This is a genomic window from Pantoea sp. EA-12, assembly GCF_030053355.1.
GTDB classification, from domain to species: Bacteria; Pseudomonadota; Gammaproteobacteria; order Enterobacterales; family Enterobacteriaceae; genus Pantoea; species Pantoea vagans_C.
Map to the genome: position 1 here is coordinate 1 of NZ_JASGBY010000008.1, position 115,343 is coordinate 115,343.

103 protein-coding genes, 2 pseudogenes and 1 other annotated feature (1 of these 106 running past the window's edge) are annotated in these 115,343 nt (G+C 53.4%); of the genes and pseudogenes, 52 read left to right on the top strand and 53 right to left on the bottom strand.

The annotated features are described in order from the left end of the window. Nucleotides 1–107: 107 nt before the first annotated feature. A complete protein-coding gene (adhE, locus tag QMZ30_RS13605; protein ID WP_283227784.1) occupies nucleotides 108–2,786 on the bottom strand; it encodes a bifunctional acetaldehyde-CoA/alcohol dehydrogenase in 2,679 nt (892 codons plus the stop codon). A gap of 446 nt (nucleotides 2,787–3,232) precedes the next feature. Here adhE and QMZ30_RS13610 point away from each other — a divergent pair, with 446 nt between their 5' ends. After that, nucleotides 3,233–3,880, top strand: coding sequence for a YchE family NAAT transporter (locus tag QMZ30_RS13610; protein ID WP_039334607.1), 648 nt, complete (start codon nucleotides 3,233–3,235; stop codon nucleotides 3,878–3,880). A gap of 18 nt (nucleotides 3,881–3,898) precedes the next feature. On the opposite strand, the gene QMZ30_RS13615 is transcribed toward QMZ30_RS13610, so the two are convergent. Next, nucleotides 3,899–4,060, bottom strand: a complete 162-nt coding sequence (locus tag QMZ30_RS13615) for a hypothetical protein (protein ID WP_283227785.1) — start codon at nucleotides 4,058–4,060, stop codon at nucleotides 3,899–3,901. A gap of 394 nt (nucleotides 4,061–4,454) precedes the next feature. Between QMZ30_RS13615 and QMZ30_RS13620 the strand changes: the two genes are divergently transcribed. The 6 genes from QMZ30_RS13620 to oppF all read left to right on the top strand — a co-directional run bounded on the left by QMZ30_RS13620 (nucleotide 4,455) and on the right by oppF (nucleotide 11,847). Next, nucleotides 4,455–6,089 (top strand): ABC transporter substrate-binding protein, encoded by a 1,635-nt coding sequence (locus QMZ30_RS13620; protein WP_283227786.1) that lies wholly within the window; start codon nucleotides 4,455–4,457, stop codon nucleotides 6,087–6,089. Between the two features lie 159 nt (nucleotides 6,090–6,248). Beyond that, nucleotides 6,249–7,889 carry an oligopeptide ABC transporter substrate-binding protein OppA gene (oppA, locus tag QMZ30_RS13625; RefSeq protein ID WP_283227787.1) on the top strand — a complete coding sequence of 547 codons (1,641 nt, stop codon included), beginning with the start codon at nucleotides 6,249–6,251 and terminating at the stop codon, nucleotides 7,887–7,889. An 81-nt stretch (nucleotides 7,890–7,970) separates the two neighbouring features. Next, complete coding sequence (gene oppB / locus QMZ30_RS13630; RefSeq protein WP_039334612.1) at nucleotides 7,971–8,891, top strand: oligopeptide ABC transporter permease OppB; 921 nt, start codon at nucleotides 7,971–7,973, stop codon at nucleotides 8,889–8,891. 15 nt (nucleotides 8,892–8,906) lie between these two features. Next, nucleotides 8,907–9,815 (top strand): oligopeptide ABC transporter permease OppC, encoded by a 909-nt coding sequence (gene oppC / locus QMZ30_RS13635; protein WP_039334614.1) that lies wholly within the window; start codon nucleotides 8,907–8,909, stop codon nucleotides 9,813–9,815. A gap of 11 nt (nucleotides 9,816–9,826) precedes the next feature. Next, nucleotides 9,827–10,846, top strand: a complete 1,020-nt coding sequence (locus tag QMZ30_RS13640; protein ID WP_039334616.1) for an ABC transporter ATP-binding protein — start codon at nucleotides 9,827–9,829, stop codon at nucleotides 10,844–10,846. Beyond that, on the top strand, nucleotides 10,843–11,847 hold the full coding sequence (gene oppF / locus QMZ30_RS13645; RefSeq protein WP_058969947.1) for a murein tripeptide/oligopeptide ABC transporter ATP binding protein OppF: 1,005 nt from the start codon (nucleotides 10,843–10,845) through the stop codon (nucleotides 11,845–11,847). Before QMZ30_RS13640 ends, oppF begins: the two co-directional genes overlap by 4 nt. Nucleotides 11,848–11,904: 57 nt before the next feature. Here the strand turns inward: oppF and QMZ30_RS13650 are convergent, their stop codons facing one another. Both QMZ30_RS13650 and cls read right to left on the bottom strand, forming a co-directional pair. Then, complete coding sequence (locus tag QMZ30_RS13650; protein WP_196761379.1) at nucleotides 11,905–12,234, bottom strand: HI1450 family dsDNA-mimic protein; 330 nt, start codon at nucleotides 12,232–12,234, stop codon at nucleotides 11,905–11,907. Nucleotides 12,235–12,270: 36 nt separating this feature from the next. Then, nucleotides 12,271–13,731 carry a cardiolipin synthase gene (gene cls, locus QMZ30_RS13655; RefSeq protein ID WP_039334624.1) on the bottom strand — a complete coding sequence of 487 codons (1,461 nt, stop codon included), beginning with the start codon at nucleotides 13,729–13,731 and terminating at the stop codon, nucleotides 12,271–12,273. A gap of 162 nt (nucleotides 13,732–13,893) precedes the next feature. Between cls and QMZ30_RS13660 the strand changes: the two genes are divergently transcribed. Further along, nucleotides 13,894–14,067, top strand: coding sequence for a YciY family protein (locus QMZ30_RS13660; protein ID WP_153011410.1), 174 nt, complete (start codon nucleotides 13,894–13,896; stop codon nucleotides 14,065–14,067). 16 nt (nucleotides 14,068–14,083) lie between these two features. Here QMZ30_RS13660 and QMZ30_RS13665 read toward each other — a convergent pair whose 3' ends face one another. Beyond that, complete coding sequence (locus tag QMZ30_RS13665) at nucleotides 14,084–14,254, bottom strand: hypothetical protein (RefSeq protein ID WP_283227788.1); 171 nt, start codon at nucleotides 14,252–14,254, stop codon at nucleotides 14,084–14,086. A 3-nt stretch (nucleotides 14,255–14,257) separates the two neighbouring features. Beyond that, nucleotides 14,258–14,554 carry a YciI family protein gene (locus QMZ30_RS13670; protein WP_034828845.1) on the bottom strand — a complete coding sequence of 99 codons (297 nt, stop codon included), beginning with the start codon at nucleotides 14,552–14,554 and terminating at the stop codon, nucleotides 14,258–14,260. Between the two features lie 205 nt (nucleotides 14,555–14,759). Between QMZ30_RS13670 and tonB the strand changes: the two genes are divergently transcribed. Then, nucleotides 14,760–15,482 (top strand): TonB system transport protein TonB, encoded by a 723-nt coding sequence (gene tonB / locus QMZ30_RS13675; RefSeq protein ID WP_283227789.1) that lies wholly within the window; start codon nucleotides 14,760–14,762, stop codon nucleotides 15,480–15,482. Nucleotides 15,483–15,535: 53 nt separating this feature from the next. Here the strand turns inward: tonB and yciA are convergent, their stop codons facing one another. The 4 genes and pseudogenes from yciA to QMZ30_RS13695 all read right to left on the bottom strand — a co-directional run. Continuing rightward, nucleotides 15,536–15,952, bottom strand: a complete 417-nt coding sequence (gene yciA, locus QMZ30_RS13680) for an acyl-CoA thioester hydrolase YciA (RefSeq protein ID WP_058969946.1) — start codon at nucleotides 15,950–15,952, stop codon at nucleotides 15,536–15,538. Between the two features lie 53 nt (nucleotides 15,953–16,005). Further along, the gene (locus QMZ30_RS13685) at nucleotides 16,006–16,545 is read right to left on the bottom strand and encodes a septation protein A (protein WP_039334633.1); all 540 of its coding nucleotides are present in this window, start codon (nucleotides 16,543–16,545) and stop codon (nucleotides 16,006–16,008) included. A 59-nt stretch (nucleotides 16,546–16,604) separates the two neighbouring features. Then, nucleotides 16,605–17,339 (bottom strand): YciC family protein, encoded by a 735-nt coding sequence (locus QMZ30_RS13690; RefSeq protein WP_283227790.1) that lies wholly within the window; start codon nucleotides 17,337–17,339, stop codon nucleotides 16,605–16,607. A gap of 27 nt (nucleotides 17,340–17,366) precedes the next feature. Continuing rightward, nucleotides 17,367–17,468: pseudogene (locus tag QMZ30_RS13695) on the bottom strand (YkgJ family cysteine cluster protein); the annotation flags it as partial. A 203-nt stretch (nucleotides 17,469–17,671) separates the two neighbouring features. On the opposite strand from QMZ30_RS13695, the gene ompW reads away from it, so the two are divergent. Next, nucleotides 17,672–18,304, top strand: a complete 633-nt coding sequence (ompW, locus tag QMZ30_RS13700; protein ID WP_039334637.1) for an outer membrane protein OmpW — start codon at nucleotides 17,672–17,674, stop codon at nucleotides 18,302–18,304. Nucleotides 18,305–18,363: 59 nt separating this feature from the next. Here the strand turns inward: ompW and QMZ30_RS13705 are convergent, their stop codons facing one another. The 6 genes and pseudogenes from QMZ30_RS13705 to QMZ30_RS13730 all read right to left on the bottom strand — a co-directional run bounded on the left by QMZ30_RS13705 (nucleotide 18,364) and on the right by QMZ30_RS13730 (nucleotide 25,418). Further along, the gene (locus QMZ30_RS13705) at nucleotides 18,364–18,678 is read right to left on the bottom strand and encodes a BON domain-containing protein (protein ID WP_039334640.1); all 315 of its coding nucleotides are present in this window, start codon (nucleotides 18,676–18,678) and stop codon (nucleotides 18,364–18,366) included. A gap of 172 nt (nucleotides 18,679–18,850) precedes the next feature. Next, nucleotides 18,851–19,654: a tryptophan synthase subunit alpha gene (gene trpA, locus QMZ30_RS13710; protein ID WP_283227791.1), complete on the bottom strand. Its 804-nt coding sequence runs from the start codon at nucleotides 19,652–19,654 to the stop codon at nucleotides 18,851–18,853. Then, on the bottom strand, nucleotides 19,654–20,847 hold the full coding sequence (gene trpB / locus QMZ30_RS13715; protein ID WP_039334646.1) for a tryptophan synthase subunit beta: 1,194 nt from the start codon (nucleotides 20,845–20,847) through the stop codon (nucleotides 19,654–19,656). Before trpB ends, trpA begins: the two co-directional genes overlap by 1 nt. A gap of 46 nt (nucleotides 20,848–20,893) precedes the next feature. Continuing rightward, the gene (gene trpCF / locus QMZ30_RS13720) at nucleotides 20,894–22,261 is read right to left on the bottom strand and encodes a bifunctional indole-3-glycerol-phosphate synthase TrpC/phosphoribosylanthranilate isomerase TrpF (protein ID WP_283227792.1); all 1,368 of its coding nucleotides are present in this window, start codon (nucleotides 22,259–22,261) and stop codon (nucleotides 20,894–20,896) included. A gap of 1 nt (nucleotide 22,262) precedes the next feature. Next, nucleotides 22,263–23,856, bottom strand: a pseudogene (gene trpD / locus QMZ30_RS13725) (bifunctional anthranilate synthase glutamate amidotransferase component TrpG/anthranilate phosphoribosyltransferase TrpD). Beyond that, on the bottom strand, nucleotides 23,856–25,418 hold the full coding sequence (locus QMZ30_RS13730; RefSeq protein ID WP_039334656.1) for an anthranilate synthase component 1: 1,563 nt from the start codon (nucleotides 25,416–25,418) through the stop codon (nucleotides 23,856–23,858). The pseudogene trpD and the gene QMZ30_RS13730 overlap by 1 nt, the downstream one beginning before the upstream one ends. Before the next feature lie 24 nt (nucleotides 25,419–25,442). Then, nucleotides 25,443–25,547, bottom strand: a sequence feature (Trp leader region). 154 nt (nucleotides 25,548–25,701) lie between these two features. On the opposite strand from QMZ30_RS13730, the gene rnm reads away from it, so the two are divergent. Continuing rightward, nucleotides 25,702–26,586, top strand: coding sequence for an RNase RNM (gene rnm / locus QMZ30_RS13735; RefSeq protein WP_283227793.1), 885 nt, complete (start codon nucleotides 25,702–25,704; stop codon nucleotides 26,584–26,586). A gap of 12 nt (nucleotides 26,587–26,598) precedes the next feature. Then, nucleotides 26,599–27,219, top strand: a complete 621-nt coding sequence (locus tag QMZ30_RS13740) for an L-threonylcarbamoyladenylate synthase (protein ID WP_283227794.1) — start codon at nucleotides 26,599–26,601, stop codon at nucleotides 27,217–27,219. On the opposite strand, the gene QMZ30_RS13745 is transcribed toward QMZ30_RS13740, so the two are convergent. After that, on the bottom strand, nucleotides 27,220–27,876 hold the full coding sequence (locus QMZ30_RS13745) for a serine protease (RefSeq protein WP_283227795.1): 657 nt from the start codon (nucleotides 27,874–27,876) through the stop codon (nucleotides 27,220–27,222). It abuts the gene before it with no gap. 820 nt (nucleotides 27,877–28,696) lie between these two features. Here QMZ30_RS13745 and rluB point away from each other — a divergent pair. Beyond that, a complete protein-coding gene (rluB, locus tag QMZ30_RS13750; protein ID WP_039334668.1) occupies nucleotides 28,697–29,599 on the top strand; it encodes a 23S rRNA pseudouridine(2605) synthase RluB in 903 nt (300 codons plus the stop codon). 36 nt (nucleotides 29,600–29,635) lie between these two features. On the opposite strand, the gene cobO is transcribed toward rluB, so the two are convergent. Both cobO and QMZ30_RS13760 read right to left on the bottom strand, forming a co-directional pair. Next, entirely contained in the window at nucleotides 29,636–30,223 is a 588-nt protein-coding gene (gene cobO / locus QMZ30_RS13755) for a cob(I)yrinic acid a,c-diamide adenosyltransferase (protein ID WP_283227796.1), read from the bottom strand. After that, complete coding sequence (locus tag QMZ30_RS13760) at nucleotides 30,220–30,984, bottom strand: YciK family oxidoreductase (protein ID WP_283227797.1); 765 nt, start codon at nucleotides 30,982–30,984, stop codon at nucleotides 30,220–30,222. The genes cobO and QMZ30_RS13760 overlap by 4 nt, the downstream gene beginning before the upstream one ends. Before the next feature lie 174 nt (nucleotides 30,985–31,158). Here QMZ30_RS13760 and sohB point away from each other — a divergent pair, with 174 nt between their 5' ends. Then, nucleotides 31,159–32,205 (top strand): protease SohB, encoded by a 1,047-nt coding sequence (gene sohB / locus QMZ30_RS13765; RefSeq protein ID WP_283227798.1) that lies wholly within the window; start codon nucleotides 31,159–31,161, stop codon nucleotides 32,203–32,205. A 26-nt stretch (nucleotides 32,206–32,231) separates the two neighbouring features. Here sohB and QMZ30_RS13770 read toward each other — a convergent pair whose 3' ends face one another. After that, nucleotides 32,232–32,480 (bottom strand): YciN family protein, encoded by a 249-nt coding sequence (locus tag QMZ30_RS13770; protein WP_283227799.1) that lies wholly within the window; start codon nucleotides 32,478–32,480, stop codon nucleotides 32,232–32,234. Nucleotides 32,481–32,850: 370 nt separating this feature from the next. On the opposite strand from QMZ30_RS13770, the gene topA reads away from it, so the two are divergent. The 5 genes from topA to acnA all read left to right on the top strand — a co-directional run bounded on the left by topA (nucleotide 32,851) and on the right by acnA (nucleotide 40,571). Further along, a complete protein-coding gene (gene topA, locus QMZ30_RS13775; RefSeq protein ID WP_283227800.1) occupies nucleotides 32,851–35,448 on the top strand; it encodes a type I DNA topoisomerase in 2,598 nt (865 codons plus the stop codon). 193 nt (nucleotides 35,449–35,641) lie between these two features. Beyond that, entirely contained in the window at nucleotides 35,642–36,616 is a 975-nt protein-coding gene (gene cysB, locus QMZ30_RS13780; protein ID WP_034821485.1) for an HTH-type transcriptional regulator CysB, read from the top strand. Between the two features lie 493 nt (nucleotides 36,617–37,109). Beyond that, a complete protein-coding gene (locus QMZ30_RS13785) occupies nucleotides 37,110–37,268 on the top strand; it encodes a YmiA family putative membrane protein (protein WP_071885738.1) in 159 nt (52 codons plus the stop codon). A 3-nt stretch (nucleotides 37,269–37,271) separates the two neighbouring features. Next, nucleotides 37,272–37,451 carry a YciX family protein gene (locus QMZ30_RS13790; RefSeq protein ID WP_283227801.1) on the top strand — a complete coding sequence of 60 codons (180 nt, stop codon included), beginning with the start codon at nucleotides 37,272–37,274 and terminating at the stop codon, nucleotides 37,449–37,451. 438 nt (nucleotides 37,452–37,889) lie between these two features. Then, the gene (acnA, locus tag QMZ30_RS13795) at nucleotides 37,890–40,571 is read left to right on the top strand and encodes an aconitate hydratase AcnA (protein WP_283227802.1); all 2,682 of its coding nucleotides are present in this window, start codon (nucleotides 37,890–37,892) and stop codon (nucleotides 40,569–40,571) included. A 39-nt stretch (nucleotides 40,572–40,610) separates the two neighbouring features. Here acnA and ribA read toward each other — a convergent pair whose 3' ends face one another. Next, on the bottom strand, nucleotides 40,611–41,204 hold the full coding sequence (gene ribA, locus QMZ30_RS13800; RefSeq protein ID WP_039334688.1) for a GTP cyclohydrolase II: 594 nt from the start codon (nucleotides 41,202–41,204) through the stop codon (nucleotides 40,611–40,613). Nucleotides 41,205–41,433: 229 nt separating this feature from the next. Between ribA and pgpB the strand changes: the two genes are divergently transcribed. The 5 genes from pgpB (at nucleotide 41,434) to yciH (ending at nucleotide 45,044) form a co-directional block, all read left to right on the top strand. Next, nucleotides 41,434–42,198 carry a phosphatidylglycerophosphatase B gene (gene pgpB, locus QMZ30_RS13805; protein WP_283227803.1) on the top strand — a complete coding sequence of 255 codons (765 nt, stop codon included), beginning with the start codon at nucleotides 41,434–41,436 and terminating at the stop codon, nucleotides 42,196–42,198. Between the two features lie 127 nt (nucleotides 42,199–42,325). Then, nucleotides 42,326–42,631: a LapA family protein gene (locus QMZ30_RS13810; protein ID WP_283227804.1), complete on the top strand. Its 306-nt coding sequence runs from the start codon at nucleotides 42,326–42,328 to the stop codon at nucleotides 42,629–42,631. Nucleotides 42,632–42,637: 6 nt separating this feature from the next. Then, nucleotides 42,638–43,807, top strand: a complete 1,170-nt coding sequence (gene lapB / locus QMZ30_RS13815) for a lipopolysaccharide assembly protein LapB (RefSeq protein ID WP_058969930.1) — start codon at nucleotides 42,638–42,640, stop codon at nucleotides 43,805–43,807. A 206-nt stretch (nucleotides 43,808–44,013) separates the two neighbouring features. After that, complete coding sequence (gene pyrF / locus QMZ30_RS13820; RefSeq protein WP_283227805.1) at nucleotides 44,014–44,721, top strand: orotidine-5'-phosphate decarboxylase; 708 nt, start codon at nucleotides 44,014–44,016, stop codon at nucleotides 44,719–44,721. Continuing rightward, nucleotides 44,721–45,044 (top strand): stress response translation initiation inhibitor YciH, encoded by a 324-nt coding sequence (gene yciH / locus QMZ30_RS13825; protein WP_283227806.1) that lies wholly within the window; start codon nucleotides 44,721–44,723, stop codon nucleotides 45,042–45,044. Before pyrF ends, yciH begins: the two co-directional genes overlap by 1 nt. 71 nt (nucleotides 45,045–45,115) lie before the next feature. Here the strand turns inward: yciH and osmB are convergent, their stop codons facing one another. Then, nucleotides 45,116–45,334 (bottom strand): osmotically-inducible lipoprotein OsmB, encoded by a 219-nt coding sequence (gene osmB, locus QMZ30_RS13830; RefSeq protein ID WP_039334706.1) that lies wholly within the window; start codon nucleotides 45,332–45,334, stop codon nucleotides 45,116–45,118. A gap of 222 nt (nucleotides 45,335–45,556) precedes the next feature. On the opposite strand from osmB, the gene araD reads away from it, so the two are divergent. The 3 genes from araD (at nucleotide 45,557) to QMZ30_RS13845 (ending at nucleotide 48,474) form a co-directional block, all read left to right on the top strand. Then, nucleotides 45,557–46,255, top strand: coding sequence for an L-ribulose-5-phosphate 4-epimerase (gene araD / locus QMZ30_RS13835; RefSeq protein ID WP_283227807.1), 699 nt, complete (start codon nucleotides 45,557–45,559; stop codon nucleotides 46,253–46,255). A gap of 228 nt (nucleotides 46,256–46,483) precedes the next feature. After that, nucleotides 46,484–47,467, top strand: coding sequence for a 2-keto-3-deoxygluconate transporter (kdgT, locus tag QMZ30_RS13840; protein ID WP_283227808.1), 984 nt, complete (start codon nucleotides 46,484–46,486; stop codon nucleotides 47,465–47,467). Between the two features lie 140 nt (nucleotides 47,468–47,607). Then, nucleotides 47,608–48,474 carry a crotonase/enoyl-CoA hydratase family protein gene (locus tag QMZ30_RS13845; RefSeq protein WP_034821448.1) on the top strand — a complete coding sequence of 289 codons (867 nt, stop codon included), beginning with the start codon at nucleotides 47,608–47,610 and terminating at the stop codon, nucleotides 48,472–48,474. A 12-nt stretch (nucleotides 48,475–48,486) separates the two neighbouring features. On the opposite strand, the gene pdeR is transcribed toward QMZ30_RS13845, so the two are convergent. The 5 genes from pdeR to QMZ30_RS13870 form a co-directional block, all read right to left on the bottom strand. Beyond that, entirely contained in the window at nucleotides 48,487–50,472 is a 1,986-nt protein-coding gene (gene pdeR / locus QMZ30_RS13850; protein WP_283227809.1) for a cyclic di-GMP phosphodiesterase, read from the bottom strand. A 156-nt stretch (nucleotides 50,473–50,628) separates the two neighbouring features. Next, entirely contained in the window at nucleotides 50,629–50,925 is a 297-nt protein-coding gene (locus QMZ30_RS13855) for a YbdD/YjiX family protein (RefSeq protein ID WP_071885739.1), read from the bottom strand. Then, nucleotides 50,918–52,984, bottom strand: a complete 2,067-nt coding sequence (locus tag QMZ30_RS13860; protein ID WP_039334732.1) for a carbon starvation CstA family protein — start codon at nucleotides 52,982–52,984, stop codon at nucleotides 50,918–50,920. Before QMZ30_RS13860 ends, QMZ30_RS13855 begins: the two co-directional genes overlap by 8 nt. Before the next feature lie 203 nt (nucleotides 52,985–53,187). Then, nucleotides 53,188–55,122 (bottom strand): exoribonuclease II, encoded by a 1,935-nt coding sequence (locus QMZ30_RS13865; RefSeq protein ID WP_283227810.1) that lies wholly within the window; start codon nucleotides 55,120–55,122, stop codon nucleotides 53,188–53,190. Nucleotides 55,123–55,248: 126 nt separating this feature from the next. After that, nucleotides 55,249–57,558, bottom strand: coding sequence for an FdhF/YdeP family oxidoreductase (locus QMZ30_RS13870; RefSeq protein WP_283227811.1), 2,310 nt, complete (start codon nucleotides 57,556–57,558; stop codon nucleotides 55,249–55,251). Nucleotides 57,559–57,806: 248 nt separating this feature from the next. On the opposite strand from QMZ30_RS13870, the gene QMZ30_RS13875 reads away from it, so the two are divergent. Together QMZ30_RS13875 and QMZ30_RS13880 are read left to right on the top strand one after the other, a co-directional pair. Beyond that, on the top strand, nucleotides 57,807–59,396 hold the full coding sequence (locus tag QMZ30_RS13875) for a PTS transporter subunit EIIC (protein ID WP_283227812.1): 1,590 nt from the start codon (nucleotides 57,807–57,809) through the stop codon (nucleotides 59,394–59,396). A 231-nt stretch (nucleotides 59,397–59,627) separates the two neighbouring features. Continuing rightward, nucleotides 59,628–60,524: a LysR family transcriptional regulator gene (locus tag QMZ30_RS13880; protein WP_283227946.1), complete on the top strand. Its 897-nt coding sequence runs from the start codon at nucleotides 59,628–59,630 to the stop codon at nucleotides 60,522–60,524. Here the strand turns inward: QMZ30_RS13880 and QMZ30_RS13885 are convergent. The 8 genes from QMZ30_RS13885 to pspF all read right to left on the bottom strand — a co-directional run bounded on the left by QMZ30_RS13885 (nucleotide 60,521) and on the right by pspF (nucleotide 69,646). Next, nucleotides 60,521–61,642, bottom strand: coding sequence for a CMD domain-containing protein (locus tag QMZ30_RS13885; protein ID WP_283227813.1), 1,122 nt, complete (start codon nucleotides 61,640–61,642; stop codon nucleotides 60,521–60,523). The two genes, QMZ30_RS13880 and QMZ30_RS13885, sit on opposite strands and share 4 nt — an antisense overlap. Before the next feature lie 206 nt (nucleotides 61,643–61,848). Continuing rightward, a complete protein-coding gene (gene fabI, locus QMZ30_RS13890) occupies nucleotides 61,849–62,637 on the bottom strand; it encodes an enoyl-ACP reductase FabI (RefSeq protein WP_007892455.1) in 789 nt (262 codons plus the stop codon). A gap of 141 nt (nucleotides 62,638–62,778) precedes the next feature. Further along, the gene (gene sapF / locus QMZ30_RS13895) at nucleotides 62,779–63,582 is read right to left on the bottom strand and encodes a putrescine export ABC transporter ATP-binding protein SapF (protein ID WP_039336688.1); all 804 of its coding nucleotides are present in this window, start codon (nucleotides 63,580–63,582) and stop codon (nucleotides 62,779–62,781) included. A gap of 2 nt (nucleotides 63,583–63,584) precedes the next feature. Beyond that, the gene (sapD, locus tag QMZ30_RS13900) at nucleotides 63,585–64,580 is read right to left on the bottom strand and encodes a putrescine export ABC transporter ATP-binding protein SapD (RefSeq protein WP_283227814.1); all 996 of its coding nucleotides are present in this window, start codon (nucleotides 64,578–64,580) and stop codon (nucleotides 63,585–63,587) included. Continuing rightward, nucleotides 64,580–65,470: a putrescine export ABC transporter permease SapC gene (gene sapC / locus QMZ30_RS13905; protein ID WP_283227815.1), complete on the bottom strand. Its 891-nt coding sequence runs from the start codon at nucleotides 65,468–65,470 to the stop codon at nucleotides 64,580–64,582. The genes sapD and sapC overlap by 1 nt, the downstream gene beginning before the upstream one ends. After that, complete coding sequence (gene sapB / locus QMZ30_RS13910) at nucleotides 65,457–66,422, bottom strand: putrescine export ABC transporter permease SapB (RefSeq protein WP_283227816.1); 966 nt, start codon at nucleotides 66,420–66,422, stop codon at nucleotides 65,457–65,459. Before sapB ends, sapC begins: the two co-directional genes overlap by 14 nt. A gap of 2 nt (nucleotides 66,423–66,424) precedes the next feature. Beyond that, nucleotides 66,425–68,047 (bottom strand): ABC transporter substrate-binding protein SapA, encoded by a 1,623-nt coding sequence (sapA, locus tag QMZ30_RS13915; RefSeq protein ID WP_059109786.1) that lies wholly within the window; start codon nucleotides 68,045–68,047, stop codon nucleotides 66,425–66,427. Between the two features lie 600 nt (nucleotides 68,048–68,647). After that, the gene (gene pspF / locus QMZ30_RS13920) at nucleotides 68,648–69,646 is read right to left on the bottom strand and encodes a phage shock protein operon transcriptional activator (protein ID WP_283227947.1); all 999 of its coding nucleotides are present in this window, start codon (nucleotides 69,644–69,646) and stop codon (nucleotides 68,648–68,650) included. 163 nt (nucleotides 69,647–69,809) lie between these two features. Here pspF and pspA point away from each other — a divergent pair, with 163 nt between their 5' ends. From pspA to tyrR, 7 genes are all read left to right on the top strand, one after another. Further along, nucleotides 69,810–70,475, top strand: a complete 666-nt coding sequence (pspA, locus tag QMZ30_RS13925) for a phage shock protein PspA (RefSeq protein WP_039333501.1) — start codon at nucleotides 69,810–69,812, stop codon at nucleotides 70,473–70,475. 58 nt (nucleotides 70,476–70,533) lie between these two features. Next, the gene (gene pspB / locus QMZ30_RS13930) at nucleotides 70,534–70,761 is read left to right on the top strand and encodes an envelope stress response membrane protein PspB (protein WP_034821383.1); all 228 of its coding nucleotides are present in this window, start codon (nucleotides 70,534–70,536) and stop codon (nucleotides 70,759–70,761) included. Next, entirely contained in the window at nucleotides 70,758–71,105 is a 348-nt protein-coding gene (gene pspC / locus QMZ30_RS13935) for an envelope stress response membrane protein PspC (protein ID WP_039333497.1), read from the top strand. The genes pspB and pspC overlap by 4 nt, the downstream gene beginning before the upstream one ends. A 58-nt stretch (nucleotides 71,106–71,163) precedes the next feature. Beyond that, nucleotides 71,164–71,412, top strand: coding sequence for a phage shock protein PspD (gene pspD, locus QMZ30_RS13940; protein WP_283227817.1), 249 nt, complete (start codon nucleotides 71,164–71,166; stop codon nucleotides 71,410–71,412). Further along, nucleotides 71,393–72,790 carry a YcjX family GTP-binding protein gene (locus QMZ30_RS13945; protein ID WP_283227818.1) on the top strand — a complete coding sequence of 466 codons (1,398 nt, stop codon included), beginning with the start codon at nucleotides 71,393–71,395 and terminating at the stop codon, nucleotides 72,788–72,790. Before pspD ends, QMZ30_RS13945 begins: the two co-directional genes overlap by 20 nt. Beyond that, entirely contained in the window at nucleotides 72,787–73,860 is a 1,074-nt protein-coding gene (locus QMZ30_RS13950) for a YcjF family protein (protein ID WP_283227819.1), read from the top strand. Before QMZ30_RS13945 ends, QMZ30_RS13950 begins: the two co-directional genes overlap by 4 nt. A gap of 213 nt (nucleotides 73,861–74,073) precedes the next feature. Continuing rightward, on the top strand, nucleotides 74,074–75,639 hold the full coding sequence (tyrR, locus tag QMZ30_RS13955; protein WP_283227820.1) for a transcriptional regulator TyrR: 1,566 nt from the start codon (nucleotides 74,074–74,076) through the stop codon (nucleotides 75,637–75,639). Between the two features lie 59 nt (nucleotides 75,640–75,698). On the opposite strand, the gene tpx is transcribed toward tyrR, so the two are convergent. Further along, entirely contained in the window at nucleotides 75,699–76,202 is a 504-nt protein-coding gene (gene tpx / locus QMZ30_RS13960; protein ID WP_039333485.1) for a thiol peroxidase, read from the bottom strand. A 153-nt stretch (nucleotides 76,203–76,355) separates the two neighbouring features. Between tpx and ycjG the strand changes: the two genes are divergently transcribed. Further along, nucleotides 76,356–77,342 (top strand): L-Ala-D/L-Glu epimerase, encoded by a 987-nt coding sequence (gene ycjG / locus QMZ30_RS13965; protein WP_283227821.1) that lies wholly within the window; start codon nucleotides 76,356–76,358, stop codon nucleotides 77,340–77,342. Here the strand turns inward: ycjG and mpaA are convergent. After that, nucleotides 77,311–78,024 carry a murein tripeptide amidase MpaA gene (gene mpaA / locus QMZ30_RS13970; RefSeq protein ID WP_283227822.1) on the bottom strand — a complete coding sequence of 238 codons (714 nt, stop codon included), beginning with the start codon at nucleotides 78,022–78,024 and terminating at the stop codon, nucleotides 77,311–77,313. The two genes, ycjG and mpaA, sit on opposite strands and share 32 nt — an antisense overlap. Nucleotides 78,025–78,232: 208 nt before the next feature. On the opposite strand from mpaA, the gene QMZ30_RS13975 reads away from it, so the two are divergent. The 3 genes from QMZ30_RS13975 to QMZ30_RS13985 all read left to right on the top strand — a co-directional run bounded on the left by QMZ30_RS13975 (nucleotide 78,233) and on the right by QMZ30_RS13985 (nucleotide 81,867). Next, on the top strand, nucleotides 78,233–79,852 hold the full coding sequence (locus tag QMZ30_RS13975; RefSeq protein ID WP_283227823.1) for a peptide ABC transporter substrate-binding protein: 1,620 nt from the start codon (nucleotides 78,233–78,235) through the stop codon (nucleotides 79,850–79,852). Nucleotides 79,853–80,079: 227 nt separating this feature from the next. Beyond that, nucleotides 80,080–81,063 carry a zinc transporter ZntB gene (zntB, locus tag QMZ30_RS13980; protein WP_283227824.1) on the top strand — a complete coding sequence of 328 codons (984 nt, stop codon included), beginning with the start codon at nucleotides 80,080–80,082 and terminating at the stop codon, nucleotides 81,061–81,063. A gap of 657 nt (nucleotides 81,064–81,720) precedes the next feature. Then, nucleotides 81,721–81,867: a hypothetical protein gene (locus tag QMZ30_RS13985; protein ID WP_167347659.1), complete on the top strand. Its 147-nt coding sequence runs from the start codon at nucleotides 81,721–81,723 to the stop codon at nucleotides 81,865–81,867. A 51-nt stretch (nucleotides 81,868–81,918) separates the two neighbouring features. Here the strand turns inward: QMZ30_RS13985 and ttcA are convergent, their stop codons facing one another. Then, entirely contained in the window at nucleotides 81,919–82,854 is a 936-nt protein-coding gene (gene ttcA / locus QMZ30_RS13990; protein ID WP_283227825.1) for a tRNA 2-thiocytidine(32) synthetase TtcA, read from the bottom strand. Nucleotides 82,855–83,135: 281 nt separating this feature from the next. On the opposite strand from ttcA, the gene QMZ30_RS13995 reads away from it, so the two are divergent. After that, nucleotides 83,136–83,336 carry a DUF2767 family protein gene (locus tag QMZ30_RS13995; protein ID WP_039333472.1) on the top strand — a complete coding sequence of 67 codons (201 nt, stop codon included), beginning with the start codon at nucleotides 83,136–83,138 and terminating at the stop codon, nucleotides 83,334–83,336. 48 nt (nucleotides 83,337–83,384) lie between these two features. Here the strand turns inward: QMZ30_RS13995 and nifJ are convergent, their stop codons facing one another. Both nifJ and QMZ30_RS14005 read right to left on the bottom strand, forming a co-directional pair. Beyond that, complete coding sequence (gene nifJ / locus QMZ30_RS14000) at nucleotides 83,385–86,912, bottom strand: pyruvate:ferredoxin (flavodoxin) oxidoreductase (RefSeq protein ID WP_283227826.1); 3,528 nt, start codon at nucleotides 86,910–86,912, stop codon at nucleotides 83,385–83,387. A gap of 137 nt (nucleotides 86,913–87,049) precedes the next feature. Then, the gene (locus QMZ30_RS14005; RefSeq protein ID WP_039333468.1) at nucleotides 87,050–87,706 is read right to left on the bottom strand and encodes an MgtC/SapB family protein; all 657 of its coding nucleotides are present in this window, start codon (nucleotides 87,704–87,706) and stop codon (nucleotides 87,050–87,052) included. Between the two features lie 187 nt (nucleotides 87,707–87,893). Between QMZ30_RS14005 and QMZ30_RS14010 the strand changes: the two genes are divergently transcribed. Further along, nucleotides 87,894–88,166, top strand: coding sequence for a putative hemolysin (locus QMZ30_RS14010; RefSeq protein ID WP_039333466.1), 273 nt, complete (start codon nucleotides 87,894–87,896; stop codon nucleotides 88,164–88,166). A gap of 16 nt (nucleotides 88,167–88,182) precedes the next feature. On the opposite strand, the gene QMZ30_RS14015 is transcribed toward QMZ30_RS14010, so the two are convergent. Beyond that, complete coding sequence (locus QMZ30_RS14015; protein ID WP_283227827.1) at nucleotides 88,183–89,175, bottom strand: 2-hydroxyacid dehydrogenase; 993 nt, start codon at nucleotides 89,173–89,175, stop codon at nucleotides 88,183–88,185. A 165-nt stretch (nucleotides 89,176–89,340) separates the two neighbouring features. On the opposite strand from QMZ30_RS14015, the gene QMZ30_RS14020 reads away from it, so the two are divergent. The 3 genes from QMZ30_RS14020 to QMZ30_RS14030 are packed head-to-tail and all read left to right on the top strand — an operon-like array spanning nucleotide 89,341 to nucleotide 92,476. Next, nucleotides 89,341–91,959, top strand: coding sequence for a YdbH family protein (locus QMZ30_RS14020; RefSeq protein ID WP_283227828.1), 2,619 nt, complete (start codon nucleotides 89,341–89,343; stop codon nucleotides 91,957–91,959). Beyond that, complete coding sequence (locus QMZ30_RS14025; protein WP_039333459.1) at nucleotides 91,956–92,144, top strand: YnbE family lipoprotein; 189 nt, start codon at nucleotides 91,956–91,958, stop codon at nucleotides 92,142–92,144. Before QMZ30_RS14020 ends, QMZ30_RS14025 begins: the two co-directional genes overlap by 4 nt. Nucleotides 92,145–92,155: 11 nt before the next feature. Then, complete coding sequence (locus QMZ30_RS14030) at nucleotides 92,156–92,476, top strand: YdbL family probable chaperone protein (protein WP_283227948.1); 321 nt, start codon at nucleotides 92,156–92,158, stop codon at nucleotides 92,474–92,476. A 169-nt stretch (nucleotides 92,477–92,645) separates the two neighbouring features. Here QMZ30_RS14030 and azoR read toward each other — a convergent pair whose 3' ends face one another. Continuing rightward, nucleotides 92,646–93,245: an FMN-dependent NADH-azoreductase gene (gene azoR / locus QMZ30_RS14035; RefSeq protein WP_034821315.1), complete on the bottom strand. Its 600-nt coding sequence runs from the start codon at nucleotides 93,243–93,245 to the stop codon at nucleotides 92,646–92,648. Nucleotides 93,246–93,499: 254 nt separating this feature from the next. On the opposite strand from azoR, the gene hrpA reads away from it, so the two are divergent. Next, nucleotides 93,500–97,396, top strand: coding sequence for an ATP-dependent RNA helicase HrpA (gene hrpA, locus QMZ30_RS14040; protein ID WP_283227829.1), 3,897 nt, complete (start codon nucleotides 93,500–93,502; stop codon nucleotides 97,394–97,396). Nucleotides 97,397–97,483: 87 nt separating this feature from the next. Here hrpA and QMZ30_RS14045 read toward each other — a convergent pair whose 3' ends face one another. From QMZ30_RS14045 to rstA, 6 genes are all read right to left on the bottom strand, one after another. Then, nucleotides 97,484–98,290, bottom strand: coding sequence for a trypsin-like serine peptidase (locus tag QMZ30_RS14045; RefSeq protein ID WP_058973312.1), 807 nt, complete (start codon nucleotides 98,288–98,290; stop codon nucleotides 97,484–97,486). A gap of 116 nt (nucleotides 98,291–98,406) precedes the next feature. Beyond that, nucleotides 98,407–98,487 (bottom strand): small membrane protein YdgU, encoded by an 81-nt coding sequence (ydgU, locus tag QMZ30_RS25900; protein ID WP_455843913.1) that lies wholly within the window; start codon nucleotides 98,485–98,487, stop codon nucleotides 98,407–98,409. Between the two features lie 83 nt (nucleotides 98,488–98,570). Then, nucleotides 98,571–98,993 (bottom strand): acid resistance repetitive basic protein Asr, encoded by a 423-nt coding sequence (gene asr / locus QMZ30_RS14050; protein WP_283227830.1) that lies wholly within the window; start codon nucleotides 98,991–98,993, stop codon nucleotides 98,571–98,573. A 170-nt stretch (nucleotides 98,994–99,163) separates the two neighbouring features. After that, complete coding sequence (locus QMZ30_RS14055) at nucleotides 99,164–100,651, bottom strand: carboxypeptidase M32 (protein WP_283227831.1); 1,488 nt, start codon at nucleotides 100,649–100,651, stop codon at nucleotides 99,164–99,166. Between the two features lie 12 nt (nucleotides 100,652–100,663). After that, the gene (gene rstB, locus QMZ30_RS14060; RefSeq protein WP_039334328.1) at nucleotides 100,664–101,974 is read right to left on the bottom strand and encodes a two-component system sensor histidine kinase RstB; all 1,311 of its coding nucleotides are present in this window, start codon (nucleotides 101,972–101,974) and stop codon (nucleotides 100,664–100,666) included. Next, the gene (gene rstA / locus QMZ30_RS14065; RefSeq protein WP_283227832.1) at nucleotides 101,971–102,696 is read right to left on the bottom strand and encodes a two-component system response regulator RstA; all 726 of its coding nucleotides are present in this window, start codon (nucleotides 102,694–102,696) and stop codon (nucleotides 101,971–101,973) included. The genes rstB and rstA overlap by 4 nt, the downstream gene beginning before the upstream one ends. 176 nt (nucleotides 102,697–102,872) lie before the next feature. Here rstA and QMZ30_RS14070 point away from each other — a divergent pair, with 176 nt between their 5' ends. Beyond that, nucleotides 102,873–103,286: a hypothetical protein gene (locus QMZ30_RS14070; protein WP_039334331.1), complete on the top strand. Its 414-nt coding sequence runs from the start codon at nucleotides 102,873–102,875 to the stop codon at nucleotides 103,284–103,286. Here the strand turns inward: QMZ30_RS14070 and QMZ30_RS14075 are convergent, their stop codons facing one another. Beyond that, complete coding sequence (locus QMZ30_RS14075; protein ID WP_283227833.1) at nucleotides 103,287–104,678, bottom strand: amino acid permease; 1,392 nt, start codon at nucleotides 104,676–104,678, stop codon at nucleotides 103,287–103,289. A gap of 210 nt (nucleotides 104,679–104,888) precedes the next feature. Next, the gene (gene ydgH, locus QMZ30_RS14080) at nucleotides 104,889–105,845 is read right to left on the bottom strand and encodes a DUF1471 family protein YdgH (RefSeq protein ID WP_283227834.1); all 957 of its coding nucleotides are present in this window, start codon (nucleotides 105,843–105,845) and stop codon (nucleotides 104,889–104,891) included. Between the two features lie 539 nt (nucleotides 105,846–106,384). Between ydgH and pntA the strand changes: the two genes are divergently transcribed. Both pntA and pntB read left to right on the top strand, forming a co-directional pair. Next, nucleotides 106,385–107,917, top strand: a complete 1,533-nt coding sequence (gene pntA / locus QMZ30_RS14085) for a Re/Si-specific NAD(P)(+) transhydrogenase subunit alpha (protein ID WP_283227835.1) — start codon at nucleotides 106,385–106,387, stop codon at nucleotides 107,915–107,917. Between the two features lie 11 nt (nucleotides 107,918–107,928). Then, the gene (gene pntB, locus QMZ30_RS14090) at nucleotides 107,929–109,317 is read left to right on the top strand and encodes a Re/Si-specific NAD(P)(+) transhydrogenase subunit beta (RefSeq protein WP_283227836.1); all 1,389 of its coding nucleotides are present in this window, start codon (nucleotides 107,929–107,931) and stop codon (nucleotides 109,315–109,317) included. 50 nt (nucleotides 109,318–109,367) lie between these two features. On the opposite strand, the gene uspE is transcribed toward pntB, so the two are convergent. Beyond that, on the bottom strand, nucleotides 109,368–110,324 hold the full coding sequence (gene uspE, locus QMZ30_RS14095) for a universal stress protein UspE (RefSeq protein WP_283227837.1): 957 nt from the start codon (nucleotides 110,322–110,324) through the stop codon (nucleotides 109,368–109,370). 118 nt (nucleotides 110,325–110,442) lie between these two features. Continuing rightward, on the bottom strand, nucleotides 110,443–111,195 hold the full coding sequence (fnr, locus tag QMZ30_RS14100; protein WP_283227838.1) for a fumarate/nitrate reduction transcriptional regulator Fnr: 753 nt from the start codon (nucleotides 111,193–111,195) through the stop codon (nucleotides 110,443–110,445). Nucleotides 111,196–111,490: 295 nt separating this feature from the next. Here fnr and smrA point away from each other — a divergent pair, with 295 nt between their 5' ends. Next, the gene (smrA, locus tag QMZ30_RS14105; protein ID WP_283227839.1) at nucleotides 111,491–112,057 is read left to right on the top strand and encodes a DNA endonuclease SmrA; all 567 of its coding nucleotides are present in this window, start codon (nucleotides 111,491–111,493) and stop codon (nucleotides 112,055–112,057) included. On the opposite strand, the gene QMZ30_RS14110 is transcribed toward smrA, so the two are convergent. Continuing rightward, the gene (locus tag QMZ30_RS14110) at nucleotides 112,058–112,978 is read right to left on the bottom strand and encodes a LysR substrate-binding domain-containing protein (RefSeq protein ID WP_283227840.1); all 921 of its coding nucleotides are present in this window, start codon (nucleotides 112,976–112,978) and stop codon (nucleotides 112,058–112,060) included. Between the two features lie 398 nt (nucleotides 112,979–113,376). Between QMZ30_RS14110 and QMZ30_RS14115 the strand changes: the two genes are divergently transcribed. After that, the gene (locus QMZ30_RS14115) at nucleotides 113,377–114,711 is read left to right on the top strand and encodes an MFS transporter (RefSeq protein ID WP_283227841.1); all 1,335 of its coding nucleotides are present in this window, start codon (nucleotides 113,377–113,379) and stop codon (nucleotides 114,709–114,711) included. An 88-nt stretch (nucleotides 114,712–114,799) separates the two neighbouring features. Then, nucleotides 114,800–115,343: the 5' end (the start) of a 2-oxoadipate dioxygenase/decarboxylase HglS gene (gene hglS / locus QMZ30_RS14120; RefSeq protein WP_283227842.1), read on the top strand. The gene runs 800 nt beyond the window's last position; the window shows 544 of its 1,344 coding nt (coding positions 1–544); it begins with the start codon at nucleotides 114,800–114,802; the stop codon falls past the right edge of the window.

The window sequence follows — 115,343 nt, forward strand, 5'->3', positions numbered from 1 at the left end:
ATTGGTGGAACAATCAGTAGATCACATATCTCTATGCCTGTCTTATTTTACCCGCCCATTACTGGGGATTCCTCAGCGCCGCAGCGGGTTTTTTTGTTTATGACAACTTATGCTTTCTTGGTTTTCTTCTCAACTTTCACCGCTTTCTCATCGACGAGTTCAGTATTAGCACTCTCTGACTCTGAGAATTCACGGCCGTAGAAGGTATCCAGCATGATTTGTTTCAGTTCAGCGATCAGTGGGTAGCGTGGGTTAGCACCGGTACACTGGTCATCAAAGGCATCGTCTGCCAGTTTATCGACTTTCGCCAGGAAGTCTGCTTCCTGCACGCCCGCTTCACGAATGGATGTTGGGATGCCCAACTGGGTTTTCATCTCTTCCAGCCATGCAAGCAGTTTTTCAATTTTCTGTGCGGTGCGATCACCTTCGGCGCTCAAGCCCAGGTGGTCGGCAATTTCCGCATAACGACGGCGTGCCTGAGGACGGTCATACTGGCTGAAGGCTGTCTGCTTAGTTGGGTTATCATTCGCGTTATAGCGGATGACGTTGCAAATCAGCAGGGCGTTAGCCAGACCATGTGGGATATGGAACTCTGAACCCAATTTATGCGCCATTGAGTGACACACGCCCAGGAAGGCATTAGCAAAGGCGATGCCGGCAATGGTGGCTGCATTGTGCACACGCTCACGCGCAACTGGGTTTTTAGCACCTTCACGATAGCTGGCTGGCAGGTTCTCTTTCAGCAGTTTCAACGCTTGCAGGGCTTGTCCGTCAGAGTACTCGTTGGCCAGAACTGAGACGTAGGCTTCCAGCGAGTGCGTTACGGCATCGAGACCACCGAACGCACAGAGCGAACGCGGCATATCCATGACTAAGTTGGCATCGACAATCGCCATGTCAGGCGTCAGGGCATAATCCGCTAATGGATATTTCTGACCGGTCGCATCGTCGGTAACCACCGCAAACGGAGTCACTTCTGAACCCGTACCGGACGTGGTGGTAATCGCCACCATGCGTGCTTTCACGCCCATTTTCGGGAACTTGTAGATACGTTTACGGATATCCATAAAGCGCAGTGCCAGTTCTTCGAAATGGGTTTCTGGATGTTCGTACATCACCCACATGATTTTCGCGGCATCCATCGGTGAACCACCACCCAAGGCGATAATCACATCCGGTTTGAAGCTGTTCATCTGCTCCGCACCTTTACGCACGATGCTCAGGGTTGGGTCAGCTTCCACTTCAAAGAAGACTTCGGTTTCGATACCGTGAGATTTCAGTACGCGTGTGACCTGATCCGCATAGCCATTGTTGAACAGGAAGCGGTCAGTCACGATAAAGGCGCGTTTTGCACCGTCAGTGGCGACTTCTTCGAGTGCAATTGGCAATGAGCCACGACGGAAGTAAATAGACTTCGGAAGTTTATGCCACAACATATTTTCAGCTCGCTTGGCCACGGTTTTCTTGTTGATGAGATGTTTAGGTCCCACGTTTTCAGAAATGGAGTTACCCCCCCATGAACCACAGCCCAGCGTTAATGATGGCGCAAGTTTGAAGTTGTACAGGTCACCGATACCACCTTGGGAAGCCGGGGTATTAATCAAGATACGTGCCGTCTTCATCTTGTCGCCGAAGTAGTGCACGCGTTCGTGCTGGTTATCCTGGTCAGTGTACAGACAAGAGGTGTGACCGATACCGCCCATGGCAACCAGTTTCTCTGCTTTATCTACCGCATCGTGGTAATCCTTCGCACGGTACATGGCCAGCGTCGGTGACAGTTTTTCATGCGCAAAAGGCTCAGATTCATCAACCAGCTTCACTTCACCAATCAGAATTTTGGTCGAGGTAGGCACGCTAATGCCGGCCAGTTCAGCAATCTTATAAGCAGGTTGACCCACAATGGCGGCGTTAAGTGCGCCGTTTTTCAGGATGATGTCCTGAATCGCTTTCAACTCTTTACCTTGCAGCAGATATCCGCCATGGGTGGCGAAGCGCTCGCGAACGGCATCGTAGACGGAATCGACCACAATGACGGACTGTTCAGACGCACAGATAACGCCGTTGTCGAAGGTTTTGGACATCAGAATAGAAGCAACTGCACGTTTGATATCCGCGGTCTCATCGATCACCACTGGCGTGTTACCGGCACCGACACCAATTGCTGGTTTACCTGAACTGTAGGCAGCTTTCACCATGCCTGGGCCACCGGTGGCCAGAATCAGGTTGATGTCTGGATGGTGCATCAGTTGGTTAGACAGCTCGACAGAAGGCGCGTCAATCCAGCCAATAATATCCTTCGGCGCACCGGCAGCAATGGCCGCCTGCAGCACGATATCCGCTGCTTTGTTGGTGGCGTCTTTGGCACGTGGATGCGGGGAGAAGATAATGCCGTTACGCGTTTTCAGGCTGATGAGTGCTTTAAAGATAGCGGTAGAGGTTGGGTTGGTGGTTGGCACAATACCGCAAATCAGGCCAATCGGCTCGGCGATAGTGATGGTGCCGAAAGTGTCATCGGTGTCTAACACACCGCAGGTTTTCTCATCTTTATAGGCGTTGTAGATGTATTCGGAAGCGAAGTGGTTCTTGATCACTTTGTCTTCAACAATACCCATACCGGATTCGGCAACAGCCATCTTAGCGAGGGGGATGCGGGCATCAGCGGCGGCAAGTGCAGCGGCGCGGAAAATGGTATCAACTTGTTCTTGGCTAAAATTGGCGAATTCACGCTGTGCCTTTTTAACACGCTCAACCAGTGCATTAAGCTCGGCAACATTAGTAACGGCCATAGTACTCTCCTGAAGGAAGTTAAACTCTTTTAGTAAACAAGCCTGAGTTCAGAAGTATAGTCGCGCTATGCTTATACGTTGCTCAGGATGGCGGTGATTTGCCGTTGCTTACTAAAAGGGTTTCCTGGTCAAGAAGCCTGTGTCTCTGTAACAAGTTTCGATGCGGTAAGATTACCCCCGATGAGGTAGCTGAATTTTGATGCAGATCAATTGGCATCCAAGCTGACACCATTCAGCACCCACTTTCGCAACTAAAGTAACTTTCTCGGGGCCTCTGGTCGGGGCGGATTTGATGAAGGACGTGCACTGGACGCTAACAGCAGATAAATAAACTGGATTGTGGCAAAAATGGCAGCATAAATTTCTGCCTGACCTACTGGTTTTTCATCCGGCTTTTGCACTACATTAAGCGCGTTTTTTTAAACACACATTTTCCGGAGCTCACTTTGAATCCCGTGCTACTTGATTTTTCCGGCTATATTAAGTTTTTTGTCGGTCTGTTTGCCTTGGTCAATCCCGTGGGCATCATCCCGGTGTTTATCAGCATGACCAGCTATCAAGCCGCTGCTGAGCGAAATAAAACCAACTTCACGGCGAATCTGGCTGTGGCAATCATTCTCTGGACGTCACTGTTCCTGGGGGATGCGATCCTGCATCTGTTTGGTATCTCTATCGACTCATTCCGTATCGCCGGTGGCATCCTGGTGGTGACCATTGCGATGTCGATGATCAGTGGCAAGCTGGGCGAGGATAAGCAGAACAAGCAGGAGAAGTCAGAGACGGCGATACGTGAGAGCATTGGTGTGGTTCCGTTAGCGTTACCCTTGATGGCCGGACCGGGTGCTATCAGCTCTACTATCGTCTGGAGCACGCGCTATCACAGTTGGCCGAATCTGATCGGTTTTACCATTGCCATTGCCATTTTTGCATTTTGTTGCTGGTTGCTATTCCGTGCGGCGCCCTTAATGGTGCGCGTATTAGGACAAACCGGCATTAACGTCATTACCCGTATAATGGGTTTGCTATTGATGGCGCTGGGAATTGAATTTGTGGTCACCGGAATGAAAGCCATTTTCCCAGGCTTACTCAATTAAAGGGAGGGTTATTTTTCTTCAATAACCCTGCATTGATCCATATTGGTGCAAAAAGAGAATTATTTGCACCAGTTTGGTGAAAATATTCATCTCGCTTAATACAGCCTCTTCAGCATCACTTTTGCTACTATTACTACTCTCATCGCCACTTTTATCACATATCTTTGTGATAATTGTCACAGTGTTTTTTCCTCTAAAGACTGTTATTTGTGAGATTTATATAAGGCTTTAATCGTCATAATTAATTTATTATGCCGTTAAGGCTTGCTAATGCAGATGAATTTCGATTTTGTACTCATGAAAATTGTGCTTGTATAAAACTCCCGCAAATAATGAATTTAACTTATAAATATCATTAAGTTATTTGATTTTTCAGTGTAAAAATTAACACTTTTACTGTGGGCATGTCCGTGATAAAAGAGAATTAGCTAACATTTTTGCTGTTTGGCTTTGGCGTGCGGGCATTTGTTCTGATAATTTTCGGCACATCGCAAATTTTTTATCCGCTGGCGACAAATGAGTACGCTTCTTGCTTACTCGCTAGCGGGTTAATGTTTAGGGTTGATATTTGTTGATGAAAAGCATGGTAGCGAAAAAGGCGGCGCCTTCTCTCCTGGCGCTTTGCTTGTCGGGAATAATTGCAAACAGTCAGGCAGCAGAAGTTACAGCGGGTGTGCCATTGGCAGAAACACAGCGCATTGTAATTAACAATGGCAGTGAAGTCGCCTCGTTAGATCCGCAAAAAACCGAAGGTGTGCCCGAGTCCAATGTGATTCGAAATTTACTGGAAGGATTGGTAGAGACGGATAATAACGGACAAATTGTTCCGGGTGTCGCCTCTTCCTGGCGCAACGACCATGGCCGTATCTGGACGTTTACTTTGCGTGACAATGCTCAGTGGAGCAATGGCGAGCCGGTGACCGCGCAAGATTTCGTTTACAGTTGGCAGCGCCTGGCCGATCCGAAAACGGCATCACCTTATGCCAGTTACCTGCAAGCGGCCCATATCGCCAATATTGATTCTATTCTGGCCGGTAAAGCCTCTCCCACTGAATTGGGCGTCAAGGCGCTGGATGATCATCATCTTCAGGTCACTCTCTCAGAACCCGTTCCCTATTTTATCGACATGCTGGCCCACACCGCGATGAAGCCGGTGTACCGTGCTGCCGTTGAGAAATGGGGTGAGCAATGGACTCAGCCTCAACACTATGTAGGGAATGGTGCCTATACGCTGGCTGATTGGGTGGTCAATGAGAAAATCGTTCTCAAGCGTAATCCGCGTTATTGGGACAACGTGCACACGGTGATTGATGAGGGCATATTACTGCCACTCACGTCTGAAAATAGCGATATTAACCGCTACCGCAGTGGCGGCTCGGATATGACCAATAGCGTCGTGCCGCCAGACTTGTTTAAGAAATTACAACAAGACCTGGGCGAACAGGTAAAAGTCAGCCCACTGCTTTGCACCTTCTACTACGAAATCAACAATAAAAAAGCGCCGTTCACTGATGCCCGCGTGAGAACCGCACTCAAGTTAACTCTCGACCGTGACATCATCGCCGACAAAATCATGGGGCAGGGGCAGATCCCAGCATATGGCCTGACGCCGCCGTTCACGCACGGTATCACGCCTGAGGCGCCAGCCTGGTCGAAGCAGACACAAGCTGATCGCAATGCCAGTGCGAAGCAATTGCTGGCTGAGGCGGGATTCACGGCGCAGCATCCACTGCGGTTTACGTTGCTGTATAACACCTCAGAACAGAATAAACGGCAGGCAATTGCCGCGGCTTCGATGTGGCAGAAAAACCTCGGCGCCGAGGTCACGTTACAGAATCAGGAGTGGAAAACGCTGCTGGAAACGCGCCATCAGGCACAGTACGACGTGGTGCGCGCAACCTGGTGTTCGGATTACAACGAACCCTCCACTTTCCTCAATATGCTGTTGAGTGGGTCATCGATCAATACCGCGTTTTATCATAGCGATACGTTTGACAAATTGATGGCGCAAACCCTGACCGTAACCGATGACGCACAGCGTGCGGCCTTGTATCAGCAAGCTGAAGCCCAGTTGGATAAAGATTCCGCCATCATTCCGGTTTATTACCGGGTGAGCGTGCGTCTGGTGAAGCCTTGGGTAGGCGGTTACACCGGTAAAGATCCGCAGGATATGCTGGCATTGAAATACTATTACATAAAGAAACATTGAGTAATGGGCCGATCCGGCGCTACAGTCGGGCGGCACGTTACTGAAGTAAACCCTGAAGGGTGGTAGTGATCTCTGTTCAGACAGGCAGAGATCTCCCGGAAACGGGGTACGCTGGGCGGTTGACCGACCCGGTGACGATAATAAAACTGGAGCGTAATAATGAACAACATCACGAAAAAAAGCCTGATTGCCGCTGGCGTTCTTGCAGCAATCGGCGCGCTGGCAGGGAATGCCGCGCTGGCAGCGACAGTACCAGCAGGCGTTGAATTGGCAGCAAAACAGGAACTGGTACGTGGCAATGGTGACGAAGTTCAGTCACTTGACCCGCATAAAATTGAAGGTGTGCCGGAAGATAACATCGCGCGTGACCTGTACGAAGGTCTGATCATCAGTGACAGCGATGGTAAGCCAATTCCGGGCGTGGCGGAAAGCTGGGAAAACAAAGATTTCAAAGTCTGGACTTTCCATCTGCGCAAGAACGCCAAATGGTCAAACGGTGAGCCTGTCACCGCACAAGATTTCGTCTACAGCTGGCAGCGTCTGGTCGATCCGAAAACGGCCTCTCCATACGCCAGCTATCCGCAGTACGGCCATATCGAGAACGTTGACGACATCATCGCGGGTAAAAAACCTGTCACTGATTTGGGTGTGAAAGCGCTTGACGATCACACTCTGCAAGTGACCCTGAGTGAGCCAGTGCCTTACTTCTATAAGCTGCTGATCAACTCCGTGATGTCTCCAGTGTATAAGCCTGCTATTGAGAAGTTTGGCGACCAGTGGACCCAGCCACAGAACTGGGTGGGTAACGGTGCATTTAAGCTGGAATCTCACGTGATCAACGAGCGCGTGACCCTCGTGCGTAACCCAGAGTACTGGGATAACGCGCATACCGTGTTGAACAAAGTGACCTTCCTGCCAATCAACTCCGAAGTCAGTGACGTCAACCGTTACTTCTCTGAGAACGGCAGCGACATCACCTATAACAACATGCCGATTGAGCTGTTCAAAAAGCTGCAGCGTGACAACGGCAAAGAGTTGATGGTGAAGCCATACCTCTGCACCTATTACTATGAAATCAATAACCAGAAAGCGCCATTCACCGATCCACGCGTGCGTACTGCACTGAAACTGGGTCTGGATCGTGACATCATGGTCAACAAGGTTCTGGCGCAGGGCCAGCTGCCTGCTTACAGCTTTACCCCTCCGGCTACCGATGGCATGGAACTGTTGCCACCAGACTGGTTCAAATGGGATCAGAACAAGCGTAACGAAGAAGCGAAGAAACTGTTGGCCGAAGCGGGTTATACCGCAGATAAGCCACTGACCTTCAACTTGCTGTATAACACCTCTGATCTGCATAAGAAGTTAGCCATTGCTGCCTCTTCTATTTGGAAGAAAAACATTGGCGTGAACATCAAGCTGGAAAACCAGGAGTGGAAGACCTTCCTGGATACCCGCCATCAGGGCAACTTCGATGTGTCTCGTGCCGCCTGGTGCGCAGACTATAACGAACCGACGTCATTCCTGAACATCATGCTGTCTGACAGCAGCAGTAACACCTCACATTATAAGAGCGCAGACTTCGATAAAGTGATCCACGATGCGGTGAAAGCGGTAGACGATAAAGCCCGTGTTGCGGATTACCAGAAAGCTGAGCAAATCCTGGATAAAGACAGCACCATCGTGCCCGTTTACTACTACGTGAATGCGCGTCTGGTGAAACCGTATGTGGGTGGTTACACCGGCAACGATCCGCTGGATAAAACCCTCGATAAAAACCTGTATATCATTAAACATTAATAGCACTCAGGCTATCGACAGTGGCGGTGCTGCGGCACCGCCTTTTTGACTTTGTGAAGCAACAGCCTGGTAGGTACGGCAATGTTAAAATTCATCCTGCGTCGGCTTCTGGAAGCGATCCCGACGCTCTTTATCTTGATCACCATCTCCTTCTTTATGATGCGACTGGCACCCGGCAGTCCGTTTACCGGCGAGCGTACGCTGTCGCCTGAAGTGATGGCGAATATCGAAGCCAAATATCATCTCAACGATCCCATCGGTAAGCAGTATGTCAGTTATCTGGTACAGCTGGCACATGGCGATTTTGGTCCGTCGTTTAAATACAAAGACTACTCAGTCAACTATTTGGTCGGCCATGCCTTCCCGGTTTCAGCCAAACTGGGCCTGGCCGCGTTTTTCCTGGCGGTAGTGTTGGGGGTAACCGCAGGCGTGATCGCCGCGCTCAAGCAGAATAGCCTGTGGGACTATGCGGTGATGGGGGTCGCCATGACGGGCGTGGTGATACCCAGCTTTGTCGTCGCGCCGCTGCTGGTGTTGGTCTTCGCCATCACCCTGCGCTGGTTGCCAGGCGGCGGCTGGAACGGCGGTCAGTGGAATTATATGTTATTGCCGATGGTGGCATTGTCACTGGCCTACATCGCCAGCATCGCGCGTATTACGCGTGGCTCGATGATTGAAGTGATGCACTCCAACTTTATCCGCACCGCGCGCGCTAAAGGGCTGCCGCTGCGTCGTATTGTATTGCGTCACGCCCTTAAGCCCGCGATGCTCCCTGTGCTCTCCTACATGGGCCCGGCGTTCGTCGGCATCATCACTGGTTCAATGGTGATCGAGTCCATTTATGGTCTGCCGGGTATCGGCCAGCTGTTCGTTAACGGTGCACTAAACCGTGACTACTCGCTGGTGATGAGTCTGACCATTTTGGTCGGCGTGCTGACTATTTTGTTTAATGCGATCGTTGATGTGCTGTACGCCGTGATCGATCCAAAAATCCGTTACTGATGGTGGAGTTCGCCCATGATGTTAAGTAAGAAAAACAGCGAAGCTCTGGATGCCTTCAGTGAAAAACTGGAAGTCGAAGGGCGCAGCCTGTGGCAGGATGCGCGTCGTCGCTTCATCCATAACCGCGCCGCGCTGATCAGCTTGCTGGTGCTGTTAGTGATCACGCTGTTTGTGGTCTTTGCACCGGTATTGTCACAGTTCAAATATGATGACACCGACTGGGGCATGATGTCCGCTGCTCCGGATACGGTATCTGGCCATTGGTTTGGCACGGATTCTTCAGGACGCGATCTGCTGGTACGTGTGGCGATTGGTGGGCGTATCTCACTGATGGTCGGGATTGCCTCCGCGCTGATTGCGGTGCTGGTCGGCACGCTTTATGGCTCGCTGGCGGGTTATCTCGGGGGAAAAATCGACTCCGTGATGATGCGTATCCTGGAAATCCTCAACTCCTTCCCGTTTATGTTCTTCGTGATCCTGCTGGTGACCTTCTTCGGCCGTAATATTCTGCTGATCTTTGTGGCTATCGGGATGGTGTCCTGGCTGGATATGGCGCGTATTGTGCGCGGGCAAACACTGGGTCTGAAGCGCAAAGAGTTTATTGAAGCGGCGCAAGTGGGTGGGGTTTCAACCTTTAATATTGTGCTGCGTCATATTGTGCCGAACGTGTTAGGCGTGGTGGTGGTATATGCCTCGCTGCTGGTGCCAAGCATGATTCTGTTTGAATCCTTCCTCAGCTTCCTGGGGTTGGGTACGCAAGAACCCCTGAGCAGTTGGGGCGCGTTACTCAGTGATGGCGCCAATTCCATGGAAGTCTCGCCATGGTTGCTGATGTTCCCGGCGGGTTTCCTCGTGGTTACGCTGTTCTGTTTTAACTTTATCGGCGATGGCCTGCGTGATGCCCTCGACCCGAAAGATCGTTAAGGAGTTTCCCGATGACTATTCATGAATTTCAGCCAGCCATGGCTGCGCGTGCGGGAAACAGTAACCTGTTGCTGGACGTCAAAGATCTGCGCGTGACCTTTGGTACGCACGACGGTGATGTGACCGCAGTCAACGATCTTAACTTCTCACTGCGTGCAGGGGAAACCCTGGGCATTGTCGGTGAGTCAGGTTCAGGTAAATCGCAAACCGCGTTTGCTTTGATGGGCTTACTGGCGAAAAACGGCCGTATTGGTGGCTCGGCAAAGTTCAACGGCGAAGAGATCCTTAACCTGCCGGAGAACAAACTGAACAAACTGCGTGCCGAGCAGATTGCGATGATTTTCCAGGATCCGATGACCTCGCTTAACCCGTATATGCGCGTGGGCGAGCAGCTGATGGAAGTGCTCAAACTGCATAAAGGCATGAACAGTGCCCAGGCGTTTGAAGAGTCAGTACGCATGCTGGACGCGGTAAAAATGCCGGAAGCGCGTAAACGCATGAAGATGTTCCCGCATGAGTTTTCAGGCGGCATGCGTCAGCGCGTGATGATCGCGATGGCGTTGCTGTGCCGTCCTAAGTTGCTGATTGCGGATGAGCCGACGACGGCGCTGGATGTGACGGTGCAGGCGCAGATCATGACATTACTGAACGAGCTGAAACGCGAATTCAATACTGCCATCATCATGATCACCCACGACCTCGGTGTGGTTGCTGGCATCTGTGACAAAGTGCTGGTGATGTACGCCGGTCGTACCATGGAATACGGTCGCGCGCGCGATGTGTTCTATCAACCAGCGCATCCTTATTCCATCGGCCTGCTGAGCGCCGTACCGCGTCTGGATGCGGAAGAAGGGGAGTCACTGACCACCATTCCTGGCAACCCGCCGAACCTGTTGCGTTTGCCGCAGGGCTGCCCGTTCCAGCCGCGCTGTGCCTATGCTATGGACGTATGCGCGAAATCGCCGCCGCTGGAACCTTTTGCTGAAGGTCGACTGCGTGCCTGCTTCAAACCGGTGGAGGAATTGGTATGAGCACCATCATCGAAGAGAAGAAAGTCTTACTGGAAATTGCCGATCTTAAGGTGCATTTCGAGATCAAAGACGGCAAGCAGTGGTTCTGGCAGCCAGCAAAAACCCTTAAAGCGGTGGATGGCGTCAGCCTGCGTCTTTACGAGGGTGAAACACTTGGCGTGGTAGGTGAGTCGGGTTGCGGTAAATCGACCCTGGCACGTGCCATTATCGGTCTGGTGAAAGCCACTGACGGTCGTGTAGCCTGGCTGGGGCGCGATTTACTGGGGCAAAGTCAGGATGAGTGGCGTCAGGCGCGCAGTGATATCCAGATGATCTTCCAGGACCCGCTGGCCTCGCTAAACCCACGCATGACCATCGGTGACATCATCGCGGAACCGCTGCGCACTTATTATCCGAAGATGCCTAAACAGGAAGTGAAGGATAAGGTGAAGAATATGATGATGAAGGTAGGTCTGTTGCCTAACCTTATCAACCGTTATCCGCACGAGTTTTCAGGTGGACAGTGTCAGCGTATTGGTATTGCCCGTGCACTGATCCTGGAGCCAAAACTGATTATCTGTGATGAGCCAGTGTCGGCGCTGGATGTGTCGATTCAGGCGCAGGTGGTTAACTTGCTGCAAAAGTTGCAGCGTGAGATGGGATTATCACTGATCTTTATCGCGCATGACCTGGCGGTGGTTAAGCACATCTCCGATCGCGTCTTGGTGATGTATCTCGGCCATGCGGTGGAGCTGGGCACGTACGACTCGGTGTACAATAACCCGCAACATCCGTACACCCGTGCGCTGATGTCGGCGGTGCCGATCCCGGATCCCGATCTGGAGAAGAATAAGCAGATCCAGTTGCTGGAAGGGGAGTTGCCTTCACCAATCAATCCACCGTCGGGCTGCGTGTTCCGCACGCGTTGTCCGATTGCCGGGCCGGAATGTGCTAAAACGCGTCCGTTACTGGAGGGCAGTTTCCGCCATGCGGTATCCTGTTTGAAGGTCGACCCGCTTTAAGCTGAAAATAAAAACGCCGGGCAGATGCCCGGCGTTATTTTGATCTTCAGCTGCAGATTATTCACGCCACAGAATGTGGCACAGCTTGTGGTCTTTCTCGCGGCACAGCAACACGCGGGCAAACACATCCGTAATCGGTTCACCGTCTGCTTCACCCAAACCAATCACCACTTCTGCGAAGAAATCTGGGTTGAGATCGAAATCGACATGTTCCTGCCAGTCTTCCGCGGGATCAAACAGCTCTGCGCCGCCGCGTTCTTCAAACTGCAGATTAAACAGAATGATGTCAGCGGGATCAAGATTATCGCCAGCCAGCTCGAGAAAAATGTCGTAAGCCTGTTCCAGCGTTTCATCTTCGGTAAGGCGATTATTTAAATCCATAGTCATTCCTGCTTGCCTGAGGCGGTAATATTTTCGCTCGTTTTACAGTAAAGGACTAAAGAAGTAAAACAGTCGTTCAACGATCCGCTGCCACCACGCACGTTTCGCCCAGCGCGCACCATCCAGCAAGCGTGAACGGGCAATGTAATCATCCTGGACGGTAGCTAAATCGCTGCCAAAGCCATCATCATCGACCACAAGGGTGATTTCAAAATTGAGCCACAGGCTGCGCATATCCAGATTAACGGTCCCGACCAGACTGAGCTGGCCATCGACCAGCACGCTCTTGGTATGCAGTAAACCATCTTCGAACTGGTAAATTTTCACGCCCGCTTCGAGCAGTTCAGTGAAGAAGGCGCGGCTGGCCCATCCGACCAACAAGGAGTCGTTATGGCGAGGCACCACAATGCTGACTTCGACCCCTCGCAGCGCAGCGGTGCAAATGGCATGCAGCAGGTCATCGCTCGGCACGAAGTAGGGTGTGGTCATAATCAGTTGCTCACGCGCGGAATAGACCGCTGTCAGCAACGCCTGATGAATCATGTCTTCAGGGAAACCGGGGCCAGAAGCGATAACCTGAATGATATGACCGCTTTCCTGTTCAAACGGCATGATGTTGGCATCAGGAGCCGGGGGCAGAATGCGCTTGCCGGTTTCGATTTCCCAGTCACAGGCGTAAACAATCCCCATGGTGGTGGCGACAGGGCCTTCCATGCGGGCCATCAAATCAATCCATTGGCCCACGCCCGCATCCTGTTTAAAGAAGCGCGGGTCGACCAGATTCATGCTACCGGTGTAGGCGATGTAGTTATCGATCAATACCACTTTGCGATGTTGACGTAAGTCCATACGACGCAAGAAGACACGCAGCAGGCTAACCTGTAAGGCCTCGACAACATCAATGCCTGCATTGCGCATCATATTGGCCCACGGGCTGCGGAAGAAGGCCACACTGCCGGCGGAATCCAGCATCAGGCGACAATGTACGCCACGACGCGAGGCGGCCATCAGTGATTCGGCCACCTCATCTGCCAGGCCACCTGGTTGCCAGATATAAAACACCATCTCGATATTATGACGTGCCAGCTGGATGTCGCGGATCAGGGCGTGCATCACGTCATCTGAACTGGTCAGGAGTTGCAGCTGGTTGCCTTTAACGCCCGCAATGCCTTGCCGATGGCGGCACAGATCAAACAGCGAGCGTGCAACATCACTGTGCTCTGTGGCAAAGATATGGCGACATTGTTTGAGGTCGTTAAGCCATTTGGCGGTGGAGGGCCACATGGTGCGCGCGCGTTCCGCCCGGCGTTTGCCGAGGTGCAACTCACCAAAAGACAGATACGCGATGATACCCACCAGCGGCAGAATGTAGATGATCAGCAACCAGGCCATTGCAGAGGTCACGGCACGGCGTTTCATCAGAATACGCAGTGTGACACCCGCAATCAGCAACCAGTAGCCAAACAGAAGCAACCAACTGAGAAGGGTATAAAATGTGGTCATTAAGTGGACATCCCGTTCGCGCTTTGATGAGCAAAGTTTACGTGCTGATCCGCACTAGTGAAACCTTTAATCGTGAATGACAGTTCAATGAAGCTTTCGATTTGGCATTTTCAATCAAATCTTTATAATGCCCGGCGAGTTTAGCCTGTCTGAGAGGATGTGATGAAACGAAGCAGAAATGAAGTGGCACGCTGGAGAATGTTACGTCAGGTACACCGCCGTCGTGCTCGCTGGCTTGAAGGGCAGTCACGTCGCTACAAACGTATCCATACCATACGTCATCAGGTGGCGCAGGAACATCGCCGCTCTATTCTGTTCATCAACCAGAATATGTGAAAGGCTTACGCGGCCATCAAGCGCCGCGTAACACCAGAGATACGTTAACAATCTGCAGCGCTGCGGCCAGCACCACCAACATCACTATGTGCTGTTTTGCCTGGCGCCAACCCTGTCGACGCCAGACCCACACCGCTCTGCCAATCAGCGCTAACACGGCGATCAACAGTAAAACCGACTGCCACATCTTTTAAAATACGCGTTTAAACGGTTTGACGGCCACTTTCTCGTACACGCCAGCGGCAATGTAAGGGTCGTCATTGGCCCAGGATTGCGCCGTTTCCAGAGACGAAAACTCAGCAATAATCACTGAACCGGTAAAACCAGCAGGGCCGGGATCGTTGCTGTCGACAGCAGGCATAGGACCCGCGGCGATCAGACGACCTTCATCCTGCAGTAACTGCAAGCGCGCGAGATGCGCAGGGCGTACGGAATTGCGTTTTTCCAGTGAATCTGCGGTATCTTCCGCATAAATGACGTAAAGCACGATGGGGTACTCCCGTTAGACTTGCCGAAATTGCGAGACACGTTAAGTGATCGTTAATCAGAGTGCAAATGAAAGATAATGACACGGGCTCTGAGCGCCATTTGGGTTAAAAAAAGACTTTCTGGTCATCGGTTGCACATCGCTTATTGAAACTGATTGCTATTTGCATTTAAAATCTGTCCTTCACTCAATGAATATGACTGATATGACGACGTTGACTACGCCTCTTCCTGCTCGTACCCCCGTGGCTATGATTTTATCCGTGGTTCTTCACGGTTCGGTTATCGCGGGCATTCTTTATGCATCGTTTCATCAGACCATTGAGGTTCCGAAAGCATCCCAGCCGATCAGCGTGACCATGGTGGCACCCGAAGTACAGCCGGAACCTGCACCGGCCGTGGTCACTCCGCCACCGCCGGAGCCTGAGCCGGAACCTGAAGTCGCGCCAGAACCGCCGAAAGTGGAACCGGTGCCGATTCCCAAGCCTGAGCCGAAGCCAAAACCTAAACCGAAACCAAAGGTAGAGAAGAAGGTCGAGCCGAAGCCGCGCAAAGAAGTGAAACCGCAGGAGAATCCGGTCAAGCAGGATATTCCGACGACGCAGACGCGTCCGACCACAGCGCCGAAAGCCAACCCTGCGCTGACACAAACGGTCTCTGACGGCCCGAAAGCGATGAATGTCAGTAAGCCCGCCTATCCCGCCCGTGCATTCGCACTGCGCGTTGAAGGCCGCGTGCGCGTTCAATTTGATGTAGACAGTGATGGGCGCGTCGATAATGTGGAAATTCTCTCAGCCGAGCCGCGCAACATGTTCGAGCGTGAAGTGAAGCAAGCGATGAAGAAGTGGCGTTATCAGCCGGGTCGACCAGGTAAAGGATTGACGATGAATATCGTGTTCCGTATTAACGGCGGCGCAAACATCGAATAATGTCGCAAGCGGACAAAGAAAAAAGCGGTCGATGACCGCTTTTTTAATGGCATTTATTCAGCCAGGTTCGCTTTTTCCGCAGGTAACGGTCGCGATTTACCTGAGTGATCAACCGCGACATACACGAACACCGCTTCGGTGGCACAGTAGGTTTGACCAATCGGTTCAGACGACACTTTTTTGATCCATACTTCGACGTTGATGGTCATAGAACTGTTGCCGGTGCGGATGCAGCGGGCATAGCAGCTCACAACATCTCCCACAGCCACCGGCTTCAGGAACGACATGCCATCAACACGAACGGTCACCACACGGCCTTCTGCAATCTCCTTGGCCATGATGGCACCGCCCATATCCATCTGTGACATCAACCAGCCGCCAAAGATATCGCCATTGGCATTGGTATCCGCTGGCATCGCCAGGGTGCGCGACACCATCTCGCCTTGCGGCAATTTATGTTTTTCGTCCATTGCTCAATTCTTCTGCAGGTGAAGAGAAGCCCGACAGTGTCGGGCAGGATGGCTTATTTTTGTTCTTGTTGCGGCATCTGTCGCCAGATGTACACGCCGCTTAACAGAGTAAACAGTAGGGTCAGGCCGGTCAGACCGAACACTTTAAAGTTAACCCAAAACTCTTGGGATAACCAAAATGCTACGTAGATATTTACCACACCGCAGGCGAGGAAAAAGATCGCCCATGCCACATTCAGCCGACGCCACACTGCGCCTGGCAGCTGAAGCTCTTTACCCAGCATGGTTTGAATCAGTGGCTGCTTCATAAACCACTGGCTATACAGCAATGCCAGCGCAAACAGGGAATAGATCACGGTGACTTTCCATTTGATGAATTCATCGTTGTGGAACACCAGCGTCAACGTACCGAAAACCGCCACCAGCACAAAGGTGAAGATGGTCATTTTTTCCAGCTTACGGTACAGCACCCAGCTCACGACTAAGGCAAGACCAGTGGCGACGATCAATGCACCAGAGGCGACAAAGATGTCGTACAGCTTGTAGAAGATAAAGAAAACCACCAAGGGAAGAAAATCGAGTAACTGCTTCATAGTGTTTCCAGTCAGGACGGGATCGTTCAGCTAAGGCGCTCCGGGGAGCGCCAGAGTGGTTAACGTAACAACATATAGAGTCGATACAAATAAATAATCAGAATGGCTGACACCATGTTACCCAGCGCATTCATCACCACCGAAGCGATATTGACCGGCAATACGGTGAGTGACGAGACAAGGAACATCAACACAATTTTAGCCAATAACCACAACACGATGGCGGGGGCGATGACTTTCATGTTTTTCCACGCCAGCTTCATGCTGGCGCGCATGGCACCAATGACACCCATTTTCTCACTTACCAGCATGACCGGCGCCAGTGAGAGCAAAATCGCCAAAATCACGCCCGGCACCATGAGTACCATAAAGCCGATCTGCACCAGCAACGTAATGAGGAAGGTCTGCAGCAGCAGTTTCGGCAGCAGGGGCGCTGAGGCGCCAATGGCACGCAGGGCGCTGACACGCTGGCCGTTAGAGACCAACGGGATCAGGCACAACATGCCGCCGAGCAGCAGGGTATTGCCAATCAGGGCGGCAAAGGTGCCAGCAGCCGAAGCGCGCAGCAGGATGCGCTGTTGATCCGGCGACATATTCTGCACCAGCTCAAACAGTGAGGTTGCGCTGTCATCGGCCTGGCTAAGCAGCGATAACTGATCTTCACCTGGCGTTAATGCATGACCGACGATCACCGTAATAAATGACGTCAGCAATGCCATCAGCACAATAGTAACCAGCTGATGGCGCAGAAAATTTCCTGTGTCACGGTATAACGAGCTTGCCGTGATAGACATGTACTCTCCTTGATGGAACCGGGTTAATTAACCTGGCGATTGTACATGTTCTACAGGCAGGCTGGCACCCGCAAACCCATAACTTTCTGTCATTACAGGTAAAGAAGGGTGAAAAAGACCGAAAAGCCCTGAATGCACCTGCATGGGAAAAGGCGGTGTCAGGCGTCAATTTCAGATTTTTTAATTCTCGCGCAAAGCCAAAATTGATCTGAATCAATTCATTGTTTTTTAAGTGATTAATTTGAATTGATACAGATGATCTTTTACTGAAAAAGGGTTAGATCTTGTGCCGCAACCCCATTAAGACCCTATTTTTCGGCAAAGGAGTGAAAATGAAACTGGCAAAATGCGCGCTGCTGATGGCACTGGCGATTCCTCAACTGGCACTGGCTCATGAAGCGGGTGATTTCTTTATGCGCGCCGGTAGCGCGACCGTCCGTCCAACCGAAGGCTCTGATAATGTGCTGGGTATGGGCGGTTTTAACGTCAGCAATGATACCCAGCTTGGCCTAACCTTCACCTACATGGCGACGGACAACATCGGTGTAGAGCTTCTGGCAGCTACACCGTTCCGCCACAAAGTGGGCTTAGGGGCAACCGGAAACCTCGCCACCGTGCGTCAGTTGCCGCCTACGCTGATGGCACAGTATTACTTCTTTGACAGTAAAAGCCCGGTGCGTCCTTACGTGGGCGTGGGTATCAACTACACCACCTTTTACGATGCCAAATTCAATCAGACCGGCCAGGATGCAGGCTTAAGCGACTTAAGCGTTAAAGACTCATGGGGTATCGCCGGTCAGGTGGGGATGGATTATCAAATCAACCGCGACTGGATGCTGAACGCCTCGCTGTGGTACATGGATATTGATACCGAGGTGAAATTCAAAGCGAATGGCGAGCAGCAGAACATCAATACGCGTATCGATCCGTGGGTGTTCTTCTTTGGTGTCGGTTACCGCTTCTAACCTGTGTCAGAAGCAAAACGGGCGACCCAAAGGCCGCCCGTGTGTTGATAACTTCGCTGTTACTTAATCTGCATATTGTTGACGACAGATTTCACCCCTTGCACGCTGCGGGTCACCGTCACTGCACGGTTCGCCATCTGCGGTGAGCTAACAAAACCACTCAACTGCACTTTGCCCTTGAAGGTTTCGACGTTGATCTCTGTCGATTTCAGGGAATCGTCATTCAGCAACTGGGCTTTGACTTTGGTGGTAATCACCGTGTCATCAATGTAACCCCCGGTCCCTTCCTGTGTAGCGGTTGGCGCACAAGCGCTGAGTGTCAGCGCCATAACTGCAGCCATCAAAAATCCTGCAACGACTTTGAAAAAATTCATTGGTTATCTCCCTGTCTTAGATGGTGTTTCACCGCAACGAGACGGTGCAATTAATTGTGGTCTGACCTGGGCAAATCAGCAAATCGCGGAGTGTGAAAAAGTTTAAAAAACGTAACGAAGGGGGAGTGTGGAGAAAGGCCTTATCTGTGAATGCTGATAAGGCCTATAAAGCTTAGCGAGTGCCGGCTTTCAGATCGCTGACAAAGGCTTTCAGTTCAGCCAGCAGCGTCGTGGGATCGTTCTGGTTGCGTTCGATGATTTTGACGATAGCAGAACCGGAAATCGCACCCGCTGCGCCTGCGGCTATCGCTTCTTTGACCTGGCTCGCTTCTGAGATGCCAAAGCCCTGCAACGGCGGGGCTGCATGGTATTCGCTCAATTTCGCGATCAGGTGATGCAGTGGCTGACTGGCGCGATTTTCAGCCCCTGTAACACCAGCACGTGACAGCAGGTAAGTGTAACCACGGCCGTGTGAGGCAATCTCACGCAGCAAGTCATCATCCGCGTTTGGCGGGCAGATGAAGATCGGTGCGACGTTATGACGCATCGCCGCCTGACGGAACGGGGCGGACTCTTCGATCGGTACATCGGCAACTAAAACAGAATCGACGCCCACTGCTTCACATTGCGCATAGAAGTTGTCGATGCCTTTGCTAAACACCAGGTTGGCATACATCAGCAAACCAATCGGTAGCTCAGGGTATTTCTGGCGTACAGCGGCCAGAATCTCGAAGCATTGCGCGACGGTGGTGCCAGAGGCGAATGCACGTAAGGTCGCGCTTTGAATGGTAGGGCCGTCAGCCAACGGGTCGGAGAACGGAATACCCAGTTCTAACGCATCTGCACCGCCTTCAACGAGGGTATCAATAATTTTCAGCGACAATTCCGGAGAGGGATCACCGATCGTGACGAAAGGTACAAATGCCCCTTCTTTTTTCGCCGACAGGCGTTGAAACAGCTGATTATAACGCTCCATCAGATCTCTCCCTTAGCTTTCAAAATATCGTGAACGGTGAAGATGTCTTTGTCGCCGCGGCCAGACAGGTTAACCACCAGCAACTGCTCTTTTTCTGGGTTTTCGCGGATCATTTTCAGGGCGTGTGCCAGTGCGTGTGAGGACTCCAGCGCGGGAATAATCCCTTCAGCGCGGCACAGTTCTTTAAAAGCAGACAGCGCTTCGTCATCGGTAATCGACACGTACTCAGCGCGACCAATGCTATTCAGATGTGCGTGCTGCGGCCCCACTGAAGGGAAATCAAGACCAGCAGAAATCGAGTAAGACTCCTCAATCTGTCCCTCTTCCGTTTGCATCATCGGGGCTTTCATTCCGAAGTAGATGCCAACGCGACCGTGTTTCAATGGCGCACCGTGCTCACCCGTTTCGATACCGTGACCTGCCGGTTCAACGCCGATCAAACCAACGCTGGTTTCATCAATAAAGTCGGCAAACATACCGATAGCATTTGAACCGCCGCCGACACAGGCCAGCACGGCGTCAGGTAAACGTCCTTCGCGCTCAAGAATCTGTGCTTTGGTTTCCTCACCAATCATGCGTTGGAATTCACGCACGATGGTTGGGAAGGGGTGCGGACCTGCCGCCGTGCCAAGCATGTAGTGCGCCGTCTCATAACTGCCAGACCAGTCACGCAGTGCTTCGTTACAGGCATCCTTCAGCGTCGCGGAGCCACTGTGCACCGGGATCACTTCCGCACCCATCAGGCGCATACGGAACACGTTCGGTGACTGGCGCTCAACGTCTTTTGCACCCATATAAATACGGCACTTCATGCCCAGCAGGGCGCACGCCAGTGCAGAAGCGACACCGTGCTGGCCAGCGCCCGTCTCAGCAATGATCTCATTCTTGCCCATACGTTTAGCGAGCAGCGCCTGACCCAATACCTGGTTGGTCTTGTGCGCACCGCCGTGCAGTAAATCTTCTCGCTTGAGGTAGAGGCGGGTTTTGGTGCCTTTGGTCAGGTTACTGCACAAGGTCAGTGCGGTCGGACGACCGGCATAGTTTTTCAGCAGGTCGGTGAATTCCGCCTGGAATTCAGGGTCACGCTGGGCTTCCACAAATGCATTTTCTAACTGACGCAGAGCTGGCATCAGAATTTGCGGAACATATTGACCGCCAAACTCGCCAAAATAGGGATTCAATAACGTGGTCATCTTTTCATCTTCCTTATTCGGTCCGCTCAAAGGCGGACTCGCGAAATTAATAGGCGCGCAGCGTGCGGAATACCGCCGCGACTTTACTGGCATCTTTGATGCCTGGCGCGGATTCCACACCGGAGTTGAAGTCCAGACCGGCGCAGCCGAGTTGTGCGGCTTCAACGCAGTTGTCGGCACTTAACCCACCTGCCAGCAGCACATTGTTCAGGTCTTCACCCTGCAGCAATGACCAGTCAAAACGCTGTCCGGTACCGCCTTGGCCATTATCAAACACGTAACGATCAACGTGCGGCCAATCGCGTGCTGGAAGGCTGTTGCTGATGCTCAGCGCCTTCCAAATTTTCACCTCTTCAGGCAGTGCGCTGCGCAACTCTGCGACAAACGCTTTGTCTTCATCACCGTGAAGTTGTACGGCAGCAAGATGCAGTGATGTCGCTTGAGTGACAATGTCACTGATACTGTTGTTACGGAACACGCCAACGTACTTCAGGGGCGCAGCCGCAATCAGGGTTTGTGCTTGTGTGGTACTGACTTTGCGCGGCGAACCTTCAGCAAAGATCACGCCGCCATAAATGGCACCGGCTTCGTGCGCACTGCGTGCATCTTCAGGGCGGGTCAGACCGCACACTTTGTTGTCACCCATCAGAACACGGCGTACGCCAGCGTTCAGATCGGCTTCTTCCATCAGCGCAGAACCAATCAAGAAGCCATTGGCGAAGTGGCTCAGCTCACGCACCTGGGCGTAATTGTGAATACCGGACTCGCTGATCACCGTCACACCGTGGCCCAAACGCGGTGCCAGTTGGCGGGTGCGGTTGAGGTCGATGGACAAATCACGCAGATCGCGGTTATTGATGCCCACCACTTTCGCTTCCAGCGCAATGGCGCGCTCCAGCTCTTCTTCATTGCTCACTTCTGTCAGCACGCCCATCTTCAGGCTGTGGGCGACGGCCGCGAGTTGCTGATACTGCTCATCATCCAGCACCGACAGCATCAGCAGGATGGCGTCAGCCTGATAATGGCGAGCGAGGTAAATCTGGTAAGGATCGATGATAAAGTCTTTGCACAGCACCGGTTGCGTGATCGCCGCACTGACAATCGGCAGGAATTCAAAGTCACCCTGGAAATACTTTTCATCCGTTAACACAGAAACGGCGGAGGCATAATGGCGATACACGCCGGCAATGGTTGCAGGATCAAAATCTTCGCGAATCAGCCCCTTTGACGGAGACGCCTTTTTGCATTCAAGGATGAATACTGTGCGTGTGCCACGCAAGGCATCGTAAAAGTGACGTCCCGCCGGCTGCAAGCTGCTCTGGAAGGTGGCCAGCGGCTGCTGCGCCTTACGTGCTTCTACCCAAACGGCTTTGTCCTGAACAATTTTCTCTAAAACAGTGCCCTTAATGCTCATCTCATCCTCTCGCTGCCAGAGCAACAACGCGTTCGTAAGCCTGTCCGCTGCGAATTGCAGTGATGGCACGCTGCGCATTGTCACGCAAATCTTCATTTCCGAATACTTTCAGCAACATTGCGACGTTGACCGCAACGGCCTGCTCATGGGCCGGCTGGCCTTTACCCTGGAGTAAACGCGCCAGAATGTCACGGTTTTCTTCCGGCGTGCCGCCAGCCAGCGCTTCTTTATCGTGGAAGCTGAAACCAAAGTCTTCCGGCGTTAGCTGATAACCGGTGATCTCGCCGTCACGCAGCTCAGCAACCTGCGTTGGGCTGTGCAGCGCCACTTCGTCCATGCCGCCGCCGTGTACCACGGCAGCACGCTGATAGCCCAGCACCTTCAGGGTTTGCGCAATCGGCAGCACCAGCTCCGGGCTGTACACGCCAATCACCGCCAGCGGTGGGCGAGCGGGGTTGATCAGCGGCCCTAACACATTGAACAGCGTGCGGGTTTTCAACTGCTGGCGAACCGGCATCGCGTGGCGGAAACCGCTGTGATACTGCGGTGCAAACAGAAAGCAAACGTTGAGGTCGTCCAGCGCTTTACGTGCTTTCTCCGCCGGCATATCCAGGTCAATACCGAACGCCGCCAGCAGGTCGGAAGAGCCCGATTTGCTGGAAACACTGCGGTTGCCATGTTTAGCCACTTTCAAACCGCAGGTGGCGGCGACAAAGGCACTGGCCGTTGAGATGTTAATGCTGTTGCTGCCGTCACCGCCGGTGCCGACGATATCCGCAAAGGTGTAGTCGGGACGCGGGAACGGTTTCGCGTCTTCTAACAGGGCCGTGGCCGCACCGGCGATCTCTTCCGGGCGCTCGCCACGGACTTTCATGGCGATCAGCGCGGCGGCGAGTTGGGTCGGTTCAAGCTGGCCTTTAATAATGGCGCTGAACAGCTGGTGGCTTTCAGCCTGGCTCAGGGTCTCTGCCTGATACAGTTTTTCCAGAATAGTTTGCATCATAATCTCCCTATTATTTCGCCAGCGCCCAGGCCAGCGTTTGCTCTAACAGACGCGCACCCTGGGTGGTGAGAATGGATTCGGGGTGGAACTGGAAGCCACATACACGATCAGCATCGTGGCGTACGGCCATCACCATGCCGTTGTAGCTGGCGTTCACGGTTAATTCGGCAGGGGTGTTGCTGCCCACCAGCGAGTGGTAACGCGCCACAGGCAGCGGGTTGCTCAGGCCGGTGAACATCGCTTCACCATCGTGATTAATCGAAGAGGCTTTACCGTGCAGGATCTCGCCTGCCTGGCCAACATGGCCGCCGTAAGTTTCGACAATCGCCTGATGGCCGAGGCAAATACCGATGATAGGCAGACGTCCGCGCAGCGCTTGTAACAGCGCAGGCATGCAACCGGCATCCTTCGGTGCACCCGGGCCCGGCGATAGCATCAACACCGGATTCTCCATCTGCTGCAGGCGTTCAATCAGCACTTCAGCCGGTACATTATTACGGTAGATCACCACGTTGTGGCCAAAGGTGCGCAGCTGATCAACGAGGTTGTAAGTAAAGGAGTCGATATTATCGAGCAGCAGGATGTCGGCCATCAGAAAATCTCCTTGCAATGATGGGCAGTGGCGATGGCACGCAATACCGCGCGCGCTTTATTGCGGCTTTCATCCGCTTCGGCTTGAGGTTGTGAGTCGAGCACCACGCCGGCACCGGCCTGCACGGTTGCTACACCATCTTCCACCCACGCGGAGCGAATCACGATGCAGGTGTCGAGGTCGCCGTGTGCCGTGAAGTAACCCACTGCACCGCCGTAGCTGCCACGACGCGTGCCTTCTTTCTCCGCGATCAATTGCATGGCGCGTACCTTCGGTGCACCGCTCAATGTGCCCATATTCATGCAGGCGCGGTAGGCGTGCAGGACATCAAGGTCGTTACGCAGCGAGCCGACGACACGAGAGACCAGATGCATGACAAACGAGTAGCGGTCTACTTTTGTCAGGTCGGCGACATAGCGGCTGCCCGGTACACAGATGCGTGCCAGATCGTTACGGGCGAGGTCCACCAGCATCAGGTGTTCAGCCAGCTCTTTGTGGTCGGTGCGCATTTCCAATTCGATACGGCTATCTAGGTCACGATCCAGCGAGCCATCAGCATGACGTCCGCGTGGACGCGTGCCTGCAATCGGGTAGATCTCAATCTGACGCGAGGTGGCGTCATATTTCAGTGAGCTTTCGGGTGAGGCACCAAACAGCGCAAAATCCTGGTCCTGCATAAAAAACATGTATGGGCTAGGGTTGCTGTGCTTCAGCGTGTCATAAGCGGCCAGCGGTGAAGGGCACGGCAGTGAGAAGCGACGCGAAGGCACCACCTGGAAAATTTCACCGATGCGAATCGCTTCCTGCATCTCACGCACAACGCTGCAATACTCTTCGTCGCTTTGGTTCGTGCTCAGCGTCATGTGCTCAACGCGCTGTACCGGCAACGCGGTGGCGGGTTGCGCCATTTGACCACGCAGCTGCTCGATGCGGCTTTGCAGACGCTGGAATTCACTGGTTGAAGGGCTAAACAGGCTCGCCTGCAAGCGGGCGCTGCGTGTCTGGTGGTCAATCACCAGTAAAGTTTCTGCCAGATAGAAGCAGTAGTCTGGGCAGCTCTGCTCATTACGTAATGCAGGCAGGTCTTCGAAGCCTGCCACCAGGTCGTAAGCGAACAGCCCACCAAGGAACATCGCTTCGCGCTCTTCAGCCGGGCTATTAACCAGCTGCGGAATCAGGCGGAGTGCATCAAACACTGACAATGCCTTCAATCGCGAATCTTCATCATGCAAACCCTGCGGTTGCGGGAAATGCAGCTCACGACCGTCTGGGCGCGCTTCAATTCGCACGTCGGCTGGCAGTGCTTCATCCAGCAGCGGCAGGATAGCGCGACCGTTTTCAGATAGAGCTTGCAGCGTGACGACATTGCCCATTGCGCTGATGCGCAGGGCGCTGTCGACAATCAGCAGGCTTTTCAGATTCTGTTTGCTGTCGATATCGGCGGATTCGAGCAGCAAGGTTGCTGGACGTGCGCCGCAAATTTGATGGAACACTGCGGCCGGATCTTCGCGGTAGGGCGCGGTACCGGTAATCAACTTCACTGTAGGTTTCGCATTAGCCATTATTGTATTCTCTGAATTTCGCTCAAAAAAAAGCCCGCTCGGTGGCGGGCTCAGGTATCTGCACAGCGGTTACGCAAATTGTGCACGACGACGTCGCCCGTTCAAGGGATCATCGCGCCACCAACCTTTTGCATGCGTACCGAAAAATGCCATGATTGAATACCCGTTACGTGTGAACTTGTGTACTAGTTAACTGGTTCAGGCGAAAAATGTCAATACCCTTTTTCAGTCACGGTCAAAATCGTTATCATGCCCGCCGGTTTATGCAGTTGCTGGAGTGACCTTGTCTGATATCGCCCGTTTTCCTCTATATGATTTACACAGCCATACACAAGCATCTGATGGTTTACTGACACCCACTGCGCTGGTGCAGCGTGCCGTCGAGATGAAGGTTGGCGTGCTCGCGATTACCGATCACGACACGGTTGCCGGTGTGGCGGAAGCACAAGACGCCGTGCTGCAACAAGATCTGCCCATTCGTGTCCTGTCGGGGTTAGAAGCATCGACACTGTGGGAGAACCACGAAATTCATATTGTGGGTTTGAACATCGATTGCCAGCACCCGGTACTCAGCGAATTTCTTGCCCAACAGCATCAATGCCGTGTTGATCGCGCGCTACAGATTGCAGAGCGGCTGGAGCGGTCGCGCATCCCTGATGCGCTGGCCGGCGCACAGCGTCTGGCACAGGGCGGGGTAATTACCCGAGGCCATTTTGCGCGTTACCTGGTTGAGATCGGCAAAGCGAACAATATGGCGCAGGTGTTTAAGAGTTATCTTGCACGTGGGAAAACCGGCTACGTGCCACCGCAATGGTGTACAATTAAACAAGCTATTGATGCCATTCATCATTCTGGCGGCGTTGCCGTACTCGCACATCCAGGTCGTTATGGCTTGTCTGCCAAATGGCTAAAAAGGCTGATTGCCCATTACGCAGAAGCGGGTGGGGATGCAATGGAAGTCGCGCAGTGTCAGCAGGCACCCAACGAACGCACCCAGCTTGCGACATATGCGCGCGATAATAAGCTGGCGGCATCGCAGGGGTCAGATTTTCACTTACCTTGTCCGTGGATAGAATTGGGGCGCAAATTGTGGTTGCCGGGTGGTGTTGAACCCATTTGGGAACGCTTTCCTGAGCTGGCGCCCGCAGTGGCTGTTGCTGACAGGTGATATGAGGTTTTTATGAGTCAACTTTTTCACATTCATCCCGACAATCCGCAGCCACGCTTGATTAATCAGGCGGTTGATTATCTGAATAAAGGGTCTGTTATCGTCTATCCCACTGATTCGGGTTACGCGTTAGGTTGCCGACTGGAAGAGAAGAATGCCATGGAGCGTATCTGCCGCATTCGTCAGTTGGACGGTAATCACAACTTTACTTTGATGTGTCGTGATCTGTCTGAGTTGTCGACCTATTCGCAGGTGGATAACACCGCGTTTCGTATTCTGAAAAACAATACGCCAGGTAACTACACCTTCATTCTCAAAGCGACCAAAGAAGTGCCACGCCGTTTGATGAATGATAAACGCAAAACCATCGGTCTTCGCGTGCCGTCCAATCCGGTAGCCTTGGCGCTGCTGGAGCGTCTGAATGAGCCGATGATGTCGACTTCACTGATGTTGCCAGGCAATGACTTTACCGAATCCGATCCTGAAGAGATTCAGTACAGCATCGGTAAGCTGGTGGATCTGATTATTGATGGCGGCACCCTGGGGCAACAGCCAACCACCGTTATCGATCTCACCAGCGATTCACCGGTCGTAGTGCGTGAAGGGGTAGGCGATACGCGTCCGTTCCTTTAATCACGCGTGGTCAGGCGCCGATAAGGTCGTCTGGCCAATATTTTGTTCCAGCCAATGTCTGAAATCGCCGTAAGGAATATACAGTGAGACATCTTTCAGGATCACTTTCTTACTACGCACATTGGATATTTCATGGCTATAACCCACAATCACACCGCCAATAGTCTGGTCAGCATTATATACTGCGCCGCCTGACATTCCCTGCACTACTCCAGCATTTGATGCCATTGCCATGCACGGTTTTTTATTCCATTTATTGGTGATAGCGGTGCGCGCTAAATTAACGCCGCTCGATTCCACCGGCATGGCAGAAATAAAGCTGTAACCGTACATCTTAATGGGTTCGCCGACTTTACTGGTGCGAAATTTGGCCAGCGTTTCAGGGCTATTTTTGTGGTAGATAATAGCAACGTCACAATAGGGATGATAAGCCTTCACACGCTGGACAGCCGTGGTGGCCACGTGCGCAGCCGTCAGACTGTATTCTGGTGTCAGTGGAATGGTGGTGCCGAGGATACCCAAACCCAGTACTGTCGGGATGCCTGTCACGCTCATATCAACGTGTTCAAGCGCCGCACGACTGTACTCAGTGTGGCCCACGGAACAACCGCTCAGTGCCAGTGCGGCGAGCGCAGGCCAAAGCAGGGAGGTTCTCATGTTGTATTGCCTTCATTTTATGCATGTCAGTAAAATCCCTGGTGAAGACTTTCGACATGCAAATTAAATTCATTCCGTGAATGAATTAACGCATCGTTTCCGCGTGCGCCGGTTTATATTATCAACGAAACAACACTGTGATCGTTAATGGCTTGTTAGGTAATCGAGTGTAAATAGTAAAAATTACGTTTTTATTAATACGGCACACTGGATTTCAGAGTTAAATTTTACACACATTTCTCATCAGAACAATTCATCATATTTAATCTGAATCAAATAATGCGAAAATACAGACTTAATCCAACCTGCAGTGCCAATTAACTAGCAATTTAAATTTACTGGCATGATGAGTCTTATTTATCCCGGTTAGATAGAGTTTTATCCTGTTTTGCGATTTGGCTTTAGATTTTATGTTTGGGATTATCCTTAAGCGCGGTGCGCAATGCTACCCATGTAGCCTTGAAAAGCGCTAATCTATCACGCAGCTAAAGTGGAAATAATCACCAGCTTGAAGGTGACGCGGGCAAAGAGTAAAAATTCAATGAGTTGGCTCAGAGCGCAGCAGCGATTTACTGGTCTATCTATCAGGGACGCAAATATATCCATCGTTGGCCCTGATCGTTCGACGCAGCCTTTGGCCTTTAGTATCGGCAGCAAAGTAAAAGGTGTTAACAAAACTTGCGTTAGTGTAGAATCGCGGGCCGCCTGAGATTGCAGCAGCAATGCGCAGCGGTAACAGATTCTGATATGGGAATTGGTAATCCCTGTATCCTACCTCTTCTTACCACGACGCCTGGGAAGGCGACAACGAGGCAGCTCCATGAGCGAGAAACTACAGAAAGTATTAGCGCGCGCCGGTCACGGTTCGCGCCGCGAAATCGAAACCATGATTTCAGCCGGACGCGTCAGCGTCGATGGCAAACTGGCGACGCTAGGCGATCGCATCGAAAGTGATAAATCACTGAAAATCCGTATTGATGGCCATCTGGTCTCTATTGCTGAGTCTGCGACCGAAGTGTGTCGCGTACTGGCGTACTACAAACCAGAAGGTGAATTGTGTACCCGTAATGACCCGGAAGGCCGTCCAACGGTGTTTGACCGCTTGCCGCGTCTGCTGGGTTCACGCTGGATTGCTGTCGGCCGTCTGGACGTTAACACCTGCGGTCTGATGTTATTCACCACCGACGGTGAGTTGGCGAATCGCCTGATGCATCCAAGCCATGAAGTCGAGCGCGAATATGCTGTGCGCGTATTCGGCGAAGTGGATGACGATAAAATTCGCCAGTTAAGTAAAGGTGTGCAACTGGAAGATGGTCCTGCATCGTTCAAAACCATTAAGTTTGCGGGCGGCGAAGGCATCAACCAGTGGTACAACGTCACGCTGACCGAAGGTCGCAATCGTGAAGTGCGTCGTTTGTGGGAAGCCGTGGGTGTCCAGGTGAGCCGTCTGATGCGTGTACGCTACGGTGATATTCAGTTGCCTAAAGGTTTACCACGTGGTGGCTGGATGGAGATGGAATTGTCGGCAGTGAACTATTTGCGCACGCTGGTGCAAATGCCGGAAGAAACTGTCACCAAAGTGGCGGTGGAAAAAGATCGCCGTCGCACCAAAGCCAACCAGATCCGTCGTGCGGTGAAACGCCACAGCAATGTGAGCGGTAACCCGCGTCGTGGTGGCAGCAGCAGCAGTCGTACCAGCGGCAATAAAAAACGCGGTGCCTGATGCTATAGTGACGCCGCGGTGTGCGGCGTCACTGCTTTACCAGTCAATTCCTTGCTGTGCCTGAATCCCTGCATCAAAAGCATGTTTCACCGGACGCATCTCCGTTACCGTATCGGCCATTTCCAGCAATGTGCGATGGCAGCCGCGACCCGTGATGATCACGCTTTGCTGCTCCGGACGCTGGCTTAATGCCACCACCAACTCCTCCAGATCCAGATAATCCATACTGACCATATAGGTGATTTCATCGAGAATCACTAAGTCGAGTTGTGGATCCGCCAGCATGCGCCGCGCCTGCTGCCACACCTGCTGACAGGCCAGGGTGTCGGTTTCGCGGTTTTGCGTATCCCAGGTAAAGCCGGTGGACATCACCTGAAACTCAACCCCATATTGTTCCAGCAGATTACGCTCACCGTTCGGCCACTCACCTTTGATAAACTGAACTGCTGCGACCGTTTTGCCATGCCCGCAGGCGCGCAGGGCGGTACCAAAAGCGGCGGTGGTTTTGCCTTTCCCGTTTCCGGTGAACACCATCAAAATGCCGCGTGTTTCCGTTGCGGCGGCAATACGGGCATCCACCTGCTCTTTTAAACGCTGTTGTCGTTGCTGGTGACGATCGCTCATGCGCTGGCCGGTCCCGGTTTGCATCCTGGTTGCGCATCAAAACTGATACCGGTTTTGCGACGGCTGTCATCCCCCATCAAGTAGAGATAGAGCGGCATCAAATCGGCAGGGGTTTTCAGCAGGTTGGCGTTCTCATCCGGGAAAGCGCTGGCGCGCATTTTGGTGCGTGTTCCGCCTGGATTGATGCAGTTCACCCGCAGATGGCGATTTTTGTACTCATCGGCCAATACTTGCATCATGCCTTCGGTAGCAAATTTTGACACGGCATAAGCGCCCCAGCCGGAACGCCCGGTGCGACCGACACTTGATGTGGTGAACACCAGCGAGCCCGCATCGGATTTCAGCAGAAGTGGCAACAACGCTTGGGTGAGATAGAAGGTGGCATCAAGATTAATTTGCATCACTTCGCGCCAGACGGCGGGATTAAGCTCGGCCAGCGGGATGATTTCACCAAGGATGCCCGCATTATGCAGCACACCATCCAGACGCGGTACCAAGTCAGCCACTTGTTGCGCCAGTTGGTGACAGCTTTCAGGGGTAGCCACTGACAAATCGAGCAGCAGCGAAGAGGCTTGTTGCTTGTTCAGCTGGTTAATCGCCTGTTCCGTTTGCTGCAGCGTCTCAGCATTGCGGCCCAGCAAAATGACGCGTGCGCCGTAGCGCGCATAAGTAAGTGCAGCTTCACGGCCAATGCCGTCTGAAGCGCCGGTTACCAGGATAATACGATTTTCCAGCAGATCGCTTTTCGGTTGATAATGCACAGCGATGTCCTTTGGCAGGTCAGAGGGTTTGGGGCTTTATGCCTCAATTTTCCGCAAGGTGCAATCGCTGAACCTCGCAATCTGTGCCGCCTGCGGGCATTTCAGGCGACGAATGCCTGCAAAGCGGGTACACTCAGCCACTGTTTGTAATTCACTGTTTAATAAGGCGGCAGAATGGATTTACTCTCCAGCTATGGATTATTTCTGGCCAAGGCCGTCACCGTGGTGGTGGCGATCGCAGCTATTGTTCTGATTGTGCTCAATGCCGCGCTGCGTAAACGTCACAGCGGCGGGCAGCTGCGTTTAACTCATCTCGATGACGAATACCGTGAGATGAAAGAAGATCTGCAGTTAGCGAAGATGAAGCCGCAGGCACAAAAAGTATGGCTCAAACAGCATAAAAAAGAAGAAAAACTCAAAGCCAAGTCTGAGAAACGTAACGCGAAAGCCGGTGTGAGTGAAACCGCGAAACCCACGCTCTACGTGCTGGAATTTAAAGGCAGTATGGATGCGGGTGAAGTCAGCTCATTACGCGAAGAGATCTCCGCTGTGTTAGCCGTTGCGCAGCCAGGTGATGAAGTATTACTTCGTCTGGAAAGTCCTGGTGGGGTGGTGCACGGTTACGGCCTGGCGGCTTCTCAGTTACAGCGCCTGCGTGATGCCGGTCTGCACCTCACTGCCGTGGTGGATAAAGTGGCGGCCAGCGGCGGCTATATGATGGCCTGCGTCGCCGATCGCATTGTAGCTGCGCCATTCTCTATTATTGGTTCCATTGGCGTGGTTGCGCAGATTCCTAACTTCAACCGTCTGCTGAAACGCAATGACATTGATGTGGAACTGCACACCGCAGGACAATACAAACGCACGTTGACCCTGTTTGGCGAAAATACCGAAGAGGGCCGTGAGAAGTTCCAGGAAGACCTCAATGAAACCCATCAGCTGTTTAAAGACTTTGTGCAGCAGATGCGTCCGTCACTGGAGCTGGAGAAAGTGGCAACGGGTGAACACTGGTACGGTCGTCAGGCGCTGGATTTAGGCCTGGTCGATGAGATCGGCACCAGCGATGCGCTGATTATCAAACAGATGGATCGTTTTGCTGTGCTCGGGGTGCATTTTGCACGTAAGAAGAAAATGATGGATCGCTTCACCAATAGCGCCAGCATGGCGGCAGAGCGGTTAATTCTGAAAATATGGCAGCGCGGCGATAAGCCGCTGTTGTAAACCAGCCCGGCAGATGCCGGGCTTTTTTATGCCAGATGATATTGCGCGGAGAGCACCACAGCGAGGTGTTTAAAGACGTTAAAAACCGCGGTGGTTTTGGCAGTGGGCAAGCCCTCGTCATCAAGAAAATAGGGGCCGCGAAACACGAAAACTTCACCTTGCTGAATCACGTCATTGGCTTCCATGCCCGCCAAATAATCGTCGTGCTGTTTGATCATTTGATTGGCAATTTCCAGTAACGCCTGGTGTGAAATAGATTCCGTTTCTGCTGACATTTTGCACTCCTTTTTTGACAGCGATTGTTCTCCTTCTATATTACTTGCGAGTTGGCATGTTCAGCAAATCAACAAAGGCAAGCAAAACTGGCGCAAAATTAAACAGAATGCTAATTAAGTTGCGTAACGGATTTTATCAGGTAGAGTGTGGGCGATTCAGCTTTCAGGGAGATCACACCAGGATGTGTGATACTGTCAGACGGAAAACTCGCTTCTAATCATAAAGTTGCATAAGTCGATGCAATCTGACCTGAGATTATCCCCGCTGCCTTGAAAAGTGAAAAGCTGGCAGCAATATTCAACCCGTTGGATTTTGGGGCTTCGAATCCTCTCCCGTTATCAGGACGTTTCAATTTAGGTAAAGGTACATATGGGTAAGTCACTCGTCATCGTTGAGTCCCCGGCAAAGGCCAAAACAATCAATAAATACCTCGGCAATGACTACGTGGTGAAATCCAGCGTGGGTCATATCCGTGATTTGCCGACCAGTGGTTCAACGGCCCGTAAAAGTGCTGACGGGGAAAAAGCCAAAAGCGGCAAAAAGGTTAAGAAAGATGAGAAAGTCGCGCTGGTTAACCGTATGGGTGTTGATCCCTGGAATGGTTGGGAAGCGGATTATCAAATCCTGCCAGGCAAAGAGAAAGTCGTTGCCGAGCTGAAAAATCTTGCTGCTGATGCCGACCACATCTATCTCGCAACGGACCTTGACCGCGAAGGGGAGGCCATTGCATGGCACCTGCGGGAAGTGATCGGTGGCGATGACACGCGTTTTAGCCGTGTGGTGTTTAACGAAATTACCAAGAATGCGATTCGTCAGGCGTTTGAAAAGCCGGGCGAACTGAATATTGAGCGCGTCAATGCGCAGCAAGCGCGCCGCTTTATGGACCGCGTCGTGGGTTACATGGTTTCTCCGCTGCTGTGGAAGAAGATCGCCCGTGGCCTCTCTGCCGGTCGTGTACAGTCTGTAGCCGTGCGTTTGGTGGTGGAACGCGAGCATGAAATCAAAGCCTTTGTGCCGGAAGAGTACTGGGATATTGATGCTGATTTCACCACGCCGAAGGGTGATGATTTGGCCATGCAGGTCACGCATCAGGGTGACAAAGCCTTCCGTCCGGTTAATCGCGAGCAAACACAAGCCGCTGTCGCCATTTTGCAGAAAGCACGTTTTGAAGTGCTGGATCGTGAAGATAAACCGACCAGCAGTAAACCTTCTGCTCCCTTTATTACCTCAACGCTGCAACAGGCAGCGAGTACGCGCCTGGGCTTTGGCGTGAAAAAAACCATGATGATGGCACAGCGTCTCTACGAGGCCGGTCATATCACCTATATGCGTACCGACTCCACCAACCTGAGTCAGGATGCGGTGGCGATGGCCCGCGGCTACGTTGAGAAGAGTTTCGGTAAGAAATACCTGCCGGATTCACCGATTACGTACACCAATAAAGAGAACTCGCAGGAAGCGCACGAAGCGATTCGTCCTTCTGATGTCAACATCGCTGCGGAACAGTTAAAAGATATGGAAGCTGATGCGCAGAAACTGTATCAGCTTATCTGGCGTCAGTTTGTCGCTTGCCAGATGGTGCCTGCCCAGTATGATTCCACCACGCTGACCGTAGGCGCGGCAGACTTCAAACTGAAGGCCAAAGGCCGTACGCTGCGCTTCGACGGCTGGACGAAAGTGATGCCTGCTCTGCGTAAGAACGATGACGATCTGACGCTGCCGCCAGTCAACGTTGGCGATATGCTTGATCTCAAAGAGCTGATGCCAAGCCAGCACTTCACCAAGCCGCCAGCTCGTTTCAGTGAAGCTTCCCTTGTGCGCGAACTGGAAAAACGCGGTATCGGACGTCCGTCGACCTACGCATCAATTATCTCGACTATTCAGGACCGTGGTTACGTGCGAGTGGAAAACCGCCGCTTCTACGCTGAAAAAATGGGCGAGATTGTGACCGACCGTCTGGAAGAGAACTTCCGCGAGTTGATGAATTATGACTTCACCGCACGCATGGAAAACAGCCTTGACCAGGTCGCCAACAACGAAGCGCAGTGGAAAGCGGTGCTGGATTCGTTCTTTAGCGATTTTAGCCAGCAGTTAGGACAGGCCGAGAAAGAACCGGAAGAGGGCGGCATGCAGCCGAACCAGATGGTACTGACCTCGATTGACTGCCCGACGTGTAGCCGTCAAATGGGCATTCGCACGGCCAGTACCGGCGTATTCCTGGGCTGTTCCGGGTATGCTTTGCCGCCGAAAGAGCGCTGCAAACAAACCATCAACCTGATTCCGGAAAACGAAGTACTTAACGTGCTGGAAGGCGATGATGCCGAAACCAATGCGTTGCGTGCGCGTCGTCGTTGCCAGAAATGTGGCACGGCGATGGACAGTTACCTGATCGATAATCAACGTAAATTGCATGTCTGTGGTAACAATCCAGAGTGTGATGGCTACGAAATCGAGCAGGGCGAATTCCGCATCAAAGGTTATGATGGCCCGATCGTTGAATGCGAAAAATGTGGTTCTGAAATGCACCTGAAAATGGGTCGTTTTGGTAAATACATGGCGTGTACCAACGACGAATGTAAAAACACCCGTAAGATTCTGCGTAATGGCGACGTTGCGCCGCCAAAAGAAGATCCGGTTCCGTTACCAGAGTTGGCATGTGAGAAATCAGATGCCTATTTCGTCCTGCGTGACGGTGCGGCAGGGGTATTCCTGGCGGCCAACACCTTCCCTAAATCGCGCGAGACACGTGCGCCACTGGTGGAAGAGCTGCAGCGTTTTGCTGACCGTTTACCTGAAAAGCTGAAGTACCTTGCTGAGGCGCCGGCCGCCGACCCAGAAGGCAATAAAACTCTGGTGCGGTTCAGCCGTAAAACCAAACAGCAGTATGTCTCCTCGGAAAAAGAGGGTAAGGCAACGGGCTGGTCGATGTTCTATATCGATGGTAAATGGCAGGAAGCGAAGAAGTAATACCCCTCAAGGCCAGCATCTGCTGGCCTTTTCACCATCCTTATAGCTAATCGTTCTACATTCCTTCTTTAACTGATATAGTGGTTATAGCTTTTTTTCGTTTCGCTGACTCGCTTTCCCTCGCCATACCTTCATCAGGGCGGAAACACGCCTGCTGGGATTGCCCCTCTGTCGCTACCGGGAAGATATAACTATGAAATTGCAGCAGTTACGCTACATCGTCGAAGTGGTCAATCACAATTTAAATGTCTCATCGACCGCCGAAGGGCTTTACACCTCACAACCCGGCATCAGTAAGCAAGTTCGTATGCTTGAAGATGAACTCGGTGTACAGATATTTGCGCGCAGTGGTAAACACCTGACCCAAGTGACGCCAGCCGGTGAAGAGATCATCCGTATCGCGCGGGAAGTGTTATCCAAAGTGGATGCCATTAAGTCGGTAGCGGGGGAGCATACCTGGCCTGACAAAGGTTCTCTGTATGTGGCCACCACGCATACACAAGCGCGCTATGCGCTGCCTGGCGTGATTAAAGGCTTTATTGAGCGCTATCCTCGTGTTTCGCTGCATATGCATCAGGGATCGCCTACACAGATTGCAGAAGCCGTGTCGAAAGGCAATGCAGACTTTGCGATAGCCACGGAAGCACTGCATCTCTATGACGATCTCATTATGCTGCCATGCTATCACTGGAACCGGGCAATTGTGGTCACGCCGGACCATCCACTGGCGGGCAAATCTAACGTCACCATTGAAGAGCTGGCTGACTTCCCACTCGTCACTTACACCTTTGGCTTTACCGGCCGCTCTGAGCTGGACACGGCGTTCAATCGTGCAGGATTAACACCGCGTATTGTGTTTACGGCAACCGATGCCGACGTGATTAAGACTTACGTGCGCTTAGGGCTTGGTGTGGGCGTGATTGCCAGCATGGCGGTGGACCCGGTTTCAGATCCTGATTTAGTTCGGATAGAAGCTTCAGAGATATTTACCAATAGCACAACCAAAATTGGCTTTAGACGCAGCACATTCCTCCGCAGCTATATGTATGATTTTATTCAACGTTTTGCACCTCATCTGACACGAGATGTGGTGGATGCAGCGGTAGCATTACGCTCCAATGAGGACATCGAAGCGATGTTCCGCGATATCAAATTACCTTTCAAATAGTTCCTTAAGTCATTATTTTGTCAAGGTGTCTTGCTGGCACCTTGCAAATCCCGCCTCCGTTAGCGCCACAAGAATCTCAAAAAATTTCATTATTTTTTTGTAAATGAAACATAGGTCACATGTTTTTTCATTGTTAGTTCTTAAATGCGAATCAGTACACAATTTTTACGTTGCTACTTTGCGGACCGCCAGGAATATTCCCATACTCCAGTTAAGAGCTGATGAAGAAGGGCTTTTTCAGCGGCTCTATAAATAAGACTCTAATTTAGATTGGATCTAAATTAGTTTTAACTCAAATTTACAATGTGATGTTTTAATTAATAGTTAGCTTCGTGATTAAGTTTATCTCATCTATTTTTTGAGTTTTGATAAATAGCATTAATCGTTGTGCTCAATAAAAATAACTGGATTTTCGGTCTTAACAAGTTTAGGATTCGTCCTAAATCTTAATCGTTGTCAACAATCGTTTTATTGAGAGTGATTATCAAAAACTATGAATACTAGATTAACTGTACAGCCGGACTTCCGGACCAAAAGCACCAAAGTTGAGCGCACTGGCAACACCCGTCGCAAAGCTTGGTTGACTGTCTTCGCTGCTTCAGCACTGTTCTGGGTAGTGGTGGCTTTAATGATTTGGCGTATGTGGGGTTAAGCCATGTGGGCAAATACACTCAGCCGTAAGTCTCCGGTTTCTGCGCGTCAGCCGAACACGTCAGCGTGCAAAGCGAAAGAAGTCAAGAGCGCTGAACAACCAGCGGCGATTCCTGCGTCGTGGGAACTGAGTGAGAAACAGCGTAACTTTATCGAATCTTTCATGGATCCGAAGTCGAAATAACGCAGTCTGCGTTCTGTTCTTTATATAGATGTTCGTCCCTCATTTTACCGGATTATCCGGTGGGCATTTTAAAAGCCCGTCTCTTTAACACTCAGCATTAAAAAAACGGTGTCATCAGTACAACGCTGAAGACGGTGGACTTTTTTTGCCCGGAATCCGGGAGGGAGTGACTCAATGAATACAACAACTTTTTCATGGATTAGCGTTTATGCCTTTTCATTTGCATTTTGGGCAGCTGCCGTGTGGGCAATGATGTAATCCAATAACTCAAATTATTCGTCCTGTTATTCATGCCCTGACAATCGTCGGGGCATTTTTCTTTGTGCATTTATGTGTCATTTTGTGTTGTTATCAAATCGTTAACGACAATGTGGTCTATCTTTAACCTAAACCTTGCGGTTATTGAGGTTTAAAGAAAGGCCCATTAAAGGAGGAGTTATGTCGTTAACCTTACGCGAGCACAGCCAGGATACGCTGGACGTTCGGGCACAAAAATATCATTACTACAGCCTGCCAAAAGCCGCCCAGCAACTGGGCAATATTGATCGCTTACCCAAATCGATGAAAGTCCTGCTGGAAAACCTGCTGCGCTGGCAGGATGGCGATTCTGTTACTGCGGAAGATATTCAGGCGCTGGTGGACTGGCAGAAAGATGCTCATGCCGATCGGGAGATTGCCTATCGCCCGGCACGCGTGCTGATGCAGGACTTTACCGGTGTACCTGCGGTGGTTGATTTAGCCGCCATGCGCGAAGCGGTAAAGCGCCTTGGAGGCGATGTTGCCAAAGTGAACCCGCTTTCGCCTGTCGACCTTGTCATTGACCACTCTGTTACGGTCGACCATTTCGGCGACGATGAAGCCTTCGAAGAGAATGTGCGCCTCGAAATGGAGCGTAACCACGAGCGCTACGTGTTTCTACGTTGGGGACAGAAAGCGTTCAACCGCTTCCGCGTGGTGCCGCCCGGCACCGGGATTTGCCATCAGGTGAATCTGGAGTATCTGGGCAAATCGGTCTGGCATGAAACCCAGGATGGTAAAGAAGTGGCCTATCCCGATACGCTGGTGGGAACCGATTCCCATACCACGATGATCAACGCGCTCGGCGTACTGGGTTGGGGTGTGGGCGGTATCGAAGCGGAAGCCGCTATGTTAGGCCAACCGGTATCCATGCTGATCCCCGATGTTGTAGGCTTCAAACTGACCGGAAAACTTCGCCCGGGCATAACCGCCACTGACCTTGTATTGACCGTCACGCAGATGCTGCGCAAACACGGTGTGGTGGGGAAATTTGTTGAGTTTTACGGTGATGGATTAGCTGATTTGCCGCTCGCCGACCGCGCGACCATTGCCAATATGGCGCCAGAATATGGTGCAACCTGTGGTTTCTTCCCGATTGACGAAATCACGCTGAGTTATATGGCGCTCACCGGCCGTGAGTCTGAACAGGTGGCATTGGTCGAGGCGTATGCGAAGCAGCAGGGCATGTGGCGTCATCCCGGTGATGAACCGGTGTTCACCAGCACGCTGGCGCTGGATATGGCCGAAGTGGAATCGAGCCTCGCTGGACCTAAGCGCCCGCAAGATCGTGTATCGCTGGGTGATGTTCCCGCCGCATTTGACGCCAGTAATGAACTGGAAGTGAATCATGCGCAGAAAGCGCACAAGACGGTCAGCTATCGCGACAGTGAAACCGGCGAAAGCTATCAACTTGATGACGGCGCGGTGGTGATTTCCGCGATTACGTCCTGTACCAATACCTCCAATCCCAGCGTATTAATGGCTGCAGGCCTTTTAGCGAAAAACGCCGTTGAGCGTGGCTTAATGCGCAAACCCTGGGTTAAGGCCTCACTGGCTCCAGGCTCAAAAGTGGTGTCAGATTATCTCGCCGTGGCGCAGCTCACGCCGTATCTGGATGAACTGGGCTTCAATCTGGTGGGGTATGGCTGTACTACCTGCATCGGTAACTCTGGTCCGCTGCCGGATGAAATCGAAAGTGCCATCAAAGAAGGGGATTTGACGGTCGGTGCAGTGTTGTCGGGTAACCGCAATTTTGAGGGACGTATTCATCCACTGGTGAAAACCAACTGGCTGGCCTCTCCACCGCTGGTGGTTGCCTATGCGCTGGCCGGTAACATGAAACTGAATCTGCAGCGTGATCCCATTGGTCAGGATCATCAGGGCAAAGACGTATTCCTCAAGGATATTTGGCCCTCTCCGGAAGAAATTGCCGCAGCGGTGCAGAAAGTGACCAGTGACATGTTCCACAAGGAGTACGCGGAAGTGTTTGATGGCACGCCAGAGTGGCAACAGATCAAAGTCAGTGAAGCCGCGACTTATGACTGGGATGAAGGGTCCACCTATATTCGTCTGTCACCATTCTTTGATGATATGGAGGAAGCGCCGAAACCGGTACAGGATATCAAGGGGGCGCGTATTCTGGCGATGCTGGGCGATTCAGTCACCACTGACCACATTTCCCCGGCGGGGAGTATCAAAGCGGAAAGTCCTGCAGGCCGCTATTTGTTGTCGCATGGGGTTGAGCGTACCGACTTTAACTCCTACGGTTCACGTCGTGGTAACCATGAAGTGATGATGCGCGGTACGTTCGCCAATATCCGTATTCGCAATGAAATGGTGCCAGGCGTTGAAGGGGGCTATACCAAACACTTCCCGAGCAATGAGCAACTGGCTATCTATGATGCGGCGATGAAGTATCAGGAAGAGGGCGTGCCCTTGGCGGTCATCGCCGGGAAAGAATACGGCTCCGGCTCAAGTCGTGACTGGGCCGCGAAAGGGCCTCGTTTACAAGGTGTTCGCGTGGTTATCTCCGAATCGTTTGAACGTATACATCGCTCCAACCTGATTGGTATGGGCATTCTGCCGCTGGAATTCCCTGCTGGGGTGACGCGCAAAACCCTTGGGTTGACCGGCGAGGAGTTCATTGATGTGGCCGACCTTGCCCAGCTTAAACCTGGTTGTACGGTGAAAGTGACGCTAACGCGTGCCGATGGCACCAAGGAAACCCTCGAAACACGCTGCCGAATCGATACCGGTAATGAACTGACTTATTACCAAAACGATGGCATTTTGCACTACGTGATTCGTAACATGCTTAACTAAAAGAAAGCCGGGAAATTTCCCGGCTCTTCCTTTTCTGCTTTATGACTTAGGCAGCAGATGCCCCATTTTTTCCGCTTTGGTATCCAGATAGTGCGCGTTCTTAGGGTTACGCCCTACCACCAGAGGCACGCGTTCAACAATGTTGATGCCCGCTTCACTGAGGATTTCAACTTTACGTGGGTTATTGGTCAGCAAACGGACCTCATTCACACCCAGAAGTTTGAACATATCCGCACACAGCGTGAAATCACGCTCATCCGCTGCAAAGCCCAGTTGATGGTTAGCTTCCACTGTATCGTAGCCTTTATCTTGCAGGGCATAGGCGCGAATTTTGTTCAGCAAACCAATGTTTCGACCTTCCTGGCGGTGATATAACAGCACACCACGACCTTCTTCCGCGATGGCGTTCAGCGCGGCTTCAAGCTGAAAACCGCAGTCGCAGCGCAAGCTGAACAGCGCATCGCCAGTCAGACACTCAGAGTGGACGCGGGCCAGCACCGGATTGTGGTCGCTAACATCACCGTAAACCAGCGCGACATGATCCTGGCCGGTCGCCAGTTCTTCAAAACCAACCATCAGGAAATCTCCCCATGGCGTGGGCAGTTTGGCTTCTGCTACCCGTTTAAGCTGCATGTGACTCTCCAGAACCTTCAGAGGATGCGCTATCATCATGATAACGCACGGGCCCGATTGGCCCGACAAAACTGACAATATTGTGCCACAACATGAACTTTAGCCGTTAATCAGTCAGAGTGATTGTAGTGATAAAGCACAATTATCCAAGCTGCAACGTGTATGTTATTCTTTTTTCAGCTAAAGTTATGCACGGCCTGCTAGAACAGGCGGATCGAAAAGGAACAGGATGTTAAAAATCGCTCAACGAACCACACTTGGAATGTTGCTGTTATTGATCATGCCGCTTGGCGTCTGGCTATCCGGCTGGCAGTGGCAGCCCGGTGAAAGTGGGCTGTTTTTGCGCGTATTATTTTGGGTAACCGAAACGGTGACCAGCCCGTGGGGCACGCTGACTAGCCTTATCCTCAGTGCCTGGGCATTATGGTGCCTGCGTTTTCGGCTTAAACCCGCCATCCTGTTAATTCTGATCATGAATGGTGCCATTCTTGCCGGTCAGTACACGAAATCCTTTATCAAGGAACAGGTGCAGGAGCCGCGCCCCTATGTGGTGTGGCTGGAAAAAAGCCACGGCATTAATGAAGCAGAATTTTACCAGCTCAATCGACAGGGCCGCAGCCAGATGGTTTCGAACTTGCTGGCGAATGACACCCAATTGCCGCAATGGCTGAAGCAGCACTGGGCGTTTGAAACCGGGTTTGCGTTTCCTTCTGGACACACCATGTTTGCCGCCAGCTGGTCGTTACTGGTGATTGGCTTGCTGTGGCCACGTCGTCACAGAATCACCGTGGTGGTGGTGTTTGCCTGGGCAACCATGGTGATGGGCAGCCGTTTGCTGTTGGGGATGCACTGGCCACGTGATCTGGTGGTGGCCACCATCATCTCTTGGTTGTTGGTGACACTGGCCACCTGGCTGGCACAGCGCTTCTGTGGACCACTCACGTTACCCCGCGAAGAGCAGCAAGAGATCGCGCAACGTGATGATGTATTGTAATTTCTGATCGCGCCCCCATATGATCGATCAACCTTACAGAAAATGCGCTAACTGATGCGCGGATAAGCAGCATCGGCGGCGCTTTTTTGGCATACTTCTAACGGATAACCTCTCGACAGGACGCAATGTGAAATATTTGCTGATTTTTCTCGTGGTATTGGTCATTTTTATCATCTCCGTCACGCTCGGAGCGCACAATGATCAAGTCGTCACCTTTAATTATCTGCTGGCGCAGGGCGAATTCCGCATCTCCACTTTACTGGCTTGCCTGTTTGGCGCTGGATTCCTGCTCGGATGGGCTATTTGCGGTCTTTTCTGGTTACGGATTCGTGTGTCTCTGGCCAATGCGCAGCGCAAGCTGAAACGTATGCAGGCACAGAACGAACAATCAACGGCTGTGACAACCTCTTCTACTGCTGGTCGTCGGGATTAAGTTTCGATGCTTGAATTGCTGTTTTTGCTTCTTCCTGTTGCTGCGGCGTATGGCTGGTACATGGGCCGCCGCAGTGCCCATCAGGATAAGCAACAGGAAGCTAACCGCCTGTCGCGTGAATACGTTGCTGGCGTCAACTTCCTGCTATCCAACCAACAGGACAAAGCCGTAGACCTCTTTCTGGATATGTTAAAAGAGGATAGCGGTACCGTCGAAGCACACCTGACGCTCGGTAACCTGTTCCGTTCACGCGGAGAAGTTGACCGCGCAATTCGCATTCACCAGTCGTTAATGGAAAGCGCATCACTCAGCTATGAACAACGTTTATTAGCGATTCAGCAACTGGGCCGTGATTACATGGCGGCAGGGCTGTACGACCGCGCGGAAGACATGTTCGGTCAGCTGATTGATGAAACGGATTTCCGTATCGGTGCGTTGCAACAGTTGTTGCTGATTCATCAGGCTACCAGTGACTGGCAGAAAGCGATTGAAGTGGCCGAAAGATTAGTGAAACTCGGCAAAGATAAGCAGAAGGGCGAAATCGCCCACTTTTACTGTGAGCTTGCACTTCAGGCGATGAGCAGCGATGACCTTGATCGCGCCATGAATTTGCTGAAGAAGGGTGAATCCGCCGATCATCAGAGTGCCCGCGTTTCCATCATGATGGGCCGCATCTTCATGGAAAAGGGCGAGTATGCAAAAGCCGTAGTGCATCTGGAGCGCGTGCTGGAGCAGGATAAGGAGCTGGTCAGTGAAACCTTACCGATGCTGGAGACCTGCTACCAACGTCTGAATCAGCCAGAAGGCTGGGCACATTTTCTGCAACGCTGTGTTGAAGAGAATACCGGCGCCGCCGCGGAGCTATACGCAGCGGATATCCTGGAACAGCAGCAGGGCCCGGAAGCGGCGCAGTTATATATCAATCGCCAGTTGCAGCGACATCCCACCATGCGTGTATTCCATCGTTTGATGGACTTCCACTTGCACGAGGCTGAAGACGGGCGTGCGAAAGAGAGCCTGATGGTGCTACGCGATATGGTGGGTGAGCAAATTCGCACTAAGCCGCGTTATCGCTGCCAGAAGTGCGGCTTCACCGCGCATGCGCTTTACTGGCATTGCCCATCATGCCGCGCGTGGTCTTCGGTGAAACCAATCCGCGGGCTCGACGGCCAGTAATGGCCGCGCTTGGTTGTAATGTTTTAATACCTTATAGTTACAACATACCGTATACCCAATTCAGATATCAACAACATAGACACCGTGCCCATTCCTGTTAATCAACGTCTAATCTTATGCGTGTGATTGTCCTGCCCGGTGTGCGCGGGTAGAATGCATGCCGTTTGTCCATCGCGCCTGCGGGTGCCCGCTTCTGAGGAAACGTTATGCCTGTTACCCCTTCACCAATTCTGGTGGCACTCGACTATCATGATCTCAACAGTGCGCTGCAATTTGTTGACCGCATCGACCCGAGCCAGTGCCGTCTGAAAGTGGGCAAAGAGATGTTCACGCTGTTTGGTCCTTCGCTGGTCAAAACATTGCAGGAACGTGGATTCGACGTTTTTCTCGACTTAAAGTTTCATGACATTCCGAATACCACCGCGCATGCCGTGGCAGCCGCAGCCGATCTCGGAGTATGGATGGTGAACGTCCACGCCAGCGGTGGGGCACGCATGATGAATGCCGCACGCGAGGCCTTGGTGCCATTTGGTAAAGATGCGCCGTTACTGATTGCCGTCACCGTACTGACGAGCATGGATGCTGAGGACCTAAAAGGGCTCGGCATTACGCTTTCACCGGCAGAGCAGGCAGAGCGCCTGGCGCGTTTGACCCGCGATTGCGGGCTGCATGGTGTGGTCTGCTCCGCGCAGGAAGCTGCACACTTCAAGCAAGTGATTGGCCAGGATTTCGCGCTGGTAACGCCGGGTATTCGTCCTGAAGGCAGCGATGCGGGCGATCAACGACGTATCATGACGCCGCAACAGGCGAAGCAGGCGGGTGTGGATTATATGGTGATTGGACGTCCGATCACCCAATCCAACGATCCCGCCTCCACACTGCACGCGATCCTGCAAAGTTTACAGGAGGCCTAATGGCTGACGATAACCGCCTGGTTTACTCCACGGAAACCGGTCGAATCACGCAAGAAGAAGCAAAGGCACCGCGTCCCAAAGGGGATGGTATCGTGCGTATTCAGCGCCAGACCAGCGGCCGTAAGGGCAAGGGCGTGTGCCTCATCACCGGCATCGATCTTGACGATGACGCTTTGAACAAACTGGCCGCAGAGTTGAAGAAAAAATGCGGCTGTGGCGGTGCGTTAAAAGATGGCGTGATCGAGATTCAAGGGGATAAACGTGATTTGCTCAAAACCCTGCTTGAAGCCAAAGGCATGAAGGTCAAATTAGCCGGCGGCTAACAGAAGAGCGGGCCACATTGGATGTGGCCCGTGATTAAGTAGATGCGCTGCGTAGCCTGAAGCATTCTTTTTTATTTAGAAACCTGATGGCCGATGATACCGCCTACGGCTGCGCCACCCACGGTTCCTAATGCACTGCCGTTGGTCAGTACCGATCCACCAATGGCGCCAGCACCAGCACCAATCGCGGTGTTACGGTCGCGTTTAGACCAATTTGAACAACCGCTCAATCCGATGACCAACGTGGTCGCCAGTACAGCTGCGGTGAAACGTTTCATTGTTATTGTCATGACTTTCTCCTTTGTTGTTTGCACAGAGGCAACCTCATAAGTATAGATGTTGCGCAACAAAGCACTTCATCCTGCAGTGTCAAATGGTCTTATTCCTGGAGCCCTGAACCACACTTTTGTCTGCTCAGCGACTTTCCGCTGCTTTTACAGCGATCCGCTCCATAACATTTTCTCTGGTCGATCAGCACAATTTAGTGATTACCGTTCGCAGGAGAAAAAATCATGCTGGAATCCCTCAAGCAACAGGTGCTGGAAGCCAATCTCGATTTACCACGTTATAACCTCGTCACCTTTACCTGGGGCAACGTCAGCGCGGTAGACCGCGAGCGAGGGCTGCTGGTGATCAAGCCATCGGGCGTGAAATACGAAAACATGAAGCAAGAGGATATGGTGGTGGTTGAGTTAGAGAGCGGAAAAGTGGTGGAAGGGGCGCTGCGTCCTTCATCCGATACTGCCACGCATCGTGCACTCTATCTCGCCTGGCCACAGATTGGGGGGATCGTCCATACCCATTCGCGGCATGCCACCATCTGGGCTCAGGCCGGGCGCGATATCATTGCGCTGGGCACCACCCATGCAGATGACTTTTACGGCACCATTCCCTGTACGCGTGCGATGAAGCGTGAGGAGATTCAGCAAGAGTATGAGTGGAACACCGGGCAAGTAATCATTGAGACATTCGCGCAGCGTCGTATCCAGCCTCAGGATATCCCAGCCGCATTGATCAATTCACACGGTCCCTTTGCGTGGGGGAAAGACGCGCATGCGGCGGTGCACAGTGCGGTCGTGTTAGAAGAAGTCGCCTATATGGCGATGCACACAGAGCGTTTACGTGAGGAACTCCCGCCCATATCGCAAAATTTGCTAGACCTGCACTATTTGCGTAAGCACGGTAAAAACGCCTGGTACGGGCAGAAGTAACCTTCATTCCCTCTTAAGGCGCCTGTGGGCGCCTTAATTTTTGCCATGATTAAACTGGTATGGCGATGCGCGTCATAAAATAAAATGATCATTCATTAATAATAAAACAACGTTTCATAAATAGAATTGCGATCACTTTTTTCTCCCTGCCCAAAGGTTATGTTGCCTGCCATGCCATCCGGCAAATCATAACGCACCTCCTTCTGGCTCAGTTAAGGTGACACAATTATGCATATCAAACGTGCAATCGATAAAGTTCCAGGCGGCATGATGCTGATTCCGCTGTTTCTGGGCGCACTTTGCCACACGTTTTCCCCTGGCGCAGGTAAGTATTTGGGATCTTTTTCCAACGGATTAATGACCGGCACGGTACCGATTTTGGCGGTGTGGTTCTTCTGTATGGGCGCGTCAATCAAACTCAGTGCCACCGGCACCGTGTTACGTAAATCAGGCACGCTGGTGTTGACTAAAATCGCGGTGGCGTGGGTCGTGGCAGCAATTGCTTCGCGCGTGATGCCCGAAAACGGCGTCGAAGTCGGTATGTTCGCCGGATTATCAACGCTGGCGCTGGTCGCAGCGATGGATATGACCAACGGCGGGTTGTATGCCTCTATCATGCAGCAATACGGTTCGAAAGAGGAGGCGGGGGCCTTTGTGCTGATGTCACTGGAATCGGGCCCGTTGATGACCATGGTGATCCTCGGCACCGCGGGAATCGCATCCTTTGAGCCTCATGTCTTCATCGGCGCGGTATTACCTTTCCTGGTGGGGTTTGCGCTGGGTAATCTTGACCCTGAATTACGCGAGTTCTTCGGCAAAGCTGTACACACCCTGATTCCCTTCTTTGCCTTTGCGCTAGGCAATACCATTGATCTGGCGGTCATCGCACAAACCGGCCTGCTCGGCGTGTTACTGGGCGTTGCGGTTATCATTGTGACGGGCATCCCGCTGATTCTGGCTGACCGACTCATTGGCGGGGGCGATGGTACGGCGGGCATTGCGGCGTCGAGTACCGCAGGCGCAGCGGTGGCAACTCCGGTGCTCATCGCCGAGATGCTACCGCAGTTTAAACCGGTCGCGCCAGCTGCCACTGCACTGGTGGCCACATCGGTTATCGTGACTTCTGTATTAGTGCCGATCATCACCGCCGTCTATTCACGACGTGTTAAGCAATCTCATGTTGCCGTCGGGCAGCGCGCCGCCATCAAGTAAGCATACTAATCTTTCCCCGGCCCCTCGGTCGGGGATATCTCTGGATTTTACTTTATAAATCAATCTCTCATTTGGTCTGGCCTCACTCTGGATTACGCTGATGTGGCGTTTAACGCATCACATAACTAGAGGATGAGACTATGACAGTAATTAACCAACCAACTTGCAGATTGTTTACGGAAGTCGGACAAACCACCCAGTTGGCGGCCTACTATGAAGAGGGTCGACACACCATGTGGATGATGCTGCGTGCGCAACCGCGCCCCAGTTTCAACCACGAATTAATTGAGGAGATCATGAACCTGAGCTATGCCGCTCAGCGTTCTGGCCTGCCCATTGATTTCTGGGTAACGGGCTCATTAGTGCCACAGATGTTCAATGCCGGGGGAGATTTACGCTTCTTTGTGGAGTGCATTCGTAATAACCGTCGTGAAGCGCTCAGGGCTTATGCACGTGCCTGTGTGGATTGCATCCATTCAGCCGCGCGTGGGTTTGATACGGGTGCAGTAACGTTGGCGATGATCGAAGGCAGCGCGTTAGGCGGTGGTTTTGAAGCCGCACTGGCGCATCACTTCATTCTGGCGCAGAACAGCGCAAGAATGGGCTTCCCAGAGATTGCCTTCAACCTGTTCCCGGGTATGGGCGGATATTCATTAGTGGCGCGTCGTTCTGGCATGAAGCTGGCCGAAGAGCTGATATGTGAAGGGGAATCGCACAGTGCAGAGTGGTACGAAACGCGAGGTCTGGTGGATAAAGTGTTCCAGCCAGGCGACGCCTATCGCACTACGCGTACCTTTATCGATACCTTACGTCCGAAACTCAATGGTGTACGTGCGATGCTAAAAGCGCGTCAGCGCGTGCTGCAACTCTCGCGAGCGGAGTTAATGGATATCACGGAAGATTGGGTGGATTATGCTTTTACACTGGAGCCAAAAGACATTGCTTACATGGAACGACTGGTACAGCTACAGAACCGTCATAGCGCATCCCTGCGCAAAGCCGGATAACCAAGACCAGCGTTAAACGCGGGCAGGATGCTTAGCCAGCCAATGCCCGAGCTGTTCTGCGGGCATTGGTTTTGCATAATAATAGCCCTGACGTCCATCGACACCGTTGGTTAACACGAACTTTTCTTCGGCTTTAGTTTCAATACCTTCAGCGATCACCTGCAGCTCAAGGGCTTTAGCCACAGCAACAATGGCGCGTACCAGCGACTGCGCAACCGGCTGTTTATTGATGTTCCGCACAAAGCTTTGATCAAGCTTAATCGCATCAATGGGTACGCGAGCCAGTTGAGAAAGCGAGGAGTAGCCAGTACCAAAATCATCGAGATGAACCTGAGCACCCAGCTCCTGAAACTGTTTCATCAACGACAGCGCACCCGCTTCGTTTTCGATCAGGCAGCTTTCGGTCAATTCGATATCAATCGGACAATCGTTGAGGCCCGCCTCACTCAAAGCCTGCTTCAAATCGCTGTAAATACTTTGATCAATCAGTTGCTTAGCTGAAACATTAACCGCAACTCTTAAGTAGATGCCTTCGCTGCGCCACTGAATGATTTGTTGCAGCACGTTAAGCATCACCCAACGGCCAAGGGGGACAATCAGGCCGGACTCTTCGGCATAGGAGATGAAATCTCCTGGCGGCACCAAACCGCGTTCAGGCGAGTTCCAGCGCACCAGTGCTTCAGCGCTGCGCACTTCACCATCGCGGTCCAGTTTAGGCTGGTAGTAAACCACCAAATGCTCCAGCTCCAGCGCTTTACGCAGGTTAGTATCCAGCCATAGATACTCGAAAACACGCTGGTTCATCTCGTTGGCGAACACGCAGAACTTGCCGCGACCATTCTCTTTCGCGTGATACATCGCGGTATCGGCGTTGCGAATCAGGCTTTCACGATCTTCGCCATGCAAAGGGGCGAGGGCGATACCAATAGAGCAGCCGCTGTAGACCTCAATCAGGCCAACGCGGAACGGCTGGCGCAGGCGCTCAAGAATGCGCGAGGCCATCGCTTCCAGTGCTGCCTGGCTGGTGTGTTCGGCCAGCACCACAAACTCATCACCGCCCAGGCGCGCGAGCGTCTGATCTTTGCCCAGGCAGCTCAGAATGGCTAACGACACGGCCTGTAGGAGCTGGTCGCCAAACATATGGCCGTAAGCGTCGTTGACCTTCTTAAAATTGTCTAAATCGAGGTAAACCACGCCGGTTTGACTGCCGTTAGCCAGTTCCAGTGCCAGACTAATCTGTTGATGGATGGCATTGCGGTTCGGCAAACCGGTCACGGTATCGGTATTGGCGAGCACGCGCAGGCGTTCCTGGGCACGTCGCTCTTCTGTGATGTCGGTTCCAGAACAGATGAGGAAAATTTCATTTTTCCCGCTACCACTGTGGACGAACTTATTACGAAACAGAAACAGTCGTTGACCTTTTTTGGTTTTAATCCAGCGTTCGACTTCGTAAGAATTACCATCGCGGAAGAAGCCGGCGATGTTACGACGCGAAGCCTGTGCTTCCTGCTTAGTCATAAACAGCTGAAACACGTTGCGGCCGATCACTTCCTGCTCTTTCAGACCGGTATACTCTTCACTTAAGCGGTTGAAACGCTGAATATTGCCGCGTTGATCAAGGATTACAATCACCGAGTTAGCTTCAGAAACCACCTGCTCAGCGAAAGATAAGCCCAGCGTTAAATCGCGGGCCACCGAAGAGGTGTCGCCCCAGGCGGAAGAGGTGCCAGCCCAGGTGGATTGATTCACTTTGCGACCCACAAAGTGCATCGGCACGGGCGAACCATGCAAAGAGAGCGTGAGGTTGATGCTGGAGGTAATAACCGTCATCGCACGTAACAGGCTGGCCTGTGCAGGCGTAAGAGCCACCGCCAGATTGGTGCGCGCGTTCTCGTCTTCGGCAAAATGCAGAGCATCGCTATCTGAAGTTAAACGCCAATGAGGGCTGGTTGTGCCAAACAAGGTGTATAGCAGCGTTTGCCCTTGTTCATCGGTCATGGAAACTTCCTCCGGGGAAATGCTCAGCGGTCGGTATCTCATTATTTTAGCAACAGTATTCAACCTCCAGCATCAGCACAAGATGCAAACCAAATATATTTTTGTTTTCACTAAAGAATGGCACGAAAAAGCCCCGATAATCGGGGCTCAGATTTGTCAGCAAGGACACTTGCCCAGCTTGCCAGCCTGGCTGGGAAAACGCGCCTCAAGGCAATAGCGATGGAAGGCGCGTTCATCCATTGGCGTCTGCCCTGGATGATGCTGGCGCATATGCTTCAGATAAGTTTGATAGTCATGAACGCCAACCATTAAGCGAAAACTTTGCTGCAATCCCTGCCAGATCCGTTGCCAGCGATTAAGAGTTTGCCCAGCCGTCTCGGTTGCGATCGGTAAGCAGTGCTTGATATGCCAGACACCGACCGGTTTTCTCCAGCGAAAAATGGACTCAGACATTTCGCACCTCTTTACGCAGTGAGATTTCAGATTCGTGGGTGGTAGGCAGGTGGCTGCGCAACGCCCGGCGGATGACAAAGAAGGCGGCAATTAGCATGGTGACGGCCACCAGCATAAAGAAGCCGCACAGGGCCGCGTTAATCTGATTACTAAACACGATGGTTTGCATGTCGGCCACGGTTTTTGCCGGCGCGATGATTACACCTTCATCAATACCCTTACGGAACTTGTTGGCTTGGGCAAGGAACCCAATGGAGGGCTTCTCATGGAAGATCTTCTGCCAGCCTGCCGTCATTGAGGTTACAAACAGCCACGCGGTTGGCAGAATTGTCACCCACGCGTAACGCTGTTTCTTCATTTTGAACAGCACCACCGTGCCCAGAATCAATGCCATCGAGGCAAGCATCTGGTTGCCAATACCAAACAGTGGCCACAGCGTATTAATGCCGCCCAGCGGATCGACCACGCCCTGATAAACAAAGAAGCCCCAGCCCGCCACCGCAACGGTGGTGCCCGCCATATTGCCCAGCCAGGAGCGGTTGTTAGCCATAGAAGGCACCACGGTACCCACCAGATCCTGCACCATAAAGCGGCAGGCACGCGTGCCGGCATCCACCGCCGTCAGGATAAACAGCGCCTCAAACAGGATGGCGAAGTGATACCAGAAGGCCATCATCACGCGGCTGTTAAACACTTCGGTGATGATGTGCGCCATGCCTACGGCAAAGGTCGGTGCGCCACCTGCACGGGACAACACGGTGGATTCCCCAACATCACGGGCAATGCCACTCAGCATTTCAGGCGTCACTACAAAGCCCCAGCCGTTAATCACCTGAGAAGCACTCTCCACGGTGGTGCCAATAAGCGCGGCAGGGGCGTTCATGGCGAAGTAAACGCCTGGATCGAGCACTGAGGCACAAATCAGCGCCATAATGGCCACGAACGACTCCATCAGCATCGCGCCATAACCGATAAAGCGGATATGGCTTTCACGTTCCACCAGTTTCGGCGTGGTACCACTGGAAACCAGCGCATGGAAGCCGGAGATGGCTCCACAAGCGATGGTGATAAACAGGAACGGGAACAGCGCGCCAGAGAACACCGGGCCGCTGCCATCAATAAATTTGGTTACCGCCGGCATTTTCAGTTCTGGCATGGCAAACAGAATGCCCACCGCCAGACCGATGATCACGCCGATTTTCAGGAAGGTCGAGAGATAGTCACGCGGTGCCAGCAGCAGCCACACCGGCAGGGAAGAGGCGACGAAGCCGTAGATCACCAGCACCCACGTCAGTTCGGTTCCTTTCAAGGTGAACAGCGGTCCCCAGTAGGGATCGGCCGCCACATCACCACCGTAAATGATCGCTGCCATCATCAGCACAAAGCCAATTATCGACACTTCAGCGATTTTGCCAGGGCGCAGATAACGCATATAGACGCCCATAAACAGGGCAATCGGAATGGTTGCTGCGATGGTAAACAGTCCCCATGGACTGTTGGCCAGCGCTTTCACCACCACCAGCGCTAGCGCGGACAGGATGATAATCATCACGCCGAGCGCTCCCAGCATGGTGACTACACCAGCAAAAGATCCCAATTCTTGACGCGCCATTTCACCTAATGAACGGCCATCACGGCGGGTAGAGATAAACAGAATCAGGAAGTCTTGCACGGCACCGGCCAGCATCACACCGACCAGAATCCAGATCGTGCCAGGCAAGAACCCCATTTGCGCCGCGAGGATCGGACCAACCAGCGGGCCAGCACCGGCAATCGCCGCGAAGTGGTGACCAAACAGCACCCATTTGTTAGTGGGCACATAGTCAAGGCCATCATTCAGGCGCTCCGCAGGCGTGCGGCGACGGTCATCCAGTTCAAAAATACGTTCAGCAATAAACAGGCTGTAAAAGCGATAGGCAATGCTGTAGCAGGCCACGGAGGCAATAACCAGCCAGACGGCATTGACGTGTTCGCCGCGGCTGAGTGCCAGCATGGCAAACGCACCAGCACCAATTAACGCCACCGCTAACCAGATCAATCCGGTTTTGACGTTGTTCATGTGTTAACTCCTTGTAGGGACCGGGAAAATAAGCGATCGGATACAACAAGTTAAAAGTAATGTAATGAATTGTTAACGAAAGGTAGTCGAATCAGAAGTGTGAAGCGGGAGGCAAATTTAACTTCAGATGAAACGGAGGAAGGAAAATGCGGGATGACAGATGTTATCCCGCCAGCATTGCTGTAATTCGAATTATTTTGGGTTTAGGCAGCAGGACGCGCCACGACACTACGGGTTTCCATACGCACTTCGGCGATGGTCACATCGATAATGTCGGTCACGCGATAGGCCACTTCGCCTTTGATCTGCACGGTGCCACTCTCTTGCGAGCACACCAGTTCATCACGCACCGCGTGGATAAACGGGGCAGGGATAAAGGCAACGGCACCGTTCTCCAGCAGGCGCACACGCATGCCGCCACGAGAAACGTCGATGATCTCCGCGCTGAATTTGCGGTCAGTGCCAGCAGACGGCGCAAGGAAACGCGCATACAGCCAGTCACCGACATCACGCTCAGCCATGCGGTTCAGACGACGACGCTCACTCATAATGGTGGTGACGTCATCGTTAGGGCGCGCAATGCTCTCGCCACGTACGATAGCTTTCAGCAGGCGATGGTTGATCATGTCGCCATACTTACGAATGGGCGAAGTCCAGGTCGCGTAGGCTTCGAGGCCAAGGCCAAAGTGTGGGCCGGGCTCGGTGCCGACTTCGGCAAAGCTCTGGAAGCGACGGATACGGCTGTCGAGGTACTGCGTTGGCTGTGCATCCAGTTCACGGCGCAGCTGACGGAAACCGTCCAGCGTGATGATCGCCTGAGGGTCAACGGTAATACCGTGACCGGCCAGCACGCCAGCGGCTTGCTCGGCATTCGCCAGGTCAAAACCGGTATGCAGGTTGTAGATACCGAAGCCCAACTTCTCTTGCAGCATTTTTGCTGCACAGACGTTAGCCAGAATCATTGCCTCTTCTACAATGCGGTTAGCGATGCGACGTGGCTCAGAGATGATATCCAGCACTTCGCCTTTCTCACCCAGCACGAAGCGGTAGTCAGGGCGATCCTTGAACACCAGCGCATGGGTTTGACGCCACTCGCTGCGGGCCAGGCATACACGATGCAGCAGGCGGATCTGCTCAGCAATGGCATCATTTTCCGGCTGCCAGCTTCCCGTATTTTCCAGCCAGTCGGAGACTTCGTCATAAACCAGTTTGGCTTTAGATTCGATCCAGGCCGCGAAGAAGTGCACATCGTCAGCCAGGCTGCCGTCTGGCAGGACAGTGACTCGGCAGGCCAACGCTGGGCGACGGACGTCAGGACGCAGTGAACAGACATTGTCAGACAGCTCACGCGGCAGCATCGGGATGTTGAAGCCCGGCAAGTAGTTGGTAAAGGCACGCTTAGAGGCGAGTTTATCCAGCTCACTGCCTTCTGCCACATAGGCGGTAGGATCGGCGATGGCGATGGTCAGTGACACGTTGCCGTCGGCGGTGGTTTCGACATACAGCGCATCATCCATATCTTCGGTGCTGGCGCTGTCGATGGTCACGAAGTTCAGTGCGGTCAGGTCTTCACGCTGTAAATGTTCGTCGAGCATCTCGCCGAAGGCCACTTTCGGCGCTTCGCGCTCCAGATTATGGCGCGACAGGGTGACCCACCACGGCGCGAGGTGATCGTCCGCAGTGACAATGAATTCAGTCAGTTCAGCATAGAAACCGCGATCGCCTTTCAGTGGATGGCGACGCATTTCTGCCACAGCCCAGTCACCGTTCTGGAATTCATGCGTGACATCGCGCGCCGCGCGGCATTGAATCGCATCTTTCAACAGAGGATGGTCAGGGACAATCGACAGGCGGTCATCCTTCTTCTGGACGCGACCGACAAAGCGGGACAGGAACGGCTCGATCAGGGTTTCCGGCTCGGCACTCTCGCGATCTTTATCAGTGTGGATCACCGCTGAAATACGGTCACCGTGCATCACTTTTTTCATCTGCGGAGGAGGAATGAAGTAGCTTTTTTGAGCATCGACTTCAAGGAAGCCAAACCCTTTTTCCGTGCCTTTCACAACACCTTCGGCGCGCGGAGTTTGCGCGTGAAGCTTCTCTTTCAGCTGCGCGAGCAGCGGGTTATCCTGGAACATAATGTATTTAGTTTCGTGGCCTAAGAGCGGTGGACAGTTTTACGCGAATCAGGGGCGCGCGGCAAGGCCAAAACAGGCTAAAAAGCCGCTTTGCGCGGCTTTTTACCTTCTGATAACGCTGATGACTCAGGCGATACGCTGCGTGGGTACAGCAGCTGTTAACGCCAGTTTCACTGGCACCGATTTTGAAGTCGGTGTGCCGCTGCCATCACCATAGCTGGAAAGGGGCACCAGCGGGTTGGTTTCCGGATAATAGGCCGCCAGGTTGCCACGCGGAATGTTATACGGCACCAGTTTGAAGCCGCTCACCCGGCGTGTCAGGCCATCGTTCCACAGGGTTTCAATATCCACTAACTGACCTTCGCTGAAGCCCAGAGACGCCATATCGTCCGGATGGATAAACACCACTTCACGCTGACCGTACACACCCCGATAACGGTCATCGAGGCCGTAAATGGTGGTGTTGTACTGGTCATGCGAGCGCAGGGTTTGCAGCGTGAACGGGACTTCCACATCGTTGCCCAATTGCGGGAACAACGAGGTCGGCAGGGCCGCCGCGCTAAACTCTGCCAGCTTCGTTGGCGTGTTGAAACGCATCTCTGCCGCGGCGCTTCCCAGATAGAAGCCACCCGGAATATCACATTTGTTATTGAAATCCGCGAAGCCCGGGATGGTGGCACCGATATGATCGCGGATCACATCATAGTTATCCGCCATGCCTAACCAGTCAATCTTGTCGCTGCCCAGCGTGGCATGTGCAATGCCGGCCACAATCGCGGTTTCAGAACGCTGTGTATCGGCCAGTGGAATCCCCACACCCTCAGACGCATGCACCATGCTGAAGGAGTCTTCAACGGTAATGAACTGGTTGCCGCTGGCCTGACGATCGCGTTCAGTACGGCCCAGCGTCGGCAGAATCAACCCTTCGTGGCCCGGTACTAAATGGCTTCGGTTCAGTTTGGTGCTGATGTGCACGGTCAGGCCGCAATGTTGCAGCGCTTCTTCTGTCACCGGAGAGTCCGGCGCCGCCGCAGCAAGATTACCGCCCAGCGCAATCAGCACTTTAACTTCATCACGCAGCATCGCGTTCAGGGCTTCAACGGTGTTGTGGCCGTGTTCACGTGGAGGCTCGAAATCGAAATGTGCGCCCAATGCATCAAGGAACGGTTTGTTGGGCTTCTCGTCGATGCCCATGGTGCGGTTACCCTGCACATTACTGTGACCACGAACCGGGCACAGACCCGCGCCTTTTTTGCCCAACTGACCAAACAGCAATTGCAGGTTAGTGATTTCGCGTACCGTATCCACCGAGTGTTTGTGCTGGGTGATGCCCATCGCCCACGTGATGATCACGCGCTCAGCACTCTGATAAATCGCCGCTGCTTCGCGGATCTGCGCTTCACTCAGGCCAGATTGCCGCACAATGTCATCCCAGCGCGTGTTATCCACCGCCGCAAGGTAACTCTCGATACCATGGGTATTGGCATCAATAAAGGCCTGGTCGAAGATACCCGGCTCACCTGCTGCCAGACGTTCACGTTGCACTTCAAGCAGCGTTTTCACCATGCCGCGAATCGCCGCCATGTCCCCCCCCAGACTGGGCTGGTAATAGGCAGAACTAATCGTGCCTGCCATTGAGGTGACCACTTCCAGCGGCTTTTGCGGATCGGCAAAACGCTCCAGTCCACGCTCACGCAGAGTGTTAAAGGTGACGATTTTGGCACCGTGATCGGCCGCATGACGCAGGCTGTGCAACATACGCGGATGGTTAGTGCCCGGGTTCTGCCCGAAGACAAAAATCGCATCAGCGTGATCAAAATCGTCCAAGCGGATGGTGCCTTTACCCACGCCAATACTGCGCTTCAGGCCGGTGCCACTCGCTTCGTGGCACATGTTGGAGCAGTCAGGGAAGTTGTTGGTGCCCATCACGCGGCCGAACAGTTGATAGAGCCATGAGGCTTCATTGCTGGCGCGACCAGAGGTGTACAGCTCCATCTGATCGGGGTGATCCATCGCGTTGAGGTGTTTGGCAATCAACGCGAACGCATCATCCCAACCGATCGGTTCATAGTGATCGGTTTCGCTGTTATAGCGCATTGGGTGTGTGAGACGGCCCTGATACTCAAGGAAGTAGTCGCTTTGCTGGTACAGGGTGCTGACACTGTGCTGAGCAAAAAATTCGGGCTCCACCACGCGACGCGTGGCTTCCCATGTGACCGCTTTGGCCCCGTTTTCACAAAAGCTAAAGGTGCTTTTGTTGTCGTCGCCCCATGCACAACCTGGGCAGTCAAAGCCACGCGCTTTGTTCATGCGCATCAGATTACGCATGTTTTTCAGGGCAGCTTTACTATCAAGGACAAAGCGAGTGGTTGCTTCCAAAGAGCCCCAACCGCCAGCAGCGGCACGATAAGGCTGAATTTTACGTTTAAATTTCATGGTCGTCGCAGGCTTATTGTTTATGAATTGTTATCAGAATATGACTTCTGTTGGAAAGAAGTGTGCGACTGACAGCAAAAGTTGTCTAATTGATTGGTTTAATGGTGCGATAGAGGCGGTTTATCGCGTTATCAGGCATTAAAGCGTGATGCAGTTCAAATTCTTCAGGCTGACAGCCGGGCGCTGTGACGTGAAATATTGATAACTGACTAATAATTGCTCTTTCAATCGAAGAAAGGGCGCGCACCATGAAGAATCTGGCCAGCCAAATCCATGCCTTCGGTAAAGCCTTAATGATGCCGATTTCCGTTATCGCCGCCGCAGGGATCTTTCTCGGGCTGGCAGCTGCCATGCAAAACCCGGCTGTCACCGGCGATGCGTTTGCAAACTTGCATGTACCGCAGTTGATCATCGGTTTTATTCGTAAAGTGGCTGCTGCGTTGTTTGCTAATCTGCCGGTTTTCTTTGCCGTCGCCAGCGCGATTGGCCTGGCCAAAGCAGAAAAACCCACGGCGGCCTTTGCCAGCGTCATTGGCTATATCGCGATGAATGTGGGTATCAATGCCACATTGGCCGCTAAAGGGTTGACTGCCGCCACCACCACACCAGAAGCGCTGCAGCAGGCGGGAATGGATCAGACCGCGGCTATGATGACTTCCGCCGAGTACATCGACATGCTGGGGATATTCACCTACAACATGAGCGTGCTGGGCGGCGTGATTGCCGGGCTGATCACCGTGCTGTTGCATAACCGTTTCTATACTCAGCAACTGCCTACCGCGATCAGCTTTTTTGGCGGGCGGCGGTTTGTGCCCATCGTCACCATTATCGTGTTACCGCTGATTGGCGTATTACTGGCGCTGATCTGGCCCACCCTTGGCGCTGGGATTGCGTGGGTAGGACAGATGATTGGCAAGAGTGGCCAGTACGGTGCATTTCTGTTAGGCACCGGTGAGCGACTGCTGATCCCCACGGGGTTGCACCATATCCTCAATGAAACCGTGCGCTTCACGCCGATTGGTGGCATGGCAACGATGGACGGGCAAACCATCGTCGGTGCGCTCAATATCTTCAATAGTTCCTTAACCCATCCTGGCGCCATCCCCGATGACACCGTCCGCAGTGCCACCCAGTTTCTCGCGCAGGGTAAAATTCCGGTGATGATGTTTGGCTTACCTGCTGCTGCGTTGGCGATTTACCACACGGCGCGACCAGAGCATAAACAGCGCGTCAAAGCGCTGGTGCTGGCGGGTGCGCTGACATCATTTACCACCGGGATCACCGAGCCGCTGGAGTTCTGCTTTATCTTCGTTTCCCCTGTGCTTTATATCCTGCATGCATTGCTTACCGGCTTGTCGTTTATGTTGATGTCGATGCTGCATTTGATGATTGGTAACGTGCAGGGCGGTGCCATCGATTTGGTGGTATTCGGCATACTGGGCGGGAGCAAAACGCACTGGTGGTGGACGGTGGTATTGGGCGTAATTTATGCACCGATCTATTACTACGGTTTCCGCTTTGTAATTACAAAGATGCGAGTGGAAACGCCGGGGCGCGAGTCGGAAGAAGAGCCACAAACTGCTCAGGTCACGGCAGATGAGCGCACTAAAGTGATCATCAGTGGGTTAGGCGGGCAGGGCAATATAGAGGACGTCGATTGCTGCTTTACCCGATTGCGTGTGCGAGTAAAGCAGATGAATGAAGTGGTTGATCAGACGCTGCTGACCACCGGGGCCAACGGCGTTAATCGCGTGAGCGAACATGATGTGCAGGTGATCTATGGCCCGCAGGTGGAAAAGATTGCCAATGAGGTAAAAAGTGCCTTAGGCGTGGCATAAAACATTTAGTTACCACGCTAATAATAAAATTCGCAATCATTGTTAAATCTCAAGGCGGGGAATTTGCGATGATGACCTCGCCCCTTCAAGAGCTAAGCCATTGCGAGTGCCGGAGATAAGCGCCGGGTGGGGCAATAATTTATTCCAAGGCTGCCACCCGGCGGCCTTTGTGCTTTTTAGCGCCTGAGTTTGCTACCATAGCGCGATCGTGACTTCAGGGTGGATGAAAAAATCGACATCAAGCAATTGATTTACCTGTGCAATTTAGAGCGTGAGCGCCATTTTGGCCGCGCGGCAGAGGCCAGTTATGTCAGCCAGCCGACGTTATCGATGCGGCTGAAAAATCTTGAGCGCGAGCTGGGCCTGTCGCTGATCAATCGCAGCAATAATTTCGACGGTTTCACGCCGGAAGGCGAACGGGTGCTGACTTGGGCGCGCGAGATTGTGTCGGTGTATCAGGGCCTGAAACTGGAAGTGGAATCACTGAAGCACGGTGTTAACGGTACGCTGCGTCTGGGGGTGATGCCGCAGTGCAGTGTGGCACTGCCCGCACTGTTAAAAGCCGTCGAGGCGCGTTATCCGCAACTGGATTATCGCGTGGCGGCGATGAGTGCCGACCAACTGCTGGAGGCATTAAACAGTCACACAGTGGATGGCGGTATCGGCTTCTTTGAACTGACGTCACTGCGTGAACTACATTTTCAGACCGCGCTGTTGAAGGATCGCGGCGTCGAAGCGATTTTTAACCCTGAGCATTTCCCGACGTTGCTGGAACAGCAGACCCTTTCACTGAAGACACTGGCGGCGCAGCCTCTGTGCCTTGCCGAACCCACGCGCTATTTTCGCCGCTACCTGGATGGACAGCTGCGAGAGACCGGGATCTTACCGCGTGTGATTGTCGAGAGTGCCTCGATTATGCAGTTGCTGCAGAGTGCGCAGGTCGGGCTGGGCGTGATGGTGTCGCCGTGCGATCACTTATTGCCGGAGATGTTGCAGAATCTGGCGCGCCGCCCGATTGAGATGGCTCCCATGGGACGCCAGGCCGCTTTAGTGATTGCCGAGCCGGGCAGGGCATCGCCGCTGGCCCAGCATTTCTTTGATGAAGCGCGTCGACATCTCCCGGATTAACGGACTTCACCCAGCGCCATAAATACACGATCTTGCCAACTGGCGAAGGCCACCGCCAGCAGCAGGGTAAAAATGCGTTCGCTACCCCATCCGGCATTCAACAAGGGCTGCAGATGCGCGGCACTGAAGCGCTCTGGCAAACGGACCAACTGCCCACTGACGTGAATCAGTGGGACCGTTTCTCCCGCTTTATCGACGTCCTGCAACAGCAGATCGCGGTGATGGTGGGCTCGTTGTGCAAACAAACGACGGCTACCCAGGATACGTGCACTCACCGCCTGTGCCAGAGACGCCTCTTCGCCAAAATGGTCGCTCAGACGCTGTTGCAGGGTGGCCCAGCCATACAGAACCTGCGCATCCTGTACCAACAACCAGACGGCATCCTCTAAATCCGGTATGCCCTGACAGAAGGTGACAGCAGCTAACTGTTCCGCACTGGCGTAACGCAGTTCGACCGGTTTCAACGCGTGTTGCCACGTCGAAGAAGAGGAAAACAGCGCAGGATCGGCATCAGGCGGCGGTGACACGCCAGGGATCCAGCGCACTGGCAATCCCATCATTGCCTGCAAGGCGGCCACCACGCGCGCCTGATAGCTGACAAATCCGACCAACTGATTGAGCGTGACGATGTCCGGTTCGGTCAGCCCGACCGCATCCAGAGCGCTGATGCTGTTGGCATTAATCAAGGCCGGTTGCATCGCCAGTTGGCGTGCATATTGAGTGATCTGCGTCAGGCGATTATTGCTCTCACGTGAGGAGTCGGGGCCGGGTAAGGGATTCAAGCGTGCCGAGTAGTGGTTGCATAGGCGTTGCACGCCAGCCACCTGCGCCACGGTCAGCGCGGTGCTGAGACGATCATAGAGCGTCAAGGTGTGCGTCAGCGAGGTGTTCAGCGTGTCAGGAAACAGAATTTGACTGAGATCGCGCGCGGCCAGCAAGGCAGGCTGGAAGCGACTCAACAGCGGCTGTAACGCGCTGGCTTCTTGCTGCAGCCCCAATAAAAAACGATCTTCGATGTAAGCGGCCTCGGGCACCAGAGGCGCGGTGGCATGGGATGGCGGGCGAGTCTGGCTTTCATAAAACCAGTGGTCATGGCCGGGAGAGCGGCGTTGTTCCATGGTCATTCCTTGCGCAAAAAACGGACTTGGTTAACGACGAGCAAATCTGAAAAGCGCATCGCCACCAAAGGGCTAGCTTATCGTCGCTGAAGCACTGTCTGTGGCAAAAGAATGAAGGGGAATAACAAATAGCGGGTTGGTATAAGACAAGGGTTGCAGGGGCGGCCATCAGGCCGCCCAAAAGCCCACAGTCGTGGGCTTCTACATTATTTCAGTTCCAGCTCGTTCATTGCGGCAATGCTGAAGCCGCCATCAACGTGTACCACTTCACCGGTGATACCACCCGCCAGGTCTGAACACAGGAAGGCCGCAGAGTTACCCACGTCTTCGATGGTGACAGTACGGCGAATTGGCGTAACCGCTTCACAGTGAGCCAGCATCTTACGGAAATCTTTGATGCCAGAGGCTGCCAGGGTACGGATTGGACCCGCAGACACGGCGTTGACACGCGTACCTTCAGGACCCATTGCGTTCGCCATGTAGCGTACGTTTGCTTCCAGAGACGCTTTCGCCAGACCCATCACGTTGTAGTTCGGGATCGCGCGCTCTGCACCCAGGTAAGACAGGGTCAGCAGGGCTGAATTCGGGTTCAGCATCGCACGGCACTCTTTCGCCATCGCAACAAAGCTGTAGGCAGAGATGTCGTGAGCGATTTTGAAGCCTTCACGGGTCACGGCGTTTACGTAGTCACCATCTAACTGGTCGCCAGGGGCGAAACCAATCGAGTGAACGAAACCGTCAAATTTTGGCCAGGTTTTTGCCAGTTCGGTGAACAGCGCAGTGATGCTCTCGTCTTCTGCCACATCGCATGGCAGAACAATGTCAGAACCCAAATCTTTAGCGAACTCTTCCACACGACTTTTCAATTTGTCGTTCTGGTAGGTGAAAGCCAGTTCTGCGCCCTGTTTGTGCATCGCCTGTGCAATACCGTAGGCAATGGAGAGTTTACTGGCAACGCCAGTAATCAGAATGCGCTTACCGGAAAGAAAACCCATAGCTGTAATCCTTATGGTCATTGTTGTTGGCGGTCGCAATGGTTAGAAAGTGGGCGACCGACGTTAATCGACGTGCGGATTCTAGCACGTCTCTGTCAATTGCGGTAAACCGCACCGCGTTTTCCGCGATGCGCTGAACAATCAGCGTACTTTGCGCCAGGCTTCAGCGGTCAGTGCTTCACCAAAATGGCTGGTAATAAGACGTTTGGTGAGGTCATGCAACGGGGAAGCCAACACATCGGCCGTACCGCCACGTTCCACCACTTCACCCTGATGCATCACCAGCACCTGATCGCTGATGTGCTTCATCATGCCGAGATGCTGCGTCACATAAATATAGGCGATGCCATGCTTCTCCTGCAGTTCCAGCATCAGATTCACCAGTTGTGAGCGCATGGTCATATCCAGCGAGGCGAGGGCCTCATCCGCCACGATGACTTTTGGCTGTAAAATCAACGCACGCGCTAGCGCCAGACGCTGTTTCTGACCGGGGGCCAGCATGTGCGGATAGTAACCGGCATGATCGCGCAACAAACCCACCTGACGCAGCGTGGCGATAATGCGTTTTTCGCGCTCCTCATCATCTAACTCGGTGTTGAGGCGCAGCGGGAAATCGAGAATCTGGCTGACGCGCTGACGCGGATTCAGTGACGTAGACGGGTCCTGAAAAATCATGCGGATGCGTTGGCTGCGATAGCCGTAATCACCGTACTCCAGCGGATGGTCGTCGATCAACATCTCGCCATCCGTGGGTTCGATCATGCCGCTCAGCATCTTAGCCAGCGTAGATTTGCCCGAGCCGTTCTCGCCGATCACCGCCAGCGTCTGCTTCTCACGTAGGGTGAAACTCACCCCTTTTACCGCTTCAACATGCTGACGACGAAACAGCCCGGTACGATAGCGATAGGTTTTGCTCAGGTTACGCACTTCCAGCAGGGTTTCCATGCTTACTGGCCCTCGATATTTAACGGGAAGTGGCAAGCGAACAGATGCGCTTTATTGCCGCTCAGGCGCGGTGTCTCGATGCATTTGCGCTGCGCATACGGGCAGCGCGGACCAAGACGACAGCCAATCGGCAAGTGTTCCAGTGAGGGAATGGCACCGGACAGCGTATTCAGTCGACTTTTATGCGGTAAGGCGCTGCCAAAATCAGGCATCGCGCGGATCAGCGCCTGGGTGTAAGGATGGTGTGGTGTATCCATTAAATCTTCGCTTTGCGCGGTTTCCACGGTCTGACCGCAATACATCACATTAATGCGATCTGCCCATTGGCTCATGGTGCGCAGATCGTGGCTTATCAGCAAAATGGTGGTGTTGTTGTTCTGATTCAGGCGGCTCAGCAAGCGGAAAATTTGTGCTTGCGTGGTCGGCTCCATGGCATTGGTCGGTTCATCGGCGATCAACAAGCGAGGCTGATTAGCCAGCGCGATAGCGATCATCACCTTCTGGCATTCGCCTTCGGTCAGTTCGTACGGGAAACTGCGCATGATGTCTTTGTGATCTTTGATCCCCACGCGGTGCAGCAGTTCGATGGCACGCGCTTTGCGCCAGAACCATAAACGCTGATACCAATGGCCCTTGAAAGTCCAGCGTGGTATTGCCTGCATCAACTGACGGCCAATGCTCTCTGAAGGATCCAGACAAGACTGCGGCTCCTGAAAAATCATCGACACGTTGTGCCCAACAATGCGGCGACGTTCGCGTGGCGACAAACGCAGCAAGTCGATATCGTCAAACACCATGCGGTCTGCAGTGACGCGCCAGTTATCTTTGGTCACGCCGCAAATGGCTTTCGCAATCAGGCTCTTGCCCGAACCCGACTCACCCACCAGCCCGCGCACTTCCCCTTCTGTGAGCGTGAGATTGATGCGATCCACTGCTTTCACCGGGCCTTCGGAGGTCATGAATTCGATGGTGAGGTTACGAATATCAAGTAACGGCATTATTCAGCTCCCGCTTCTACGGCGCGACGGACGCCATCGCCCAGCAGGTTAACGATTAATACACTGACCATCAGCGCCACGCCGGGCAGCATCACTGTCCAGGGGGCGACATAAATCAGCTCCAGGGCGTCACCCAACATCGCGCCCCATTCGGGTGAGGGCAGTTGTGCACCCAGATCGAGAAAACCGAGCGCCGCGATGTCCAGAATCGCCATCGACAGAGAACGGGTAAATTCGCTGACCAGCAGCGGCAACACATTCGGCAGCACCGCGTTCCACAGAATATTCAGATTGCGCGCGCCATCAAGACGCAGTGCCACCACATACTCTTTCTCCATCTCATTATGGACGGCAGTATAAATCTCGCGCACCAGACGCGGGATAATCGCCAGAAACACCGCCAGCATCGCGTGTTCGAGGCGGGGCCCAAGAAAGGCCACCACGATAATCGCCAGCAGAAGTGACGGAATCGAGAGCAGGGTATCCAGCACGTGGTTCATCACCGCCGAGCGCAGGCCGTGCGTAATACCGGCCAGCACACCCAACACCAGCGCACATATTGCAGCCAGCACCGTCACTAAAATGGCGGAGCCCACGGTGGGCGCGACACCGCTCAACAAGCGGCTCAGCACATCACGACCCAGGTCATCGGTGCCAAGGAAGAAAGACACATCGCCGTAGCGTGACCAGGAGGGCGGCAGCAGCTGATAACCAAGAAACTGCTGGTCGATGCCATAAGGTGCCAGTAAGCCACCAAACAGGCACAGGAACAGCAGGATACCGAAACCATACAGGCCGATCATGCCGCTGGTGTCGCGGTAAAGGCGCTGCCAGAACAGACGGAATGGGCTGGGCAGGCGCTCTTCAGCGTAGATGTTATCTAAGGGCATACCATTCCTTGTGTTTCAATGGATTAAGTGCTGCACCGAGAATATCGGACAGGACGCTAACCAGAATCACTAAACCGCCAACCACCATCACCCCGGCCGAAATAGCGGCATAATCTTGTTGGCGAATCGCGTTAATCAACCAGCGGCCGATGCCCGGCCAGTTAAACACCACTTCGGTAATCATCGCCAGCGTCAGCATGGTGGAAAACTGCAAACCGAGACGCGGGATCACCGGCGGCAGGGCATTGTGCAGCACATGGCGGCGGATCACCGTGAAGCGCGAAAGTCCTCGTGTCGCTGCTGCTTTCACATAGTTTTTATCCATCACATCACTGGTACTGCTGCGCAGCAGTCGAATCACTTCGGTGGTGGGGGCAACGGCCAGCACGATGACGGGCAAAATCATATGCGTTAAAGCACTCATCAACATTTCGTGGCGCCACTTAGAAGGGCTTAACCAGGCATCAATAAGCGCAAAGCCGGTGATATTTTGCACCGGGTAGAGCAAATCAAAGCGCCCGGAAACCGGTAGCCAGCCGAGTGTCAGGGAGAAGAACAGGGTAAACAGCAGCGCCAGCCAGAAAATCGGCATGGAAAAACCGAGCAGGGCTAATGCGCTGATGGCTTTGTCCTGCCATTTTTTACGCATCACCCCGGCGCAAATGCCAAGGGGAATGCCCACCAGCAACGCCAGCATAAAGGCCAGCACGCACAGCTCCAGCGTCGCGGGGAAGACTTCGCGCAATTGCACATCAATCGGCTGACCGTTAGTACTGGAAACGCCAAAATCGAACTGCAGCAATCCTTTAAACCAGAACCACCAGGCATCAAACAGCGATGCACCCTCCAGCGGGGCATTGGGGGTGAAGTAGCTCAGGCTAAAGCTCACCAGCGACAGCAGAAATAGCGTTATCAGCAGCAACAGCAAACGACGCAATATGTAGATAATCATGCTTACTCCTCGCTGCTCTCATCACGGTAAACCCCGGCAAAGGAGGCGTTACCAAATGGGCTCAGCACTAACCCCTTAATATCGTGGCGATAGGCTTGTAAGCGCAGTGACGACGCCAGTGGCAAGACCGGTAACTCCTGCGCGAGAATCTGTTGCGCCTGATCATAACTATCAATACGCGCGGAGAGCTGTTGCGACAACAACGCATGTTGCAGCGCCTCGTCGAAAGCGGGCGAGCACCAGTGCGCGTAGTTAGTCTGCGACCGGATCGCCGCGCAGCTCAACAGCGGGCGGAAGAAGCTGTCCGGATCGTTACTGTCGGTGGCCCAGCCGGTCAGGGTTAAGTCATGGTTCATCGCCATCAACTGCGCCTCCTGGAAGCGACCCTCGACGGGCGCAATGGTGACGCGCACGCCAACCTGCGCCAAATCAGCCTGAAGCAGTTCAGCCGTTTTCAGCGGGCTGGGGTTCCAGGATTGCGAGGTGGTGGGCACCACTAAGCGCAAATGCAGATCTTCCAACCCGAGGGCTTTCAGCTCTTCACGGGCTTTGGCGGGATTGTACTCGGTGACGCGTGCATCGTTGTCATAGGCCCAGGAAGCACGCGGTAAAATCGAAGCGGCGGTTTCTGCCGTACCGTAATAGATCGACTCCATCAAACGTTCATTGTTGATGGCCAGCGCCAGCGCGTGACGCACTTCGGGGCGATCCAGTGGCGGTTTGCGGGTGTTAAACGCTAAATACGCAATGTTCATACCGGGGCGTAAGGTCATGCGCAAACGCGGATCGTCGCGCAAAATCGACAGCTGGCTGGCGGCGGGGTAAGCCAGCACGTCGCATTCACCGGTTAACAGTTTCGACAGACGTCCGGTGCCACCGACGCCCAGATCGATCACCACTTGCTGCAAGCGCGGGACGCCTTTCCAGTACTGTGGATTACGCGCCAGACGCAAGTATTGCCCAGTACGATATTCGCTTAACTGGAACGGGCCGGTGCCGACCGGTTCACGATCCAACTGCTCCTGCTGGCCTTTGGCCGTGAGTTTGTCAGCATACTCTTGTGACAATATCGGGGCGTAATGCGTCGCGATGTGCCACAGGAAAGAGGCATCAGGGCTGTTTAATCGGATTTCAACGGTATCGTTATCCAGCTTTTTCACACTCTGCACCGAGTCGGAAAACTGCAAACTGTCGAAATAGGGATAGCTGCCGCCGTTGACGTTGTGCCACGGGTGCTGACGATCAAACATGCGTGCAAAACTGAACACCACATCGTCGGCATTCATTTTACGCGTAGGTTTAAACCAGTTGGTGTGCTGGAACGACACGTCTTTACGCAGGTGGAAACGGTAGGTCGCGCCGTTATCGCGCACTTCCCAGCTCTGCGCCAGGTCGGGAATTAAGCGATAAGTGTAGGGATCAACATCCAGTAGACGATCATACAGCTGGGCAGCCAGCGTATCGACCACCAGGCCACTGCTGACCATCTGCGGATTAAATGTATTTACGGTGCCGTTAACGCAATAAACAAAGCCGCTGTTGCGGATGTTATCGGTTGGCGCAGCCAGCGCAGACGCACTCATTACGCTGAGACTGAGCAGCAGCGAAGACAATAATTTTGGCATAGAACTCAACGATTCTGAGGCAATAGCGAGAGTGTATCGCAAACGTCACGCACTCCCCAAATTCACGATACAACTGCGCTCTTTTTCGCCAAGATGAGCACGAGATAATCACACCGTTAGTGTGGAAATGAGAAAAATTCTCAATTAGGGCTTTACAGATGATAATAAGAATGATTATTATTCTTCTGCGCTTCGACGGTGGCTCTACCGAAGAAGAGCACGACATTGCTCACATTGCTTCCAGTATTAAGTTGCCCGTACTTTATAGTGCGGGCTTTTTTTTGTGTGACGTTTTTCCCGTCATCTTTCGCGCTGCTGCTGCGTTGGCTGCGCGCAGCCACCCTGGTCACATACTTATGTATGCTCCCAGGGATGTCCTCGCTTGCCGCCTTGCATCAACACGAAAGCTTTAGGGAAAAACGCCACACACCTGTGCAGTTAATTCATTCAGGCCGCCTGTCGCTAGGCGTGCTTCTACCTCATAACCGTAGCTATCGTCTTGCACGTCAAGCTGGTGCGGCCTTCAGGCCACCCGATGCCGGCATTGGGCGCGCTAAAGCTCGGCTCTGCAACATAACCGTAGCGGCGCGCTTTTGCTTTTTAAACTTCATCTCTGGCCTGAATCCCATGCTTCTTCATCATGGCGCGTAGCTGGTGGTAGGTCACCCGTAATAGCTCGGCGGCGCGGCGCTGGTTGAATTTTGCCTGCTGCAAACTGGCTTCCACCAACTCACGCTCTTGCTGGTTTTGCCATTGACGTAAATCGACTGGCAGAGTGGGTGATGTGCTGGCAACCGGGGGGGCAATGCTTTCCGGCGCCGCGCTGCGTGGGGCAAAGGGGTTAATGATGATGTTATCCAACTGCTCATCAACGCTGTGATGGCGATATACCGAACGCTCGACCACATTTTTCAACTCACGCACATTGCCTGGCCAAAGGTGATTAAGCAGCGTCTGCTGCGCGGCTTCGCTGAATCCGGGGAACAGCGGTAGGCCAAGTTCACGACACATCTGAATGGCAAAATGCTCGGCCATCACCAATATATCGCTACGGCGTTCGCGTAACGGCGGAAGCTGCACCACGTCAAAAGCCAAACGGTCCAGCAGGTCAGCACGGAATTTTCCGGCGGCGGCTAGCGCGGGCAAATCTTCATTGGTGGCGCACACCAAACGTACATTCACCTGCAACGATTGATTCCCGCCGACGCGTTCCAACTGCCCGTATTCGATCACGCGCAGCAGCTTCTCTTGCACCAGCATCGGGGCGGTAGCGAGCTCATCGAGAAACAGGGTACCCGCATCGGCACGTTCAAAGCGGCCCAAATGACGTTTCTGTGCCCCGGTAAACGCGCCCGCCTCATGCCCGAACAATTCGGAATCCAACAGATTTTCATTCAAGGCGGCACAGTTAAGAGAGATGAACGGGCCTTGCCAGCGATCGGAAAGATAGTGCAGACGGCTGGCAATCAGCTCTTTACCGGTGCCGCGTTCGCCAATCACCAGCACCGGTTTTTCCAGCGGTGCCAGACGAGAGACCTGCTCAAGCACTTCCAGAAAATTGTTTGATTCGCCCAACAGATTATCGTTGCCATTTGCCATGATGAATTTCGCCACACGTTAATCAATTTCACTACCTTAATCGATGACCAGACAGATGTAAAATATGCAAACTGCGATAAATCAATAGGTTAAAAGTTGGCATGCACTTTGTATTAGAAAACCCTGTACGAAACAATCACACGACACATTGAGGAACATCATTATGGGTATTTTTTCTCGTTTCGCTGACATCGTGAACGCCAACATCAATTCCCTGCTGGAGCGCGCCGAAGATCCGCAGAAACTGGTACGCCTGATGATTCAGGAAATGGAAGACACGCTGGTGGAAGTTCGCTCCACCTCTGCTCGTGCGCTGGCAGAAAAGAAACAGCTTTCACGTCGTATTGAGCAGGCTGAAATTCAGCAGGCTGAATGGCAGGAAAAAGCCGAACTGGCTATCAACAAAGGCAAAGAAGATCTCGCGCGTGCTGCCTTGATCGAAAAACAGAAACTTACCGACCTGATTGCCTCATTGCAGCAGGAAGCCGTTCAGGTTGAAGAAACTCTCGAACGCATGAAGGGTGAAATCGGTGAGCTGGAGAAAAAACTCACTGAAACCCGTGCCCGTCAGCAGGCATTGACGCTGCGTCATCAGGCGGCTTCTTCATCGCGTGATGTGCGTCGTCAGCTCGACAGCGGCAAGCTGGATGATGCCATGGCTCGCTTCGAATCGTTTGAACGCCGTATCGATCACATGGAAGCAGAGGCGGAAAGCCAGCGTTTCGGCAAGCCTAAAGGCTTAGATCAGGAATTCGCCGAGCTGAAAGCGGATGATGAAATCAGCCAGCAGCTGGCTGCGCTGAAAGCCAAAATGAACCGCAGCGAATGATCAAGACGGGCCTGTTAGCGGGCCCGTGGATAAAGGTGTACCTGAAAAAGGAAAATCAATGAGCGCACTATTCCTGGCCATCCCCTTAACGATCTTCGTGCTGTTTGTGGCACCGATCTGGTTATGGCTGCATTACAGCAACAAACGCAACGGTGGCGCGGAACTGTCATCAGGCGATATGCAGCGTCTGCAACAACTGACACAAGATGCGCGCCGTATGCGCGAACGTGTTGAAGCCCTGGAAGCGATTCTCGATGCTGAGCATCCGAACTGGAGGCAACCATGATGAATGGCCGCAAGCTGTGGCGCATCCCGCAGCAGGGAAAAATCCGTGGTGTGTGCGCGGGGCTGGCGGAGTATCTCGATATTCCGGTACGCCTGCTGCGCGTGATTGTGGTGTTGTCGCTGTTTTTCGGGCTGTTCATGTTCACGGTGGTGGCCTATTTCATTCTTGGCTTCGTCCTGGATGAGAAGCCGGAGGATGCGCCTGATCAACGTACGCCCACGGCGCGTGACATGCTGGATGAATTAGAGACCAGCTTACACCGTGACGAGCGCAACGTGCGGGATATTGAACGCTACGTCACCTCTGAAACCTTCAGTGTGCGCAGTCGTTTCCGCCAAATCTGATTTTCTTCCCCGGGCCCGGCAGCGGGTCCGCTTTCCGGTTTATCCTTAAGAGGTGGACATGCACAATCAGCGTTTTACTGCTCTGCGCCGTCGCGCAACGCCTGCGTTGAAGTCGGCGGGGAAATTGATCATCATCAGTGCAGTAACCTATGCGCCCGGCGGCCTGGCTGGCTGGGCAGTAAAATCGGTGGCGCGTCGCCCGTTGCGCTTGTTACTGGCGGCCGCCCTGGAACCGTTGCTGAGTAAGGTGTTTAATCGCCTGTCAGCGCGATTCGTCAGGGAGAACGATGAAAAGACTGCAAAATGAATTCGCGGCGTTGATGAACCGCGGTGTTGACCGCCATCTGCGCCTGGCGGTAACCGGTTTAAGCCGTAGCGGCAAAACGGCATTTATCACTTCGCTGGTTAACCAACTGCTTAATGTACACAGTGGTGCACGCTTACCGTTGTTCTCGGTGGTGCGCGAAGAGCGCCTGTTGGGCGTTAAGCGCGTACCCCAACGCGAACTCGGCACGCCGCGTTTTACCTATGACGAAGGGTTAGCGCAACTGTATGGCACACCGCCCGTCTGGCCCACGCCCACCCGTGGCGTGAGCGAAATGCGACTCGCACTACGTTATCGCCCAGAGCAGTCGCTGCTGCGCCACTTCAAAGATACCGCAACACTCTATCTCGAAATCGTTGATTACCCCGGTGAATGGCTGTTGGATTTACCCATGCTGGCACAGGATTACCTGGGCTGGTCGCGGCAGATGATGGGGCTGTTACAGGGGGATAGGCAGCTGTGGGCCGCGCGCTGGAAAAGCCTATGCGAGGACCTTGATCCTTTTGCTCCCGCCGATGAAAACCGTCTGGCCGCGATTGCAGCAGCCTGGACCGACTATCTGCACCAGTGCAAAAGTGAAGGTTTGCACTTTATCCAACCCGGACGGTTCGTGTTGCCGGGGGATATGGCCGGTGCACCTGCATTGCAATTCTTCCCGTGGCCGCAGGTGGATGAGATGCACGCCAGCAAGCTGTTACAGGCACCTGCAGGCAGTAACTTTGCCATGCTGCAGCAACGCTTTAACTACTATTGCCAGCATGTGGTGAAAGGCTTCTACAAAAATCATTTCCTGCGCTTTGATCGTCAGATCGTGCTGGTGGATTGCCTGCAACCCCTCAATAGCGGTCCGCAGGCGTTCAATGACATGCGTCTGGCGCTGACCCAACTGATGCAGAGTTTTCATTACGGTCAACGCACCTTGTTCCGTCGGCTGTTTTCACCGGTGATCGATAAACTGTTGTTTGCCGCCACCAAGGCTGACCATGTCACCGCCGATCAGCACGCCAATATGGTGTCGCTGTTACAGCAGTTGGTGCAGGATGCCTGGCAAAACGCGGCGTTTGAAGGGATCAGTATGGATTGCCTTGGGCTGGCATCGGTACAGGCTACCGAGAGTGGTCTGGTGGATCATCGTGGCGAAAAGTTACCCGCCTTGCGTGGTCATCGTCTCGATGATGGGGAAGCTTTGACCTTCTATCCTGGTGAAGTGCCGCCGCGCTTGCCGGGTCATCAGTTCTGGCAACAACAGGGCTTTCAGTTTGAACAGTTCCGGCCGCAGCAGCTTGATGTCGATCGGCCGCTGCCGCACATTCGCATGGATGCCGCGCTGGAATTTCTTTTAGGAGATAAATTGCGATGAGCGACGAAACCCCTTTAAAACCGCGCATTGATTTTGCCCGACCGCTGGAAGCGGAAGCGGAGAAGCCATTGCGTGCCGCACAAACGTTTAGCGCAGACGCTGAAAGTGCCTTTCTTGCTACCGCCGAAACAGAGGTGCTGGAAGAGGGCGCAGGCGAAAAGGTTGTCGAAGCGGCGCTGCGGCCAAAACGCAGTTTGTGGCGCAAAATGGTTGGCGCCGGGCTGTCGATATTTGGCGTGAGCGTGGTCGCTCAGGGCGTTCAGTGGTTGCATGATGCCTGGATCACGCGTGACTGGTTCTCTCTTGGCACCGGTGTTGCGGGTGGTCTGATTGTGGTGGCAGGTACAGGTGCAGTGATCGGCGAATGGCGACGACTCTATCGTTTACGCCAGCGTGCAGAAGAGCGCGATGTTGGGCGTGAACTTTTGAATAGTCACGGTATCGGCAAGGGACGCGCGTTTTGCGAGAAGCTGGCGCAGCAGGCGCAACTCGATCAGGCGCATCCCGCTTTACAGCGTTGGCATGCGGCACTGCATGAAACCCACAATGACCGCGAAATCGTGCTGCTGTACGCGCAGCTGGTGCAACCGGTGTTAGACCGTCAGGCACATCGTGAAATCAGCCGCCATGCGGCGGAATCCACCTTGATGATCGCCGTAAGCCCGCTGGCGTTAGTGGATATGGCATTTATCGCCTGGCGCAACCTGCGTCTGGTGAACCGCATTGCCGCGATATATGGCATTGAACTGGGTTATTTCAGTCGTATCCGGCTGTTTCGTTTGGTGCTGCTGAATATGGCGTTCGCTGGGGCATCTGAGTTGGTGCGTGAAGTGGGCATGGACTGGATGTCGCAGGATATTGCGGCCCGACTTTCAGCGCGTGCAGCACAGGGCATTGGCGCTGGCTTGCTGACTGCGCGTCTCGGCATTAAAGCGATGGAATTATGCCGTCCGTTACCCTGGTTAGAGGACGATAAACCGCGACTGGGTGACTTCCGCCGCGAACTGCTGGGGCAGTTAAAAGAATCCCTGGTAAAAGGCGGGGATAAAGCAGATAAGCCTGCTAAATAATCGCTCATTGTTCACCTTTCACGCTGCGCAAGGCGTGAAAGGTGAAATTATCTGTGTTAATTGTGATATTCGGCGGGATTAATGCTGGGCGTTCCGCTACACTTCTTCGCGTCACCTGCCTCGAACTGTCAACTTTTCATGACAGCCCCCTTCTGAGGCGCTGCAAGTTAGCGTATTATCTCTAAAATCAAAACCTGACTAAGGCTCATCGCAATGCGTTTGGAAGTTTTCTGCCAGGACCGCATCGGTCTGGCGCGCGAGCTACTCGACCTGCTGGTTGCGCGCAACATCGACTTGCGCGGTATCGAAATTGCGCCATTTGGTCGCATCTACCTCAATTTTTCCGCACTGGAATTTGAACCGTTCAGCAATCTGATGGCGGAAATCCGCCGTACACCTGGCGTGACAGATGTGCGCACCGTCAGCTACATGCCTTCGGAGCGCGAGCATCGTGCCTTGAGCGCATTATTGATTGCGATGCCGGAACCGGTGTTCTCTATTGACCTCAAATGCAAGGTTGAGCTGGCCAACCCGGCGGCGCAGAGCCTGTTTAACCTCGACGAGCAAAAGCTGCGCAATCAAAATGCGGCCACGCTGATTACGGGTTTTAACTTCCAGCGTTGGATTGAAAACGAGCGCGTCGAAGCCCAGGCACAGCATGTGGTGATTCAGGGGCGTGATTTCCTGATGGAGGCCCGACCGATTTACATGGCTGAGGAAGAGGGGCAGAGCGACCAGCCGGTGGGCGCGATGATTACCCTGAAATCCACCGCGCGCATGGGCCGCCAGTTGCAGAATCTCACCGTGACTGATGAGTCCGAGTTTGACCATATTGTTGCCGTGACGCCGAAGATGCGCCAGGTCATCGATCAGGCGCGTAAACTGGCGATGCACGATGCCCCGTTACTGATTGTGGGGGATACCGGCACCGGTAAAGATATGCTGGCGCGCGCGTGCCATCTTCGCAGTGCGCGCGGTAAAAAACCGTTCCTGGCGCTGAACTGCGCATCGCTGCCGGATGATGTGGCAGAGAGCGAACTGTTTGGCCATGCTGCCGGAGCATACCCGAACGCGCTGGAAGGCAAAAAAGGGTTCTTTGAGCAGGCCAACGGTGGCTCGGTGTTGCTGGATGAAATCGGCGAGATGTCACCGCGTATGCAGACCAAACTGCTGCGTTTCCTCAACGACGGTACCTTCCGCCGTGTCGGTGAAGAGCATGAAGTGCATGTTGATGTGCGCGTGATTTGCGCGACACAGAAGAACCTGATCGAGCTGGTACAACGGGGTGAGTTTCGTGAAGACCTGTTCTATCGGCTTAATGTCCTGACGCTCAACCTGCCGCCGCTGCGCGAACGTCCACTGGATATCCTGCCGCTGACGGAGATGTTTGTCGCCCGTTTCGCCGATGAGCAGGGTTTACCTCGCCCACGTTTGTCACCGCAGCTGGCACCGTTCCTGACCCGCTACAACTGGCCGGGCAACGTAAGACAGCTCAAAAACGCGCTGTACCGTGCGTTAACGCAGCTGGAAGGCTATGAGCTTCGTCCACAAGATATTGTGTTGCCTGAGCAGGCACTGGATGTCTCACTGGGAGAAGAAGCGATGGAAGGGTCGCTGGATGAGATCACCAGCCGCTTTGAGCGTTCAGTGTTGACGCGTCTTTATCTGTCCTATCCCAGCACACGTAAACTGGCGAAGCGCCTTGGGGTTTCCCATACCGCGATTGCCAATAAACTGCGTGAATATGGGTTAGGGCAAAAGCGCGGCGAAAACGAATAACCCTGTGTCTCCGGAAATAAAAACGCCGTCTTTCGACGGCGTTTTTGTCTGTTTCAGACTTATTTCAGTGATGCCAGCGCAGCATCGTAGTTCGGCTCTTCGGTGATTTCGTTCACCAGTTCGCTGTAAACCACTTTATCGTTCTCATCCAGCACCACTACGGCACGTGCAGTCAAACCTTTCAGTGGGCCATCGGCAATCGCCACACCGTAATCTTCTTTGAACTCGGCACCACGCAGTGCTGACAGCGTCACGACATTGCTGATGTTTTCCGCGCCGCAGAAGCGAGACTGAGCAAACGGCAGGTCTGCTGAAATACACAGCACCACGGTATTGTCCGCTTCAGCAGAGCGTTCATTAAACTTGCGCACTGAAGTGGCACACACGCCGGTATCAATACTTGGGAAAATGTTCAGAACTTTGCGTTTACCTGCATACTTAGAAAGGGATACGTCACTAAGATCTTTAGCCACCAGGCTGAAAGGTTTAGCTTGTTCGCCTGCCTGCGGGAAGTGACCTGCAACGGGGACTGGGTTACCCTGGAAGTGAACATTCTGAGACATACGATTTCCTTTTAAACGAAGAATTAATCTGGCATTAACCTACCAGAGCAGATATAGCGTTTGTTTATGACATAATTTTGAAGGGTTTACGAGTGCATTTCGTGGTGAAGACCGAGCCGGTTCGCAATTAAGTGGCAGATTTAAGGAGAATGAATGAGAACAGTGAAGAGTTATCCGGAAGCCTGGCCGTTGCATTCGCCGTTTGTGATTTCACGCGGAAGCCGGACAGAAGCGCATGTGGTGGTGGTGGAAATCGAACAGGACGGCATAAAAGGTGTCGGTGAAGCTACGCCTTATGCGCGTTATGGCGAGAGTGAAGAGTCGGTGCTGCAACAAATTGCCTCGCAGCTGCCTGCGATACAAAACGGCATGACGCGTGCAGCGCTGCAACAGGCATTGCCTGCTGGTGCTGCCCGTAACGCCCTTGACTGTGCCTTATGGGATCTTGAGTGTCAGCAGCAGGGTAAAACGCTACAAGCACTGTGTGAAGTGCAACTGGCCGATAGCATAGATACCGCGCATACCGTCAGCATAGATACCCCAGAAGCGATGGCCAGCAGCGCGCTGGCGCTGTGGCAGCATGGCGCGCGACTGCTGAAGATCAAACTCGATAATCACCTGATCAGTGAGCGGCTGGTGGCGATTCGCACGGCAGTGCCGGAAGCCACGTTAATCGTTGATGCTAACGAATCCTGGCATGCTGAAGGGTTGGCGGCGCGTTGCCAGTTACTGGCAGATTTGAACGTCGCCATGCTGGAACAACCGCTGCCTGCCGCCGAAGACGCCGCGCTGGCCAACTTTATTCACCCCTTACCGATTTGTGCCGACGAAAGCTGCCATACACGTGAACAACTGGGACAACTGCAGGGGCGCTACCAAATGGTCAACATCAAGCTGGATAAAACAGGGGGGTTAACAGAGGCACTGGCGCTGGCGAAAGAAGCCCGGCAACAGGGCTTTGCGGTGATGCTGGGCTGTATGCTCTGCACCTCACGCGCTATTCGAGCAGCACTGCCCTTGACGCCAATTGCAAAATTCGCCGATCTTGACGGCCCAACCTGGCTGGCTGCAGATGTTGAGCCGTCACTGCACTTCTCTCAGGGGGTGCTTAATCTCGCGGCTGCCAACGCAGCAGATTAATCATCGCTTCCAGGTACACTTCGGTGGCTTCATCGACCGATATCGGCGGCATCTCGGCGGTAATGCACAACAAGCCGAGATCGTCGCACCAACTGCCAAATGAGCCTGGCGTGGCGTAACCCACGCTGCTCACCACCGGCAACTGTGTTTGTTGCGCCAGCCACTGCGCTAAAGTGCTGTGATGTGGATCGTCGATACAGGCCAGCGGTTCATGCCAGGTGACCACCCAGCTCGGTTTGATCTGGTGAATTAACTGGCACAGCGCCTGGGTTTCGGGCTCCGAAGCAGGGCGGCTTCCGGTGGAGAGTACCACATCGCGCTCATCAGCGGCGCTGTTCCAGCGATAGACGGTGTCGCCAGTTTGCCAGTTTGCCGCCGGGAAGTTGCGATTCAGATCCACGCCATTGGCATTAGCACGCAGCCCAAGCTGGCATCCATCCGGATTGACCGCCAGCACCACATGATGGCGACGCAACGCTTCCGGCAAGGTGCGCATCGCGCCTGAAAGGGTTGCTACGGCGGCATTCTCATCGCCGTGCGTGCCAGCAATAATTAATCCACTCTCAGCATCCGCCGCGGGAGCAGGAAACCACAACAGCGGTGCACCCAGCACCGACTGACCATATTGTTGCCAGACGGCATCGAGCTTGCCGCGCAGCGGACGGGGATGGTGTGACGACATGACATTCCTCTCTGAAAACGTGCAATGCAGCCTGGTTGCGGCTGGCGTTCAAGATGAAAAGTGTGACCGGGAAACCAGCCTCAACATAACGGTAATCAGCGCGCAGGGAAATAGCTATATATCAATCAGCGATTTGCGATAAAGTGCCGAAAGTCGCTGGCGACACAAACTTCTTCGCGGTCGCCATTTTTTGGGTTAAGGAGTGGTGATGAAACTGACTTTCCGCAAGACGCTGGCTGCCGTTTTAATTGCTGGCGCATTCACACCCGTTTTTGCTGCTGACGTGCCGCCGGGCGCACAGTTAGCCGGCTCGCAGGAAATCGTCCGTCATATTAAAGATGAACCCGCCTCGCTCGATCCGATGAAGGCCGTCGGCCTGCCGGAAATCCAGGTGATGCGCGATCTGTTTGAAGGGCTCACCAACCAGGATGCTCACGGTAAAATTGTTCCGGGTGTGGCGCTGAGCTGGAGCAGCAACGACAACAAAACCTGGATCTTCACTTTGCGCAAAGATGCACGCTGGTCGAATGGCGATCCGGTTACCGCGCAGGATTTTGTCTACAGCTGGCAACGTTTAGTCGATCCCAAAAACAGTTCGCCGTTTGCCTGGTTTGCCGCGTTAAGCGGCATGGAAAATGCGGAGGCCATCACCAAAGGGCTGATGAGCCCCGATAAACTGGGCGTGACAGCAACGGATGCCACACATCTTAAAGTGACATTGTCACGGCCTGTGCCGTGGTTCCCCAGCATGGTGGCCAATGCCGCGATGTATCCGGTGCCACAAAAAGTGATTGAACAAAACGGCGATGGCTGGACGTCACCAGGTAAACTGGTCGGGAATGGCGCCTATCAGCTGCAGGATAGAGTCGTGAACGAGAAGATTGTGCTGGTACGTAATCCGCATTACTGGGATGACAGCCACTCCGTGCTGACCAAAGTGACCTTTATCCCGATCAATGAAGAGTCGAGCGCCACCAAGCGCTATCGTGCCGGTGACATTGATATCACCGAGTCCTTCCCGAAAAATATGTACGCGCTGCTGAAAAAAGAGTTGCCTGGTCAGGTTTACACGCCGGATCAGTTGGGTACTTACTACTACGCGTTTAATACCGAGAAAGGGCCAACCGCCGACGTGCGGGTGCGTAAAGCGCTTTCGTGGAGCATCGATCGCCGCATCATCGCCGAGAAAGTACTGGGCACGGGTGAAAAACCAGCCTGGCATTTCACGCCAGACGTCACCGCAGGCTTTACCCCGCAACAAAGTTATCTGCAACAGCATAGCCAGCAAGAGTTAAACGCCCAGGCGAAGGCATTGTTGACCGCTGCAGGCTACGGCCCTGGCAAACCATTGCACCTGACGCTGTTATACAACACCTCTGAGAGTCATCAGAAGATTGCCATCGCGGTGGCCTCAATGTGGAAAAAGAACCTCGGCGTGAATGTGACGTTGCAGAATCAGGAGTGGAAAACCTACATAGACAGCCGTAACAGCGGGAGTTTTGATGTGATTCGCGCCTCATGGGTGGGTGATTACAACGAACCTTCAACCTTCCTGAGCTTGTTGACCTCGACCCACAGCGGCAATATCGCCCGTTTCCACAGTGCAGACTATGATGCGGTGCTGAGCAAAGCCAGCATGGAAACCAGCGTGGCGGCGCGTAACACCGATTACAACAAAGCCGAGCAGATCATCGCCGATCAGGCGCCGATCGCCCCGATCTATCAATACACGAATGGACGGTTGATCAAACCCTGGGTGAAAGGTTATCCCATCACCAATCCAGAAGATGTGGCCTACAGCCGCGAACTGTGGATTGAGAAGCACTAAAGTGCGGGCCGCCATGAATGGGTTAATGCTTGTCTGTTAAGCGCCAGAGGGTCGCCATGAATGGCGACCCTACAAGAATGGATGTCGTTTTTAGAAGGGTGCACATTTATGCGCACCTGGATTCATTGTTATTTCCCGCCTGTCATCTTTGCTCACAGCCTGATGATTGCAACTCGTCTGCGCCACGCTAGACTGTATCGTATTGATTTTGATAGTGAGGCGCGTACGTGAACGTCATTGAAGGAAAAGCGTTAAAAGTTTCGGATGCCATCATCTCTTGCCAGCTAGATGGCAAAGGTGGCGTGATTGCCATCGAAGACAAAGATGTCATCAACTGTGAGCGTCATTGCTGGCTGCACCTGAACTACACTCAGCGCCAAAGCGCCGAATGGCTGCAAAATACTCCTTTGATCCCCGATTCAGTACGCGATGCGCTGGCTGGCGACAGCATGCGTCCGCGCGTCACACGACTGGGCGATGGCTTTATGATCGTGCTGCGTAGCGTCAACCATAACGCCGATTCTCGTCCTGACCAGCTCGTCGCGATGCGGGTATTTATCAATGACAAACTGATTGTCTCTACTCGCCGCCGCAAAGTGTACGCCATCGATACGGTTCTCAGCGATCTGCAAAATGGCAACGGTCCAGTGGACGGTGGCAGTTGGTTGGTAGATGTGTGTGATGCGCTGACCGATCACGCCAGTGAATTTATCGAGGAGATGCACGATAAAATTATTGAGCTGGAAGATGCCTTGATGGATCAGCAGGTGCCGGCTCGCGGTGAGTTAGCGCTGCTGCGCAAGCAATTGATCGTGATGCGACGTTATATGGCGCCGCAGCGAGATGTGTATGCGCGTCTGGCCAGTGAGAAGCTGCCGTGGATGAACGATGACGATCGCCGTCGCATGCAGGACGTAGCCGATCGCCTGGGGCGCGGTTTAGACGATCTTAATGCAGGCGTGGCGCGTACCGGCATTCTGGCCGATGAAGTGGCATCGTTACTGGCGGAATCGATGAACCGCCGTACCTACACCATGTCACTGATGGCAATGATTTTTCTGCCAGCAACATTCCTGACCGGCCTGTTTGGTGTCAACCTCGGCGGTATACCGGGCGGCAGCTGGCCATTGGGCTTCACCGCATTTTGCGTATTACTTCTGGTGATGGTGGTGGGCGTAGCGGTTTGGCTCAAACGCCGCAAATGGCTGTGATGCTTGTTAGTCAGTTGCTTTGTCACCTTCACGGTCAACATTCGCGGCAAATGCGCAATAAATTGGGTTGGGGAGAATATGGCTGCCATCACTGGCCACAGCAATGACAATGCTAAAAGCCCCGTGAAGGCCAGCCCGAAGAGCAAAGCGTCCGCCGCCGGGAGCGGCGGCCGATCTGCATGGATGCGAGATTCCTTTGCGATCGGGCTGACCTTGATGGGGCTGTGCACGATACCCACAGCAACCCCAGCCAGACCAGCAAAAGTGTTACCCATGTGCCCGGATGTACCTTTATGTGTACCGCAGGCATATGCATTTTTTGCTCTAGTGAGCGGCATTAGATAAGCAGTGATGTTAATGCTGGGTTGCTACCAGGTAACCTATTGTTAAGTAAGCCCGACCAATTCATAAAGCGAAGAAAACCTGATCGAAATCAATAACGGGATCGCCTAACAGAGGCAAACTCTCTCTCGCAGGTGAATGCAACGTCAAGCGATGGGCGTTGCGCTCCATATTGTCTTACTTCCTTTTTTGAATTATTGCATAGCACATATAATTCGTACGACGCCGGCTATCCGCCGGCTTTTTTTTTGCCGCTTGGCTTCTCCGCGTTTCCTTTCCTAAGCTTTAAATTCATTCCGCGACAAGGAGCAGGGCATGCGAGAACTGATTGCCAGCGAACCTATCCCAACCGATCCACCACCGATTCCCGAACCGATCCCTCATCCCCAGCCGATTCCGCAACCGGATCCGCCTTACGACCCTGAGTTTCCACCGATTATCGATCCGCCTCCCCATCGTTAATAAAAAAGGCGCAGAGCCAGAGCGCTGCGCCTTTTCATAACCGGAATAAGATTACTTAATCTCTAATACATCCAGTCGCACGCTGAGTTCAGCAACGTCTTCGTCTTCTGGCTGCCAGCCAGCAGGTTGTGTTGGCAGGGTTTCCCGGTCAAAACCAATATCGCCGCCGTTCACCACTGCATCACCGTGTTTAATGCCTTTGAAGTCGAACAGATTGATATCGGCCATATGCGAAGGCACGATGTTCTGCATCGCGCTGAACATGGTCTCAATGCGGCCAGGATAACGCTTATCCCAGTCACGCAGCATATCGGCCACGACCTGACGTTGCAGGTTAGGCTGTGAGCCACACAGGTTGCACGGGATAATCGGATACTGACGCGCTTCGGCAAAGCGGATAATGTCTTTCTCACGGCAGTAGGCCAGCGGGCGGATCACAATATGCTTGCCATCATCACTCATCAGCTTTGGCGGCATGCCTTTCATTTTTCCGCCGTAGAACATGTTCAGGAACAGCGTCTGCAAAATATCGTCGCGATGATGACCGAGCGCAATCTTGGTACAACCCAGCTCTGTGGCGGTGCGGTAAAGAATGCCGCGGCGCAGACGTGAGCAGAGTGAACAGGTGGTTTTGCCTTCTGGGATTTTTTCTTTAACGATGGAGTAGGTGTCTTCGTTAACGATCTGATACTCAACGCCTAATTCATCCAGATATGCGGGCAGAATGTGCGCTGGGAAGCCGGGTTGTTTCTGATCGAGATTCACCGCCACCAGCGAAAAGTTCACCGGTGCGCTCTGCTGCAAATTACGCAGAATTTCCAGCATGGTGTAGCTGTCTTTACCACCAGACAGGCAAACCATGATGCGATCGCCTTCTTCAATCATGTTGAAATCGGCGATGGCTTCACCCACGTTACGACGCAGGCGCTTCTGAAGCTTGTTCAGATTGTATTGTTCTTTTTTGGTTACTTCTTGATTTTCTGACATTATTTTCACGCTTGAGAGTGAAGGTAAGGGCCGTTAGCGGCTGAAAAAGCTTCAGCGGCAATAAACCCCTCTAACATGAGTGCGTATGGTACGGATTGCGGGCGCGAATGCCAGATCTGATGTGATCTCTTTTTACGCCGCCGCATCTGATGCTTGCGATAAAAGCGCACACTTTGCCAGAACATTCTGCCCATTTATTGATCTGGGTAAAGATTGGACACCTTCGCGCCTGACAGGATGGAAGCAGAGTTTTTTTAGTTTCTAAAGGTGAGGAGAGGCAAATGCAAACGTACGACATGGTATTTGAAGAAGCGTGCCGGTTAGTCGGGCAGTGCTATCTGGAGCTGGCTCAGCGCGGATCCGCAACAGAAAAAGAGGTGGTGGCGACCGAATTGCGTAACCTGCAACTGCGCTACCGTGAGTTGACCGGTTCACCTAATCGCGCGGTGGAGATGGCGATTATTCAGCTGAATCCGTGTTGATCTGTGGGGGGCGAGCTAAGGCACGCCCCCTTTGGTCAATGGCTTTAGCTACTCACTTTTCTCCGCTTTACCGGCCATCTCCGCCAGTCGTTGATAACGCTGACTGGCGGCTTCAGTGGCATCATGCCACAGCTGCGTGGCGGCTTCGGGATCTCGGGTTTGCAACTGACGGAAGCGCTGTTCATTCATCAGCGCCTGCTCCAGTTCCGATGTCGGTGGACGCGAATCCAACGACAGTGCGGCTTTTCCTTGTTCGGCGCGCCGAGGATCATAACGATACAGCGGCCAGAATCCGCTGGTGGTCAACAGGCGCATTTGCTCATGGCTGTAGGCCAGGTCGTAGCCGTGCTCTTCACAGGGACTGTAGGCGATGATCAATGATGGACCTGGCCAGGCTTCCGCTTCCTGAATCGCTTTCACCGTTTGGTTGAGCTGCGCACCGAGTGAAATCTGCGCCACATACACATGCCCGTACAACAGCGTAGACATCCCCAGGTCCTTGCGCGCTTTGCGTTTACCTTGCTCACTAAACTTGGTCACGGCACCGAGTGGCGTGGCTTTGGAAGCTTGCCCACCAGTGTTGGAGTAGCACTGCGTATCGAGCACCAAAACATTGACGTTCTCGTTCAGGCTCATCACATGATCCAGTCCGCCATAGCCAATGTCATATGCCCAGCCATCGCCCCCAATTAACCACACCGATTTCTCAACCAGCGCATCCGCAATCTCACGCAATTCGCCCGCTTCAGGTGAGGGCGAAAGTTTCAGCTGTGCTCGCAGCTGATCAATCTGTTCACGGCGCACAGATGGTGTGACATTGTCACTTTTTAACACCTCCACTAAAGGCGCAGATAACTGCGGTGCGCACTGTTCCAGCAGACGCAGCGCACGCTGTTTTTGTTGATCCACACTCAGACGGAAGCCGAGGCCGAACTCGGCGTTATCTTCAAATAGCGAATTTGCCCACGCCGGACCGCGCCCTTCGGCATTGGTGGTATAAGGCGTTGAAGGCAGATTACCGCCATAGATGGATGAGCAGCCAGTGGCGTTGGCGATCAGTAAGCGATCGCCATACAGTTGGGTCAGCAACTTAATATAGGGCGTTTCACCGCAGCCGGAACAGGCTCCGGAATACTCGAACAACGGGGTGATCAATTGCGAGGTGCGGATATCTATGCGCTCCAGCTGCTCAGCGGTGATCTCCGGCAAGGCGAGAAACGCATCGTAATTCACTTTCTCGACTTCGACATGCTCAAGACGCGACTGCATATTGATGGCTTTGATTTCGGGATGCTGTCGGTCGCTGGCGGGACACACCTCCACGCACAGGTTGCAGCCGGTACAATCCTCAGGCGCGACCTGCAGGACATATTTTTGCCCACGCATATCGCGTGATTTCATATCCAGTGAGGCGAGTGTGTCTGGCGTTGACGCTAACGCTTCTGGTACCACCACTTTGGCACGGATCGCCGAATGCGGGCAGGCGGCCACGCAATGGTTACATTGAGTGCAGAGATCGGGCTGCCAGATGGGAATCGCTTCTGCGATATTGCGCTTTTCCCATTGCGTGGTGCCCACCGGCCAGGTGCCGTCTGGCGGCAGGGCCGAAACCGGCAACTTGTCACCCAGGCCAGCCAGCATGGCGGCGGTCACCGTTTTGACGAAATCGGGGGCGCTGTCGGAAACCACCGGTGGACGATGCGGGCTGCGGCTGTCGACGGGCTGCAGCGGTACGGCCTCCAGCGCTTGTTGTGCCATCGCCAGTGCCTGCCAGTTGCGTTGTACTAACGCTTCGCCTTTGCTGCCGTAACTGCGTGAGATGGCATTTTGCAGTTCGGTCAGCGCGCTGTCGTCGGGCAGAATTTGGGTCAGCTGGAAGAAGGCCATTTGCATCACGGTATTGATGCGCGCACCTAACTGGCATTCACGCGCAATGCGGGCGGCATTGATCACATAGAAACGCGTCTGTTTCTCATTGAGTTGGCTTTGCACCTCTTGCGGCAAACGTGACCAGACTTCATCCGCGGCATAAGGCGTGTTGAGCAGGAAAATCCCGCCAGGTTTGAGTTGATCGAGCATCGAATACTTATCGATAAATTGCAGCTGATGACAGCCGATGAAATCAGCCTGCTGCACCAGATATGCTGACTGAATCGGGTGTTCACTGACGCGCAAATGTGAAACCGTCAGGCCGCCAGCCTTTTTCGAATCGTAGACGAAATAGCCCTGAACATGCCACGGCGTTGCGTTGCCAATGATCTTTAGGTTGTTTTTACTGGCGCTGACGCTGCCATCGCTACCCAACCCATAGAAGAGAGCCTCCAGCCGCGCGCGGTTGGGCACGATGTTGCTTTCCATCGGTAAAGAAAGATGGGTGACATCATCGTAAATCCCGACGGTAAAACGGGATGGCGGCGTATCGCGCTGCAGGGCGCGGAACACGGCTAACACTGCGTCAGGCGCAAACTCTTTTGACGACAAGCCATAACGCCCGCCAATCACTTTGGGCAGCGTCGGGCGCTCGCCACAGCTGAAGGCTTCAGCCAACGCCGTCATCACATCCAAAAACAGCGGCTCACCGAGGGCGCCAGGCTCCTTAGTTCGGTCCAGTACAGCCACGCGCTGAACTGAAGTAGGTAAGGTTTTGATCAGATGCGCAGCCGAGAATGGGCGATAGAGGCGAACCTTCACCAGACCCACCTTGTCACCGCGTTGCAGAAGGGTATCAATTGCTTCTTCGGCAGTGCCGCAGCCGGAGCCCATCATCACGATCACGCGGTCAGCCTGTGGGTGACCGTAGTACTCAAAAGGCTGATAGTGGCGGCCGGTTTCCGCGCAAAAGGCGGCCATTGCTGTTTCAACATGACCGGTACAGGCGTCATACCAGCGGTTGGTGGCTTCGCGAGACTGGAAATAGGTATCCGGATTCGCGGAGGTGCCGCGTATTGAGGGATGATCGGGCGTTAACGCGCGCGCGCGGTGGGCAGCAATCGCTTCGGTAGGCATCAGCGCCTGTAGGGTTTCATCGCTGATCGGGACAATTTTGTTGATCTCATGCGAGGTGCGGAAACCGTCAAAGAAATGAATAAAGGGCACGCGGCTATTGAGCGACGCCATCTGGGAAATCAGCGCGAAGTCTTGCGCCTCCTGCACGCTGGATGCGCACAGTTGGGCACAACCGGTCTGGCGTACCGCCATCACATCAGAGTGATCGCCAAAAATAGAGAGTGCGTGGGTTGCCACAGTACGCGCCGCCACATGCAAGACAAACGGCGTCAGTTGCCCCGCCAGCTTGTACAGCGTGGGGATCATCAACAGCAAACCTTGCGAGGAGGTGAAGGTGGTGGAGAGGGCGCCGGTTTGCAAGGCACCATGGACGGTAGCAATTGCGCCACCTTCGGATTGCATCTCCACCACGCGCGGGACGTCGCCCCAGATGTTGCGGCGCCCTTCACCTGACCAGCTGTCTGCCAGTTCCGCCATGGTGGAACTGGGGGTGATGGGATAGATGGCGATCACTTCACTGGTGCGGAAAGCGACCGAAGCCACCGCGCCATTGCCGTCGACGGTAATCATAAAACGTCCTTTGCTGAGCCTGGAAACCCATAAAATTTACGGGGGTAATGATTCAGTTTAGCAAAGCGCAGGGGCGGGACTTTTTCATCTGTGTGGTGTCTGAGGATGAACGCACAGACACCTAAGGTTGCTGTTTTTTACATCATCTCAAGGGACTGAACGCCTTTGATTTCCATCACTTTGTCATAAATGGTATGAATAGGCGCATTGCGTGACAATGTCACCTCGACGCTCAGTTCACAAAGACCGTTCTCTTCATCCCGATTGACCACCGCGATATGGCCATAGCGCAAATTCTCGCGCTGCATCACCAGCAGGACCAACGGCACACTTTTCGGTTTCAGGTGAACCAACAGCGTGTGATGGCGGCCAATCAACCAGTGACTGATGCGGCGGAAGGTTTCTAACACCACTAGCGCCAGCACCGTGCCGTAGATACCAATTTCGTACATCCCGCTACCAATCACCAGGCCAATCGCGGCGGTGACCCATAATCCGGCGGCGGTGGTTAAACCTTTGACGATCTGTTTTTGGATGATGATGGTACCCGCACCGAGGAAGCCCATCCCGCTGACCACCTGCGCGGCAATACGGCTGGGATCGAGTGCCACATGGTCGCTGTTGAGCATGTCAGAGAAGCCGTATTTGGAGACCAGCATAAACATCGCACTGCCAATACCGACCAGAATATGGGTGCGCAGTCCGGCTTCTTTGGCGCGCATCTGGCGCTCCAGGCCAATCAACCCACCGAGAATTCCGGCGAGGGCGATACGGATAAGCATGTCCGTTAACATGGTTCCTCCTGGCTGTTGATAAATCGCGATCTTTTGTCGCGAAAAGGATAATTGCGTTCAATCAGGATAATTCTGCTTGCAAAGGGTGATAAAAAATTTTGTAAAAAGCTGTGTCGCCTATCGACCCCTGATGGGACCTGACATATGCTGGGGGTTCTCTTACGCCCAACTCCCCGGAGCCCGACCGATGAAAGCCGCTACCTTACTGCTGGCCGGTGCAGCGCTGTTACTTTCTGCCTGCAGCAGCAACAGTGATAACGAACCACCGCAACAGGCGACCGCTGCACATGTGCCATCCCATGTGGTCATGGCTTCTCTGGCTGAAGTGAATTGCAGTAATGCCGGGGGCTCACTGGCCTTCTCGCGTCAGTTAGATGGTTCGCGTATTGGTATGTGCCAACTGGCGAATGGACGTCGCTGTGACGAACAGGCGCTGATGGGGGGACGTTGCGCCCGCTAACGCAGGCGCAAGACGATTAAGCTTTCACTTGATTCGGACTGGTCTCACCGCGTTCAAGCTGTTGCAGATTGCTGAGCGTGGTTTCTGAAATCGCCGTCAACGCTTCGGCGGTCAGGAACGCCTGATGGCCGGTAAATAACACGTTATGACAGGCTGACAAACGGCGGAAGATGTCGTCCTGAATCACATCATTCGACTTGTCCTCAAAGAACAAATCGCGCTCGTTTTCATACACATCCATCCCGAGCGAACCGATCTTTTGCTGTTTCAGTGCATCAATAGCCGCTTGTGAGTCAATCAGACCGCCGCGACTGGTATTGATGATCATCACGCCATCTTTCATTTGACTGAATGCCTGCGCATTCAGCAGATGATGATTCTCGGGTGTCAGCGGGCAGTGCAGCGTAATCACATCGGATTGCGCAAACAGCGTTTTCAAATCCACATACTCCGCACCCAACTCCAGTGCAGCGTCGCTGGGATAGGGATCAAACGCCAGCAGCCGCATACCAAACCCTTTCAATATGCGCATGGCCGCCACACCGATTTTGCCGGTGCCTACCACGCCTGCGGTTTTGCCATGCATATTGAAACCGGTTAAGCCATCCAGTGAGAAGTTGGCATCACGCGTGCGCTGATAAGCGCGATGGATTCGCCGGTTGAGCGTCATCATCAACCCGACGGCATGTTCGGCCACCGCTTCCGGTGAGTAGGCTGGCACGCGAACCACCTGAAGGCCCAGCGCAGCCGCCGCTGCAAGATCGACGTTATTGAAACCCGCACAGCGCAGCGCGATATATTTCACGCCCAATGCGGCCAGCTCTTCCAGCACCGATTTACTGCCATCATCATTGACAAAAATGCACACCGCATCGCAGCCCGCTGCGTTTTTTGCCGTCGCCTCGCTGAGCAGGAAATCGAAAAACTCCAGCTCAAATCCATAGCGGGCATTGACGTGTTCAAGGTATTTCTGGTCGTAGTGTTTGGTGCTGTAAACCGCAACTTTCATTGTTTCGCTCCTGAAAAATGCACTGTCGGTATCACAACAGGATAACGTTTTCCGCGTCACTTTGCTGTTCTTCAGCCAGGCTATTAAGCTAACACCTTCATTTGCCGGGCATAACGTGACATCATCACTGTCAGGATTGCGTAAAGAACAGGAAAGTTAGCTGCCATGACGCGGGGCCTTCGTCGAACACTTGCTGCGCTACTGGCGCTGATACTGCTGCTGTTGGGATTATTGCTGACGTTAACGCAATGGTTACCCCGGCTGGCGGGCATCTGGCTGCCAGAAAACACCCGTGTTGAACTGAACGGTGCACCGCGCTGGCATCAGGGCGGTCTGCATTTTCCCGAAGTACGTTACCTGGCGGGAGATTGCGAACTGGCGAAAGTCGAAGACGTCGCGCTGGGTTGGCACAGCCAGCGCTGGCAGGTTAATGCGCACAGCGTCCAGCTTAACAGCGATTGCCTGCAAGCATTGCCGCAGGGCAGCAACAGCGCTGCGCCGCGTAGTCTGGCCGAATGGCAGCAGATGTTGCCGGGGGCCGATATTCATCTTGAACAACTGAGTGTTCTGCCGTGGCAACAATATGCCGGCCGCTTTGACCTGACATTAGATAAGAACGCGCAACAGCTGCATTACCTGGGCGATAACCTCAGCGTGGATGCCAACCTGCAAGGGCAGCAACTGCATATCACCCAACTCCAGTTCACCCATCCGCTGTTACCCAAACCGCTCGATCTGCACGGTGATCTCACTCTGCCAACATTTGCTGATGGCTTGCCCGTGGCGGGCGAGTTGAACGGCGATGTCAATCTGGCACAGTGGCCGCAGCCGCTGTCCGTGGCGCTCAACTGGCAGCAACAGCAGGGCACATTGACCGTTAAGCAACAGGGTGACGATCAGCCATTGTTGCAGCTGCCGTGGCAAGTTGACGCGCAACAAATTCGCATTACCGAGGGCCATTGGCGCTGGCCACAAGCTGACCAACCCTTGTCCGGCGGCATGGCGTTGACGCTGGAAAACTGGCAGCAGGGATTAGAAAATACGCAGATCAGCGGCCGATTTAATCTGTTAACACAAGGGCGCGGGGGGAAAGGCAACTTGGTGCTGAGTGTTGGACCCGGCAACTTAAGTCTCACCGATAGCCACTTGCCATTTCAGTTAACGGGTGAGAGCAAGTTTGCCGATTTGCAACTTTTCGGCACGATGCCTGGCGTGCTGCACGGCATACTTACCGATCCGCAAGTCAGCCTGAAACAAGGATCGTTGCTGCGCTTGCGCGGTCGTTTACTCTCGACATTAGAAGTGGATGAAGCACGTTGGCCGCTGGCGGGCGTTACTGTGGCGTCACGCGGCATCAATGGTCGCTTGCAGGCCATTCTTAAAGCGCACGATCCCAGTTTTGGCCGTTTTACCCTGCACCTTGATGGACGCGCCAGTGATTTCTGGCCCGACAGCGGGCGCTGGAACTGGCGTTACTGGGGCGATGGCGAGATGGCCCCACTTAATGCCAAATGGGACGTGAAGGGCACGGGCAGTTGGCAAGATACGTTGATCAGTCTCGACACACTTAATACCGGTTTTGACCAACTCTCCTATGGCATGGTGCAGGTCGACAAACCGCGCTTGACGCTGACTGCGCCCGTGCGTTGGCAGCGTGACATCAATCATCCTGCGTTTAACGGCGGGTTCACGCTGAAATCCGGCCAGACGCAGTTCAGTTATGGTGGCTGGCTGCCGCCGTCTGAATTAAATTTTGAAGCCAAGGGCAGCGATCCCAGCCGGTTTGTCTGGCGTGGACAGCTCACCGCGGAAGATATTGGCCCTGTGCGTGTGCATGGGCGTTGGGATGGTGAACGTTTACGCGGAGAAGCCTGGTGGCCAGCCCAATCGCTGACCGTGTTTCAGCCGTTGCTCAGCAGCGATTTGAAGATGCGCATTCAATCGGGTGAGTTACGCGCTCAAATCGCTTTTTCCGCCGCGAATGATCAGGGTTTTGAAGCCGGCGGTCACTGGGCGGTGAAAAATGGCAGCGTATGGATGCCAGACAGCGAAATTAATGGTATCGACTTCTCATTGCCGTTCCGTCTGAAAGATCATCAGTGGCAGCTCGGCCGCCGTGGGCCGGTTTCGCTGCGCATTGCCGAGGTGAAAAATCAGTTCGCCCTGCAGAACATTACCGCCGATTTACAGGGGCACTATCCGTGGCAGGAGCGCCAGCCATTAACGCTGAGCAATGTGAATCTCGATCTGCTTGGTGGGCATGTCAGCATGCCTGAACTGCGTATGCCGCAGCATCAACCCGCGCGCGTGTCACTGCGGGAAATCAATCTCAGCAAGCTGATTACCGCCATCAAGCCCAAGCAGTTTGCCATGTCGGGTAAGGTCAACGGCGAGTTACCGCTGTGGGTCAATAATCCGCAATGGCTGATTGAGAAAGGATGGATCGCCAATAGCGGCCCGCTGACGTTCCGCATGGATAAAGACATGGCCGATGCCATCGTCAGCAATAACTTTGCGGCGGGAGCGGCCATGGACTGGCTGCGCTATATGGAGATTTCCCGTTCATGGGCGACGCTGGACCTGGATAATTTCGGCAATCTCACCATGCAGTCGGAAGTCAAAGGCACCAGCCAGTTCAGTAATCGCCGCCAGTCGATCAATCTTAACTACCGGCATCAGGAAAATCTGTTCCAGCTGTGGCGCAGTCTGCGCTTTGGCGATAATTTGCAATCCTGGGTGGAGCAAAACGCCACCCTGCCATCGAAAAAGGATCCCCAACCATGAGCCTGAGGGCACTACTGGTTTTAGCCGCTGGGCTGCCACTGATGGGATGTGTACCGCGCATTGAAGTCGCGGCACCGAAAGAGCCCATCACCATCAATATGAACGTCAAGATCGAGCATGAGATCCATATCAAGGTCGATAAAGACGTGGAAGCGTTGTTGAAAAATCAAAGCGGTCTGTTTTGAGGAGCGGCATGATGAAACGCAAGTTGACCGCAATGTTACTGGCGCTATTGATGATCCCTTCCGCGTGGGCGTTAACGCTTGATGAGGCGCGGCAACAGGGGCGCGTGGGCGAGACGCTGAGCGGTTTTATCGCGGCACGCCAGCAGGATGATGAGACCCTGGCGCTGGTGAAGCGCATCAACGATGGTCGTACCCAGCAATATCAGCGTGTGGCGCAGCAGAACAATCTGACCACCAGCGAAGTGGCGCGTATCGCCGGCGAGAAGCTGGTGAACCGCGCGGGCAGCGGTGAATATGTGCGCGGAATTAACGGGCAGTGGTTACGTAAATGAGTGCCTTAGAGTTCATGTGCGCATAAATGCGCACCCTACTCAAACCACGCCAGACCGTTGTAGAGTGGGCATTTATGGCGAACAACAGGCACAAAAAAGCCGGGCACTCAGGCCCGGCAAAGATGGCATCATACCCATTATTCTCGGGTATTCATCACGTTCTCAATGATTACGCAGCAACAATTTGTTTGATAGCGTCTTTCGCGTCGTTAGCCGCTTTGGTCGCCACTTCTGGACCATAAGCAATACCTTCTGCGAACACGAAGTTTACGTCGGTGATGCCGATGAAGCCCAGGAACAGTTTCACGTATGGGGTCAGCAGATCGGTTGGGGTATCTTTATGGATACCGCCACGGCTGGACAGGATCACTGCGCGTTTACCGGTTACCAGACCTTCTGGGCCTGCTTCAGTGTAGCGGAAGGTCACGCCAGCGCGAGCAATCAGATCGAAGTAGTTCTTCAGCTGAGTAGGGATGTTGAAGTTGTACATTGGTGCAGCAATAACCACAGTGTCATGTGCTTGCAGTTCAGCAATCAATTCGTCGGACAGCGCCAGCGCTTCCTGCTGACGTGGAGACAGTGGAGCATCAGAAGGACGCAGTGCGCCAACCAACTCTCCATCCAGTACTGGAATCGGCTGTGCAGCCAAATCGCGTACGGTAACTTCGTTACCTTTTGCGCGCGCTTCTTCAGCGTAGAAGTCAGCCAGTTGGTTTGACTGAGAGTAACCAGCGAGGATGCTTGATTTCAGAACTAAAACTTTGCTCATGGTATTTTCCTGTGCGTTACGCGGTTGGCTTACCGCTCAATGCGTTACACTCTACGGAGTTCCTCCGCGAGGTAAAAGCGCAATATTTCGAGACCTATGTTCGAAATTATTGAATAAGGTCGCACGTCCGGTCAGGTGAGGTTGTCCAGAGTGTGCTATTATGCCGGGCAATAATTGATTGAATCCGCCGGGAAATTTTGCCGGCAACGAGCGCACTTTGTCAGGCTCGCCGCGACAACAGGTAACACATCACTATGTCATCATCCGTCACTTCCCCTTTAGCCCCACTTTGGACGCGGCTCGATAATCTCATGCTGCGCGATCGCCAGCGTTTGCAGCGCCGTCTGCATGGCGCGGCGAAGGTGAAAAATCCTGTGGCACAGCAGGGCATTGCAGCTGAACTGGAGCCTGAATTTGCTGCGGCTGAACAGCGCATTGCCCAACGTACTGCTGCCACTCCGCGCATTACCTTCCCGGAAAATCTCCCGGTCAGTCAGAAGCAGCAGGAAATTGCCGAAGCTATCCGCGACCATCAGGTCGTGATCGTGGCAGGTGAGACCGGCTCAGGGAAAACCACGCAGTTACCCAAAATCTGCCTGGCGCTCGGAAGGGGCGTGAAGGGCCTGATTGGTCATACTCAGCCGCGTCGTCTGGCGGCACGCACCGTGGCGAACCGTATTGCCGATGAGCTGGAAACCTCACTGGGTGGCACCATTGGTTATAAAGTGCGTTTTAACGATCAGGTCAGTGACACCACCCAGGTGAAGCTGATGACCGACGGTATTTTGCTGGCGGAAATCCAGCAGGACCGTCAACTGTTGCAATACGACACCATCATTATCGATGAGGCGCACGAACGCAGTCTGAACATCGATTTTCTGTTGGGATATTTGCGCGAACTGTTGCCGCGCCGTCCCGACCTGAAAGTTATCATCACGTCGGCCACCATCGACCCGCAGCGTTTCTCGCGTCATTTTAACAACGCACCGGTGATTGAAGTCTCCGGTCGCACCTATCCGGTGGAGGTGCGTTATCGCCCGATAGTAGAAGATGCTGACGACACCGATCGTGACCAGCTTCAGGCGATTTTTGATGCGGTGGATGAGCTGGGCCACGAGAGCCGTGGCGACATCCTGATCTTTATGAGCGGTGAACGTGAGATCCGTGATACCGCTGATGCGCTGATGAAGCGGGATATTCCGCATACGGAAATCCTGCCGCTTTATGCGCGTCTCTCCAACGCCGAACAGAACCGCGTGTTCCAGTCACACAGCGGGCGCCGTATCGTGCTGGCGACCAACGTGGCAGAAACCTCTCTGACGGTGCCGGGCATTAAATACGTTATCGATCCCGGTACAGCACGTATCAGCCGCTATAGCTATCGCACCAAGGTGCAGCGTCTGCCGATTGAACCTGTTTCGCAAGCCTCTGCCAATCAGCGTAAGGGGCGTTGCGGTCGCGTATCGGAAGGGATCTGTATTCGTCTCTACTCAGAAGACGATTTCCTCAGCCGCCCGGCGTTTACCGACCCAGAAATTCTGCGCACCAACCTGGCATCGGTCATTCTGCAGATGACGGCACTGGGCCTCGGCGATATCGGTGCATTCCCGTTCGTCGAAGCGCCAGACAAGCGCAACATCCAGGACGGTGTACGTCTGCTGGAAGAGTTGGGCGCGATTACGCTGAGCGAGGATGAAACCTATAAGTTAACCTCATCAGGCCGCCAGTTGGCGCAGTTGCCGGTCGATCCGCGTCTGGCGCGTATGGTACTGGAAGCGCAGAAATTTGGCTGCGTGCGTGAAGCGATGATCATCACAGCGGCGTTATCCATTCAAGACCCGCGTGAGCGTCCCAGTGAAAAACAGCAGGCATCTGATGAGAAACATCGTCGTTTTGCCGATAAAGAGTCTGATTTCCTCAGCTTTGTGAATCTGTGGAATTACCTGCAAGAGCAGCAAAAAGCGCTGTCTGGTAACCATTTCCGCCGCCAGTGTAAGGCTGATTTCCTCAACTATTTACGCGTCCGTGAATGGCAGGATATCTATACCCAGTTGCGCCAGGTGGTGCGTGAGCAGGGCATGTCAGTCAACAGCGAACCGGCACCCTATCGTGAAGTGCACTGCGCGTTGCTGACTGGATTGCTGTCGCATATCGGGCAAAAAGATAACGAGAAGCAGGAGTTTACCGGGGCGCGTAATGCGCGTTTCTCCATCTTCCCCGGTTCGGGCCTGTTTAAGAAGCCACCGAAGTGGACCATGGTGGCGGAGCTGGTGGAAACCAGCCGCCTGTGGGGACGTGTGGCGGCGCGCATCGATCCGGAATGGATTGAGCCGCTGGCACAACACCTGATCAAACGTAGCTACAGTGAACCGCACTGGGAAAAAGCCCAGGGTGCGGTTATGGCAACGGAAAAAGTCACGCTGTACGGCCTGGCCATTGTGCAGGCGCGTAAGGTCAACTACAGCCGTATCGATCCGCAACTCAGCCGCGAGTTGTTTATCCGTCATGCTCTGGTGGAAGGAGACTGGCAAACACGTCACGCGTTCCTGCGCAACAACCTTAAACTGCGCAGTGAAGTTGAAGATTTGGAACACAAATCGCGCCGTCGTGACATTCTCGTTGACGATGAAACGCTGTTTGCCTTCTACGATCGACGCATTGGCAGCGACGTGGTCTCAGCGCGTCATTTTGACAGCTGGTGGAAACAAGCGAGCAAAGAGAATCCCGATTTGCTCAGCTTTGATAAGCAGATGTTGATCAAAGAGGGTGCCGATAAAGTCAGCCAGTTGGATTACCCGAACTTCTGGCAGCAGGGCAATCTGAAGCTCAAACTGAGCTACCAGTTTGAGCCGGGCGGCGATGCGGATGGGGTGACCGTGCATATCCCATTACCGTTATTAAACCAGGTCGAAGAGAGCGGTTTTGAATGGCAAATTCCCGGCGTGCGCCGAGAGTTGGTGATCGCCCTGATCAAATCACTGCCCAAACCGACCCGTCGAAATCTGGTGCCAGCTCCGAACTATGCAGAAGCCTTCCTTGGCAGAGTTAAGGCTATGGAACTGCCGCTGTTAGACGCGCTGGAACGTGAATTCCGTCGCATGACCGGCGTTACCATCGACCGCGAAGCCTGGCAGTGGGATCAGGTGCCCGATCACCTCAAAATGACCTTCCGTATCGTTGATGAGCACAACCGCAAGTTGCAGGAAGGCAAAGATCTGCATCAGCTGAAACAAGTGCTGAAGGGTAAAGTGCAGGAGACGTTGTCAAAAGTGGCCGACGACGGGCTGGAGCAGAGCGGGCTGCATATCTGGAGCTTTGGCACTTTGCCACAAAGCTATGAACAGAAGCGCGGCAGCTATCAGGTAAAAGCCTGGCCGGCGCTGGTCGATGAGAAAGACAGTGTCGCTATTCGTCTGTTCGATAATGAGCTAGAGCAGCAAAAAATGATGTGGCGCGGACAGCGTCGCCTGTTGCTGCTGAATATCCCGTCGCCGATTAAGTATCTGCACGAGAAGCTACCAAATAAGGCCAAACTCGGTTTGTACTTCAATCCCTACGGCAAAGTGCTGGATCTGATCGATGATTGTATCGCCTGTGGCGTCGATAAGCTGATGGCGGCGGCGGGCGGTCCGGCGTGGCAACAAGAAAACTTCGAACAACTGCGTGACAAAGTGCGTGCAGAACTCAATGAGACGGTGGTGACCATCGCCAAACAGGTCGAGCAGATCCTGACGTCGGTGTTTAATATCAATAAGTTCCTGAAAGGCCGTGTGGATATGTCGCTGGCTCTGGCGCTGTCCGATATCAAAACGCAAATGAGTGGCTTGGTGTATCGCGGCTTTGTGACGGGCAATGGCTATCAACGACTGGCTGATACGTTGCGTTACCTGCAGGGTATTGAGCGCCGTCTGGAGAAACTGCCGGTTGACCCGCACAGCGATCGTGCGCGGATGCTGAAAGTGCAGGCGGTGGAAAAGGCGTGGCAGACATGGCGCAACAAGTTGCCGCCGCAACGTCAGGATGATGCCGATGTACAGGCTATTCGCTGGATGATTGAAGAGTTGAGGGTGAGCCATTTCGCGCAGCAGTTGGGCACACCGTTCCCGATCTCCGAAAAACGTATTTTGCAGGCGATGGAGCAGATAGGTTAATGCGTATGCCGGTGCGCATAAATGCGCACCCTACGAAATACGGCATCGATTTTTGTAGGGGCGCCATTCATGGCGACCGTGAGGCGGTTACTTTGCCAACTCCTCAAGACGGTCTTTAAACGAGGTCACTGCAATCGCTCGGTTATCCGCGCGGTAGCGGTCAGCAGGCGCTGGTGCCGAACTTTGCACGGCAATCAACTGCCAGCCATCAGCGGTTTTCAACAACAGCGGCGATCCGCTGTCGCCCGGCAGGGTATCACACTGGTGCGACAGCACCGCGCGCTGTGCCCAACCGGTAATCAAACAATCACTGTGCGAATAGAGCGTATCCAAATGATCAGCCGGATAGCCAGCCTGCGTCACTTTGCGCTCGGTGGTTTTGAGTGCATCAGTCAAATCACTGCGTGAACCGTCAAACAGCGGAATCGGCACAATGCCCGATGGCGGGTTATGCAGTATCACCAAACCATAATCGTAAGGGGCGGCACCCGGCGGCACGATCCAGCCTTCACCATCTGCCTGCAGTTTACGGGCTAAAGAGGGCTCGACGCGCGCATCAATATCATGAATCTCGTATCGCCAGCCCTTAGATCCAGCCATAAAACGCAGCGCAACGGGTTTATCGAATTTTCCTGGCGGGGCCAGCAAGCAGTGTCCGGCGGTTAAGGCCAGATGCGCAGAAATCAGGGTGGCGGTGCACAGGTTGCCGCTTTCGGTCTCTAACTGACCAATGGCGTCCCAGGGCGCGGCGCTAACATCGGTGATCGCTTTGCGGTGATCTTTGCCAAAAAAGAGTGTTTTGATGTCTTCCGGGCTTGGCCCATCTTCATCATCGGCATGTGCTGTGAGGTTGAAACTGAAAATACCAACAAGAAACAGGATAGCCAGGCGCATAGTTCTCTCAATGGCGAGAATAAAAAGAGGTTATTGTCATCACGCGTGAGCGGTAACTATAGTCGGAGAGCGGAAAAAAAGGGAGAAATATTGGAGTAATCAGCACGCTACAACGACTAGATAAAAAAACTGGCTGCAACGATGCCACACAGTATCATCACAATCAGGATAATTTCGAAGCGATAGCGACGCACCATTTTTCGCTACTCCAGTAAATAAACACCCGGCATAACCGGGTGTTTTTTAAATATTAATGCGGTGTTGGCGCTAAGAGCCGAACTTATTTAGCCGCTTTTTTCACTTTGTGATGCTTTTTAGCAGCCTGAGCTTTCTGTGCAGCTGGTTTGGTTACTTTTTTGTGGTGCTTTTTAGCAGCCTGAGCTTTCTGTGCAGCTGGCTTGGTTGCTTTTTTGTGGTGCTTTTTAGCAGCCTGGGCTTTCTGTGCAGCTGGCTTGGTTGCTTTTTTGTGGTGCTTTTTAGCAGCCTGAGCTTTCTGTGCAGCTGGGGCTTTCTTAGCTACTTTTTTGTGTTTCTTAGCTGCCTGCGCTTTCTGGGCAACTTTTTTATGGTGAACAGCTTTGTGCTTAACCGGTGCTGCGGTAGTAGTAGCGGCGGCAGCCGGAGCAGCAGTTGTCTCAGCAGCGAAAGCAACAGAAGACATACCCATAGCAGCGGCGATCACCAGTGCAACTAATTTTTTCATCGCAAAATCCTCGAACTATTTTTTCATGTGTAGCCCACTGCGGGGCCGGTGAAAGAACTATATGAAAAACAATTCGGTCTTTCCGTGAGGCATTGGTATCGGCGTGTAACGGAATGTACAAAGCAAGGTAAAGGATGTGAAAAGGGCGGCCTGACTGGCCGCCGCGCAGTTTACTCAGAGAGGTAGCGTTGTTCAAGGTGCTGGCGGAAATAGTGCGGATTCAGCGCTTCCCCTGTCGCATTGATCAGCAACTGCTGCGTAGGGAAGCGGCTGCCGTGTTGCCAGATGTTTTGCTGTAACCAGTCAAAGACTGGCTGCAACTCGCCATTCAGGATTAGTTCATCCACCTGCGGAATCGCCCGCTTCACCGCCTGGAACAGCTGGGCAGCGTACATGGCGCCCAAGGTATAAGTCGGGAAGTAACCAAAGGCACCGTCGGTCCAGTGAATGTCCTGCATACAGCCGTCACGGTAATTGCCACGGGTGTCAATGCCGAGCGATTGCTGCATCTTTTCGTCCCACAGCGCAGGGATATCTTCAACCTCAATGTCACCTTCAATCAACGCGCGTTCAATCTCGTAACGCAGGATCACATGCGCCGGATAACTCAGTTCATCTGCATCAACGCGAATAAAACCGGGTTTGACACGCTGGGTCTGGCGAATGAAGTTGCTGACTTCTAACGCAGGCTGATCCCCCATCAGAGCCACCACCTGCGGGTGAATATGTTGCAGGAAGCTGTTGCTGCGCCCCAACTGCATCTCCATAAACAGGCTTTGTGACTCATGCATCGCCGTGGAACGCGCATGGGCAACCGGCTGTCCACGCCACTGGTGCGGCAGGTTCTGCTCGTATCGCGCGTGGCCCGTTTCATGGATCACGCCCATCATGGCACTGAGGAAATCGTTCTCGTTGTAACGCGTGGTAATGCGCACATCTTCTGGCACGCCGCCGCAGAAGGGGTGGGCGCTAACGTCAAGACGACCATGATTGAAGTCGAAGCCGAGCGTCTTCATGACACTCAGACCCAGTTGTTTCTGTGCATCGATGGCGAAAGGACCCACAGGCGCCGCGATGGGGGTTTTCTGCTGTTTCGCTACGGCTTTTTGCAGCAGGTCTGGCAACCAGCTTTTTAACTCGCCAAAGGTGCTATCGAGTTGGGCGCTGGTCATGCCGGGCTCGAACACATCCAGCAAGGCATCATAACGGGAAACACCGGAGGCTGCTGCTCGCAACTGGGCCTCTTCACGGCTGAGTTTGACCACTTCTTTTAAGTTGGCAGAGAAGCCAGCCCAGTCATTGGCCGGGCGCTGCTGACGCCACGCATGCTCACAACGTGAGCCCGCCAGCGATTTCGCTTCCACCAGCGCAGCGGGCAGGATTGTCGCTTGCTTCCACGCACGTTGCATTTCACTGAGGTTGGCCTGCTCAACGTCGTTCAGGGATTCCTGCTGCGAAGCATCGAACAAACCGCCGAGACGCTTATCGGTCAACAGTTCATGCATGAAGACACTCAGTTCGGCCATGGCTTCACCACGTGCCTGGCTACCGCCCGGTGGCATGGTGGTTTGCATATCGACGCCAGCGATAGCGCCCAGATGACCGAAGCGCGATAAGCGCTGGAATGTACGGCTAAGTTGCTGATAAGCGGATGTCACAGTTGAAGCTCCTTATGACGGTAAACGGGGCGGAATGTCTCGCAAGGGTAGATCAATCGGCCAGCAGAAGCGAACACAGGCACCGCCTAACGGGCTGCTCTCAATGCTGACCTGTCCCTGCAGCGCTTGCGCGATAGAGTGAACAATCGCCAGGCCTAAACCACAGCCGCCTGTGGCGCGGTCGCGACTGGGATCAAGACGCACGAACGGTTCAAACACGCGGGCGCGCTCTTCCTGAGGAATGCCTGGGCCATCATCTTCTACCTGTAAATTAGCCATCGCGCCGTCAAACCATAAGCTGACGCGCAATCGCTGTTGGGCATAGCGCAGGGCATTATTGACCAGATTATCCAGCACGCGCTCCATCAGGCGAGTATCCGCGGCACCGACATTTTCCAGTTGCGGGATATCCAGCGCGATCTGCGCCTGCGGATTCATGGTTTGCACATCTTCGATATGCAGCCGCAACCATTGGGCAAGGTCGAATGACTGCAAATTGAGGTCAACACGCGGGCGATCCAGGCGAGCGTAGGTGAGTAATTCTTCGATCAGGCTCTCTAACTGGCCGACATCGCGGTTTAGCGCGGCGGACTCCGCTTCACTCAGGTTATCGCTCATTTCTAAGCGATAACGCAATCGCACTAACGGCGTACGCAACTCGTGCGCGATGCCATCAATCAACTGTTTCTTACTGGCGACCAGCGTATTGATGTTATCCGCCATTTGGTTAAACGCCACGCCCAGGCTGTGCAGGCTGGATGTGCTTTCAAAATGGGTTCGCACATCCAGTTCACCGCGACCAAAGCGCTGTGCCGCTTTTTCCAGGCGCTGCATCTCCTGCCAGTGCGGTCGCAACCAGATAAACACCGGCAGCGCCAGTGACATTCCGATAAAGGCCAGTAAGGCGATATCCAGGATGCGCATTTGATGCAGATAGAACAAGTAGGGAATGGGACCGACAGAGAGCACATAATGGCTGCGCGGAATATGCTGCAGGAAGGTGTACTGATCGTCCTGTGCGACAATCTCACCTGCGCGCAGGCGACGCATGTCGGCTTCATCCAGCTGATACTTGCTCATCGGTTCGATATGCAGCTCAAACGACAGATCGAGATCGAGATTGCGGATGGTTTTGTTCCAGTCACGCGGCGGGATCTCGCGTAGTTCGCTGCGCATCAAAAACAGCGAGCTGGCCATCAAGTCATTCATCGACTGACGACCAGCACGTTCAGCAGTGAACTTGTACACCAGACCGACCAGCAGCGTCATCACCAGAAAACAGACAAACAGCAGCAAATAGAACTGAATGAAGAGCTTTCTCATGCGGAGCGGGTATCCCAGGCCTGTGGTGCGAACAGATAACCTTTATTACGGATAGTTTTGATGCGGAACGGCTCGGTGGCGCTGTCATAAAGCTTCTTACGCAGGCGCGAGATCGCCACATCAATACTGCGATCCATGCCGTCATAGGTCACGCCACGTAACGTTTTAAGCAGGGCATCACGATTCAATATCTGCCCAGCATGGGTTGCCAGCTCCCACAGCAAATCGAAATCAGCTGTGGACAGCGTGATATTTTCCTCGAACAGCGTCACCTGACGATTCAGTGAATCTATCGTCAATGAACCAAAGCGCAGCACGCGCTGTGAGCTCTGCACGGCGGGCGCCACTTCCGGTTGCATACCCTGCGCCTGGCGCAGGTGCAAACGCAGGCGCGCCAGCAGCACGGCAGGTGGCGTGGTTTTCAGAATGTAATCGTTGGCACCCATTTCCAATGCAAGGATGTGGTTCATATCGCTGTCGAGTGAGGTCAATAATACGATTGGACCTTGCCAGTGGGCGCGAAGATCGCGGCACACCGTCATGCCATCTTTGCCGGGTAGCATAATATCCAGCAAAACCAGATCGGGATCGACCTCAAGAATGGTGGCTTCTGCGCGGTCACCGCGGGTTTCAACCGTGACTTCAATATCGTGGCGGCCAAGGTAAGCGGCGATCAGTTCGCCCACTTCTGGCTCATCTTCCACATAGACAATTCTGTTCATATTTCTCTGCGCGTGATGAGAATGACAGCAGCATAACTTTTCCTGGTCCTGAGCTCTACGCTATCGCACGAAATATCCCTCTCTGACTGGTATGTTCCCAGGGAAATGTGCCATTATTAGCGGCGCGTTGTAGCGCAAGGTTCGGAACCGCAATAAAAACCAGGAGGAGTGCGAGGGTGTCTGATAAAGAGCTGGCTTCAGCCGGATACAGTGACCGCATCTGCTTCAATTACAGTGATTTTCTTTCCGCTTCCTGCAAAAAACGCTGGAGTTTTGTCGATGCCATTTACGGCGTGATGCCCATCTTTGGCATGGTGACGCGTAAATCTGCGCATGGCTTAGCGGCCAGTGACGATCACCTCAAAGAATTAGCATTACAAATCATTTCAACTCAGGTCAGTGACGAGATAAACATCGCTCGACTCATCACCTTAGCTGAGCAGCAACACATCAGTCGTTTCGATATCCAGTTACCTTATCCTTTGTCAGCTGAGCAGCTTGACGCAATCCATCAGGAATACCGTAAAGCGCTTAATCTGACACAGCAGGATGACCTGCTGTGTGTTTCTATTCCGGTACAACCGCACTAATTATTGCGTGAGCTGCCATACCGCAGGCAGTGAAGCCGCCATCAGCAAGACAATCGCGATGCGCTCCAGTTGTGACAGCACCTTGTCACTGCGACCGCCGCGTCGCGCATAAAGGAACAGTAGCAATCCCGGCGCATACAACACCACAGAAAGCAGCAAGTGCAACGGGCCAGAGGCATACAACAACCACAGCCCATAGGCGCTGGCACCGATGCCGGTGATCATCGCCAACGGTTTGTTCTGCCCGCGCACCACTTTAATCAGATATAACCCCACCAGCAGATAGGGCACCAGAATCATCTCTGAAGCAATGGTCAGCAAGGTGTTGTAGTCGGCACCGGTAATAGCGATCAGGATCAGACACAGCTGTACGCTGCCATTAGTGAGCCATAATGAGGCGGTGGGCGAGTTGTGGCGGTTCTGGCGTGCAATAATGCGCGGAAAAGCGCCTTGCTGCGCGGCGAGGAAGGGCACTTCGGCTGCCATAATGGTCCAGCTCAGATACGCGCCGCAAACGGAAATGATCAAGCCTACGGCGATAACAGCATTACCCCAGTGCCCCATTAAATGCTGCATTAATCCTGCCATGGAAGGGTTGCGCATCTGTGCCAACTCAGCGCGCGGCACCACACCCAATGACAGCAACGTCACCAGCAGATAGACCAGCAGCGCCGCGATCACCGCGAGCATGGTGGCGCGTCCAACATCTTTCTTATGACGCGCGCGCGCGGAGACCACCACGGCACCTTCAACGCCGATAAATACCCAAAGCGTGATCAGCATGGTTTGTTTGACCTGCTGCCACAGCGGCTGCCCGAGCGTCAGCCCACTGAAATCCACGCTGAAACGATCGTAGTTGAAGGCCAACAGTGCCAGCACCACAAACAACAGCAACGGCACCAGTTTGCCCAAGGTGGCCAGCAAATTAATGCTGGCTGCGGTTTGTACGCCGCGCAAGACCAGAAAATGCACCAACCACAGCAACATCGAGGCACCCAGCATCGCTTGCCAGGTATTGCCATCACCCAAGACTACGTGATCCGGTGTGTCGGTGAAGAAACTCAGTGCTGAGAAGACGATCACCAGATAGGAGACGTTCGCGATCACCGCGCATAACCAGTAGCCCCACGCGGAGCAAAAGCCCATTAGCTCGCCAAAACCGGCGCGTGCGTAAGCAAAGATTCCGCCATCCAGCTCGGGTTTCAGACGTGTCAGCAACAGCATGGCCAGCGCAAGAAAAATGATCCCCACGCCCGTAATCAACCAACCAATCAGCAAGGCGGCGGGTCCCGCTACGGCGGCCATATTTTGCGGCAGGCTAAACACCCCTGCGCCCAACATTGAACTGAGTACCAGCGCGGTGAGTGCACCAAGACCTAATTTTTTATCCAAAACGCCATTCCTGAGCAGCAGAGTATGCTGGGTAGTGACTATTCCGCTGGAGAGTAACGTGGCAATAAGCCGAGATTGAAACGGAATACCCTAAAAACAGGCGAAGGATTTTACGGAGAGCGAATGGGGAAGGCAATGCAGGATTATGCAAATCTGCGCACAGACTATGCAAACAGAAAGCAGGGCGACGAATGCCACCCTGCTTGGGTGTTACTTGAACAGATCGGCAGTCACCGTCAGGTTGCCGCCACTCTGGCTCGACCACTGACGGGTGATGTGATAGTACTTCGCACCTTTGTCCGCAGCGCGTTTTGCTACCGCTTCAGAGACTTCCGTTGGTGTACCGAAGTGGTCAGAGAAGGTCACGGTATCAAACGGCTGCATTTGCGCCGCGGTGATGGCATTCACTTCCTGAACGCTGCGACCATCAGCCAGCTTCACGGTATAACGTTGGCCGGTTGAGCTCTGGGTTTCAAAGAAACGACCCACGCTACGGCTTGGTGTATCGGAAGAGGCTACGCCCGGAATGGCGACTTTCTTCGCTTCTGCGCCGCCTGCTGCCAGCGCTGCTTTACCGGCTTCTGAATCGGCAGGGATGGAGTCAGAGACGTTCTGCACCTTACGCTCTGGTGCATCGGCTTTATAAACGTAAGCGGTGACATACTGGTTGCCGCCGTTGTTCGCATCAACCTGACGCACAATAAAGAAGGACGCTGCGCCTTTTTCTTTAGCTTGTTTGGCAATGGCATCATTCACGTCGGGCTGGCTGGAGAAGAAACCACTGACGGATACGGTATCGAATGGCTCTAAGCGATAGGCTTCTGCTTTAGGCAACTCTTTCACGCCATTAAACATACGATACTGGGTGGACTCATCCGCTTTAGGTGCATTGGCTTTGTACAGGTCTGCCGTTACACGCCAGTTACCGCCGTTGCCATTGGTGTCATTGATACCTTGCACATAGAAAGAGTCAGCGCCTTTCTCATCGGCGGCTTTAGAGATGGCATCAGTGGCATCACCGATGGCATTAAAACGGCCGTTGATATTAATACGTTCGAATGGCTTCAACGCGGCCGCTTGTTCTGGCGTCAACTCTTTGGCGGCAAATGCATTTGCTGCCAGCAGAGATAACAAGGTGGACGCCAGAATGGTGTTCTTCAGCTTCATAAAAATGATCCTTCGCCTTACGCAAAATGAGTACGAAAACGTGCTGGACTCTTGATGTATAACAGATTAGCCGCTGATTATTGCATGTAATAATCAGCCTGTCTCAGCCAATTTATGCGCATAAGATTGACAATCACCGCAAATTATTCATCGACATGTCATTTGCCTATGCTATGGCTTTTTTTTAACCAGGTTACCACTAATTCTGGTAACGCATAGTGCCATAATGGTTAAAGTATTGTTAAATAAAGGTTTTTAAAAACACTTAATTCGACATGACACGATTTTGCGCAGCAGATTATTTTTTATTACGTCATAAAACTAGTGGCAAAACGTGGCATTCAATCTTTGCATCTGAATATTTGAGTGAATGTCATAAGTGTGCGTTATCGCTGTGGATCACTTTTCACATTTTCAGTAGGTTATAAAGACTTTGTTACATTGCGCATTTTGCTCATAAAAAGCTGAAACGCTGTTTCAGCCTTATGGGCTTGTGCCACTTACAGAACCTCATCCTTTAATTGTTGAAAGGAAACAGTATGTTAATTGGGATACCCAAAGAAAGGTTAGCCAACGAGTCACGTGTCGCCGCGACGCCTAAGACCGTTGAGCAACTGATCAAGCTGGGATTCAGCGTAACTGTCGAACAGGGCGCGGGAATGCGTGCCAGCTTCGATGATGAAAGCTTTATCGCCGCTGGTGCCACTATCAGCAGTACCACTGATGTCTGGCAGTCTGACATTGTGTTAAAAGTGAACGCGCCGGATGATCAAGAAATTGAGCTGACGCGTGCGGGTAGCACGCTAGTGAGCTTTATCTGCCCAGCACAAAATCCGGCATTGCTGGAGAAACTAGCGGCCCGTCAGGTCACCGTGATGGCGATGGATTCTGTGCCACGTATTTCACGCGCGCAGGCTCTGGATGCACTGAGTTCCATGGCGAACATCGCCGGTTATCGTGCGATCGTCGAAGCTGCTCACGAGTTCGGACGTTTCTTCACCGGTCAAATCACCGCAGCAGGCAAAGTACCGCCAGCGAAAGTGATGATCATCGGTGCGGGCGTTGCAGGTCTGGCAGCTATCGGTGCAGCAGGGAGCTTAGGAGCGATTGTCCGTGCCTTCGACACCCGTCCTGAAGTCAAAGAACAGGTGCAGAGTATGGGCGCCGAGTTCCTTGAACTGGACTTCGAAGAAGAAGCCGGTAGTGGCGATGGCTATGCCAAAGTGATGTCCGAAGCCTTTATTAAGGCAGAGATGGAACTGTTTGCCGCCCAGGCGAAAGAAGTCGACATCATTGTCACGACCGCCCTGATTCCAGGTAAACCGGCCCCGAAACTGATCACTGAAGAAATGGTTGCCAGCATGAAGCCTGGCAGTGTGATCGTCGATTTAGCGGCTGCCACCGGTGGTAACTGTGATCTCACCGTTGCCGATCAGGTTACCCTGACCAGCAACGGCGTGAAGATCATTGGTTATACCGATCTGCCAAGCCGTCTGGCGACGCAGTCTTCCCAGCTGTATGGCACCAACCTGGTCAACCTGCTGAAACTGCTGTGTAAAGAGAAGAACGGCGAAATCACCGTCGACTTCGAAGACGTCGTGGTACGTGGCGTTACTGTGGTTCGCGAAGGTGAAGTGACCTGGCCTGCACCGCCAATTCAGGTTTCAGCCGCACCTAAAGCTACGCAAGCCGCCATTGAGCCGAAAGCTAAAGTAGAAGCCAAACCGGTTTCGCCTTGGCGTAAGTATCTGCTGCTGGCCCTGGCGATTGTGCTGTTCGCCTGTCTGGCCAACGTGGCACCGGCAGAGTTCCTGTCTCACTTCACCGTCTTTGCGCTCGCCTGCGTAGTCGGTTACTACGTGGTCTGGAACGTCAGTCATGCTTTGCATACCCCGCTGATGTCTGTCACTAACGCCATATCCGGCATCATTGTTGTGGGGGCAGTATTGCAGATGGGCCACGGTGGCTGGGTGACGTTCCTGGCCTTCGTTGCCGTACTGATTGCCAGCATCAATATCTTCGGTGGTTTCACCGTCACCCAGCGCATGCTGAAAATGTTTCGTAAGAATTAAGGGGTAACAACATGTCTGGCGGATTAGTGACTGCAGCATACATTGTTGCCGCAATTCTGTTTATTTTCAGCCTTGCGGGTCTCTCAAAGCATGAGACCTCCAAGCAGGGTAATATTTTTGGTATGAGCGGCATGGCGATTGCTCTGCTGGCCACCATCTTCGGTCCAAACAGCGGTAACGTTGCGTGGATCCTGTTGGCAATGGTGATCGGTGGTGCAATAGGCGTGCGTCTGGCGAAGAAAGTCGAAATGACGGAAATGCCAGAGCTGGTGGCGATCCTGCACAGCTTCGTGGGTCTGGCTGCGGTACTGGTGGGCTTCAACAGCTACCTGGACCACGCTCCGGGTCTGGCACCAGTGATGGAGAATATCCATCTGACGGAAGTGTTCCTCGGCATCTTTATCGGTGCAGTGACCTTCACCGGTTCCCTGGTGGCGTTTGGCAAACTGCGCGGCAAGATTTCGTCAAAAGCGCTGATGCTGCCGCATCGCCATAAAATGAATCTGGCGGCGCTGGTGGTTTCCTTCCTGCTGATGCTGTGGTTTGTTCAGACGGACAGCACCGCTTCGCAAGTGGTTGCCGTACTGCTGATGACGGTGATTGCGCTGGTGTTCGGCTGGCATTTGGTGGCCTCGATAGGCGGTGCGGATATGCCCGTGGTGGTCTCAATGCTGAACTCCTACTCCGGTTGGGCCGCAGCGGCTGCAGGTTTTATGCTGAGCAACGACCTGCTGATCGTGACCGGTGCGCTGGTCGGTTCTTCTGGTGCCATCCTCTCTTACATTATGTGTAAAGCGATGAACCGCTCGTTCATTAGCGTGATTGCCGGTGGTTTTGGCACGGACGTGAGTGTCGGTGGGGAAAGCGAAGAAGAGGGTGAACATCGTGAAATCACGGCGGAAGAGACCGCAGAACTGCTGAAAAACTCGACTTCGGTGATCATCACCCCTGGCTACGGTATGGCGGTGGCGCAGGCACAGTATCCGGTGGCAGAAATTACCGAGAAACTGCGTGCGCGTGGCATCAAAGTGCGTTTCGGTATCCACCCGGTGGCGGGGCGTTTACCTGGACACATGAACGTGTTGCTGGCGGAAGCGAAAGTGCCGTATGACGTGGTGCTGGAAATGGACGAGATTAACGATGATTTCAGCGACACGGATACCGTACTGGTTATCGGTGCCAATGACACCGTTAACCCGGCGGCGCAGGAAGATCCGCGCAGTCCTATCGCGGGCATGCCGGTGCTGGAAGTGTGGAAAGCGCAGAACGTTATCGTGTTCAAGCGTTCGATGAACACCGGTTATGCGGGTGTGCAGAATCCACTGTTCTTTAAAGACAACACCCAAATGTTGTTTGGCGATGCCAAAGCCAGCGTAGAAGGTATTTTGCGCGCGCTGTAAGCCGTTACCGCAGTAAGAAGAAGGGCGACCCGATGGTCGCCCTTGTTGTTTCAATCGTCCTCGTCTTCTTCATCGTCGTAATCAATCGGCGATTTAAAATCGTCAGGTTTGATCGCCAACAAATCACAGCGCAGATGGTCAATCACTTGTTCCGCGGTATTCCCCAAAAACGCTGCCGACAACCCGGTACGCCCAATGGTGCCCAGCACCACAATCCCGACTTCCAGATGTGAAGCGATATCCGGAATGACCTCTTCAGGTAGACCTTTCGCCACGTGGGTAAACTCTTCACCGATGGAGAATTTTTGCCGTAACGCTTTCATCGCCACCAGATGCTGGCCGCGGATCGCGTCGTTATAAACGCTGGGATCGAAGTCAGGCAACTCGATGGCGATATTGATAGGGGTGATCGGATAGGCGCCGACCAGGTGAACTTCCGTGTGGTTGACCATGTCGGCCAGCAGAGCGGTTTCGCGGATCAGTTTCTGATTAAGCTCATCATGATGGGGTTCTTCGCTCGCCAGATTGACCGCTACCACTGCTTTACCGCCTTCCGGCCAAGGCTGGTCTTTTACCATCCACACCGGGCACGGGCATTTACGCAGCAGATGCCAGTCTGTAGGGGTAAAAATCACCGCTTCCAAACGATCGTGTTGATGGGCCATTTTCAGCACTAAATCATGCTGATGCGCCATCACTTCCTGAATAATCGCCTCGTAAGGCCGGTTGTGCCACACCACGGCGATCTCGATGTCAACACCAGCATCCAGATAGGCATGGGCCTGTTGGCGAATCCACTCGGTACGTTGGCTGATCACCCCTTTACGCATGTTGGATCGCTCATCTGGCGACAACAAGGTGGTCATTTCATAGGAAAAGTCGTAGATAGGCAGGAAAGCTTTGATTTTTCCGCCGATACGTTGATTGAGATACACCGCACGGCGCAGCGCGGGTTGGTCATCCTGCTGGGCGTCAATCACAACCAGAATATTTTGGTACCGGGACATAAGGCAATCTCCTCAAACCAAAGCAAGTTGGATTAAAGATAGCCTAAGTTGGCGCAGGGCAGAAGGGGAAAAGTTGTTGCCGGATCAATAAAATAACATTTATCGACCCGGCACAGAATCAGGCAGCCTGTTCAGCCTGGCCAGCCAGTTCTGCTAACAAAGCATGGTTTTCAATGGTGATGTATTTGCCTTTTACTGCCAACATACCGCTTTTCTGGAAGCGGCCCAGCAAGCGGCTGATGGTTTCTACCGTTAGTCCCAGGTAGTTACCAATGTCGCCGCGTGTCATGGTCAAACGGAATTCACGTTGTGAAAAACCACGCTGACCGAAACGGCGCGACAGGTTCCAGACAAAAGCCGCCAGACGCTCTTCCGCGTTCTTTTTTGATAGCAACAGGATCATGTCCTGATCGCCTTTAATCTCGCCACTCATCAGACGCATCATCTGCTGGCGCAGTGCTGGCATTTTACCGGAAAGGTCGTCGAGGGTTTCAAAAGGAATTTCACACACCATGGCCGTTTCAAGCGCCTGGGCGAAACTGGGGTGATGCGCGCCGACAATGGCATCAAAGCCGACCAGATCTCCGGCAAGATGGAAACCGGTGATCTGTTCGTCACCCTGTTCAGTAATGGTGTAGCTTTTGATGGTGCCGGAGCGGATAGCGTAAAGCGATTTCAGTTCATCACCGGCTTTGAACAGCGTCTGGCCTTTCTGAATTGGCTTTTTGCGTTCGATGATATTATCCAGCTGATCAAGTTCGTGTTCGTTCAGCGTGAAGGGAATACACAATTGGCTAATGCTGCAATCCTGGCAATGGATGGCACAACCGCCTGACTGAATACGTCGAATGCTGCGTTTTTCCTGGATCATATAGGTTCGCTCGGTGATTATTGACTGCTGTCAATTTTAACATTTTTATTGGTTAAGGGAACTCATCCGAGCAGTAATAATCCTAAAAACCCCACTAAAGGCGGGTATTCCTGCGTTTACGCAACCTGGATGCCAACGCGTTTTTTGATCTGGCACGTTTTCTTTCCATGTTTACATCTGTTCACAGCTTGTCATCAGACAAAACGTGACAGATGTGATGCCAAAAATCCTTTGCTACTATTTGCTTTTGAGCGGCATGTTGCGTTAAGCAAACCACCAGGCGTGAGACGAAACCATGAACCTAGACGATGAAGACCTTTTCCGGGATGCCATGGGCGATGTGACACCACTGAAAGATTGCGCTAACACCCAATGGCTGCGCGCACCTTCGACCAAAGAACCGCGCGCTGCGCAATTGCGCGATGAAGAGGAGAATTTCCTTACCCGAGGCTTTCTCGACATTATTCCACTGACGACGCCGCTGGAATATAAAACGGAAGGGATTCAACAGGGCGTACTGGATAAAATGCGACAGGGGAAATACCCGCTGGATGCCAGTCTGAATCTGCTACGGCAGCCAGTGGAAACTTGCCGTCAGTCGTTGTTTAGTTTTATGCGACAAGCCCAGAAACAAGGGTTGCGTAATCTGCTGATTATCCATGGCAAAGGCCGGGACGATGAATCACATGCCAATATCGTGCGTAGCTATCTGGCGCGCTGGCTACCCGAATTCGAAGAGGTGCAAAGTTTTTGCATCGCACAGCCGCAGCATGGTGGCGGTGGCGCACTCTACGTCGGCTTACGTAAAACCGAACAGGCACGCCAGGATAACCGTGAGCGCCACGCCAAGCGCAGCCGTTAGTCAGGTGTGGAATTTACGAATGGTCGCCATCAGCACTTCGGCACTGAGGCTTAGGCTACTCGCGCTTCGCGTAATGATCCCAACCGGTTCTCCCGGTCCCGGTGAGTTAATTGGTAGTGCCGCAACGGCCTGATGGCTCAAATCTTCTTTGATCGCACCAGAAGGCACAAACCATACATAGTCATAGCGTAGTGCCAGTTGACGGGCGAGGGAAGTCGATGACGTTTCCACGCAGTTGGCGGGAAGAGAACAACCCTGTTCATCCAGCATATGCTGCGCGATGCGGCGCGGCGCGGTGCCTTCTGGTGAAATCACCACCGGCCACTGCATGGCGCGCGACAGCGTGACGTTGTCACTTAAAAGCGGATGCTCAGGGCGTACCACCAGCTTCAGTGACTCCAGGAATAGCAACTCATAAGTGAGTCCCGCCATCATTTCACTGTCCGCCATACGACCGATACCAATATCAAATTCTCCGGCACGTAGACCCGCCAGCAGCACGTTGTTGTGTAAGGTTGCAACCTGCACTGTGGTATTGGGCTGCTGTTCGTGGAATCGATCGAGAATTTGCGGCAGCATCCCCATCGCTGCAGTCGTCAGGGCGCCTAGGCGGATCACCACCGGCCGACCGGGCTGCGGGGTATTAAAGCTTTGGCCCGCATGATTCAGTGCATCGAGCACCTTCACTGCATGAATCAGAAATTGCTCGCCTAAAGTAGTGAGTTGCGCGCCGAGACGACCGCGTTCAAACAGCCGTGCTCCTGCCAGCTCTTCCAGCTCGTTGAGCGTTTTGGAAAGCGCAGGTTGGCTTAGATTCAATGTTTCAGCCGCGCGCCCCAGCGTCCCTTGTTGGGCGACAGCCACAAAGGTGTGTAAATGGCGCAAGCGAATGCGCTGATTGAAAAGGATATTTTTGTCCATAGCCCTCAACATAATGAGTTTTGTCGGGTGGCGGCAACTGAAAAAGGGGAATTATGTTAACTTCACTGCAAAATTATATTAACAAAATCGGCAATCCGTACCGGTTTTACTAACGCATTGTAATGATTCGATAAATTGAAAACGCATTTCAAGGCAAAACTATCACCTTCTGTAATATCAACTGCTTAATCTCGCAAAATTTGAATAATTCTCAGTTACACTCAAAAATCCTGCCCGTTATTGTTAACGATGAGCTATCATTAGCGCCGTTTTTTTTACCAAAACTGATGACATACCCTAAATAATTCGAATTGCTGCATAAAAAGCGCTTGCGCAGCCAACGCAACTGCGGTGAGAAGTAGAACAGGTATAGACAATGAAAGTGCAGGAGTTAATCAGTGACCAGCGTTGAAGCCGTAGATGTTCGCCAGCTCATTAATCAGAGTGCGCTCAGTCGCTGGCAAAAGCGCCTGATTGCACTGTGCTTCATCGTTGTGGCGCTGGATGGTATGGACATCGCGTTAATGGGCTTTATTGCTCCGACATTGAAAGTCAGTTGGGGCGTCACCAACCATCAACTTGGCATGGTGATCAGTGCAGCGCTGATCGGGCTGGCGTTAGGCGCGATGGTTGCCGGGCCTTTGGCCGATCGTTATGGTCGTCGGGTCATGATATTACTCAGCGTGGGCTTCTTTGGTTTGTGGACGCTGGCAACCGCCATGGCGCAAAACGTGGAACAGATGATGCTGTTCCGTTTTCTTACCGGCCTGGGGCTGGGCGCGGCGATGCCGAATGTCGGGACGCTGGTGGCGGAATACGCACCCGAGCGCCGCCGCTCTTTCATTATTACCGTGGTGTTTTGTGGCTTTACCTTTGGTGCTGCCTCCGGTGGATTTGCCGCTTCCTGGTTGCTACCTCGCTATGGCTGGCATTCGGTGATGCTGATGGGCGGCGTGTTGCCCTTGGTTGTGCTGCCATTCTTGCTGCGCGGTTTACCTGAGTCGGTGCGGTTTCTCATCAGTCGCCGTGCGCCTGCTGCACGCATCCACGCCATTCTTGAACGGATGTTGCCGGGCGTCGTTCAGCCCGATAGCCATTATCAGTCCAGTGAACATATCGCCGTGCGTCGGGGGGCAGTGGCCACGGTAGTGTCAAAGCGCTACTTGTTTGGCAGCCTGATGCTGTGGGGCGGCTACTTTATGGGCTTGTTCCTGGTGTATCTGATCGGCAGTTGGATGCCCTCGCTCATTAATACTTTGGGCATGTCCGTCACGGAAGCGGCTATTGTCACCGCCATGTATCAGGCGGGCGGTACCGTGGGTTCGCTGTTTGCAGGCTGGCTGATGGACCGCATCAATGCCAATATCGCCCTGGCGGTGATCTATTTCTGTGGAGGCATTGCGATAGTCGCGCTGGGCTTCTCACCGGCTGAGGTGGGCTTGATGAGCGCGATTGCCTTCTTCAGTGGCTTCTGTTTCAACGGGGCCAATACCGGCATGAATGCCTTATCCGCCAGCTATTATCCTACACATGCGCGTGCCACCGGGTCGAGTTGGATGCACGGCGTTGGGCGCGTGGGGGCGATAATGAGCGCGTTTGTCGGCGCAGAACTCCTTTCCCTCGGCTGGTCTTTTAGCCAGATTTTCCTGTTACTGGCGATCCCTGCCGTATTGACCACCATCATGCTGGCGTTGAAGTGCCGTTTTGGCGACCAGGCCGAACGGCTTGAGTGACAGGGCGATCACAGTTCGACGAAATTCTCCCACGGCGTTAAAGGGTTGATCTACATTAGCAACAACCCTTTAGCCCGAGGTGATGACCATGGAAAACTTTCTCACCAGCGATGCCATTCGCACGCTGTTCTCCCAGGCGATGTCCAGCATGTATCAGCAAGAAGTGCCTCAGTATGGCACGCTGACGCAATTGGTCACCGCCGTGAATGAACGTACGCTGGAAGCCAACCCCGCCTTAAAAAACCGCCTGGCAGCCGCCGATGAACTGAGCCGTCTAAGCGTTGAACGCCATGGTGCGATTCGTGTGGGAACGGCTGCTGAACTCAGTATGCTGCGGCAGATGTTTGCTGTCATGGGCATGGAACCGGTGGGATATTATGATCTGTCCCAGGCGGGTGTGCCGGTTCACTCCACGGCTTTTCGTCCTGTCAGCGACAGTGCGCTGCGGCGTAATCCCTTCCGCGTGTTTACTTCATTACTGCGACTGGAGTTGATTGATGATCTGGCATTACGCGAACAGGCCGCCGCGATTTTAGCGGCGCGAGATATCTTTACCGAAGAGTGTCGAGCATTAATTGCCCGGCATCAGCAACAGGGTGGATTAGATGCCGCTGATGCGGCCCGTTTCGTCA

Bases quoted from the DNA above. Each gene is read 5' to 3' on its own strand.
- pntA (WP_283227835.1), top strand. From the start codon at position 106,385: ATGTTAATTGGGATACCCAAAGAAAGGTTAGCCAACGAGTCACGTGTC.
- mpaA (WP_283227822.1), bottom strand. From the start codon at position 78,024: ATGTCGTCACACCATCCCCGTCCGCTGCGCGGCAAGCTCGATGCCGTC.
- oppF (WP_058969947.1), top strand. From the start codon at position 10,843: ATGAGCACCATCATCGAAGAGAAGAAAGTCTTACTGGAAATTGCCGAT.
- rluB (WP_039334668.1), top strand. From the start codon at position 28,697: ATGAGCGAGAAACTACAGAAAGTATTAGCGCGCGCCGGTCACGGTTCG.
- QMZ30_RS13640 (WP_039334616.1), top strand. From the start codon at position 9,827: ATGACTATTCATGAATTTCAGCCAGCCATGGCTGCGCGTGCGGGAAAC.
- QMZ30_RS13705 (WP_039334640.1), bottom strand. From the start codon at position 18,678: ATGAATTTTTTCAAAGTCGTTGCAGGATTTTTGATGGCTGCAGTTATG.
- QMZ30_RS13740 (WP_283227794.1), top strand. From the start codon at position 26,599: ATGAGTCAACTTTTTCACATTCATCCCGACAATCCGCAGCCACGCTTG.
- oppC (WP_039334614.1), top strand. From the start codon at position 8,907: ATGATGTTAAGTAAGAAAAACAGCGAAGCTCTGGATGCCTTCAGTGAA.
- QMZ30_RS14005 (WP_039333468.1), bottom strand. From the start codon at position 87,706: ATGTTAACGGACATGCTTATCCGTATCGCCCTCGCCGGAATTCTCGGT.
- QMZ30_RS14020 (WP_283227828.1), top strand. From the start codon at position 89,341: ATGACGCGGGGCCTTCGTCGAACACTTGCTGCGCTACTGGCGCTGATA.
- cobO (WP_283227796.1), bottom strand. From the start codon at position 30,223: ATGAGCGATCGTCACCAGCAACGACAACAGCGTTTAAAAGAGCAGGTG.
- QMZ30_RS13855 (WP_071885739.1), bottom strand. From the start codon at position 50,925: ATGTCTGAGTCCATTTTTCGCTGGAGAAAACCGGTCGGTGTCTGGCAT.
- nifJ (WP_283227826.1), bottom strand. From the start codon at position 86,912: ATGATTACCGTCGACGGCAATGGCGCGGTGGCTTCGGTCGCTTTCCGC.
- QMZ30_RS14010 (WP_039333466.1), top strand. From the start codon at position 87,894: ATGAAAGCCGCTACCTTACTGCTGGCCGGTGCAGCGCTGTTACTTTCT.
- trpA (WP_283227791.1), bottom strand. From the start codon at position 19,654: ATGGAGCGTTATAATCAGCTGTTTCAACGCCTGTCGGCGAAAAAAGAA.
- trpCF (WP_283227792.1), bottom strand. From the start codon at position 22,261: ATGAGCATTAAGGGCACTGTTTTAGAGAAAATTGTTCAGGACAAAGCC.
- QMZ30_RS13875 (WP_283227812.1), top strand. From the start codon at position 57,807: ATGAAGAATCTGGCCAGCCAAATCCATGCCTTCGGTAAAGCCTTAATG.
- QMZ30_RS13845 (WP_034821448.1), top strand. From the start codon at position 47,608: ATGACAGTAATTAACCAACCAACTTGCAGATTGTTTACGGAAGTCGGA.
- QMZ30_RS13620 (WP_283227786.1), top strand. From the start codon at position 4,455: ATGAAAAGCATGGTAGCGAAAAAGGCGGCGCCTTCTCTCCTGGCGCTT.
- QMZ30_RS13665 (WP_283227788.1), bottom strand. From the start codon at position 14,254: ATGTGGCAGTCGGTTTTACTGTTGATCGCCGTGTTAGCGCTGATTGGC.
- QMZ30_RS13660 (WP_153011410.1), top strand. From the start codon at position 13,894: ATGAAACGAAGCAGAAATGAAGTGGCACGCTGGAGAATGTTACGTCAG.
- yciA (WP_058969946.1), bottom strand. From the start codon at position 15,952: ATGGACGAAAAACATAAATTGCCGCAAGGCGAGATGGTGTCGCGCACC.
- QMZ30_RS13975 (WP_283227823.1), top strand. From the start codon at position 78,233: ATGAAACTGACTTTCCGCAAGACGCTGGCTGCCGTTTTAATTGCTGGC.
- rstB (WP_039334328.1), bottom strand. From the start codon at position 101,974: ATGAGAAAGCTCTTCATTCAGTTCTATTTGCTGCTGTTTGTCTGTTTT.
- QMZ30_RS13690 (WP_283227790.1), bottom strand. From the start codon at position 17,339: ATGTCTATCACGGCAAGCTCGTTATACCGTGACACAGGAAATTTTCTG.
- QMZ30_RS14045 (WP_058973312.1), bottom strand. From the start codon at position 98,290: ATGCGCCTGGCTATCCTGTTTCTTGTTGGTATTTTCAGTTTCAACCTC.
- QMZ30_RS13870 (WP_283227811.1), bottom strand. From the start codon at position 57,558: ATGAAATTTAAACGTAAAATTCAGCCTTATCGTGCCGCTGCTGGCGGT.
- azoR (WP_034821315.1), bottom strand. From the start codon at position 93,245: ATGAGCAAAGTTTTAGTTCTGAAATCAAGCATCCTCGCTGGTTACTCT.
- rstA (WP_283227832.1), bottom strand. From the start codon at position 102,696: ATGAACAGAATTGTCTATGTGGAAGATGAGCCAGAAGTGGGCGAACTG.
- smrA (WP_283227839.1), top strand. From the start codon at position 111,491: ATGAACCTAGACGATGAAGACCTTTTCCGGGATGCCATGGGCGATGTG.
- QMZ30_RS13745 (WP_283227795.1), bottom strand. From the start codon at position 27,876: ATGAGAACCTCCCTGCTTTGGCCTGCGCTCGCCGCACTGGCACTGAGC.
- oppA (WP_283227787.1), top strand. From the start codon at position 6,249: ATGAACAACATCACGAAAAAAAGCCTGATTGCCGCTGGCGTTCTTGCA.
- QMZ30_RS13865 (WP_283227810.1), bottom strand. From the start codon at position 55,122: ATGTTCCAGGATAACCCGCTGCTCGCGCAGCTGAAAGAGAAGCTTCAC.
- kdgT (WP_283227808.1), top strand. From the start codon at position 46,484: ATGCATATCAAACGTGCAATCGATAAAGTTCCAGGCGGCATGATGCTG.
- sapF (WP_039336688.1), bottom strand. From the start codon at position 63,582: ATGGAAACCCTGCTGGAAGTGCGTAACCTGAGCAAAACCTATCGCTAT.
- ydgU (WP_455843913.1), bottom strand. From the start codon at position 98,487: ATGGTGCGTCGCTATCGCTTCGAAATTATCCTGATTGTGATGATACTG.
- fnr (WP_283227838.1), bottom strand. From the start codon at position 111,195: ATGATCCAGGAAAAACGCAGCATTCGACGTATTCAGTCAGGCGGTTGT.
- fabI (WP_007892455.1), bottom strand. From the start codon at position 62,637: ATGGGTTTTCTTTCCGGTAAGCGCATTCTGATTACTGGCGTTGCCAGT.
- QMZ30_RS13950 (WP_283227819.1), top strand. From the start codon at position 72,787: ATGAGCGACGAAACCCCTTTAAAACCGCGCATTGATTTTGCCCGACCG.
- cls (WP_039334624.1), bottom strand. From the start codon at position 13,731: ATGACCACATTTTATACCCTTCTCAGTTGGTTGCTTCTGTTTGGCTAC.
- QMZ30_RS13995 (WP_039333472.1), top strand. From the start codon at position 83,136: ATGCAAACGTACGACATGGTATTTGAAGAAGCGTGCCGGTTAGTCGGG.
- uspE (WP_283227837.1), bottom strand. From the start codon at position 110,324: ATGTCCCGGTACCAAAATATTCTGGTTGTGATTGACGCCCAGCAGGAT.
- araD (WP_283227807.1), top strand. From the start codon at position 45,557: ATGCTGGAATCCCTCAAGCAACAGGTGCTGGAAGCCAATCTCGATTTA.
- oppB (WP_039334612.1), top strand. From the start codon at position 7,971: ATGTTAAAATTCATCCTGCGTCGGCTTCTGGAAGCGATCCCGACGCTC.
- tyrR (WP_283227820.1), top strand. From the start codon at position 74,074: ATGCGTTTGGAAGTTTTCTGCCAGGACCGCATCGGTCTGGCGCGCGAG.
- yciH (WP_283227806.1), top strand. From the start codon at position 44,721: ATGGCTGACGATAACCGCCTGGTTTACTCCACGGAAACCGGTCGAATC.
- pspF (WP_283227947.1), bottom strand. From the start codon at position 69,646: ATGGCAAATGGCAACGATAATCTGTTGGGCGAATCAAACAATTTTCTG.
- ribA (WP_039334688.1), bottom strand. From the start codon at position 41,204: ATGCAGCTTAAACGGGTAGCAGAAGCCAAACTGCCCACGCCATGGGGA.
- QMZ30_RS14015 (WP_283227827.1), bottom strand. From the start codon at position 89,175: ATGAAAGTTGCGGTTTACAGCACCAAACACTACGACCAGAAATACCTT.
- ydgH (WP_283227834.1), bottom strand. From the start codon at position 105,845: ATGAAGCTGAAGAACACCATTCTGGCGTCCACCTTGTTATCTCTGCTG.
- QMZ30_RS14025 (WP_039333459.1), top strand. From the start codon at position 91,956: ATGAGCCTGAGGGCACTACTGGTTTTAGCCGCTGGGCTGCCACTGATG.
- osmB (WP_039334706.1), bottom strand. From the start codon at position 45,334: ATGACAATAACAATGAAACGTTTCACCGCAGCTGTACTGGCGACCACG.
- topA (WP_283227800.1), top strand. From the start codon at position 32,851: ATGGGTAAGTCACTCGTCATCGTTGAGTCCCCGGCAAAGGCCAAAACA.
- ycjG (WP_283227821.1), top strand. From the start codon at position 76,356: ATGAGAACAGTGAAGAGTTATCCGGAAGCCTGGCCGTTGCATTCGCCG.
- pspB (WP_034821383.1), top strand. From the start codon at position 70,534: ATGAGCGCACTATTCCTGGCCATCCCCTTAACGATCTTCGTGCTGTTT.
- acnA (WP_283227802.1), top strand. From the start codon at position 37,890: ATGTCGTTAACCTTACGCGAGCACAGCCAGGATACGCTGGACGTTCGG.
- asr (WP_283227830.1), bottom strand. From the start codon at position 98,993: ATGAAAAAATTAGTTGCACTGGTGATCGCCGCTGCTATGGGTATGTCT.
- ttcA (WP_283227825.1), bottom strand. From the start codon at position 82,854: ATGTCAGAAAATCAAGAAGTAACCAAAAAAGAACAATACAATCTGAAC.
- hrpA (WP_283227829.1), top strand. From the start codon at position 93,500: ATGTCATCATCCGTCACTTCCCCTTTAGCCCCACTTTGGACGCGGCTC.
- pdeR (WP_283227809.1), bottom strand. From the start codon at position 50,472: ATGACCGATGAACAAGGGCAAACGCTGCTATACACCTTGTTTGGCACA.
- QMZ30_RS13770 (WP_283227799.1), bottom strand. From the start codon at position 32,480: ATGTCAGCAGAAACGGAATCTATTTCACACCAGGCGTTACTGGAAATT.
- pspC (WP_039333497.1), top strand. From the start codon at position 70,758: ATGATGAATGGCCGCAAGCTGTGGCGCATCCCGCAGCAGGGAAAAATC.
- QMZ30_RS14110 (WP_283227840.1), bottom strand. From the start codon at position 112,978: ATGGACAAAAATATCCTTTTCAATCAGCGCATTCGCTTGCGCCATTTA.
- ompW (WP_039334637.1), top strand. From the start codon at position 17,672: ATGAAACTGGCAAAATGCGCGCTGCTGATGGCACTGGCGATTCCTCAA.
- QMZ30_RS13730 (WP_039334656.1), bottom strand. From the start codon at position 25,418: ATGGCTAATGCGAAACCTACAGTGAAGTTGATTACCGGTACCGCGCCC.
- QMZ30_RS13945 (WP_283227818.1), top strand. From the start codon at position 71,393: ATGAAAAGACTGCAAAATGAATTCGCGGCGTTGATGAACCGCGGTGTT.
- QMZ30_RS13785 (WP_071885738.1), top strand. From the start codon at position 37,110: ATGAATACTAGATTAACTGTACAGCCGGACTTCCGGACCAAAAGCACC.
- tpx (WP_039333485.1), bottom strand. From the start codon at position 76,202: ATGTCTCAGAATGTTCACTTCCAGGGTAACCCAGTCCCCGTTGCAGGT.
- QMZ30_RS13790 (WP_283227801.1), top strand. From the start codon at position 37,272: ATGTGGGCAAATACACTCAGCCGTAAGTCTCCGGTTTCTGCGCGTCAG.
- QMZ30_RS13685 (WP_039334633.1), bottom strand. From the start codon at position 16,545: ATGAAGCAGTTACTCGATTTTCTTCCCTTGGTGGTTTTCTTTATCTTC.
- sapB (WP_283227816.1), bottom strand. From the start codon at position 66,422: ATGATTATCTACATATTGCGTCGTTTGCTGTTGCTGCTGATAACGCTA.
- lapB (WP_058969930.1), top strand. From the start codon at position 42,638: ATGCTTGAATTGCTGTTTTTGCTTCTTCCTGTTGCTGCGGCGTATGGC.
- trpB (WP_039334646.1), bottom strand. From the start codon at position 20,847: ATGACCACGTTATTGAATCCCTATTTTGGCGAGTTTGGCGGTCAATAT.
- QMZ30_RS13885 (WP_283227813.1), bottom strand. From the start codon at position 61,642: ATGGAACAACGCCGCTCTCCCGGCCATGACCACTGGTTTTATGAAAGC.
- QMZ30_RS13985 (WP_167347659.1), top strand. From the start codon at position 81,721: ATGCGAGAACTGATTGCCAGCGAACCTATCCCAACCGATCCACCACCG.
- pgpB (WP_283227803.1), top strand. From the start codon at position 41,434: ATGTTAAAAATCGCTCAACGAACCACACTTGGAATGTTGCTGTTATTG.
- sapD (WP_283227814.1), bottom strand. From the start codon at position 64,580: ATGCCGTTACTTGATATTCGTAACCTCACCATCGAATTCATGACCTCC.
- sapA (WP_059109786.1), bottom strand. From the start codon at position 68,047: ATGCCAAAATTATTGTCTTCGCTGCTGCTCAGTCTCAGCGTAATGAGT.
- sohB (WP_283227798.1), top strand. From the start codon at position 31,159: ATGGATTTACTCTCCAGCTATGGATTATTTCTGGCCAAGGCCGTCACC.
- tonB (WP_283227789.1), top strand. From the start codon at position 14,760: ATGACGACGTTGACTACGCCTCTTCCTGCTCGTACCCCCGTGGCTATG.
- adhE (WP_283227784.1), bottom strand. From the start codon at position 2,786: ATGGCCGTTACTAATGTTGCCGAGCTTAATGCACTGGTTGAGCGTGTT.
- pntB (WP_283227836.1), top strand. From the start codon at position 107,929: ATGTCTGGCGGATTAGTGACTGCAGCATACATTGTTGCCGCAATTCTG.
- QMZ30_RS13860 (WP_039334732.1), bottom strand. From the start codon at position 52,984: ATGAACAACGTCAAAACCGGATTGATCTGGTTAGCGGTGGCGTTAATT.
- pyrF (WP_283227805.1), top strand. From the start codon at position 44,014: ATGCCTGTTACCCCTTCACCAATTCTGGTGGCACTCGACTATCATGAT.
- pspA (WP_039333501.1), top strand. From the start codon at position 69,810: ATGGGTATTTTTTCTCGTTTCGCTGACATCGTGAACGCCAACATCAAT.
- QMZ30_RS13650 (WP_196761379.1), bottom strand. From the start codon at position 12,234: ATGACTATGGATTTAAATAATCGCCTTACCGAAGATGAAACGCTGGAA.
- sapC (WP_283227815.1), bottom strand. From the start codon at position 65,470: ATGCCCTTAGATAACATCTACGCTGAAGAGCGCCTGCCCAGCCCATTC.
- cysB (WP_034821485.1), top strand. From the start codon at position 35,642: ATGAAATTGCAGCAGTTACGCTACATCGTCGAAGTGGTCAATCACAAT.
- pspD (WP_283227817.1), top strand. From the start codon at position 71,164: ATGCACAATCAGCGTTTTACTGCTCTGCGCCGTCGCGCAACGCCTGCG.
- QMZ30_RS14030 (WP_283227948.1), top strand. From the start codon at position 92,156: ATGAAACGCAAGTTGACCGCAATGTTACTGGCGCTATTGATGATCCCT.